The organism is Phycicoccus sp. CSK15P-2 (assembly GCF_016888005.1).
Classification (GTDB): Bacteria; Actinomycetota; Actinomycetes; order Actinomycetales; family Dermatophilaceae; genus Phycicoccus.
In genome coordinates, this window is record NZ_JAFDVE010000002.1 from 1 (window position 1) to 115,343 (window position 115,343).

Genomic DNA, 115,343 nt, shown 5'->3' on the forward strand with positions numbered 1-115,343 from the left:
CCCCGCCCACCGTCCCCCCCCGCGCCGGGCGCGGTCCCAGGGACCACGACCCGCACGGGCTGGCCCCGGCCGTCGTCGACGTCGCGCTCGACGTCGACGGCGAAGCCCTCGCCGAGCTCTGGCTGCGTACCGTGACGGGGGCCGTGGGATGACCGGCCGGGTCGTCGTCCTCGGGTCGCTCAACGTCGACCTCGTGACCCGGGTCCCGCGCCACCCGCGGCCGGGCGAGACGGTGCTCGGCGAGGGCCTGGACCGCCTCGCCGGGGGCAAGGGCGCGAACCAGGCCGTGGCCGCAGCGGCGGCCGGGGCCACGGTGGCGATGGTCGGGTGCGTCGGCGACGACGCCGGTGGGACGGCGTACCGCGAGCGCCTCGGGACCCTCGGCGTGGACGTCGGGGCCGTCCGGGTCGTCCCCGGGGTGCCCAGCGGCCACGCGATGATCCAGGTCTCGGACGACGGAGAGAACTCGATCGTCGTCGTCCCCGGGGCCAACGCGCAGCTCGACGAGCGCGAGGTCGCGGCGGTCGACGACCTCGGCGCCGGCGACGTTCTGCTCCTCCAGCTCGAGGTACCGCTGCGGGTCGTCTGCGTCGCCGCCCGGCGGGCCGCGACGCGTGGCGCCCGGGTGGTCCTCAACATCGCTCCGTACGCGGCCCTGCCGCCGGACGTCGTCGCTCTCGCCGACCCGGTCGTCGTCAACGAGCACGAGATGCAGGCGCTCGCGGAGTCCGGGGCCCGGCCCGGGTCCGTCCTCGTGACCTTCGGGGGCAACGGCGCGTCCTGGGACGGCGTCACCGCCCCGGCGGACGTCGTCGACCCGGCCGACGTCGTCGACACCACGGGAGCCGGTGACGCGTTCTGCGGGACCCTCGCGGCCGCCCTCGTCCGGGGCGAGGACCGCGAGGCCGCGCTCGCCGCCGCCCTGTCCGCAGGTGCAGAGGCGGTGCGCCGGGCCGGCGCACAGCCCCACCCCTACCTGTGAGTAACAAGCGTCACAGGAAGCTGCCCCGGGCCTGGTAGAGCGTGCGACAGTGGGGCATGGCCTCCCTCGATGCCGACCGCACGTCCGGGACCGGGACCCCCGTCACGACCACCCCCGGTGGGTCGCCGCCCCCGCTCACGGCGGACGCCGCCGCGCTGCGGGCGTTCCTGGACGGCCGGTACGCCGCCGTCCGCGACGACGTGCGGCAGCGGCTCGTCGAGCACGCCGGCATCCTCGACGAGGGCGCCGACCTCCCCCGCGAGGAGCTCCAGCGGCGGGTCCGCGACCTCGTCGTCGAGATCGGTTCCACCGGGCAGGCGGCGCAGGGCTTCCCTTCGACGTACGGCGGCGGGGGTGACATCGGCGCGTCCATCGCGTCCTTCGAGACACTGGCGTACGGGGACCTCTCGGTCCTCGTGAAGTCCGGCGTCCAGTTCGGCCTGTTCGGGGGCGCGGTGCTGCACCTGGGGACGGAGCGGCACCACGAGGCGTACCTCGCGGACATCGTCTCGGCGCGGACCCTCGGCTGCTTCGCGATGACCGAGACCGGCCACGGCAGCAACGTCCAGGCCCTCGGGACGATCGCGCGCCACGACCCCGACACCGACGAGCTCGTCGTCACCACCCCCGACGACGACGCCCGCAAGGACTACATCGGCAACGCCGCGCGCGACGGGGACCTCGCCGTCGTCTTCGCGCAGCTGGAGGTCGGCGGCGTGGGCCGGGGCGTGCACGCCGTCCTCGTCCCGCTCCGCCGGGACGGCGAGGTGCTCCCGGGCGTCCGGATCGAGGACTGTGGCGCCAAGCTCGGTCTCGAGGGCGTGGACAACGGGCGCATCTGGTTCGACGACGTCCGGGTGCCGCGCGACAACCTCCTCGACCGGTTCGCGACGATCGACGCCGACGGCACCTACCGCTCGAGCATCGACAACCCCGACCGCCGCTTCTTCACGATGCTCGGCACGCTCGTCCAGGGCAGGGTCAGCATCGCCGGTGCCGGGGTCGGCGCCTCCAAGGTCGCGCTCGACATCGCGGTCCGGTACGCGCTGCGGCGGCGCCAGTTCGAGGCGACGAGCGGTGACGAGGAGACCCTCCTCCTCGACTACGGGATGCACCAGCGCCGCCTGCTGCCGCTGCTGGCCCGCACCTACGCGCTCTCGGCGGCGCAGGAGGAGGTCGCCCGGCAGCTGCACGAGGTCTTCTCACAGGACACCCCCGAGGCCGACGACCGCGCCCGCCGTGCGCTGGAGTCCCGGGCGGCGGGGACCAAGGCGCTCACGACGTGGCACGCGACCGCCACGATCCAGGAGTGCCGGGAGGCGTGCGGCGGCGCCGGGTACCTGTCGGCCAACCGGTTCGCCGCTCTCAAGGCGGACACCGACGTCTTCACGACCTTCGAGGGCGACAACCACGTCCTGCTCCAGCTCGTCGCCAAGGGGCTGCTCACCGACTACTCCTCCGAGTTCGAGGACCTCGACCAGTTCGGGATGGTGCGCTTCGTCGCGGGGCTCGCCGTCGACACGGTCGTCGAGCGCACCAACGCCCACCAGCTGCTCGAGCGCATCCGGGACGTCCTGCCCGGCGGCCGGGAGCGCTGGGACCAGGAGGCCGGTCTGCTCGACCCCGACTACCAGCTCGCGATGTTCCGGTTCCGCGAGGAGCACCTCGTCGCCGGCGCGGCCCGACGGCTCAAGGCCGGGGTGGACGCCGGTACCCCGGCCGGCCAGGTGTTCAGCCGCGTCCAGGACCACGTCATCGCCGCAGCCCGGGCGCATGTCGAGCGGCTCGTCCTCGAGGCCTTCGTCTCGCGCGTGCGCGCCCTCCCGCCGGGGGAGACCCGCGAAGTCCTCACGGCGCTGTCCGACCTCCACGCCCTGACGACGATCGAGGCCGACCGCGGGTGGTTCCTGGAGCACGGTCGGCTCTCGGCGCCCCGGTCGAAGGCGATCACCCGGGAGGTCTCGGCCATCCTGCGTCGTCTGCGGCCCGTCGCCATCGAGCTCGTCGAGGCCTTCGGCATCCCGGCCGAGGTCCGCGGCGCGCGGGAGCTCGTCGGCTGAGCCCGTCGGGCCCCCGGGCGGTCCCGGCTCGTCGGGGCCCCGGTCGAGCGTCAGATGTCGTCCGGCAGGACGTGGCCGGGGGTCACGGGGTCGACGATGATGGCCGTCTGGTGGCCTGCGACCCGGGTCAGGATGACCGTCGCCTGCTCACCGGGCCCGGCGCCCCGGCCGATCTTCAGCTGGTGGCGCAGGGCGTCGTCGTCGAGGCGCATGCCGCGCTTCTTGATGGTCAGGCCGGTGACCCCGTGCTGGACGAGCCAGGACCTCAGGCGCTTGACCGAGAACGGCATCGACTCGCGGACGGCGTACCGCCGCGCGAAGGGGACGTCGGTCCCCGCCTCCGAGAGGACGTAGCCGAGGCCACGCTCGACCTCGACCCCGAGGGTCGCGGCGGTGACGGCGCCGAGCAGACCGGCCTGCGTGACGGCGCGGTCGGGCTCGTAGAGCCAGGACCCGATGGACCGTGGACCGGCGGCCATGGGCGGGTCCGACTCCGCCATGGTCTCGGTCACCTCGACCGGTGAGCGACCGGGCATGAGGATGCGCGCGCTGCGACCCGGGTCCTGGGCCAGCGGACCCCACCACACCGCGCACTCGAGGACCTCGCCCGCGTACGAGGTCCACTGCGCCTCCGTCCCGAGCGGGATGGCGTCGTGCGGCATGGACGGCGAGAGCTTCGCGCCCGTCGCGGGAACCGCGGTCGCCACCTGGACGACGAACTGCCAGGAGGGCCGGATCTCGTCGAGGCGGAACACACGCTTGATCCGGCCGTGCCGCCCGGTCTGCCCGGGTACCCGGCGGGCGGGGTCGAGCCAGACCCCGACGCGCGAGCGCAGCGGGTCCCGCGGCGGATCGAAGTCCTCGGCCATGCCCTCGCGTGCCCGGGAGTCCGGCCAGGGGCGCAGGTTGATGTCGGCGATCGCCGCGGTGACGGGGTCGATGTCGACGCCGTGGACCGTGACGCCGAGAGCGGACATGGCGACGGCGTCGCTGCCGATGCCGCAGCCGAGATCGTGCACCGTGGCCAGGCTCGCGTTGTAGAAGCGCCCCGCGTGGCCGGCGGCCACCTCGAGCCGGGACGCCTGCTCCAGCCCGTCCGGGGTGTACAGCAGGGCGTCGGCGAACTCGCCGAACTTCTGGACGGCCCGCTCCCGGAGGCGCTGCTGGGTGAGGAACGCCGCGACGAGGTCGGGGGAGTGCCCTTGCTTCCGAAGCCGTTCCGCCAGACCGATCGTGGACTGTTCGTCGTAGCGTGGCAGGGAGCGGAGGAGTGCCTGACCGTCGGGCGATCCGAGGGTACGCACGAGGCCGACATCCACGACGTGACATCCTGCCACCAGTGCTCGGCGAGCACGTAGTGGACAGGGCCGAGGAGAGCCGTCCGGCTGATGCTGGCACTCGAGTTGACCGAGTGCTAACCGCGGACCTAGATTTGGCTCATTGGCACTCTCCATCGGTGAGTGCCAGCGCCACCGGGTCGGGATCGACCCCCGCGACGGCGAGAGCGGCCCGGGCGCGCATCGTCCCGTCCACTTCGACTCATCCCACAGGGGAGGAGCAGCAACCGTGTCGGTTTCCATCAAGCCGCTCGAGGACCGCATCGTCATCCGCAGCCTCGAGGCCGAGCAGACGACCGCGTCCGGTCTCGTCATCCCGGACACCGCGAAGGAGAAGCCCCAGGAGGGCGAGGTCCTCGCGGTCGGCCCGGGCCGCATCGACGACAAGGGCAACCGCGTCCCGATGGACGTCCAGGTCGGCGACCGGGTCATCTTCAGCAAGTACGGCGGCACCGAGGTCAAGCACGGGGGTGAGGACTACCTGATCCTCTCCGCCCGCGACGTGCTCGCCGTCGTCGGCTGACCATCCCGCTGACGCCGTGACGCGTCCCGGCGGCCCTCGGGCCGCCGGGACGCGTCCGGCATCCCGACCCGTAGCCGGGCCCGGCGCCACCGCGCCGCCCGCCACCCACCAGCACGAAGGACATCCATGGCCAAGGAACTGGAGTTCAACGACTCCGCCCGCAAGGCGCTCGAGCGGGGCGTCGACGCCCTCGCCAACGCCGTCAAGGTGACGCTCGGCCCCAAGGGCCGCAACGTCGTCATCGACAAGAAGTGGGGCGCCCCGACCATCACCAACGACGGCGTGACCATCGCCCGAGAGGTCGAGCTCGAGGACGCCTACGAGAACCTCGGCGCGCAGCTCGCCAAGGAGGTCGCCACCAAGACCAACGACGTCGCCGGTGACGGCACCACGACCGCCACGGTCCTCGCCCAGGCGATGGTCAAGGAGGGCCTGCGCAACGTCGCCGCCGGCGCCGCCCCGTCCGGTCTCAAGCGCGGCATGGACGCCGCCGTCGAGGCCGTCTCGGCCCGCCTGCTCGACACCGCCCGCGAGATCGAGTCCAAGGACGAGATCGCCCAGGTCGCGGCCCTGTCCGCGCAGGACGGCGAGATCGGTGGCACCATCGCCGACGCGTTCGACAAGGTCGGCAAGGACGGCGTCATCACCGTCGAGGAGTCCTCGACCGCGTCGACCGAGCTCGAGTTCACCGAGGGCATGCAGTTCGACAAGGGCTACATCTCCCCGTACTTCGTCACCGACCCGGAGCGGATGGAGGCGGTCGTCGAGGACGCCTACGTCCTCATCCACCAGGGCAAGATCTCGGCGATCGCCGACGTGCTGCCCGTGCTCGAGAAGGTCGTCCAGGCCGGCAAGCCGCTCCTCGTCATCGCCGAGGACGTCGACGGCGAGGCGCTGTCGACGCTCGTCGTCAACAAGATGCGTGGCACGTTCAACGTCGTCGGCGTCAAGGCGCCGGGCTTCGGCGACCGGCGCAAGGCGATGCTCCAGGACATGGCGGTCCTCACCGGCGGCCAGGTCGTCGCCGAGGAGGTCGGCCTCAAGCTCGACCAGATCGGTCTCGAGACCCTCGGCCAGGCGCGCCGCGTCGTCGTGACGAAGGACAACACGACGATCATCGACGGCTCCGGCGACGCCGCCGACGTCGAGGGTCGCGTCGCCCAGATCAAGCAGGAGATCGAGCGCACGGACTCCGACTGGGACCGCGAGAAGCTCCAGGAGCGCCTCGCCAAGCTCGCCGGTGGCGTCTGCGTCATCAAGGTCGGCGCGCACACCGAGGTCGAGCTCAAGGAGAAGAAGCACCGCATCGAGGACGCCATCTCGGCGACCCGCGCGGCCATCGAGGAGGGCATCGTCTCCGGTGGCGGCTCGGCGCTCATCCAGGCCGTGGCCGCGGTCGACGACCTCGGCCTCGAGGGTGACGAGGCGGTCGGCGCGAACATCGTCAAGAAGGCCGCCGCCGAGCCGCTGCGCTGGATCGCCGAGAACGCCGGGCTCCAGGGCTACGTCGCGGTCGCGAAGGTCTCCGAGCTCGACGCGGGCCAGGGCCTGAACGCCGCCACCGGTGAGTACGAGGACCTCGTCAAGGCCGGCGTCATCGACCCGGTCAAGGTGACCCGGTCGGCGCTGCGCAACGCGGCCTCCATCGCCTCGATGGTCCTGACGACCGACACGCTCGTCGTCGAGAAGAAGGAAGAGGAGGACGAGCCCGCCGGTGGCCACGGTCACGGGCACGGCCACTGACGCCTCCCTCGTCGCCGGGTGACCGGCACGCCACGACCGGACGCCGTCCGCCCCGCGGGGTGGGCGGCGTCCGCGCGTGCGTCCGCCGCGGCGAGCGGGGCCGCGCGGTCGCTCGTAGAGTCCTGGCATGCGGCTTCTGGGCGTCCTCGGCGGGATGAGCTGGACGAGCACCGGGCTCTACTACCGCGGCCTGAACGCCGGGGTCGCGGACCGGCTCGGTGGTCTGCACTCGGCCCGTCTGCTGCTGCACAGCGTCGACTTCGCGCCGGTCGCCCAGGCCCAGCACGACGGCGACTGGGACCTCACCGCGCAGGTCCTCGGCGCGGCCGCGGGGACCCTGGAGCTCGGCGGTGCCGAGGCGATCCTGCTCGCGACGAACACGATGCACCGCGTCGCCGGCGAGATCGAGGACGCCGCGGGGCTGCCGCTGCTCCACATCGCCGACCCCACCGCGGCGGCGCTCCTGGCCGACGGCCGACGTCGGGTCGGCCTGCTCGCGACGCGCTTCACGATGGAGGAGCGGTTCTACGTCGGACGGCTCCACGAGCAGGGCCTCGACGTCGTCGTCCCGGGGGAGCGGGACCGCGCGACCGTGCACGGGATCATCTACGACGAGCTCGTGCGGGACGTCGTGCGCCCCGAGAGCCGCGACGCGTACCTGGCCGTCGTCGACCGACTCGTCGCCGCGGGCGTCGAAGCGGTGGTCCTGGGCTGCACCGAGATCACCCTCCTGCTGCAGGACGGCGACGCCGACGTCCCGCTCTACGACACGACCGCCCTGCACGTCGCCGCCGGCGTCGACTGGCTCTGCGCCGACTGACCACGCGCCCCTCTTTCCCTCGGGACCTGTTGACTCAACTAGTCACATCGTGAATAGTTGTGATGGTGACGACGGGACACGTCCTGCTGGGGCTGCTGACGAGGGGGCAGCAGCACGGCTACGACCTCAAGAAGGCGCACGACGCCACCTTTCCCGCCGTGCGACCGATCGCTCCGGGGCAGGTGTACGCCGCCCTCGAGCGGGCCGCCTCGCGCGGCTGGGTCCGCGAGGTCGCCGTCGAGCGCGAGGGCGGGCCGGACCGTACCGTGTACGCCCTGACCGACGAGGGTCGCGCCGAGCTCGACCGCTGGGCCGTCACGACCGAGCCGGCGGAGCGCCTCGTCGCCCACCCGTTGGCAACCCGGGCCACGGTCGCCATGCTGGCCGTCGGTGCCGACGCCGCACGCGACCTGCTGGACCGGCAGCGGGCCGTCGTCGCCGACCGGATGCGTGAGCTCACCGCCCACAAGCTGACCGGTGGGCTGACGCTCGCCGAGGTGCTCGCCACGGACCACGCCATCGCCCACCTCGACGCGGACGTGCGGTGGCTCGAGGCCGCCGCCCTGCGCGTCGCCGATCTCGCCGAGGAGCTCGCATGACCGGTCGACCCGTCGCGCTGACCCGACCCGAGGGCCACCCGCCCTCCGCCCCGCCCGTCGTGGCGGCCACAGGGCTCGTCGTCCAGCAGGGCAGCACCCGGGCCCTGGACGGCGTCGACGTCGAGGTCGCCGCGGGGGAGCGGGTCGCGGTCACCGGAGCCTCCGGCGCGGGCAAGTCGACCCTGCTCCTCGCGCTCGCCGGGGTGCTCGTACCCCGGAGCGGGTCGGTGTCGTTCGACGGTGCACCGTTGTCGACGTGCTCCGAGGCCCAACGGGCCAGGCTGCGCCGCAGCCGCATTGGCATCGTCTTCCAGTACGGCCAGCTCGTGCCCGACCTCACCGCGCTCGAGAACGTGGCGCTGCCGCTCATGCTCAACGGGTCGCGTCGCCGTGACGCGCTCGACGCAGCCGGGGCACTGCTCGACGAGCTGCGGGTCGGCGACGTCGCGGACCGTCGCGCCGGGGAGATGTCCGGCGGCCAGGCCCAGCGGGCCGCCATCGCGCGGGCCCTCGTCACCGGTCCCGACCTGCTGTTGGCCGACGAGCCCACGGGCTCGCTCGACAGCGTCGCGGGGGAGCGGGTCATGGCGAGTCTGCTCGGCGCGGTCCGCGAGCGGGGCGCGGCGCTCGTCGTCGTGACCCACGACGCCACGGTCGCCGCCTACTGCGACCGAGAGATCCGGCTGCGCGACGGCCGGGTCGTCGGTGAGGCGTCACCGCGGTGACCTGGCCGACGGCGCTCTGGCTCGCTCTCAGGGGAGGTCGGTCCGACCGTCTGCGGGTTCTGCTCACCGTGGCGGCGACATCCCTGGCATCCCTCCTCGTCCTGCTCGCGGTCGCCGTCACCACGCCGGGGGACCCGGAACGGATGTCTCCGTACGCGAACGACGGCCTGTGGTCCAACCGAGACCTCACTCCGGGAGCGGTTCTCGGGATCGGTCTCGTGGCACTTCCGTTCCTCGCGTTCGCCGCCCAGTGCTCGCGGGTCGGCGGCCCGGCCCGCGACCGTCGGTTCCTCGACCTGGAGCGGCTCGGGACGTCGCGGCGTGAGCTACGACGTCTGGCGGCCCTGGAGTCGGGAGTCGCGTCCGTGGTCGGAACGCTCGTCGGGATCCCGCTCTACGCCCTCTTGGCGTTCGTCATCGCTCGGGTGGGCGCTCCTGTCGCCCAGTACCCGCCGGAAGGGACTCCGGTTCGCGTGTGGTCGCCGGACGCTCTGCTGCTGCCGACCGACCGGTTCCCGACGTGGTGGGTCGCTCTCCCGGCCATGCTTCTGCTGCCGGTACTGGTGAGCGCCATGGCCACCACCGGGCTGGCCCGCACCACGGAGCGCACCGCGTCCGAGTCCCCGAGGAGATACTGGTCGGCGGCCCTCGTCGTCGGAGGTGTCGTGTTCGCGGCCCTGGCAATCGTCGTGGCGGACCGGCTCCACATCGCTGCCTCGTGGCTCTTCACGCTGCTGGCGCTCGTGGCGCTGGCTGCCTTCGCCCTGGGAGCCGCCGGGCTGACGGGAGACCTCGGGGTCCTGCTCGGCCGCGCCCTGGCGCGGACCGCAGGTCGGGTGGACCTGCTTCTGGCGGGCAGCCGGTTGCAGGCTCACCGACGCACGGGCGCGTCCCGGCTGACGCTGCTGCTGGGATGTCTCATGGGCGGGGCGGCACTGGTGACTCGCGACCAGGCGTCGGAGCAGAGTGCCCGACAGGGAGACATCGCAGGCTTCTTCGAGCAGACCTACATGCTCGTGCTCGTCGGTCTCGGTGTCGCGACGGTGATGAGCGCGCTCGGGGTGCTCGTCGGCGAGGTCGAGAGCATCGTCGAGCGGCGCCGCAGCCTCGCGTCGGCTGTTGCCTCCGGCGTGCCACGATCCTCGATCCGCCGTGCGGTGGTCGTCGAGTGTCTCCTTCCCGTCGTCCCGGCTGTCGTCGTCACGACGAGCGTGGGGGCGGTCGCCGCAGCCGGCCTCGTCGCCGCCGTGGACCGGTCTGCGGTGCTGCCGTGGGGACCCCTCTTGATCTTCGTCGCAGGCGTGAGCATGGCGGTCCTCGTCGCGGCGCTGGTCGCCACCCTCGCGCTGCCCGCCAGCACCGACATCTCGGAAGTCCGAGTGCCGGCCTGAGTTGGGGTGTCGGCCGGCGACGAGGCGGACGGTCCGCCTCGGCGCTCGGGGTGTAGAGCGACCTGCTGCGGGTCCTTCGTCACCTCGACCTGTCGGACGCCCTCTCAGCCCGACGTGACGCGGACGGTCGGAGCGCCCTCGAGCTCGACGACGTCGCCCACGTGCACCTGACGGCCGCGGCGGGTCTCGACCTCGCCGTTCACGGTGACGAGCCCGCGCTCGACCACCTCACGGGCGGTCGCGCCGTCGTCCACGACGCCGCTGAGCTTGAGCAGCTGGCCGAGGCGGATCGTGTCGTCCCGGATCGGGACCTCGAGGGGGTCGTCCACGGCACCAGGCTACGTGCGCCCGCCGGGCCCGGACAGGGCCGCAGGGTGGGTCGTGGGCTCTCGCCCCCACGACCCACCCTGCGGCGGGGCAGGCCCCGGATCGGCGCTCGGTGGGATTCTCGCCCCCAACCGCGCCGCCGTCGTGGGCTCTCGCCCCCACGACGTCACCGGTGGCCCTGCTCTGTCGGCCCGTACGGGCCGTTGTCGACGTCCTCGTGGATGGACGCCGGGTCCGAAAAGCGTCCGTCAGGACGCGATGTGTCGTTCTCGGGAGTAGTGGGACTCTCGTTCGTCCTCGGTCAGCCCACCCCACACGCCGTACGGCTCGCGTACGGCCAGGGCGTGCTCGCGGCACTGCTCGATGACCGGGCAGCCGAGGCACACCTCCTTGGCGGCGGTCGCGCGGCGGTGACGTTTGCTGCCGCGTTCCCCCTCCGGATGGAAGAAGACCTCGGGACCCACGCGACGACAGGCTCCTTGGAGCTGCCAGTCCCACAGGTCGGCCACGGGCCCAGGAAGCCGGGTGATCTCGGCCATAAGCACCTCCACAGCAGCGAACGAGCCGCTTTCCCCGAGCGGCGACTGAAAATCACCGTAAATGTGCTTCGTTCGGGGCTGGGCATAGCCCGGGTAAGGCTTTGGTCAATTCAGGACGAATGTCTCGGGATGCGGTTGGAAAGCGGCCTCCAGGTGTCCATTCGGGGACCGGGGAGTGGCCAGGACGGACGCTCTGCGGCCAGGCGGTGTGCCCGAGCACCGTCATCCGGGCAGGGGTCGTAGACTCGCGCAATGAGCCTCGGACTCGACGAGACCCCCGACCTCGCCCCGACCCCCGCGAACGCACCCGGCGTCTCGCCGCGCAGCGCCGAGCCTCAGCCGGACGGCCCGTTCGCCGAGCTCGGTCTCACCTACGACGACGTCCTGCTCCAGCCCGGCGAGACCGACGTCATCCCCAGCGAGGTCGACACCACGTCCCACCTGACCCGAGGCATCTCGGTGCGCGTGCCGCTCGTGTCCGCGGCGATGGACACCGTCACCGAGGCCCGGATGGCGATCGCCATGGCCCGGCACGGCGGGCTCGGCATCCTGCACCGCAACCTCTCGATCGAGGACCAGGCCTACCAGGTCGACCTCGTCAAGCGGACCCAGACCGGGATGATCTCCAACCCCGTGACGATCGGCCCGGACGCCACCCTCGAGGAGCTCGACGAGCGGTGCGGGCAGTACCGGGTCTCGGGTCTCCCGGTCGTGGCGCCGGACGAGCGCCTGCTCGGCATCGTCACCAACCGCGACCTCCGGTTCACCCCGGTCGCGGAGTGGGGCGGCACGCGGGTCCGCGACGTCATGACCCCGATGCCCCTCATCACCGGGCACGTCGGCATCTCGCACGAGGAGGCCACCCGCCTGCTGCGCCAGCACAAGCGCGAGCGGCTGCCCATCATCGACGACCAGGAGCGCCTGCGCGGGCTCATCACCGTCAAGGACTTCGTGAAGTCCGAGCAGTTCCCCAACGCGAGCAAGGACGCCGACGGCCGGCTGCTCGTCGGTGCCGCCGTGGGCTACTTCGGTGACGCCTGGGAGCGGGCGACGACCCTCGTCGAGGCCGGCGTCGACGTCCTCGTCCCCGACGTCGCCAACGGGCACGCCCGACTCATGCTCGAGATGATCGACCGTCTCAAGCGCGACCCCGCCACGCGCCACGTGCAGGTCCTCGGGGGCAACGTCGCGACCCGGTCCGGGGCACAGGCACTCGTCGACGCCGGCGCCGACGGCGTCAAGGTCGGCGTCGGGCCGGGCTCCATCTGCACCACGCGGGTCGTCGCCGGGGTCGGCGTCCCCCAGGTGACCGCCGTGCACCAGGCCTCGCTCGCCTGCCGTCCGGCCGGGGTGCCGGTCGTGGCCGACGGCGGCCTCCAGTACTCCGGCGACATCGCCAAGGCGCTCGTGGCCGGGGCCGACACGGTGATGATCGGCTCGCTGTTCGCCGGCTGCGAGGAGAGCCCCGGCGAGCTCATCTTCGTCAACGGCAAGCAGTTCAAGGCCTACCGGGGGATGGGCTCGCTCGGGGCGATGGCCTCCCGCGGCAAGAAGTCCTTCTCCAAGGACCGGTACTTCCAGGCCGACGTCTCGTCCGACGACAAGATCGTCCCCGAGGGCATCGAGGGGCAGGTGGCCTACCGCGGCCCGCTCGGCGCGGTCGTGCACCAGCTCATCGGCGGGCTGCACCAGTCGATGTTCTACGTCGGCGCGCGGACCGTCCCCGAGCTCAAGACCAAGGGCCGCTTCATCCGGATCACGACCGCCGGTCTGCGCGAGTCGCATCCGCACGACATCACCGGCATCGTCGAGGCTCCGAACTACTCCACCGGCGGTTGACCGGCGGAGTCGTCCTCGCGGCCGGCTCGTGCTGAGGCGCTCGGGAACGTATGGTCTCCGCGTGACGCGATTCCGGACCCTCGCCGCCGTGTCCACCCTCGGGGTGCTCGCGGGGTGCGGTACGGCTACGTCGACGACCGGGCCGTCGCCGGACGCGGAGTCCACCGTCCGCGCCACGGTGCCCCTGCAGGCGCCCTCGCGCACCGCGGAGCCGGCCCCGAAGGCGCAGGACCTCGTGGTGGCCGTACCCAGGCCGGCCGAGACGGCCGCTCCGGCGCCGCAGTCGGGCGGCGGCGGCACCGTCACCCGCTCCGACGAGGTCACCGGGTCCAACGCTCTGACCAGCCTGCGCGGCGACACCCGCAACGCGATCGTGTACGCCCCGCTGTCCAACCCGTCCGCCGTGACCACCGAGGGGTCGGTCTCGACCTGGCGGGCGTGGTCCACCTCCAAGGTGCTCGTCATCGCCGCCTACCTCGACACCGTCGTCGACGGCGACCCGTCGAAGATCCCGTCCACGGAGCGCGGCTGGATCTCGGCCGCGCTGACCCGCAGTGACGGCAACGCCGTCGTCAACATCCGCTCGAAGATCCCCGGCAGCCCGGGCGCCGCGATCAACCGGGTGCTGCGGGACATCGGCGACTCGACCACCTCGGCCCCCGACCGGTCCCAGGGCACGATGTGGTGGAGCCCGCGCGAGCAGGTGCGGTTCATGGCCGCGCTCGCGGGCGGCCGCGTCGTCAGCAAGGCGGCCAGCAGCTACCTGCTCGGGCAGATGAACCCCATCCCGCAGCACGAGTGGGGCCTCGGCACCATCGGTGCTCGCACCTTCAAGGGCGGCTGGCTCACCTCGTCGTCCGAGACCCGTCAGATGGGCATCGTCGGCGGCTACGCCGTCGCGATCATCACCGTCGGCGTCGGGCCGGCCGTCGTGCAGACCGACGGCGACGCCGCGCACGTGCAACAGATGAACCGCCTCGCCGACCTCCTCGCTCGCAGACTGGGCTGACGGCCTCCGGGAGCGTGCCTCGCCGTGGACGGGTTCGGGGTCGCGGGCCTCATGGCAGTGCTCGTCGGAGCGCTCGCCCTCCCCCTGCTCTTCACCCCGTACCTGGTCTGGAGCTACCGGCGCGGCGTGACCGGCGCGGGCCACGCGGCCCTCGCGGCCGCCGCGGTCGTCTACTCGATGACGCTCTGGACGTACACGATCCTGCCCCTGCCTGAGACCGGGGAGCTCATCTGTGACGGGACGCTCCGGGCGGTGTTCGTGCCGTTCCACACCGCCGGTGAGATCCGCTGGGGCGCCGGCCCGGGCGGGCTCCTCCATGACCGCGCGCTGTGGCAGGTGCTGCTCAACGTGGCCCTGTTCGTGCCGTTCGGGGTGTTCGTGCGGCACCTGCTCGGCTGGTCGCCGTGGCGGACGGTGGTCGCGGGCCTCGTCACCTCGTCCCTCGTCGAGCTGACCCAGGTCACCGGGAACTGGTTCATCTACCCGTGCGCCTACCGCCTCTTCGACACCGACGACCTGCTGGCGAACACTGCGGGCGCCGCGCTCGGCGTCCTCGCCGCGCCGTTGGCCCGGTACGTCCCCGGCCAGGTGGTCCGGTCGCCGGACGAGCCGACGCCGGTGCGCGCCCCCCGGAGGCTCCTCTCCTCGGCCGTCGACCTCCTGTCGGTGGTCCTCACGAGCACGGCGATCCTCCTGGCCGAGCGTGCGGCCCTCCTCGCGACCGGACGTGACCCCGAGCTCGCCGACCCGTGGGTCCAGGCGGCCGTCCCGCTCGTCGTCGGGGTGGGCTTCCTCGCCGTCGTCCCCCGGGTGTGGGGGACGACGATCGGTCTGCGCACGGTGTTCCTCCGGGCGACCCTGCCGGGTGGTGGTCGGCCGGGGCCCGGCCGATGGGCGCGCCGGGCCGCCTCCGGCGTCGGTGCCTACGTCGTCCTAGACGCCCTGGCGACCGCCTCCGGGCTCACCGTCCTCGAGACCCTCGGCCGGGCGTGGGTCGTCGCCTCGGCGCTCGTCGTGCTGCTGCGTGACGTCCGCGGGATCTCGGGTTACGCGTCCGGGCTCGTCGTCGTCGACTCGCGGGCCGTGCCCGGTCGCGCGGCCGCCGACGTCGGGGTCGACCCGCGACGGATGGGCTCGGCCGTGCTCGCGCTCGGTGGGACGGTCTACCTCGCGGGAGCGGTGCTCGTCGCGGTCTCCTCCGTGGCGCCGGGTGTCGGGCTCGGCGTGGCCCTCCTCGCCGTCGCGGCGATGGTGGCCGCCAGCCTCGTCCTCGTCGGGTACCTGCTCGTCACCGGGGTGGTCGTCGTCCGGCGGGAAGGACGGAGCCTCGGCAACCTGCTCGCCCTGCTGGCCGTGCTCGGGGTCACGGTGCTCGTCGCGCTCCTCGTCGTCGCGGTCGTCACCCGGTGGCCGTGGGTCGCTGCGCTCGCGGTGGGCGGGCTGTCGGTCACCGGGTACCTCGGCTTCCTCTTCGCCGCCTTCCTCGCGTACGGACAGCTCTACGCCCGCCGTCCGGTGCCCCCGGACGTGGACGCCGTCGTCGTGCTCGGGTCACACGTCTTCGGCGACCGGGTCCCGCCGCTGCTGGCGGCGCGCATCGACCGCGGGCTCGAGGCCGTCGCGTCCGTCGAGGCCGCGGGTGGGCGCCCGGTGCTCGTGATGTCGGGCGGCCAGGGGCCGGGGGAGGACGTGCCGGAGGCGGAGGCGATGGCCCGGTACGCCGTCGCGGCCGGCGCCGACCCGACGCGGGTCCTCCGCGAGACCTCGTCCACCACGACCGAGGAGAACCTCCTGCTGACGAAGGCGCTCGTCGAGGAGGCCGGGGCGGGGCCGTCCTGGTGTGTCGCGACCAACGACTTCCACGCGTTCCGGGCGGCGATCATCGCCCGCGAGCTCGGCATCGAGGCGCAGGTGGTGGGGGCCCGGACCGCTCGCTACTTCTTCCCGAGTGCGGTGTTGCGCGAGTTCGTCGGCGTGCTCGCCCGGTCTCCGGTGGGGCACGGACTGACCTGCGTCGTGCTCGCCGTGAGCTCGGGTGCGATCGCCTGGCTGGCCGTGGCCTGACGGGGCCGTCAGCGCACGGCGGTGACGGCCTCCCGCCAGGACGCGGCCACGAGCCCGCCGTCCGCCGAGCGGTCGACCGACGTCGCGGCGAGGAGGGCACGCACGATCGCCCGGGTCACCGAGCGGGCCGCGGCGTCGTGCAGCGCGACGAGGTCGAGCGCCTCGGGTGTGGGGCGCGCTCCGGTGGAGAGTGCGTAGACCGTGTCGCCGTCGAAGGCCGTGTGCACCGGGGAGAGGGCGCGGGCCATGCCGTCGTGGGACACGGTGGCGAGCCGACGGCAGGCGGCCTTGCCCAGCGAGGCGTCGGTGGCCACGACCGCGAGGGTCGTCGCCGTCCCGGCACGCAGGGCCTCGAGCTCCGCCTGGCGCGCCACCCAGTGCGCGGCGACGGCGTCGGGGTGCGGCTCGGGAAGGGGCGCATGGTCCTCGAGGAGCGTCCACGACGCCCCGAGCAGGTGCCCGTCCGCCGTCAAGGGCGAGCCGACCGCGTTGACGACCACGAGTGCCGCGACGACCGCACCGGAGTCCAGGACGGTCGAGGCCGACCCCACACCGCCACGCAGACCTCCGGCGCGTGCGCCGGTCCCGGCCCCGACCGAGCCCTGGAGGACGGGGCCGTCGGTGGCGGCGTGGTAGGCGCCGGCGCCGTCGGACGGCCCGGGGTGGTGACGCCAGTGCCCGCCGCGCCCGAGGTCGAAGACGATGGCGGCCGGGACGATGGGCACCCGCTCGTCGGCGCCGGCGCCGACCGGCCAGCCGCGTCCGTCCTCCCAGACGGCATCGGCGACCCCGTCGGCCGAGCCGAGCCCGAAGGCGCTTCCGCCCGAGAGGACGACGGCGTCGACCGCGTCGACGGTGTTGGCCGGGTCGAGCAGGTCGCTCTCCCGGGTGCCGGGACCGCCGCCGCGGACGTCGACGCCGGCCACGGTGCCGGTCGGGGGGACGACGACGGTCGTGCCGGTGAGCCACCCCGGCTCGTCGCGGGTGGTGTGCCCCACCCGGATCCCGTCGACGTCGGTGATCGCGTTGTGTGCTCCGGGCCGCATCCCGCCATCGTCGCGCATCGCGAGCGGTCGACACCGGTGTGAGTGGGCCCGGACCCTCGGGCGTCGGGCCCGCGCCTCGACTCACGCCGGGTGCTGCTGCTTCGATGGGGCGCATGTCACGACCCGAGCCACGGACCTACCTCACCTCGGTCCGGTCCGACGTCGCACGAGTGGCGGGCCTCGTCGAGGGCCTCGCCGAGGGTGACGACCCGGCCGTCCCGGCGTGCCCGGGCTGGGGCCTTCGCAGCCTCGTCGCCCATCTCGGGGGTGTGCACCGAATGGTGACCGCCGCGACGACCGGGGTGTCGTCACGGTCCGTCGACCACCTGCCCGCGGACGGAACCCACCTCGGGCCGTGGCTGCGCGAGGGTGCCGAAGCGATGCTCGCCACCCTCGACGTCGACCCCGCGACGAGCGCGTGGAGCTTCGACCCGGACGGCCGGACCGTGGGCTTCTGGCAGCGCCGCCAGGCGGTGGAGACGCTCGTGCACCGGGTCGACGCCGAACAGGCGACGTCCTCGCCGACACCTGTCGCCCCGGAGGTCGCGGCCGACGGCGTCGCCGAGGTGCTCGACACGTTGGTGCGGCTGCGGACCGCCGCCGGCGTGGTCGAGGCCCCCAGCCGGGCGGTCGAGATCGTGGCGACCGACACGGGTGACCGCTGGTGCCACGGGCCCGGGGAGCCCCAGGCGAGAGTCTCCGGCCGGGCCGGGGACCTGCTGCTCGCCCTGTGGAAGCGGCCGCTGCCGGAGGGCGCACTGGAGCTGGACGGGGACTCCGCGCTGGCGCGCGCGATGCTCGCGTCGTCACTGACCCCGTGACCCGATGACGCCGTGACCCGATGACGCCGTGACCCGATGACGCCGTGACCCGATGGAGCCCTGACGAGGGTGCCGGCGCGGGCCCCCACCGCTGGGCCGCGCCGGCACCCTCAGTGCAGCAGCGCCGCAGGGGCGATGTCGTCGGCGTCGGTGTCGTCGAGGAGGTGTGACGTCTCGCGCCGTCGCGGCAGGAACGCCGCCGAGACGAGCGTCAGGCTGACCAGGCCGGCCGCGAACCAGAAGGTGTGCGCGTACGCGTCCGCCGCGAGCTCGGCGACCCGGGTGCCGAGGGTCGCGACCGCCGCCTGTGGGTCACCACCCTGCCGGGACAGGAACTCCCCGACGAGCGGGAGCCGGCCGAGGACGCCCTGGGCGGCGTCGGGGCCCTGGGTCTGCAGCGTCTCGAGGTACTGCCCGCCCTGGGCCACGAGCGGCCGGTCCTTGAAGGCGCCCGTGAGGATGACCGAGAACGTCGCGACGCCCACCGAGCTCGCGACCTGCTGGGTGATGTTGAGCAGCGTCGTGCCACGGGCGACCTCGTGGTGGGTGAGCGTCTTGAGCGCCGAGGTCATGATCGGCATCATCGTCGCGCCCATCCCGAGGCCCATGACGAACAGCACCGGGATGACGAAGCCCCAGTGCGAGGAGTCGGCCTCGACCTGGGTCAGCGAGAACATGCCACCGGTGATGAGGAGCAGGCCGAAGGGCACGATCCGCCCGACCGGGAAGCGGTCGACGAGAGCACCGGCGACCGGCATCGTCAGCATGGCGCCGAGGCCCTGCGGGGCGAGGAGCCAGCCGGCCGCGAGCGGGGTCTCGCCCTGCACCTGCTGGAGGAACTGCGGGACGAGCAGCAGCCCGCCGAAGAACGAGGCCGCGAACACGAACATCGTGATGACCGCGACGGTGAGGTTGCGGTTGCGGAACAGCCGGAAGTCCAGCAGCGGATGCGCGGGCCGGAAGCTGTAGACGGCGAACGTCACGATGAGCGCCAGCCCGACGATGCCGGGCAGCAGCACCTTGGTGTGTGCGACGCCGCCCTGCTCCGGGATCGAGGACACGCCGAAGAGGAACAGCGCGAGCCCCGGGCTCATCATGAGCACGCCCTTCCAGTCCAGGGTCTCGGAGGGGGCCGGACGGTCCGACGGGAGGGCGAAGAAGGCGTAGACGAGGGCGAGGACGCCGATCGGCAGGTTGATGAGGAAGATCCAGTGCCAGCTGAAGTGGTCGATGAGCCAGCCGCCGATGATCGGGCCGAAGATCGGGCCGAGGAGCATCGGGATGCCGAGCACCGCCATGAGCCGGCCCATCCGCTTCGGGCCCGCGGCACGGGTCATGATCGTCATGCCGAGGGGCATGAGCATGCCGCCGCCGAGGCCCTGCAGGACGCGGAAGGCGATGAGCATCTCGATGGTGCTCGCCGCGGCGCAGAGCACCGAGCCGGCGGTGAAGAGCGTGACGGCCATCATGTACAGCCGCTTGGTGCCGAACCGGTCGGCGGCCCATCCGGTGAGCGGGATGACCGTGGCCAGCGCCAGCGTGTAGCCGGTGACCGTCCACGCGACGGCGGAGTAGTCGAGCGGGACGCCGTCGGTCGCGAAGTCGACCTGGAGGGTACGGAGGGCGACGTTGACGACGGTGATGTCGAGGATGGACATGATCGCCCCGAGGACGACCACCCCCGCCACCTTGAGGACGGCGGCGTCGATGGTGTCGGGGTACTCCGGCGGCCCGGAGGGGGCTGCGGGCGCAGGTGCTGCTGCTGACACGTGGTCTCCATGTCGGTGGTCGGTGACGAGGGGGACCCGCGGGCGGTTCGCGCCGGCACGGACACCCTCGAGGGGTGGACGGCGTCGGTGCCGGGATCGAGTGTGCCGGAGCGGTCCGACAGACCGAGGAACGTCGCGGGGGTGCGGTCTCTTCCCGGGCTCGCCGACGAGCCCGGGCGGGGCGGGGGCCGGGGCGCGGGGACGGGCGCGGGCCGTCTGTAGGCTTCCGGGGTGACCGAGATCGAGATCGGCCGAGGCAAGCGCGGCCGCCGCGCGTACTCCTTCGACGACATCGCGCTCGTGCCCTCGCGGCGCACGCGTGACCCGGAGGAGGTCTCGACGGCCTGGCAGATCGATGCCTACCACTTCGACATCCCCGTCATCGCGGCGCCGATGGACTCGGTGACGAGCCCACAGACCGCCATCGCGCTCGGCAACCACGGCGGGCTGCCCGTCCTCGACCTCGAAGGTCTGTGGACCCGGTACGAGGACCCGATGCCCCTGCTCGCCGAGATCGCCACGCTCGACCCGGCGCTCGCCACGCAGCGGATGCAGGAGATCTACCGCGAGGAGATCCGGCCCGAGCTCGTCACCGAGCGGCTCCGGCAGATCCGCGAGGCGGGCGTCACCGTGGCCGGGGCGCTCAGCCCGCAGCGCACGCAGCAGCTGTGGAAGACCGTCGTGGACGCCGGGGTCGACCTCTTCGTCATCCGGGGTACGACCGTCTCCGCCGAGCACGTGTCCGGCCGCGCCGAGCCGCTCAACCTCAAGCGCTTCATCTACGAGCTCGACGTGCCCGTCATCGTCGGTGGCGCGGCGTCGTACTCGGCGGCCCTGCACCTCATGCGCACGGGCGCGGCCGGCGTGCTCGTCGGTTTCGGGGGCGGCGCCGCGCACACGACGCGCACCACCCTCGGCATCCACGCCCCGATGGCGTCGGCCATCGCCGACGTCGCCGCGGCCCGTCGCGACTACCTCGACGAGTCCGGCGGCCGCTATGTCCACGTCATCGCCGACGGCGGCGTCGGGACCAGCGGCGACGTCGTCAAGGCCGTCGCGTGCGGCGCCGACGCCGTGATGCTCGGGGCGGCCCTCGCCCGCGCCACGGACGCACCGGGCCGCGGGTTCCACTGGGGACCCGAGGCGCACCACCCCGAGCTGCCGCGCGGACACCGGGTCGAGGTCGGAGGCGTCGCGCCGCTCGAGGAGGTCCTCTTCGGGCCGAGCCGCCAAGCAGACGGCACGACGAACCTCGTCGGGGCCCTGCGCCGCGCGATGGCCACCTCGGGGTACGTCGACGTCAAGGAGTTCCAGCGCGTCGAGGTCGTCGTCGCGCCCTACCAGCGCAGCTGAGCCGGACCGGGCGCCCCGGTCGTCGGCCCCCCGCGCCGTCGACCCCCCAAACGTGACGGGTCGCCGTCCGACGCGCGACGCACGGTGAGGTCCCGGCACCTGCCGGGTCGGAGCGGCCCAGGACGGGCCCGTCAGTGGTTACCCTTCGGTAATGACCGATGTCGTCGCCGACCCGGACACCGACCCGCGCGCCACCTACGTCGTGGACCCGGCCCGCGTTCGCGGCTGGACCCGCGACGTGCCCGCGTCGGGTGAGCCCCTGACGACGCACACCCCGATGACCGGCGCGCCGCTCGCGACCTTCCCCGGCTCGACCGCCGAGGACGTCGGCGTCGCCGTCGACCGGGCGCGGGCCGCGCAGCGCCGATGGGAGGCCGTCCCGGTGGCGGACCGGGCCCGGTGGCTCCTGGACCTGCACGACCTCGTGCTCGCCCGCCAGAGCGAGCTGCTCGACCTCGTCCAGCTCGAGTCGGGCAAGGCCCGCGCCCACGCCTTCGAGGAGGTCGGGGACGTGGCCGTCGTGTGCCGCTACTACGCGCGGCGCGGACCGGGCATCCTCGCGGACGAGCGGCATGCCGGGGTCTTCCCGCTGCTGACCCGCAGCACCGTCCACCACCACCCCCGGGGCGTGGTCGGCATCGTCGCACCGTGGAACTACCCGCTGAGCCTGGCCGTGACGGATGCCGTCCCGGCCCTGCTCGCCGGAAACGCCGTCGTCCTGCGGCCGGACCCGCAGGGGTCGCTCACCGCGATGGCCGCCGTGGCGCTGATGGTCGAGGCGGGGCTGCCGGACGGTCTCGTCCAGGTCGTCCTCGGCGGGGCCGAGACGGGCAGTGCGGTCGTCGACCGCACCGACTACGTGTGCTTCACCGGCTCCACCGCCACCGGTCGCGCCGTGGCCGCGGCCGCGGGGCACCGGCTCGTCGGCGCCAGTCTCGAGCTCGGCGGCAAGAACACCCTCTACGTCGCCGACGACGCCGACCTGCGTCGCGCGGTGCCGGGCGCCGTCGGCGCCTGCTTCTCCTCGGCGGGTCAGCTCTGCGTGAGCACCGAGCGGGTCGTCGTGCACGACGGCATCGCCGACGAGTTCCTCGGCCGCTTCCTCGACGCCGTGGCCGGCCTGAAGATCTCCACCGGGCTCACGTGGGACGCCGACCTCGGCAGCCTCGTCGGACCGGCCCAGCTGGAGCGCGTGCGCCGGCACGTCGACGACGCCGTCGCCAAGGGGGCGACCGTCCTCGCGGGCGGGCGGGAGCGGCCGGACCTCGGTCCGTACGTCGTCGAGCCCACGGTCCTCACGGGGGTGACTTCGGCGATGGCCTGCCGCGACGAGGAGACCTTCGGGCCGGTCGTCGCCGTCTACCGCGTCCCGAGCGACGACGCTGCCGTCTCCCTCGCGAACGACACCGAGTACGGTCTCAACGCCTCGGTGTGGACCCGCGACGTCCGCCGCGGACGTTCCATCGCGGGCCGTGTCCGGGCGGGAACGGTCAACGTCAACGAGGGGTACGCGGCGGCCTGGGGCAGCGTGGCGGCACCGATGGGCGGGATGAAGGCGAGCGGTCTCGGGCGACGTCACGGCCGCGAGGGGCTGCTGAAGTACACCGAGAGCCAGAACGTCACGGTGCAGGGCCTGGTCAACGTCGGCGACCTCCCCGGCCTCGGCGGCGAGACCCACGGACGGGTGCTGACCGGCGCCCTCCGCGTGCTCAAGGCGGTGGGTCTGCCGTGACAGGCACGTCCTCGACCGACGTCGACGTGGACGTCGTCGTCATCGGTTCCGGGTTCGGCGGCTCGGTCGCCGCGCTGCGTGCCGCGGAGAAGGGCTACCGGGTCCTCGTCCTCGAGGCCGGACGGCGGTTCGCCGACACCGACTTCGCACGGACGTCGTGGGACCTGCGCCGCTTCCTCTGGGCCCCGCGCCTCGGCTGCTACGGCGTGCAGCGCATCCACCGTCTGCCGGACGTCGTCGTCCTCGCGGGCGCGGGGGTGGGTGGCGGCAGCCTCAACTACGCGAACACCCTGTACCGCCCGCCGCGGGCGTTCTACGAGGACCCGCAGTGGCGTGACGTCGCAGACTGGGAGCGCGAGCTCGCACCGCACTACGACACCGCCAGCCGGATGCTCGGCGTCGTGACGAACCCGTGCGACGGGCCGGTCGAGCGGGCGATGCAGGGCGCGGCCGAGGACCTCGGGGTCGGAGGGACCGTGGCCCCGACCCCCGTCGGGGTGTTCTTCGGCCCGCCGGGCGAGACCGTGGAGGACCCGTACTTCGGGGGCCGTGGCCCGGCCCGCACCGGCTGCACCCAGTGCGGCAACTGCATGGTCGGCTGTCGGGTTGGCGCGAAGAACACTCTCGTCAAGAACTACCTGGCGCTGGCCGAGGGGCTGGGCGTCGAGATCCGCCCGATGCGGACGGTGACCCGGCTCGGCATCGTCCCGGGTACGGACGGCGACGCAGAGCACGACGCGCGGTACCGCGTCCTGCACGAGCGCACCGGGCCGGTCGGTGGCCGGGACCGGCAGGTCGTCACGGCCCGGCGGGTCGTCGTCGCCGCCGGGACGTGGGGGACCCAGACGCTGCTGCACGCGATGTGGGACGCGGGCGAGCTGCCGCGGCTCTCCGACCGGCTCGGGGACCTCACCCGGACGAACTCGGAGGCGCTCCTCGGCGTCCTCACCGAGCATGCCCCGGCCGCGGCCGACCTCACCCGCGGGGTCGCCATCACGACGTCCTTCCACGTCGACGCCGACACCCACGTCGAGAACTGCCGGTACGGCAAGGGTTCGAACGCGATGGGGCTTCTCGCGACGCTCGCGGTCCCCGGCGGCACCGGCCGGCCGCGGTGGTGGGAGTTCCTCCGGACCCTCGCCCGGGACCCGGAACCGGTCCGGCGGCTCTTCCCGATGGCCAGCCGCTGGAGCGAGCGCAGCGTCATCGGCCTCGTCATGCAGTCGCGTGACAACTCGCTGCGGGTCCGCGCCCGGTCCCGGTTCGGCCGTCGGGGACTGACCTCCACCACGGGGCACGGGGAGCCCAACCCCACGTTCCTGCCGCAAGGGCACGCGGCGATGCGCGCCCTCGCCGACCGGGTGGCGCAGGCCACGGGCGAGTACACCGTGGCGGGCGGCTCCTGGCCCGAGGTGCTCGACGTCCCGATGACGGCCCACTTCCTCGGTGGCGCGCCGATCGGGTCCTCCCCGGAGCGCGGCGTGCTCGACCGCTACCAGCGGGTGTGGGGGCATCCCGGCGTCTCGGTGCTCGACGGTGCGGCGGTCTCCGCGAACCTCGGCGTCAACCCGTCGCTGACGATCACCGCGCAGGCCGAGCGGGCGATGGCGTACTGGCCGTCGGCGGGCGAGGAGGACCACCGCCCGGCGCAGCGCAGCCTGCTGGAGGCGTCGTCTCGGTCGGAGCAGCGGAACCCGGTGTCGGCGGGCTCTGCGACCCTGTCAGGGTGAGCGAAGACCGCATCTGGACGTTCACCGTGCCGCTGTGGAGCTGGCAGTCGCGGCACTTCGTCACGGTGCCCGAGGGCGCCGACGCCGAGGTCCGCATCCGGCTCGTCGACCGCTGAGCGTCCCGATCCGCCGTCGCGTCGCCGCCCGGCGACCGTCGACGGTGTCAGCGGGTGAGAGCGAGACGGACGCTCGACGGGTCGGGGTTGGTGTGAGGGACGCCGTCGAGGACCACCGTCGGCACGGTCTCGTTGCCCTCGTTGACGCTGCGGACGAACGCCGCCGCGTCGTCGTCCTGCCAGATGTCGACCCAGACCGCGTCGCGCCCCGCACGGCCGAGCCGGCGGCGCAGGCGCTCGCAGTACATGCACCCCGGCCGCCAGTAGACGACGACCCGGCGCTCGGCCTCCGGCAGGTCCTGCACCTGGGCGTAGGTCGCGCCGCTGCGGCCCCCGCGCCACGGCGACATCAACCACGCGGTGGTCAGGAGGACCGCGAGGGTCAGCAGGGCCGAGCCCCAGCGTCCGGCCGCCGTGTGCCAGGAGCCGACGACCACCGCCAAGCCCGCGGCGACGAGCCACATCCGTCGTTCCATCGTCCGACCTCCTCGGGCCCGACGGTACGCCCACCACGGGCGGTCCGGGGTCCCCCCGGAGGGGGACGAGGGCTCGGCCCGGGGGCGGAGCCGGGGACGGACGGGGGCGCTCAGCCCTCGTCCCGCCAGGACCGCCACAGGGCGGCGTAGGACCCGTCGGCGGCGATGAGCTCGTCGTGCGAGCCGAGCTCGTGCACCCTGCCGCCCTCGACGACGGCCACGCGGTCGGCGTCGTGCGCGGTGTGCAGCCGGTGCGCGATGGCGACGACGGTCCGGCCGGTGAGGACCGCGGCGAGGGAACGCTCGAGGTGGCGTGCCGCACGGGGGTCGAGCAGCGAGGTGGCCTCGTCGAGGACGAGGGTGTGGGGGTCGGCGAGCACCAGCCGGGCCAGCGCCACCTGCTGGGCCTGGGCCTCCGTGAGCGCGTACCCGCCGGAGCCGACCACGGTCTCGAGGCCCTCCGGCAGGCGCTCGGCCCAGTCGAGGGCGTCGACCGCGGCGAGCGCCTCACGCAGGGTGGCGTCGTCGGCATCCGGCCGGGGCAGGCGGAGGTTGTCCGCGAGCGTCCCGACGAAGACGTGGTGCTCCTGGGTGACGAGCGCGACCTGGCCGCGCAGGTCGTCGAGCTCGAGGTCGACGAGGGGGACGCCACCCACGGTGATCCGTCCGACCCGCGGCCCGTCGACGCCCGCCATGAGGCGTCCGAGCGTCGACTTGCCGGCACCGGACGGGCCGACGACCGCCAGCCGCTCACCGGGGCGCAGGTCGAGCGAGACGCCGTGCAGGACGTCCTGACCGGTGCGGTAGGCGTACCGCACGCCCGCCACCGACAGGTGGTCGTCGGTGGGCTCGGCGCCGGTGGCGACGCGGTCCGGGGGCACCTCCGCGACCCCGAGGATGCGGGACATCGAGGTCGCGGCGAACTGGATCTCGTCGAGCATGCCGATGACCTCGCCGAGGGGGTCCAGCAGCCGCTGGACGTACAGGACGACCGCGGTGGCCGTCGCCACGGGGATGACGCCCTCCCACGCGAGCCAGCCGCCCCAGAGCAGGCTGCCGGCGACCGGCGCGAAGAAACCGAGCTCGAGCCACGGGAACCACCGCAGCCGCAGGCCTACGGTGTAGCGCTCGGCGGTGTGGCTCTCGGCGACGGCCTCCGCGAACCGTTCGCCGCGCTCCTCGTGCAGGCCGAGGGCGTCGACGGTGGCCGCGCCCTCCACGGTCTCGGCGGCGACCCCGTTGAGCCGGGCGTAGGTGGCGTGCTCCCACAGGTAGCCCGGCCCGGCGAGCCGGAGGTACCGCCGGGTGGGGAGGAACCAGATCAGCGGCGTGAGGAGGAGTGGCAGCGCGGCCAGGGGTGAGGCGACGACGGTGGCGACCGCGGTGACCGCGACGGTCGTCACCGAGACGACGACGGTGGGGATGCCGAAGCGGATGACGTAGCTGACGGCGTCGATGTCGTTCGTCGTCCGGGCCAGGAGGTCGCCGGTGCCGGCGCGCTCGACCGTGGAGAGCGGCAGCCGGACGGCGGACCCGACGAAGTCCTCGCGCAGCCGGGCGAAGACCTGCTCGGACAGGACGAACGAGCTGCGCCGGGCGACCCAGGTGGCGACGGTCTCGGCGAGGACCGCGGCCGCGAGCAGGCCGACGAGGAGGTCGAGGTCGGTGACGGTCGCGCGCCCCGTGGTGACGGTGCCCACGACCTGGCCGACGACCCACGGGCCGGTGAGTCCGACGAGAGCGGCGAGCAGGTGCCAGACCAGCACCCACACGAGGGGCCGGCGGTGGTCGCGCAGCAGCACGCCGACGTGGGCGCGCACGACGGCACCGGACGCGATGGGCAACGTCCGGCGCGCGTGGTCGGTGTGGTCACGGAGCGGCGACATCGGCGTCCTCCTCCCCCCGCACGACGACCCACCGGTAGGCGGGGTGGCTCCGGGAGAGCTCCCGGTGGGTCCCGGAGGCGACGACGCGTCCGTCCCGGAGCAGGTGGACGACGTCGGCGTGGTCGAGCAGGAGCGGGCTCGCGGTGACGACGACGGTGGTACGGCCGCGTCGGTGGGCGGCGAGCCGCTCGGCGACCCGGGTCTCGGTGTGCGCGTCGACCGCACTGGTCGGTTCGACGAGGACGAGCACCTCGGGGTCGCGCAGGAGGGCACGGGCGAGGGCGAGCCGCTGGCGCTGACCGCCGGAGAGGGACCGTCCGCGCTCCTCGAGCTCGCCGGCCAGACCCTCGTCGAGCGCGGCCAGGGCGTCGTGGGCGTCGGCCACGGTGAGCGCCGCGAGGCGGGCGTCGTCGTCGGCGCCGCCGAGCTCGCGGCGCAGCGGGCCGCTGAACAGCCGCGGGTCGGCCTGCGCGACGAGCACGCGCGAGCGGACGACCTCGACGGGCAGGTCGTCGAGACAGGCAGGGCCCCAGCGGACCCCGTGTCGCCCGGGCGTGACCCGTCCGAGCCGCGCCGCGACGGCGGCGGTCTCCTCGGGGCGGTCGCTGACGAGCGCGGTGAGCGCCCCGGGCTCGGCCGTGACGCCGGACGTGGGGTCGACCAGGGGCCCGCCGAGCGGCGGGAGCGGCGTGCCGACGGGGGCGCCGGGATGGTCGGGCTCGACGGCGAGGATGCGCGCGATCCGGCGGGCGGCGACGCGGGTGGTGATGAGCTTGTCGGCCATCTCGACCGCCGTCTGGAGCGGGATGGTGAGGAACGCCGTGTACCCGTAGTAGGCCACCAGCTGGCCCGGGGTGATCTCGCCCGCGACGGCCAGGCGCGCGCCGACGGCCGTGACGACGAGGACGAACAGCCCCGGCAGCAGCACCTGGGCGGCGTCGAGGGTGGCCTGGGTGCCGGCGACGTGGACGCCCGCGCGGCGCACCGACTGCGACTGACGGCGGTAACGGGCCAGGAAGGACTGTTCGCCGCCGATGCCGCGCAGCACCCGCAGGCCGGCCACGGTGTCGGCGCCGAGGGCGGTGAGCCTCCCGGCTTCCTCGCGCTGCGCGCTCTGGCGGCGTTGCAGCGGTCTCATGACGAACGCCAGCGAGGCGACGAGCAGCGGACCGCCGACGAGCATGATGACCCCGAGCAGCACCGAGCCGCGCAGCAGGATGACCGCGACGACGACGAACGAGACGACCGCGCCCATGAACCGGGCGAAGACGTCGAAGGTGTGCCCCATCCGGCCGAAGTCGCTCGTGAAGCTGGCGAGGACCTCGCCGGCGGGCATCGTGCGGGTCAGCGCGGGGCCGGCACGGCGGACCGCGCGGTCGGCCACCAGCCCGGCCCGGAACGCGGACACGAGCCAGTTCTTGACCGCGAACCAGTGCCGGCCGTTGCCGACGGTCGCCGAGATCAGGGCCAGCCCGACGACCGCTGCCGACCACAGGAGGAGCGCCCGGCCGTCGCGCGCCACGATGCCGTCGTCGACCGCGTGCCCGACGGCGGCGGGGACGAGGGCGACCGAGAGCATCCACGGGATGCCGAAACCCGCGCCCGCGAGGAGGGTGCGCCACTGCCGGCGTGCGAGCCAGACGAGCAGCCGGTCCGCGTCGGCGGGCGGGTCGTCCCCGGGTCGCACGCCGTAGTCCCAGGCAGGTCGGCGCAGCATGACCCGGCCACGCTAGTCGTCGGCACCGACACCGGCGAACCGGTTTTCCGGGCCGTCGGGGATCAGGGGAGGCCGGGTCCGGGAGACCTCGCCGCCGTCCGTGACCGCCGCGCGCGCTCGGCCGCCTCGTCCGGGTCGAACGGCAGCTCCTCGTAGGCGTCACCGACCACCATCCGTCCACTCTCGACCACCCGGAAGACCGTGCCCGCCAGGCCGTGCAACGCGGCCGCCGCCCCGGGTGCGACCTCGTCGTCGAGGACCCGGCACGGCGCCGCGACCCGGACGACCTCGAGCAGCACCTCGCCGACCCGTGCCCGGGCGCCCGGAACCGACACCACCGGGCCGTGCGAGACCGTGACGTTGCGCCGGGTGCCCTCGGCCGGGACGGGTGTCCCGAGCCGCTCGCCGGCCGTCGCCAGCCCGTCCGAGGACTGCACGGTGACGTGCCGGTGCCGGCTGCCGTGGTAGCGGTCGCCGACGATGCCCGTCCCGGTCTCGACCTGCACGGACGGCACGGAGCGCATCGGCAGGCGTCGGCCGGGGGCGACGTGCAGCGCCACCACGGTCGGTGGCTCGCCGGGCTGCGGTCCCATGCCTGCCCCAACCACCCCGTCCGTCCCGACATTTCGGGGTCACCCCGACATGTCCACGAGACCCCGGTTCCGAACCGGGGTCTCGTGGACGAACCGTGGTCTCGGCGGTCTCGGCGGTCTCGGCGGTCTCGGCAGCTCCGGACCGACGAGCCGACGACGACGTCCGGACCGGTCACGTAGCCTCGTGACGTGCTGCGGACCGCCCTGACCCCGAGGTACCTCGGGCTGCTCGGGCTCGTCCTCGTCGTGGGCGTCGCGTTCGTGCTGCTCGGCCGCTGGCAGCTCGGGGTGGCGCAGGGGACGGCCCACGAGGAGGCCGTCGAGCGGGCCCGCTCGGCGGCTCCGGTCGTGCTCACCGACGTCCTGGCACCACACTCGTCGTTCCCCGGCGAGATGTCGTCCCGGCCGGTCACCGTGACCGGCCACTACACCGGGGGGCAGCTGCGCGTCCCGGACCGCCGCCTCGACGGTGCGAGCGGGTCCTGGGTGCTCACGCCCTTCGTCGTCGACGCCACGGACGCCACCCTGCCCGTCCTCCGTGGCTTCCTCCCCGAGGGGGCCGACGCGGGCGAGCCGCCCACCGGGCCGCTGACGCTCTCCGGGGGGCTCGCCCCGCCCGAGTCGCCGTCGTCGGTGGACACCGGGCCGGGAGAGATCGGCTCGGTGGACACCTCCGTCCTGGTCAACACCTGGGACGGCGACCTCTACAACGCGTTCCTCTTCCTCCAGGCCGAGACCCCGGCCACCGGCCCGCAGCTGACCAAGGTGCCGACCCCGCTCGGACCGACCGGGGTGACGTGGCGCAACGCCGCCTACGCGGTCCAGTGGTGGGTCTTCGCCCTCTTCGCGCTCTGGCTCTGGTGGCGGATGGTCCGCGAGGAGCACCAGCGGACCGGTGCGGACCACGCGGACGGCTCCGGCGACAATGGGGTCCGTGAGCACCTCTGAGGCCCGCCCCGCCACCGTCATCGCGTCGGAGGACGTCGACGCCGTCCGTCCCCGCCTCACCTTCTTCAAGGTCATGGCGTTCGTCGTCGGGGTCGGGCTGCTCGTCCTCGTCGTCGAGATGGTCCTGTCCTACGGCTTCGGGATGAAGGGCGAGGCGAACCCGCTGCACTGGTGGCCGCAGCCGCACGGCTTCATCTACATGGTCTACCTCGTCGCGACGGCCGTCCTCGGCTTCAAGGTGGGGTGGTCGCTGCCCCGGATGGTGCTCGTCATGCTCGCCGGCTGTGTGCCGTTCCTCTCGTTCTGGGTCGAACGCCGCGTGGCGGGCGAGGTCGGGGCCGGTCTGCGCGCGGCGCGCCAGTAGCCTTGCCGCTGTGAGCAACGCCCCGGAGCTGCCCGCCGACCCCTCGCCCGTCGACCCGTCGCACGCCGTCGTCGAGGGCGGTGAGCCGGTCCACCTCGCCGACCGGCCGGTACTCGTCGTCGACTTCGGCGCGCAGTACGCCCAGCTCATCGCGCGCCGGGTGCGGGAGGCCAACTGCTTCAGCGAGGTCGTCCCGCACTCGATGTCGGCCGACGAGATGCTCGCCAAGGACCCCGCGGCGATCATCCTCTCCGGCGGCCCGTCGTCGGTGTACGAGGAGGGCGCCCCGCGCCTCGACCCGGCGGTGGTCGAGGCGGGCGTCCCCGTCTTCGGCATGTGCTACGGGTTCCAGGCGATGGCGCTCGCGCTCGGCGGGCGGGTCGAGAGGACCGGGCTCTCGGAGTTCGGTGCGACGCCCGCGACGATCAGCGACACCGCGAGCACCCTGTTCAACGGCCAGCCCGGCGAGCAGTCGGTGTGGATGAGCCACGGCGACTCGGTGGCCGAGGCTCCCGGGGGGATGCGGGTCACGGCGAGCACCGCCGGCTCTCCGGTGGCGGGCTTCGAGGACGACGACCGCAAGCTCTACGGCGTGCAGTGGCACCCCGAGGTGATGCACTCGACGTTCGGGCAGCGCGTGTTGGAGAACTTCCTCGCCAAGGGTGCCGGCCTCACGGGCGAGTGGACGGCCGAGAACGTCGTCGAGGAGCTCGTCGGGGCCGTGCGCGAGCAGATCGGCGAGGCGAGGGTCATCTGCGGCCTCTCCGGCGGGGTCGACTCCTCGGTGGCCGCCGCGCTCGTCCAGCGCGCCGTCGGCGACCAGCTGACCTGCGTGTTCGTCGACCACGGGCTGCTGCGGGCGGGGGAGGCCGAGCAGGTGCAGCAGGACTTCGTCGCCGCCACGGGGGTCGACCTCGTCACGGTCGACGCCGCCGACCGTTTCCTCTCGGCGCTCGCCGGGGTCAGCGACCCCGAGGAGAAGCGCAAGGTCATCGGGCGCGAGTTCATCCGGGTCTTCGAGCAGGCCGCGCGCGACATCGTCGGGGAGCACGCGGGCGAGGGCGACCACCCGGTCGAGTTCCTCGTCCAGGGCACGCTCTACCCGGACGTCGTCGAGTCCGGCGGCGGCAGCGGCACGGCGAACATCAAGAGCCACCACAACGTCGGCGGGCTGCCGGAGGACCTCCGGTTCACGCTCGTCGAGCCGCTGCGCCTGCTCTTCAAGGACGAGGTGCGCCAAGTCGGTCTCGAGCTGGGCGTCCCCGAGGGCATCGTGTGGCGTCAGCCGTTCCCGGGGCCGGGCCTCGGCATCCGGATCGTCGGCGAGGTCACCCAGGAGCGGCTCGACGTGCTGCGTGCCGCCGACCGGATCGCCCGGCACGAGCTCTCGGCCGCCGGTATGGACCGCGAGATCTGGCAGTGCCCGGTCGTGCTGCTCGCCGACGTGCGCTCGGTCGGGGTGCAGGGTGACGGACGCACGTACGGGCACCCGATCGTGCTGCGCCCGGTGTCGTCCGAGGACGCCATGACGGCCGACTGGACACGCATCCCGTTCGAGGTCCTCGCGAAGATCTCCACACGGATCACGAACGAGGTGCGCGAGGTCAACCGCGTCGTCCTCGACGTCACGAGCAAGCCGCCGGGCACCATCGAGTGGGAGTGACGCCCGGCATCGCGCCCCGGCTCAGCCGCTGAGCGCGGCCGTGACGACGATCGCGACTCCAGGCACTCGGCTGGTCGCACTGGTCCTTCCAGGGCCCTTGCCGGGCATGGTCATCCTGCCCAGGTGAGGCCCGCCCATCCGGACATCGCTCTGCGCCGGGCCTCGAACGCCGTCGGCGTAATACCGGTGCCCGGGTAGTACTGGAAGTAGCCGGCCGGCTCGTTCCCCAGCGGCTCGGCCAGCTTGCCGAAGAGGTCCTGGTGCCCGTCGCCATCCCAGTCGCCGGCGGCGTAGATCCGCTCGTAGACGTTCCAGCCCGACGCGACCTTCACCCGTGGGCCGACTCCCGATCCGAGCAGACCCGGGTACAGCCAGAGGTCGCCGTTGGCGTCCCGGCCGATGATGTCCGCCAGAGCGTCTCCGTCGTAGTCACCCATCGTCACGATCATGTAGCCGGTCCACACATGGTCGACCTTCGAGCTCGGGTCCCCGGTCGGGCTGTCCTGGACGTGCCCGTTGCCGTCGCCGTGGAGCACCCGCACGTCTCCGTTCGACGCCTTCACGAGCAGGTCGGCGTTGCCGTCGTCGTCCCAGTCGCCGGGGGTGTGGACCTCGAGTGCGTCGGGGACGACGACCGGCTCCTCGACATCATCGCCGCAGGCATCGAGGTCATCGATGCACTCGTCCTCGTCGATCTCCCCTGCGACGAGCCGGGTGACGGGCACGGCGCCCGGATACCACCCGGAGCCATCGCCCACCTGCACCATCAGGGCGCCCCCCTGGCCGAGGCTGACGAGGTCTCCGAAACCATCGGCGTTCCAGTCGACCTGGACGGGCCGGTAGTCGGTTGTGACATTCGTGGCGATCGGGGTGCGGCAGCCGCTGGCGGGGCCCCAGAACGGTGACCTCTGCCCTGACCCCAGATAGAGGCACGCGAGGCGGCTGCCGTTGCCCCATACGTTGCTGTCATCGCCCCACACGCTGATGACGTCCGGTCGGCCGTCGTTGTTCGCGTCCCGGGGCGTCCACGGGCCCTGGGGTTCCAGGGGTGGCGCAGCGTGGAAGCTGTAGCCCGTCCACGCGCTCTTGTTGCCGGAGGCATCCTCCAGCACGACGCGCACGGTGTTGACCTCGTCGGTCGGGACGAGGTCGACGGTGACCGGGCCCCCGGGGGACGACGGCTTGACGACGTAGGACGGCTCCTCGATCTCGTGGTGGGAGTTGACACCCACGCGGTACGCCGTGGCGTCCGTCCCCGGCGCGCTGATCGTGAAGCGTCCCGGCGTGCCGGCCGGGAGCCCTTGGACCCAGTCCTCGTTGTCCGGGGTCTCGGGGTAGTCGGTGCTCGATACCGTCACGGCGGCAGGCGACGGGGCCTTGGTGTCGATCGTGAAGGAGCACTGCGTGGATGGCGAGGACTCCTCTCCCCCCGCGTAGGTCGTCACGTCCCAGCGGTACTTGGTGTTCGCGGTGAGCGACCCTTGCGTGAAGATCGTCGTGGCAGTCACCCCGCTGGTCACCTTGACGGACCGAGTGTGGTTCGACGGGCGGGAGGTGCCGTTCTTCCACACCCGGAACCGGGCGTAGACGGTGCCGCCGTCGGGGTCGCGCGGCACGGCCTTCAGCGTGAGATCGGTGTTGCCGACGAGGCCGTTGGAGCAGGAAGTGGAGGGTGAGGTCGACAGACCGGTGGGCGTGGTCGGCCTGCTGTGGTACTTGATGTCGAGGGCGGGGTTGTTCTTGAACTTCTTCCAGGCGTACGTGTCGGACTCGTTGCCGGCACGCATCGCGAGCACGAGGTGGGTCCAGTTCTTGGACGCAGCCGTGGCGACCCCGGATCGCACGTTGAACTCGACTCCCCCGCCGTTGCCGGCGCACGAGGAGCTGCTTCCGCTCGGTGCCCAGTTGTACGCGAAGCTCTTGCTCGCCACCTTCGAGCTCCACGAGGGCTGCTTGCTCCACGTGGTCGAGCTGCTGAAGTTGCCCGTCACCCAGACCTGGACCTCACGAGCGCTGCACGACCACGACCATGTATTCACCGCCCGGAAGGTGGCGCTGTCGACGACCTTGCCGTTGAGGCCCTTCACGTAGTAGCGGAAGAAGCTGCGACGCTTCATCCCGCCGTCCGCGCTGTAACCGACCGTGGCCTCGCGGGTGGCGTTGTAGTACGAGGTCCCGGAGTACGTCGAGTCGACATAGGCCCATGCCAGCCTGTTGCCGATGCTCGGGTCGATCGAGACCGGATAGCGAGTCTTCGGGTCGGTGAGCAGGTCGCTGGGAACGTCCAAGGTCACCGAGCCGTCTGCCACGGACAGTCCGACCGGTCGCTGACGGGCGTCGGGGTCCGGGCTGGTGCTGCGCTCGCCCCGGCCGTCGGGAGTCGTTCCCCGCTCCCAGGCCTGAGGAGTCATGCTCTCGAAGATGGCGCGGCCTTGCCGTCCCACGACCGCCAGCCCTCCGTTGGGTCGCTCGACGACCTTCGCGCCGGTGGCTCGCACGTCGAACCGCAGGCGACGGAGCGCCGGGTTTCGTCCTGCGGCCCGGTTCTTCACCTCGAACACCTGGGTGTACGAGCTCGGTCCCATCTCGATGACGAGGTCGACCCCGGGGAGCGCGTCGGGGTACCGCACGACGTTCGCGTCGATCTCCGGCTGTGGCAGCGACTGGCCGGCCCAGGCCAGCTGCACCCAGGCTTCGTCCTCACGGAGCGTGATCACGCTGTCGGTCCCTGCGGCACCGAACGCGACGTCGATCGCTGCCCGCTTGGGCGCCACGGTGCCGTCGGGGCGCCGGACGAGAGTCGTGTCGACCTCCTTCCAGGTTCCGTCCTCGCGAACCCGGACCGGCAGGGCATGCGACGTCTGCCGGAACGACCCGTCGGGCTGCGCGTAGGTGATGGTGGTCTCGTCGGTCAGCGCGGACACCTCCACCGGGTTCCCCGAGGTGCGGGCCTCTGCAGAGGCCTCTGCCTCCGTGAGGCCCCGAGCGTCCGGCCCGGTCGTCGTTGCCGCCTCGGCCGGCGACGTCGCCGAAGCCTCTGCGTCGGCGCGTGACCCCGCTCCGAGCCCGGTCGCCAACGCGAACGCAGCGGTGACGGCGAGTGCGCGGCGAGCCTGCGGAAGAGACGAGAAACCCATCATGAAACCCCATCGACATCTGCGAGATCCGAGTGCAGGAGCGCCCCCGGCCAAGCGGCGAAGAATCCCCCGAGAAGTGCTTGGACGCCTCACAGCCGCGGCGAAAGAGTGCCAGATGTTCGTCGGGGGGTGCAAGCGATCGAGCCACTTTTCCTCTCGGCTTGACGTGGCGCGACTTTGCCGCCAAGGTGTGCCTCGCAACCACGGAGCCCAATGGGGGTGACGGGTGGGGACCGGGGTCCACGACCTCATCGGGGGAGTAGCCAGATGGATACGAGCAGGCCCTCCCGGGCGGTGCGGGGCGCCGGCCGCCGTGCCGCTCTCGCACCCGCCGTCGGAGCGGTCGCGATCATGGCGCTCATCGCCTCCGGGGTGTCGGTTCCCGATGCCCGGGCCGAGTCCTCGTGGTCGCCGACGCCCGTCGCGGACGAGTACCGGGTCCCGGGTAAGGACGTGGCAGAGCGCACCCTCCCGGTGTCGACTCCCCGAGGGACGACCCCCGGGAAGCCGCGTTGGCCCAGCGGGAAGGGGCGGGCGCGAGCCGCAGCCGTCTCGTCCGAACGCGGGACCCCCGTGAAGAGCACCCCCGTGCGGATCGCCGCGGAGGACGCCCCGGCCACGGGCGAGGACTGGGGGGTCGAGGTCCTCGACCGCTCGGTGTCGGACGCGGCCGGAGTGCCCGGAGTGCTGATCTCGGTCGAGCCGCCCGAGGACGCGCGCGACTCGACCGTCGACGTGACGCTCGACTACGAGGACCTGCGCCGCGCGGTCGGCGCCGACTGGGCTTCGCGACTCCGTCTGGTCGAGCTCGACCCGTGCCGGATCGAGACGCCGAAGTCGAAGGACTGCAACGACTTCCAGCCGCTTGAGTCGAGCAATGACCGTGAAGCCGCCACGGTGTCCGCGGCGATCGAGGTCGACGGCCCGACGCTGGTCGCCGCCGTGGCCGGCGACTCCGGGAGTACCGGCACGTACGCCGCGAGCTCGCTCGCTCCGTCGGGGTCATGGAGCGCGGGCGGGAACAGTGGTGGCTTCTCCTGGTCGCTGCCGATCGAGACCCCGTCGTCGCCCGGCGGCGTCACACCCCAGGTGGGTCTGGGGTACTCGTCGGCCTCCGTCGACGGCCGGCAGCCGTCCACGAACAACCAGGCCAGCTGGGTCGGTGAGGGCTGGGACTTCGCGCCGGGAAGCGTGGAGCGGCAGTACCAGTCATGTTCGGAGGACCTCTCCGGTAGCAACACGACGACGAAGACCGCAGACCTCTGCTGGTACGGCGAGAACGCGGTGCTGTCCCTCAACGGCGCCAGCCACGTCCTGGTCAAGACCGCGTCCGGTTGGCGCCTGAAGGACCACGACGGCTCGAAGGTCGAGCTGCTGACCGGAGCACCCAACGGGGACAACAACGGGGAGTACTGGAGGCTCACGTCACCTGACGGGACCCAGTACTACTTCGGGCGCCACCGGCTGAAGAACTGGACGTCGGGCAAGTCTCAGACGAATTCGACGTGGACTGTTCCGGTCGCCGGAAACCAGGCCGGTGAACCGTGCCACGGGTCGTCCTTCGCGTCGTCATTCTGCAACCAGGCCTGGCGGTGGAACCTCGACCACGTGGTCGACGCACATGGCAACACCATGACGTACTACTACGTCAAGGAGTACAACTACTACGGCAAGAACCTTTCGCCGAGCCCTGTCCGGTACGTGCGTGGCGGATACCTGGCACGGATCGAGTACGGACAGCGTGACGGGAGCGAGTACAGCCAGCCGGCGCCGGCCCGGGTCGTCTTCGGTACGAGCGAGCGCTGCGTCACCACCAGCACGTTCACCTGCTCCACCGCGAACTTCACCGTCGCGAACGCGTCGCACTGGCCGGACACGCCGGTGGACCTCAACTGCACGTCCTCGGAGCAGTGCACCGGCCGGTACTCCCCGACGTTCTGGACGCGCAAGCGGCTGGCCACGGTCAGGACCCAGCACCTCGCGGCGGACGGGTCCACCTACTCGAACGTCGACCTGTGGGCGCTCAGCCACTCCTTCCCGTGGCCCACCGACGGCACGACTCCCGCGCTCTTCCTCAACAGCGTCAAGAGGACGGGCTACACGGGTGGGACGTCGTCGATGCCGGCGATCACTTTCGATGCCGTCGAGCTGCCGAACCGTGTCGACAGCACGTCCGACGGCATGCCCCCGATGCGCAAGCTGCGCGTCAACACCATCTTCGGCGAGACCGGGTCGGTCATCGGCGTGGACTACGACGGCGCGGAGTGCTCCCCGACGAACCTCCCGGCAAGCGACTCGAGCAACACCATGCGGTGCTACCCGGTGTGGTGGACGCCGGAGAACGCGACCGAGCCGATCAAGGAGTACTTCCACAAGTACACCGTCCGGGAGGTCCGCGAGCAGGACCGCACCGGCTCCCAGCCGGCGAAGGTGACGTCGTACGCCTACCTCGGCGGGGTCGGGTGGGCCTACGGGGACAGTCCCTTCGTCAAGCCCGAGCGACGGACCTGGAACGAGTACCGCGGCTACGGCACTGTCCGGACGACCTACGGCCGGTCCCCTGACGTCGTCGGGATGGAGGAGTCCACCTACTTCCGGGGCATGCACGGGGACAAGCTGCCCAGCGGGACGCGCAGCGCCACCGTCAAGGACAGCGACGGGGCGAGCGTCACCGACCATCCCGAGTTCCAGGGCAAGGTGCGTGAGGTCAAGGTCTATGACAAGGCCGGCGGCAGCATGCTGTCGAGCACGTTGTCGCGACCGTGGAGAGGCGCCTCCCAGGGCAGCCAGTCGCGTCCGAACGGGGCGGCGGCGCTGACGAGCCGGCCCGTGGGTGTCGACCTCATGGAGTCGAAGACGAAGCTCGCGAACGGCAGCTGGCGTCGCACCAAGGTGGGGCACACACTCGACGGCAACGGCAAGATCGTCCGGGTCGACGACCTGGGCGACACCGGGGTCACCGGGGACGAGATGTGCACCCGCCACGAGTTCTCGACCGCAGGAGCCATCCAGACCCTGCCGCGCCGGACCACGGTGTACCGGAAGCCGTGCTCGGCGACCCCGGCTCTGCCGGCCGACCTGGTGTCGGACACGAAGTTCCAGTACGACGGGCAGGCCTACGACAAGGCGCCGACGCACGGTGACCTCACCCAGACCTCACAGGTGACGTCGTTCTCCGGCTCGACCCCCGTCTGGTCCGCGATGAGCAAGGCGGGGTACGACACCGTCGGGCGGCAGGTGTCCGCGGTCGACGCCATGGACCGCGAGACGACGACGAGCTACGCGCAGACACCGGCCGGTCACGGCCTCGTCACGAAGGTGACGACGACGAACGCGGCCGGGCAGTCCTCGACGAGCACGGTGGATGCTCGTGGCTCAGAGACCTCGGCGGTGGACGTGTCCGGCGCGCGGACCGACGTCACCTACGACCCGCTGGGCCGGATGACCGCTGTCTGGTTGCCCGGTCGGGACAAGGCGACCGAGACGCCGAACACCGAGTACCGGTACACCATCAAGCAGACGGCGCCCTCCGTCATCGAGACGAGGACCCTCAACAACGCGGGGAGCTACTGGTCGAGCTTCGACATCCTCGACGGCCTCGGCCGGACGATCCAGACCCAGAAGCCCGGCGCCAGCAGCGGGCGAGTGCTGACCGACACGCACTACAACAGCCGGGGCCTGCCGTGGAAGGTCAACGCGTCCTACGCCGCCGCGGGAGGGGCATCCGGCACGCTGTTCGAGCCCTTGGACGGCAACATCCCCGCCCAGACCCGCACGACGTACGACGGGATGGGGCGGCCGACGGTGGCTGCGGTGCACAACCGGGGCACCGAGAAGTACCGCACGGTCACGAGCTACGCAGGAGAGGTCACGAGGGTCGACCCGCCGGACGGTGCGCCCGCCACGGCCAGCGTGACCGACGCCCAGGGGCGGCTGACCCGCCTCGTGACCTACCCGGGTGGGAGCCCGAGCGGGGAGTCGACCGAGACCACCTACACCTACGACGTGCAGGGCAACCTCACGAAGGTCGTGGACGACGCGGGGGCGACCTGGTCGTACGCCTACGACCTGATGGGCAACCGCGTCCGGTCGTCCGACCCGGACGCCGGCCAGACAGACTCCACCTACGATCTGGTGGGCAACCTGACGACGGCGAAGGACGCGCGGGGAGAGGTGCTGTGGTCGGGCTACGACACCCTCGACCGGCTCGTCGAGACGCGTGACGACTCCGCGTCGGGGGCCCTGCGCACCTCGTACACCTACGACACGGTCACCGCGGGGCTGCTCACCTCCTCATCGCGGTGGCAGGAAGGCGCGGAGTACAAGACCGAGGTACGCAGCTACGACGTGGCGGGTCGGCCGAAGAGCATCCGCCACACGATCCCCACGGCGGAAGGAGCGCTGGCCGGCACCTACGACTTCGCCACCTCGTACACGCTGAACGGGGACGTCGCGCGCCAGGCGTACAACTCCAAGGGCGGGCTGCCGTTCGAGTACGTCGACTTCGGGTACGACGGTCTGGACTACCCGGTCAGTGCACGGAGCAACACGGGTGCGGTGTACCAGCCGGAAGCTGCGTACACGGCCTTCGGCGAGCTGGCACGAGGCGTTCTCGGACCTCCTGCGGCCAAGGTCTACGCCTCCTTCACGTACGACGAGACGACGCGGCGGCTCACCCGCTACCGGTACGAGAAGAACGTCGCCCCGAACGTCATCGACACCCGGGACTACGGCTACGACGCCGCGGGCAACGTCACCTCGTCGGTGTCCGCCAGGTCCGGGGTGACCGAGCGCGAGTGCTTCGACTACGACGGGCACCGCCGCCTGACCGAGGTCTGGACGACCGCGCAGAGCACCTGCAGCACGCCGTCCGTCGGGTCCGGTGGGACGGTTGGAGGCCCCCAGGCCTACTGGCGGACCTACGGCTACGACGACCGCGGCAACCGCAGGACGGAGGTGCGGCACGACTCGGCCGGGACCGCGAGCAACGACATCGGACGGACCTACGGTTACCCCGCAAGCGCCACTGCCCAGCCGCACACCCTGCAGAGGGTGGAGCAGAGCGGGCCGGGTGCGCGGACCGACACGTACGCCTACGACGAGGCAGGGCACCAGACCAACCGGGTCACGGCCTCCGGCTCGTACACGCAGACGTGGGACGCCGAGGGCCGGCTCGCGAGCTCTGCGAAGTCGGGAGGGGCTACCGAGACCTACCTCTACGACGCATCCGGGTCGCGGATCCTCAAGCGCTCGGGGTCGACGGCACACCTCTACCTCGGGGGGACCGAGTACGTCGCCACGGGTGACACGGTCACGGCGACGCGGGCCATCCCGGTCGCCGGTGGCACGGTCTTCCGCAGCTCGGGTGACGAGCTCCGCTACGTGCTCGCGGACCATCAGGGAACGGGGCAGTGGATCGTCGACGGCGACGCCACCACCGCGACGCGGCGCACCCTGACGCCTTTCGGTGAGGAGCGCGGGGCCTCGGTCGAGTTCCCGCAGGACTCGGGCTTCGTCGGGGGCACGGTCGACGCAACCGGGCTGACCCACATCGGGGCGCGCGAGTACGACCCTGGCACGGGACGGTTCGTCTCGGTGGACCCAGTGCTCGATGTCACCGACCCACAGCAGATGAACGGGTATGCGTACTCGCACAACAACCCGGTCACCTTCTCCGACCCGACGGGTCTCCTGGACGACGCGGGCAACGGGGGTGCGGGAGGCCATACGGTCTGGGTCGACGGGAAGCCCTATGCGGTCAGTGGGCAGAAATGGAGCGACGAGGACGCTGTCAAGGGGGACGGCTCCGGGCCGGGCGGTAAGAAGTTGAAGACCAAGGGCACTTCTGCGGGGAAGGCGTCCGGGGCCGGACCGTCCGAGCGGGACATCCAAAAGGCCAAGGAGGTCAAGCGGCGCTCCATCCTGGATGTCATCAAGCAGGAGGGTGCCGAGATCCTGCTCGAGGTCCTCGGTGTCAACGACATGCTCAACTGCTTCACCAAGGGCGATCTCGGGGCCTGCGCGATGATGGTCGTCGGTGCCCTGCCCTGGGGGAAGATCCTCAAGGCCAAGAAGATCGGCGAGGCCGTGTGGCGGGCCGGGAAGGCCTTCCTGCGGCACCTGGATGACGTGAAGTGGGCCGACGAGGTCTTGGCGTGTTCGATCAACAGCTTCACCCCGGAGACGGGTGTGCTGATGGCGGACGGGTCGAGCAGGCCGATCGGCGATCTGCGGCCGGGGGATGAGGTGTGGGCTGCGGATCCGGAGACGGGTGAAGCGGGTCCGCGTGCGGTGGAGGCGGTCATCGAGGGTTTCGGTGACAAGGACATGGTCGACATCACGGTGCACGTGGCTGGTGAAGGTGTCGGTGGGGCTGTTGGGTCGGACACGGTGTCGGCGACGCGGAACCATCCGATCTGGTCGGTGGAGCGGGGTGCGTGGGTGCCGGCGGGGAAGGTGGTTGTCGGGGATCTGTTGCGGACCGCGGCGGGCACGTTCGTGCAGGTGGATGCGGTGCGTGCGTACACGGTGCACGGCGTGGGGGTGCGTAACCTCACGGTTGCTGAGCTGCACACGTTCTTCGTCGTGGTGGGTGGCGCATCGGTCCTCACCCACAACTGCGGCGAAGCTAGTAAGGGCGCCGAAGCAATCGGTGACATGGTCACGATGCGGCACTACACTTCCACGTCAGCGGCTCGCGCCATCATCGAGGATGGGATGCTGAGAGCCCGAGACCAAGGAAAAGTCTTCATGACTAGGGCGAAGGGACGGCCCTTGTCGCCAGCAGATGCTGAGAAGACGTTGGGTATCTCGAAGGGTCGCGGCAACGCCGTCATCGAGTTCCAAGTGCCTCGTTCCAGGGTCTACGAGCGCCTTAACCCTACGATGGGCATTAAAGAATGGGTCGCAGACGGCGATCTCCCGCTGGATAATGTGAAACGAGTCCGATGAGCATGCCCGAGAGTGTCGCTTTTACGCTGGCTGAAGCGCGTGAACTTGCCCGGGTCCTCGAGGCAGTGGTGGTCTCAACTCATCAGATCTTCACCTGGGAGCTCGATCACCACTCGGTGGAGGGCCCCCGTGAATCGGTGGAGGACCCTCTCAGGGACTATTTCTCGGCGGAGGGTGGGGATGCCTGGCGGCGTCTGTCGCAGGCCAGGTACATCGTGTCGGTCGCTCTCGACCGGAATCTCGGAGAGGACGCGGCGCATTCGCTGTACGAGGGTGTGAGCTACTGGGCGGACGAAAGGCCGAGTTGACCGCTTAGGGCGTGCAGCGGCTAATGGCGCTGTAGCCCACTCCAGGGAATGCTGCACGGATAGGTGGCAACCGATCGGTGCAGCATCCCAGGTGTGAACAAGCAGGCATCGCAGGGTGGGCGCGCATCGTTCGGTGTCGTGGCAGGCTGTGGCCCTCATCCCCGGCGGCGAGGACGTACCCCATGCAGAGCACCACGACGACGGTCACGGTGGCCGACGGCACCGAGATCTTCACCCACCGCTGGCTGCCCGACGGCGAGGCGAAGGCCGTCCTCGTCGTCGCCCACGGGATGGCCGAGCACTCCGCCCGGTACGCCCGGCTCGCCGAGACGCTGACCGCAGCGGGCTACGCGGTGTACGCCCACGACCACCGCGGGCACGGCCGCACGGCGTCCGCGGCCGACCACGGCTACCTCGCCGACCACGACGGATGGGCCACCATCACCGCCGACCTGCGAACCGTCGTCGCCCACGCGTCGTCCGAGCACACCGGGCTGCCGGTCTTCCTCCTCGGCCACTCGATGGGCTCGATCCTCGCCCGCACACTCGTCATCGGCGGCTCGTCCGAGCTGGCCGGCCTCGTCCTCACCGGCCCGACGAGCCACACGGAGGCGCTCACGCGCGCCGGCGCCGGCATCGCCGCCACCGAGGCGCGCCTGCGCGGTGGCCGGCACACGAGCGCCCTCATGGACAAGCTCTCGTTCGGGCAGTACAACGCCGCGTTCAAGCCCAACCGCACCGACTTCGACTGGCTCTCCCGCGACGACGCCGAGGTCGACGCCTACGTCGCCGACCCGCTGTGCGGGAACACCTTCACGTCCGGGTTCTTCAGCGACCTGATGGGCGGACTGCTCCTCGTCAACGACCGCCACAAGGTCGCCGGTGTCCGGCGGGACCTGCCCGTGCTCGTCCTCGCGGGCGACCAGGACCCGGTCGGCGCCGGCGGCAAAGGACCGCGGCAGGTCACCGAGCAGTACCGGGAGGCGGGGCTCACCGACGTCACCCTGACGCTGTACCCCGGGGCCCGGCACGAGATCTTCAACGAGACGATCCGCGACGAGGTGACCGCCGACCTCGTCCGCTGGCTCGACGCGCACCTGCCGGGCTGAGCGGCAGCCTCGGGCGACGCGTCCGGCGTCGACGACGACCGGGAGCCGGGTGGTGGAGCGTGAGGCGTCGACGACGACCGTGAGCCGGGTGGTGGAGCGTGAGGCGTCGACGACGACCGTGAGACCGGTGGTGAAGCCCGGGTTCCATGTGTCATCACCGGTGGGGTCCGGGCTTCACGGGTCGGTTCACCAGTGGGAGGACACGAGCGTCACGGTGGAGCGCCGGAGGGTGATGCCGCGACCCCGGCGCCCTCTGGCTAGGGTTGCCCCGTGCTGAGAACGGCGACCGCGGTCGTGGCGGGCAAGACGGCCCGGATGCTCGCGCGCCGGCGCGGAGGAGGGTCGGCCTTCCCCGGCCTCGTCGCCGAGCGCATCCAGCCCCGCATCCTGCGCACCGCACTGGCCGGCATCGACGGCGGCATCGTCGTCGTCAGCGGGACCAACGGCAAGACGACCACGACCAAGATGCTCGTCGCCGTGCTGCGCGCCCACGGGCGCACCGTGTTCTCCAACCCGACGGGCTCCAACTTCACCCGCGGCGTGCTCTCCGAGATGCTCCCGCAGCTGCCGGTCAGCGGCCGCCTCGACGCCGACATGGTCGTCGTCGAGCTCGACGAGGCGCACGCCATGCGGTTCATCGACGAGGTCCCGCCCACCCACTCGCTCCTGCTCAACGTCGCGCGCGACCAGCTCGACCGCTTCGCCGAGATCGACCACACCGCCGAACTCCTCGCCCGCCTCGGCGCCGCCTCCACCGAGGGTGTCGTCGCCAACGCGGACGACCCGTTCACCTCGCGCGCGGCCGCCCCGCTCGGCGTCCCGGTGCGCTGGTTCGGGCTGGACGCCTCCATCGCCGACCGTCTGCCCGAGCTCACCGAGCACGACGCCCGGTTCGACGACGCCGCGGCGGCGCACGACTTCGGCGCCGGCGACGCGCGCCTGCGCCCCCGCGACGAGCGGGCCTTCGACATCGTCTTCGACGACCTCGAGGTCGGCCCGGTCACCCTCCAGCAGCGCGGGCTCGCCGCGATGATCAACGCGACGGCCGCCACGACCACTGCCCGGATGCTCCTCGCGGGTGCCTTCGACGCCGCCACCACGGCCGAGGCACTGGCCGCCGTCCGGCCACCGTTCGGCCGGGGCGAGGTCGTCATGGTCGACGGCCAGCCGCTCGAGCTCGTCCTCGTGAAGAACCCGGCCGGCTTCGGCGTCGCGCTCAACACCTACGGCAGCACCCCGGTCGCGACGATGGTCGCGATCAACGACAACGACGCCGACGGCCGCGACGTCTCGTGGCTCTACGACGTCTCGTTCGCCTCGCTGCGCGACCGCGGCGTGGCCCTGACCAGCGGCGTGCGCGCCTACGACATGGCGCTGCGGCTGCACTACGACGACGTCGCCACCGACCGCGTCGTCCCCGACCTCGACGACGCCCTCGAGGCGTTCGTCGCGGCCCACCCCGACGAGCCGAAGCGCATCTTCTGCACCTACACGGCGATGATGGCGCTGCGCCGCACCCTCGCTGCGCAGCACGGGCTGGCCCACTTCGGCGAGGAGGCCCCGGCATGACCACCGAGACCCTCGAACCCGCCGGCGCGAGCAAGGGGACGATCACCGTCGTCCACCTCTACCCGCGCGAGATGAGCATCTACGGCGACCGCGGCAACACGCATGCGCTCGCCGGTCGCATCCGCAGGCACGGCTACACCGCGGAGGTCGTCCTGCACGATCCCGGCAGCACGTTCCGCTCCGACGGGCACCTCTTCATGGGCGGTGGCGGCCAGGACTCCGGACAGGCCCGGGTCGAGGCCGACCTCGAGGCCGTGGGGCCCGCGCTCAAGGCCATGGCCGCCGACGGCGTCCCGATGCTCGTCATCTGTGGCATGTACCAGCTCTTCGGCAACAGCTTCCACACCGTGACCGGCCAGGTGCTGCCCGGGCTCGGCATCCTCGACGTCACGACGAAGGGCAACGACAAGCGGATGATCGGGCCGGTGTGCCTCGAGACCGAGTACGGCAAGGTCGTCGGCTACGAGAACCACTCCGGCTCCACCGTGCTGGGCTCCGGGCAGGAGGCGTTCGGCTCGGTCCTGTCCGGCCACGGCAACAACGGCGAGGACCGCACCGAGGGCGCCCGGACGAACCACGTCATCGGGTCGTACCTGCACGGGCCGCTGCTGCCCGCGAACCCGATGGTGTCCGACGCGCTCATCGCGGTCGCCGCCGAGCGTGCCACCGGCCGCCCGTTCGAGCCCGAGGACCTCGACGACCCGCTCGCGGACGAGGCCCGCACCCGTCAGGTGCGCCGCCTCCTCTCCCGCGAACGTGTGTGAACACGCCGCAACGGCTGGCGCGTGTTCACACACGTTCGCGAGGAGGTGCCGCGGGAGGTCAGCCGGGGTCGGGGTGCGGGCCGTGTGGGCCGTCATCCGGGGCGTCGACCGTCGGCGGGACGGTGACCGGGCCACCGAAGACCGGCTCCTCGCCCTCCGGCGGCGGCTCCTGCTTCGGGCTGATCGACCACAGCAGCCACCCCAGCCCGCCGAGCGGCACCTCCATGACGTGCGTGATGAGTGAGAAGAGCACGACGCCGGCCGTCGCGGCGGCGGAGTCGGCTCCCCAGCCCACGAGGATGACGGTCGTCGCGGTCTCGGTCACGCCGACGCCGCCCGGCGTGATGCCGACCGCGGTGAGCAGCCGTCCCACGGCGTAGGCCCCGAACAGCAGGTTGAGCGGCAGCACCACCCCGGTCTCGCGCATGACGAGCCCGAACAGCACGTAGTAGATGCCGAAGAAGCCGACCATCCCGAGGGTCATCGACCACCAGCGCCACCGGACGACGTCGATGATCCGTGCCCGCAGGTCCTGGACGAGCTCCTCGACGCTCATGGTCGACTCCGGCCTCCGTCGGCGGACCACCGGGCGGACGACGCGGTCGATCGCCGCACCGAGCCGCTGGGCGACCCGCTCGCTCGCGAGCATCCCTGCCACGGCACCGAGCACGGCGAGCCCGACGAGGGAACCCCCGATCGCGAGGTCGGTGAGCGCACGGGGCAGGGTGACCCCGCTGAGCACGAGCACGAGGATGGCGACGACGGGCAGCGCGATCCGGGCCAGGACGTTCCAGACGCCGGTGACGATGGCCGACGTCGACGTCGCCCGGCGGGTGAAGCCCCACGAGCGGCACATCGCGAACGTCGCGGCGAGCCCCACCGCCCCGCCCCCGGGGAGCAGGTTGGACACCGACGACCCGCAGAGGTTGATGATCAGGGCCTTCCCGTGCGAGAGCCCGCGCAGCGACCCCGTGAAGGTGAACGTGTAGCAGTACAGACCGGCGAGCATGAGGGTCTGGAGGCCCAGCATGTGGAGCAGCGGGACCGTCCGGATCACCGCCCAGATGTCCGACCACGACGTCTGCGCGAAGTAGGGGAGCCCCCACACGAGCAGGACGACGGCGAGGGCCATCCCGAGCGCGAACTGGGCGAGCTGGCGCCCCTGAGTCGGGATCTCGACCCCGCCGGCCCTCACGGCAGGTCCTCGAAGATGTCGGTGCTCACACGTCCCCCTGGCGCTCTCGACGGGTCGCGGAACCATTCGCGCCCGAACACGAGATCGTAGAGCGGCCGGGGGACCCGGAGGAACGCGGCCAATGTCCGGTCCCCGGTCTGGACGCCCTCGCCCGGTTCGGCGGCGCCTCCGCCCGTGGCCTGTGAGGCGTGGGCCCGCATCGAGGTCCGCTTGGCCGCGACGTACCGGCGCACGTCGACCCGGTGGGTGATGTCGGCACGGGCGGTGAAGGCACGGTCGAAGGACGTCGGGTCGAACTCGGCGGGGAAGCGGTACACGCGCGCGGCGAACCGGACCGCCCGGGCGATGGTGTCGCGCGGCACGGTCGCCTCGAGGACCCGCGGGGTCCCGGCGACCTGCGCGGCCAGCGCGCCGACCTCGTGCACCCGGCGGTGGTCCCGGTGCCCGTACCCCCCGTTGACGTCGTAGGAGAGGAGGACGTCGGCGCGCTCGGTGCGCAGCACGGCGGCGAGCCGTTCGGCGGCCTCCTCGAGCGGTGCCCGGCAGAAGCGGACGACACCCGGGGCGTCGGGCTCGGGCTCGGCGCCGCTGCCGCTGTCGGCGTACCCGAGCCACTCGACCCGGGCCACCCCGAGCGCGGCGGCCGAGCGCTCCGCCTCGGCCAGTCGGAGGACCCCCAGTCGCTCGCCGCGACGCAGCTCGTCGTCGGCGAGACCCGCCCCGCCGTCGGTCGCGAGGACGAGGACGACCCGGTGGCCCTCCGCGGCGGCGCGAGCCATCGTGCCGGCCGTGAGGAGGGCCTCGTCGTCGGGGTGGGCGTGGAACGCCACGAGGGTGCGGGGCATCGTCGCCCATCCTCCCGCATGGCAGGGTGGACCCTCGTGAAGGTCGCCCTCCTCTCGGACTGCTACCCACCGCGGGTCGGAGGCATCGAGCGGCAGGTCCACGACCTCGCCCACCGGCTCGCCGCGACCGGGCACGAGGTCGAGGTGTTCACCGCGACGGCCGGCCCGGGCGGTGAGCGCAGGGGTGCCCGCACCCACGAGGCGGACCGGGTGGTCGTCCACCGGATGGCGGTGCCGCTGCCGGGCGGGGTACCGGTCAACCCGCTCGCACCCCCCGAGGTCCACCGCCGGCTCGACGCGGGCGGCTTCGACGTCGCCCACGGGCACCTCGGCGTCGTCAGCCCGTTCGCCACCGACCTCGTCCGCACGGCACTCGGTGCCGGCCTGCCGGTGGCGGCCACCTTCCACTGCGTGCTCGACCGTTCCCGGGTCGCGTTCCGCCTGGCCGGCCACGTGCGCCGCTGGGCGGCCCGGGGGGTGGCCCTGAGCGCGGTGTCGGGCATGGCGGCCACCCGGGTGCGTGACGTCGCGGGGGACGCCGACGTCGCGGTCCTGAACAACGGGATCGACGCGGCCTGGTGGGAGCGGGACGCGTCGCGTGGGCGTTCTGCCGAGGGTCTGCACGTCGACACCGTGATGCGGCTCGTCCGGCGCAAGCGCCCCCTCGCCCTCCTGGGCGCGCTGCACGGGGCGGGTGAGCTCTCCGGCGCAGCGGCTCCGCTGCGTGCGACGGTGGCGGGTGAGGGCCCGCAACGCCGGACGATGGAGGCCTACCTCCGGGGGAGGGGGATGCGGGGCGTCGAGCTGCCGGGGCGTCTGGGCCGCGAGGAGCTGCGGGACCTGCACCACGACGCCGACGTCTACCTCACCGCGACGCGGCTGGAGGCCTTCGGCATCGCCGCGCTCGAGGCCCGGGCCGCGGGGCTACCGGTCGTCGCGCTGCGCGGCACCGGTGTCGACGACATCGTCACGCACGGCGTCGACGGTCTGCTCGTCCCCGACGACGCCGGGCTCGCGACGGCCGTCGCGGGGCTCGCCGCCGACCCGGGACGGCTCACCGCCCTGCAGGACGCCGCGCGCGAGGCCCCGCCACGCCAGGACTGGGCGAGCGCCGTGTCGGCCACCGTCGACGAGTACCGACGGGCCGGCGCGTGATCACCGTCGTCGGCGAGGCGGACGGCCGACGGGTCGTCGCCGTCGAGCTCGGCCACGGTGCCGACCCCCGGGACGAGCTGCTCCGGCGCGGCTGGGCGTCGCGCGAGGTCCGGGTGGACGGCGGCCTCGGCGACCTCGTGCTCACCTTCACCGTGCAGGCCTCCTCGGAAGGGGCGCGCGGACCCGCCACCGTGCCCGTCGAGGGCGGGACGGCGAGGCGGCGGCGCGTCGCCGCCTACGCGGTCGTCGTCGCCGACGGCTCCCTCCTCCTGACCCAGCTCTCCGACCGCACCGGAGCGAGCGGGCGCTGGAACCTCCCCGGTGGAGGGCTGGACCCCGGTGAGGCCCCGGCGGACGCCGTCGTCCGGGAGGTCATGGAGGAGACCGGGCAGGTCGTGGACGCCGTCCGGCTCGTCGAGGTCGTCACCCGGCACTGGACGGGAGGCACCGGGGCGGAGAGCCTCGACAACCACGCCGTGCGCCTCCTCCACTCCGCCCGCTGCACGGAGCCGACCCGCCCCGTCGTGCACGACGTGGGCGGGTCGACGTCCGACGCGCGATGGGTGCCTCTCGAGAGGCTGGGGGAGATGCCGGTCGTGGCCACGGTGCCCACCGCGCTCGAGGCGGTCGGTCACCGGTGGGAGCATCCCTGGCCTCAGTCCTGACGCCGGCTCGCGCGCAGTCCGAGGGCTCCGACGCCGAGGACGAGGAGGCCGCCACCGACGACGACCCACGGCCCGACGTCCTCCCACGGCACCGAGACGTCGACGGTCAGGCTCAGCCCGCACACGACCGCCGTGACGAGCCCCAGCATCCCGAGGACGAGCCCGAACGGCGCCGGTCCCTGGCGGTACGTCGGCCCCGGTGAGGCTCCGGACGCACCTGCCGTGGACCCGACGGTGTCGGTGGTCGGGGCGTCCGCGTCGTCCCGGTCGTCGCCCAGGCCGAGATCCTCGGCCAGGGGGCGGGTGGTGTCGTCGGTGGTCATGACTGCTCCTCGATGACGATGCTGCCGAAGTCGACGTGGGTCCGGACGACGAGGTCGGGGGTGTCGTCCCCGATGACGACCTCTTCGGTGACGTCGGTGCCGTTGCGGGCGAAGACGGTGCGGTCCCCGACGTACTCGGTGACCTCCTCGTGCCGGATCTCGCCGAAGTCGATGGACGACTCGACCCGCAGGTCGAGGCCGTCGGGGACCCGGACGACGAGCTGGCCCGCGGTGAGGTCGGCGTCGATCGTGGGCGGGTCGTCGGACGAGTCCAGGGTGGGCAGGCCACTCAGCGCCGTGAGGTCCAGCGTCGCGTCACCGGCACCGAGCGAGTAGTCCGCCGGGAGGGAGGCCGCCGTCGGGGTCCAGACCCGGTCGCCGATCCTGTCCTCGGGAATGTTCGACGCGGCGGCGGTGGCGATCGTGGGGACGGCGAGGACGGCCACGAGGAAGCCGCTGAACCCGGCCGCCCTTCCGCTCAGCGCGAGGGCGATGACGACGACCGAGACGCCCGTCAGGGCGAGGGCGAACCCGAGGGCGGCGGGGACCGCGTCCAGCCCGAGCGGGTCGGACAGCGCGATCCCGGCGCCGAACAGGGCGACGGCGAGTCCGAGCGACATGAGGCCGACGTACCCGCTGGGCCGGCGCCTGCGGGGGCTGGGCGGCGGGGGAGGTACCAGCTCCGCCGACCGCGGGGGCGTCGGAGGTGCCGGTGGCGGCGTGTTCCACCCACCCGGTTCGCCGTACCGTGGCGGGGACCATCCACCGGGTTCGCCGTAGCGCGCGGGCCGGGCGGGCGCCGGGCCCGGGGCCGCCGGGACGCCGGCCGGCGCGAACGAGCTCGTCGGGGCTGCCATGGTCGGTCCTTCCGTCGGTGGTGGCGGGGGTGTGGTCACGGCGGGGTCGGGGCGGGGCGTGGACGTCCCGGAGGGACTGGCGCGGGTGGCGAGGAACCACACGACGAGCACGACCGGGAGGAGGACCCACAGGCTCCCGTTCCAGTCGGCACCGCTCAGGCCGTAGGACACGACCCCGCCGACGAAGAACACCGACGTCGCGACGAGCAGGAGCACCGCGGGCCCGTCGCCGTGCCGCAACGCGCGCTCGGCGAGCATCCGGCCGCCCCGGTCGGGCAGCAGGAGCCAGAGGACGAGGTACAGCGGGATCCCGAGGCCACCGGCGAACGTGAGCACGACGGCGGCTGCGCGGATGAGGAGCGGGTCGACGTCGAACCGTGCCGCGATGCCCGCGCAGACCCCGCCGAACCAGCGGCGGTCGGTGTCCCGGTGCCACCCGCTCGTGCGCAGCCGGTCGAAGAGGTCGTCCAGGGTGCTGTCGCCGCGGGAGGGCGCCGGCCCGTAGTGAGAGGTGTCCGTCATGACGCCCAGCCTTCCGGCCGGGGGGTCGACCCGCCATGAGGGTCGACCCTGACCCCTCCCTGACCGGACCCCGGCGAGGGTCCCCAGGCGGCCGGACGTGCGTCAGGATGGTGCCGTGCCCACCCCCTACCAGCCCGCCGCGACCCGGCTCGGCCCCGAGGCCGTCCCCGAGCCGGCCCCGGTGTCGGCGCGTCCGCCGCTCGTGCGCTCGCGCGCGGGGTGGACGCCCGGGGTCTGCGCCGCGATCGCCCGCCATCTCGGGGTCTCGGTCACTGCCGTGCGGCTCGCGGTGGTGGTCCTCGCCTTCTCGGGGGGCGCGGGCATCGCGGCCTACGGCTTCCTCTGGGCCCTGACACCGCTGGAGGACGTGGCCCCGGAGGGCGAGCCCTCCGCGCTGTGGAGCGACCGCCGACGGTCGGTGCTCGTCATCGTCGGCGGGGTCGTGCTCGTCGTGGTCGGTCTGGCGCTCTCGGTGCCAGGAGTGGGGGTCACGGTCCGCAGCTCGGTCCTCGTGCCCGCCTTCGTCATCGGGGTCGGCGCGGTCGTCGCCTGGTCCAACCTCGACGAGGCACAGCGGGGGCGCTGGCTCGCCGGGGGCCGCGGCGGTGTCGGATGGGTGCGCGTGGCGCTCGGCACGGCGCTCGCGCTCGTCGGCATCCTCGTCCTCGTGACCCGGGGTAACTCGGTCTCCGAGGTGTGGGACGCGCTCCTCTCCGCCGTCGCCGTGCTGCTCGGCACCCTCTTCCTCGTCGCCCCGTGGGCCGTGCAGCTGTGGGGCGACCTGCGGCGCGAGCAGGTCGCGGCCGCTCGGGCCACCGAGCGCGCCGACATCGCCGCGCACCTGCACGACTCGGTGCTCCAGACCCTGGCCCTCATCCAGCGGCAGTCCGGTGACCCGGCGTCGGTGACCCGGCTCGCCCGTGCCCAGGAGCGCGAGCTGCGGTCCTGGCTGTACGACGGCCCGCAGGGCTCCCAGGAGTCGCTTGCGGCGGCCGTGACCGAGGTCGCGCACGAGGTCGAGGACCTGCACGGCGTGCCGGTCGACCTCGTCGTCACCGGGGACCGGCCCTTCGAGCAGCACGGGTCCGCGCTCTCGCGGGCGATGCGCGAGGCGCTGCTCAACGCCGTCCGGCACGCGGCGCCGCCGATCACCGCCTATGTCGAGATCGGCCCGTCCGGGGTCGAGGCGTTCGTCCGCGACCGTGGGGAGGGCTTCGACCTCGACGCGGTACCCGAGGACCGGCTCGGCGTCCGCCAGTCCGTGCTCGGCAGGATGGAGCGACACGGTGGTGCCGCCCGCGTCCGGAGACGCGAGGACGGCACCGAGGTCGAGCTGCGGCTGCCACCGCTGGAAGGAGACCCGTCATGACGACACCCCCGACCGCCAGGTCCACCCCGATCAGGGTCGTGCTCGTCGACGACCACCGGATGTTCCGCACGGGTGTGCGGGCCGAGCTCACGGAGGCCATGGCCGCCGGTGGGCCGGTCTGCGAGTTCGTCGGCGAGGCTCCGGACGTCGACACGGCCGTGTCCGTCATCCGCACGGAGACCCCGGACGTGGTGCTCCTCGACGTCCACCTGCCCGGCGGGTCCGGCAACGGCGGCGGCGACGTCATCCGCGGATGTGCCGGTGTCGAGACCGCCGACGGGACGCCGGTGCGGTTCCTCGCGCTGTCGGTGTCGGACGCGGCCGAGGACGTCATCGCGACGATCCGGGCCGGGGCGCGTGGCTACGTGACCAAGACGATCACCGCACGCGACCTCGTCACCGCCATCCAGCGGGTCGCCGACGGAGACGCGGTCTTCTCGCCCCGGCTCGCCGGGTTCGTCCTCGACGCCTTCGGCGCGGCGGCCGGCGAGATCGCGGAGGTGGACGAGGAGCTCGACCGCCTGTCCGCCCGCGAGCGGGAGGTGATGCGGCTCATCGCGCGCGGCTACCAGTACAAGGAGGTCGCCAAGGAGCTGTTCATCTCGGTCAAGACCGTCGAGACGCACGTGTCGTCCGTGCTGCGCAAGCTGCAGCTGAGCTCGCGGCACGAGCTCACCGCCTGGGCGATGGGGCGCCGCCTCGTCTGAACGCAGCCCCCGGGCGTCCGGTCTCAGAGCGACACGACGAGCAGCGTCCCGGCGAGGACGACACCGGACGCCAGCAGCGTGACGGTCGTGTACCCGAGGATGTCGCGCATCCTCAGCCCGGCGATGGCGAGCAGCGGCAGCGCCCAGAACGGCTGGACCATGTTCGTTCACTGGTCGCCGTAGGCCACCGCCATGACCGCGACCGACGGGTCGACCCCGAGCTGCCCGGCCGCCTCGAGGAGCACCGGCCCCTGGACAGCCAGCTGGCCGCCACCGGACGGCACGAAGAGGTTGACGACCCCGGCGGACAGGAACGCGAGCACCCCGAACGTCTGCGGGGAGGCCACGCTCGTGATGGCGTCGGAGAGCACCTCGATGAGCCCCGATGCGGTCATGATGCCGAGGATCCCGGCGTAGAGCGGGAACTGCAGGAGGATCTCGCCGACGTTGGAGGCCGCGTTCTTGGTCAGGGCGATGAGCTCGAAGGGGTTGTGGACGAGCAGTAGGACGAGGGCGAGGAACGTCCAGTTGACGACGTCCAGGGTGAGGGTGCCGCCGTCCGCGACGTGCAGCGCGAGGTAGGCGACGAGCAGGAGCCCGAGGGCGAGTGTCGGGAGCCGGCTGGCGTCGACCCGGTCGGCGGGGGTGACGATGTCGTCGTCGAGGGCCGGGCCGTCGTCCCGGGCGTCGACCTCGAGCTCGACCACCCGGTCGTCCTCGCGCGGGGCCACGAGGAAGAGCGCCGCCGCGACGGCGGCGACGACGAGGACCACTGCGACGACGTTCCAGACGGCGAACGTGGTCTGCGACAGCGGGAGCGGGGCGCCGAGCTGCTCGGCGACGAACGAGTCGGGTGTCGCGGCGGTGAGGGGCGCGCTGCCCGAGTAGCCCATGTGCCAGACGACGAAGCCGGAGAACCCGGCCGCGACGAGCATGGGGAAGTGCAGCCGTATCCCCTTCTCCCGGCCCTGGGCCGCGACCTCCTGGGCGAGCAGCGCCCCGACGACCAGGCCCAGGCCCCAGGTGACGAGCGAGGCGACCGCGGCCACCGCGAAGACGAACACGTAGGCGCCGGCGGGTGAGCCCGGGACGGCACCCAGCGCGCGGAGCAGGCGGCGGACGGGCCGGGTGTGCGCCAGCGTGTGCCCGAGCAGGAGGATGAGCGCCATCTGGGTGATGAACGCGAGCAACCCCGACAGCCCGTCGCCCCACCCCGTCACGACCTCCTTCGGCCCGGCGTCGGTGAGCAACAGCGCCATGAGGGCGACGACGAAGGTGAGGGCGACGGCGAAGACGAGGGCGGAGGGGATGTACCGCTCGACGACGGTGTTGACGGGCCGCATCGCGCGGGCGAGCGTCCGTCCGCGGGGGGAGTCGGGCACGGGGTCCTCCTGGCGTCGGCGGCAGGGCTGCGCTGCACGGTAGCGACACCCCGGGGCCGGCGCCTGCCGGAGAGCAGCGGCCCGGGGCGGCTCCCCGCGAGCCGACCGCGGGCCGGGTCGTGCCGGTCGGGCCCCTAGGCTGTACGGCATGGAGTTCGTCGAGCACCTCTTCGTCCTGGCCCACCTGCTCGGCATGGCCGCCGTCATCGGCAGCGCCGTCTTCGTGGCGCGCGGGAAGGCGACGCCCGCCCTGGTCTGGGGTGCCCGGGCCCAGATCGTCACCGGGCTGCTGCTCGTCGGGCTCGCCGAGATGGGTGACGACCCCGTGGACCACACGAAGGTCGCCGTGAAGCTCCTCGTCGCCCTCGGTGTCGCCGCCTGCGCCGAGATCGCGTCCGGGAAGGCCCGTCGTAGCGGCACGCAGCGTCGGCAGCTGGTCGAGGTGGCGGGCTGGCTGGCGGTGCTCAACGTCGCCGTCGCGGTCCTCTGGTCCTGACCTCGCGGGTCAGGGCACGAGCAGCAGCTTGCCCTGGGTCCGTCGTCCCTCGAGGTCCTCGTAGGCGCGGGCGGCGTCGGCGAGGTCGTACCGGCCGCCGACCGTGACCTCGAGCGACCTGTCGGCCACGGCCCCCAGCACCTCGTCGGCCCGCCACTCGAGCTCCCCCCGTGTCGCCAGGTGGTGCGCGAGCGTCGGACGGGTGAGGAACAGCGAGCCGCCGCGGTTGAGCCGCTGGATGTCGAACGGCGGCACCTGGCCGCTCGCCGCACCGAACAGGGCGAGCGTGCCCCGCGGGCGCAGGGACGCGAGCGAGGCGTCGAAGGTGTCCTTCCCGACGCCGTCGTAGGCGACGTCGACGCCGTGCTCCCCGACCGCGTCGGCCACGGCCGCGGCGAGGTCGTCGACAGCCTGGTGGTCGATGACGTGGTCGGCGCCCAGTCGCTCGGCCCTGGAGCACTTGTCCGGCCCGCCGGCGGTCGCGACGACGACCCCACCGAGGCTCTTGACCATCTGGACGAGCAGCTGCCCGACCCCGCCGGCCGCCGCGTGCACGAGGGCCACCGTTCCGGCGCCGACCTCGTGGGTGCTCCGGGTGAGGTAGTGCGCCGTGAGGCCCTGGAGCATGACGGCCGCCGCGCTGTCGAGCGCGACGCCGTCCGGGACGCGGACGAGCCCGTCGGCGTCCCGCACGCAGTACCGGGCAGCGCTGCCGACCCCCTGGGGCCACGTTACGCGGTCGCCGACGGCGAACCGGTGGACCTCCGAGCCGACCTCGACGACCGTCCCGGCCCCTTCGTTGCCCGCGACGTAGGGCGTCTCCATCGGGTAGACGCCCTCACGCTGGTAGACGTCGAGGAAGTTGACGCCGGCCGCCGCGACCTCGACGAGCACCTGGCCGGGGCCGGGGGAGTCCGCCGTGCGCTGCTCGACCGTGAGCACTTCACGGCCGCCGGTGTGTGGGACGACGAGGGCCGGGCCGCTGCGGTCGCTCATCCCGCCAGCCTAGGTCGGCCTCGAGGCGCGGTGGTGACCCAGTAGCGGCGCTTGTCACCGCGCACGTCCTCGAGGACCCCGCCGTTCGCCTCGATGACGCGCGCCGACCCGACGTTGTCGTCGTCGCAGGTCACGAGGGCGCGGTCGATCCCGAGGCCGGCGCACACGGGCAGGGCGAGCCGGAGCGCGTCGGTCGCGACGTGACGGCGCCGCGCGGAGGGACGCACCGAGTAGCCGACGTGGCCGCCCGCCTCGAGCAGGAACGGGGTGAGCCGGTGCCGGACGGCCAGCGAACCGAGGTACGTGGACGGGGCGGCGTCGTCGACCATCCAGAGGAACGTGCACGGGACGTGGCCGGTCGGGCGCGGGTGGTCCTCGAGGGACTGGTCGCGCCGGTGGGCGGCGAGGCGCTCGAACCCTTCGGGCGTCTCCAGCTCCTCCCGGGTGAAGGCGACACCGGCGAAGCCGCCCTCGTCCGCCTCCTCGACCCAGTCGCCGTCGCCGTCCCGCAGCTCCTCACCGATGGCGACGAACTCGTCGTGGGCGGCGAGGTAGGAATCCCGCAGGCGTGCGTCGGGTCGGACCAGGGTGATCATGTCGCGGACGGTACGGAACGCCCCCGGGGCGCGCCATCGGGTTTCACGCGTCGCGGAGGCCGAGGAGCACGTCGTCCAGCATCTGCGGCGTGAGGCGCTTGGTGTACGTGTTGTGCGGGCTCACGTGGTAGCTGCCGACGAGGCGGACCGAGCGACCCTCGGTGGTCGTCAGGACGACGTCGGCGGCGTGCCCGAAGCGCGGTTTCGGCCGGGGGACGTCCCACCCGAGCGACCGGGCGGCCGCGAGCAGCGCGTCCCATCCGATGGCGCCGAGGCACAGCACGGCCCGGAGCCGCGGCGCGGACAGCGCGAGGTCCCGCTCCAGCCAGGGCGCGCAGCTCGCCCGCTCGGCCCCGGTGGGCTTGTTGGCCGGTGGCGCGCACCGGACGGCGGCGACGATCCGCAGGCCGGTGAGCCGTTGCCCGTCTCCGGCCCCCACCGAGGTGGGCAGGGCGGCGAACCCGGTGCGGTGCAGCGCGGCGTAGAGGAAGTCGCCGGACGAGTCGCCCGTGAACATCCGCCCCGTGCGGTTCGTCCCGTTCGCCGCGGGGGCGAGCCCGACGAGGAGGACGTCGGCGTCGGGGTCACCGAAGGACGGCCCGGGGCGTCCCCAGTACGGCTCGTCGGCGAACGCGGCGCGACGGCCGGTCGTCGCGACCTCCTCGCGCCACCGCACGAGGCGGGGGCAGGCGCGGCACACCGACACCCGGGCGTCGAGCTCACCGAGGTCGGTGGCGGAGGCGGCCAGGCGGCGGACCTGGGTGGGCGTCCGGGCGACCGGGGTGTGGGCGTCGGCCGGGTCGCCCGGCCAGTCGGCGCCCGGGGTCGCGGGGGAGGTGGACGGCACGCCCGTGACGGGATGCGGAGCGGTCTCACCCATCGCACCACCGTAGAGGTGACGCCGACTCTCGCGTCCGGGCCGCTCGGACGGCGCGCTCGGCTCGGACGCCCGGCCTGGCCCGGAGGCCCGGCCTGCTTCGGAGGCCTGGTCCACTCGGATGCTCGACCCGGCTCGGGCTCCGGTCGGGTCTCCGCCGGCCGGGGACGGGATGCGTCGTGGCCGGGTGCCGAATCTCTCCGTCGTTCCGTGCAGCTTCTTGAAAACGTTGTGGTCCAGCCTGATTCCCTGCATTCGAACACTTGTATGAACAGCTGTTCCTGGGTAGGATCGACACATGGGGGAAGGGGGAGGCATGAAAGCGCAGCAGGCCGTCGAGACCGCGGTCGCGTCGCTCGACGCGCTCGTCCACGACGCCTCCGAGCCCCGGTCGCAGGAGGAGTGGCTGGCCGTCGCCCGTGACTGCCAGGCCCTCGTCAACCGGCTCACCGCGGTGCAGGACGCCGCGATCGCGCGGGCGGCATCCGTCGAGCCGGTGTGGTGCGAGGACGGCACCCTCGGTCGCGTCGACCGCGGCCCCGGCCGGGTCGCTCTCGACGCACCCGACCTCGTCGCGCCCGTCCTCGGCGCGTCGCACCACCAGGCTCAGCGCCGGGTCGAGCAGGCCGTCCGCCTCGCGGCCGGCCGGGCTCCCGTCCCCGCTGACGGCGACGACCGCCCGGAGCCGAACGGCCTCACCGGCCTGCACATCGCGATGCGCACCGGCCGGCTCGACGCCCACCGGGCCGGCGTCGTCGCGGACGAGCTCCTCGACGCACCGGCCGAGGTCGCCGAGACGGTCGTCGCCGCGCTCGACCCGCACCTCGACACCGAGCCGGCGGCAGGGCTGCGCCGGCGGACGCGTGCGCTGCTCGCACGGATCTCCCCGGACCTGCTGCGCCGCCGAGCCCAGCGCGCTCGGTCCGAGGTCGAGCTGCGTCGCTGGGTGGGCGAGCCGGGCGTCGACGTCTGGCACGGCAGCTTCCCGTCCGAGTCCTCGGCGCAGGCCTGGTCCGCGATCACGCAGCTCGCCCGTCGGTACGTCACCGACGGCCTCTGCACCGGGATCGACCAGGCGCGCGCCAAGGCCCTCACCGACCTCGTCCTGCAGCAGGCCGACGTCCAGGTCCAGGTCGTCCTCGCCGTCCCGGCAGAGGCGGCCCGGCCCGGCGCCGCTCCCGTCGTCCCGACCTTCCCCGCCGCCGGGAGCGCCCCGTCGCACGAGGGCGGTGTGCAGGACGGCGACCTCGTGCAGGTGCACGGTGCCCGGCCGTCCGAGCCGCTCCTGGTCCCGGCGGGATGGCTCGCCGAGCGGGTCGAGGAGGGTGGCGTCGCGCGGGTCGTTGCCTGTGACTCCGCCACCGGGGCTCGGCTCGACCTCGACGAAGCCCTCTCCACGGACGGCTACCGGCCCGGTGCGAGGCTCGCCGCGCTCGTCAGGGCCCGTGACGGTGGCTGCCGCTTCCCCGGCTGCAGCGTCGCGGCGAGGCTCTGCGACCTCGACCACGCCAGACCCTGGCCGGCCGGTCCCACGTCCGCCGCGAACCTGCTCTGTCTGTGCCGCAGGCATCACCGTGTCAAGCAGTCACCCGGGTGGTCGCTCCGCCTGCACACGGACGCCCGAGCCGAGTGGCGTGACCCCACCGGGAGAACCACCACCACCCGGCCCCTCGACGCCCTCGACGCGCTCACCCTCCGCCCCGAGTCCGATCTCGACCCCGGCCTCGGCCCCGAACCCGACCCGCCCCCGCGGCGAGCGCACCCACCCGAGCTGCCGAGCGTCCTCGAAGAACACCTCCGGTACCGCCTCGACCACCACGAGGCGATGTGGCGCGGTGCTCGCGTCCTCGAGATCACCCCACGGGCACCACTGCCCGACGCGCCCCCGTTCTGACCCCCTTCGCGGCGCGCACTCGCTCCCGACGAGCGGGCTGAAGTGCCCGAACTGAAGTGCCCGAACGGTGGATCGCGACCTCGTCGAGACTCGCTGCCCGGGCCGCCACACTTGTCCGCATGGCCGCTCCGGCGCTCCCGACTCCGGACCTCGTGCCCGCCTACCCCGTGGCGAGGCGCGACCTGCTGTTGCCCACCGTCCCCGCGCATCCGCCGGCCCTCGTCGTCTCCCCGAGTGCCGGAGACCTCGGAATACGGTTCATCCGGCGCTTCGTCGGGGGATTCTTCGGGATTATCGTGGTCGTCCTTCTCCTGGCGGATCCCCTGGGTGGATGGATGGCGATACTGCTCGCTCTCCTGCTGCTGGTGGCGGTGAGACCCGTCGCACGGGCGTGGCGCCGGGTCGGCGACTCCCTGATGCGCGAGCTGCACACCGGCTACGCCACCTTCACCCTCGACGTGGGCGAGTTCAGGCCCGGGTTGCGGAGGCCGAAGCGTGGGTTGTCCTACGCCTTCGGCGAAGGTGGCGCGGTGGCCTGGGACTTCTCGGGGTGCTGGGTGCTCGACCGCCGCACCGGTGCGGTCGTGGGCCGGCCGGCGCCGGGTCGGCTGCCGCCGGGGCTGTACCCGAGCCCGGACCGACCGGGGTTCGAGACGTGGTCGGGAACGGAGTGGACGGGCGACCTCTACTCCGACCAGGAGGCACACCGCCTGCTCCGCGGCGGGTGACCGCGATCTGCCACGCGCGCCCGGTCACGGGCCGGTCCTGCGGGTCAGAGGTCGGGGCGGCGCGAGGGCCGGGAACGCAGCGACTTGACGTCGCCCCGCTGTCGCTTGGCGCGTAGCCTGCGCTCGACCGAGCCGCGGGTCGGTCGGGTCGCGCGGCGTGGCGGTGGAGGGGGCGCCAGAGCCTCACGGAGGATGTCGGCCATCCGCTCACGGGCCGCGACCCGGTTGCGGCGCTGCTGACGGTGCTCGGAGGCCGCGACGAGGAGGCGCCCGTCGACGAGCCGTCCGTCCAGCGCCCGCAGCAGGCGTCGTCGCTGGGGCTCGGTCAGCCCTCCCACTTCGCCCACGTCGAGCTCGAGCTCGACCCGGCTGTCGGCGGTGTTGACGCCCTGACCGCCGGGGCCGGACGACCGCGAGAACCGTTCGACGAGCAGCGCTGCGGGGACGGTCAGCCCGTGCGGAACCCCCGGCCCCGGCGGCACGACGAGGTCCATCAGGGCTTCCCGGTGTCGTCCTCGGGCTCCGGCGGAGGCTCGGCTCCCTGCGCCTCGTCCCGCTCCGCCCACTCGAGCAGTGGCGCGATGTCGAAGACCGCGTCGTCGATGCCGGCGTGCAGGTCCCCGAGCTGCGCGTAGCGCGCGGGCATCGTCGCGATCGTGAAGTCGTCGGGCTCGGCGTCGTCGACCTCGTCCCATGCGATCGGCGCCGACACGGTACCGATGTCGTTGCCGCGCACCGAGTACGCCGCCGCGATGGTGTGGTCGCGGGCGTTCTGGTTGTAGTCGACGAAGACGGCCGCGGGGTCCCGGTCACGCCGCCACCACGTCGTCGTGACGTCGTCCGGCAGACGTCGCTCGACCTCGCGGGCGAAGGCGAGCGCCGCGCGCCGCACGTCCTGGAACCCGTGCTCGGGCGCGATCCGGACGTAGACGTGCAGCCCGTGCCCGCCGCTCGTCTTCGGCCACCCGGTGGCACCGAGCTCGTCGAGCACCTCGTGGGCCACGTGAGCGGCCCGTCGTACCCGGGAGAACGGTGCCTCGGGCATCGGGTCGAGGTCGATCCGCCACTCGTCGGGCTTCTCGGTGTCTGCGCGGCGGCTGTTCCACGGGTGGAACTCGACGGTGCTCATCTGGCAGGCCCACGCGACGTCGGCGAGGCGGGTGACGCAGAGCTCGTCGGCGTGCAGCCCGTACCGGGGGAAGTGCAGCCGGACCGTCTCGACCCACGGAGGCGCGCCGCGGGGCAGCCGCTTCTGGTGCACCTTGTCGCCGGCGATGCCCTTGGGGAAGCGGTGCAGCATGCACGGCCGCTCCCGGAGGGCGCTCACGATGCCGTCGCCCACCGACAGGTAGTAGCGGACGAGGTCGAGCTTGGTCTCGCCCCTGGCCGGGAAGTAGACCCGCCCCGGGCTGGAGACGCGCACGTCGAAGCCGTCCACGTCGAGGACGACGGGCTCACCGTGCTCACCCTTGCGCGAGGCCATGGGGACACCGTAGGGCGTCGGGTCAGGCGAGCGACGCGACGAGCACCACGAGGACGATCCCCACGGCCAGCAGGCCGAGGAGGCTGAACCGCTGCCACGGCGTCGGGGCCGGGAGCTCGCCCCCGTTCGCCGCAGCCATCGCCTCCTGGTCGGCGAGGTCGCGGTAGCCGGTGGTCCCGTCGGGCTGGACCCGGGCGAGGACGTACCGCGTGCCCCACGTCGTCGAGAAGACGAAGAACAGGCTGAAGTAGCGGAACGTGGCGATGACCGCCTCGGCGTCGTTGAGCCGGACGGTGCGGGACTTGCGTCCCCAACCCCAGATGAGCATGGACATCCCTTTGTGCGAGAGCAAGGGCCCGGCGGGTCCGCCCGAGCCGCGAGGACGCTAGCAGCGCCGGAAGCTCTCGGGCGATGGGGAGCGCTCCCCAGAGGTCGTGTCTGGTTGCCTGCAATGCCATCTAGTTGACTTCGCTATCTAGTTGCCCGATGATCGTCGCCGTGGTCGTGGCACGCGAGGACCGGGAGAGCCAGTGGCTCAAGGGTGTGCTCGACCTCGCCGTCCTCGCCGCCCTGGTGCGTGAGGGGTCGGCCTACGGCTACGGGCTGCTGCGGTCGCTCGCGGAGGCCGGGCTCACCGGCCTCAAGGGCGGGACGCTCTACCCGCTCCTCGGGCGGCTCGAGGACGACGGGCTCGTCCGCAGCGAGTGGGTCACGGGGAGCTCGGGGCCGCCGCGGCGGTACTTCTTCGTCACCGCGGCCGGGCGTGCCGAGCTCGAGGCCGGCCGGGCGGGATGGGGGGCCTTCGCAGCCCGGATGTCGACGGCACTGGAGGGATGAGATGACAGGACGAGGGGACGGGATCCGGCCCCGGCCGGACGCGGCCGCGGCGTACGGGGCGATGCTTGCCGAGCAGCTCCGCCAGGGAGGGCTGGCCGAGCCACGGGTGCGGGTGGTCGTCGCCGACCTCCTCGACCACGTCCGCACCACGGGCGAGGACCCGGTGCAGGCCTTCGGGCAGCCCGCCGACTATGCCCGCGCATGGGTTCGGCCGCTCTCGCGTTGGCGGGTGCTCGGGCGGGCCGTCGCCACCGCCGTTGGGGCCGTCGGGATGTTCGCTGCCGTCACCGCCTTCTTCCGGGGTGGCTCGTGGTCGGCGAGGATGTCGGTGACGATCGGCGACCTCGTCGTCCTGGCCGTCTTCGCCCTCGGGGCCGGGGTCCTGCCGTGGACCCTCGAGCTGTGGCTGGGGCATCGCGCGGCGCGACGGGTCGGCCGTCGGCCACGGGTGCCGGACGTCGTCATCCGGGCCGGGGTGATGCTTCTGGTCCTCGGGCTGCTGTTCACCGTCTTCACGGCGTTCGACCCCGAGGTGTGGGAGCCCGTCGTTCTCGGCCCACCCCGTCCCGTCGTCTTCGTCGTGGGCATGGTCGTGGCGGCCGTGCTCTCCATGGTGCGCCAGCCACGTTCGCCCGCCCTGCCGCGGCTTCCAGGAACGCCGGAGCGGTGGTGGGAGCGGACCCCGGGCCGCCCGGGTCGCCGACGCCGCTGAGCCGGATGGGGAGCGACGGCGTCGGGGCCGGCACGTAGGCTGGTCCGCGAGATGAGCACCCTCTTCGACGGCCTGGACTTCGGCGGGCAGGACCCGCACCACGACCCCGCCGCCCGGGCGAGCGCGCACGCCGCGCTCGTCAACGAGGCCGGGGTGCCGACGTGGGCGGAGGCCGCCGCCGCGGGCTCCGGCCCGGACGGGGGGCGGGCGGGCCGCCCCGACGCCGAGGTGCTCCTCGCCGGGCTCAACCCCCAGCAGCGCGAGGCGGTGCTCCACGAGGGGCCGCCGCTGCTCATCGTCGCGGGTGCCGGCTCCGGGAAGACCCGGGTGCTCACCCACCGGATCGCCCACCTCCTCGCCGACCGCGGGGTCCAGCCGGGCCAGATCCTCGCCATCACCTTCACGAACAAGGCCGCGGCCGAGATGCGCGAACGGGTCGAGGCGCTCGTCGGGCCACGCGCCCGGGCCATGTGGGTGCTCACCTTCCACAGCGCGTGTGTGCGCATCCTGCGCCGCGAGGCCGACAAGGTGGGGCTGCGCTCGCAGTTCTCGATCTACGACGCCGCCGACAGCCAGCGCCTGATGTCGATGGTCCTGCGCGACATGGACCTCGACCCCAAGCGCTACAACCCCCGCTCCTTCGGGCACCAGGTGAGCAACCTCAAGAACGAGCTCGTCGACGAGGAGACCTTCGCGAGCCGCATCTCGCAGGAGGGGACGCACCAGGAGCAGGTGCTGAGCGAGGCCTACACCGAGTACCAGCGCCGCCTGCGGCAGGCCAACGCGCTCGACTTCGACGACCTCATCATGACCACCGTCCACATGTTCCAGGCGTTCCCCGACGTCGCCGAGCACTACCGCCGCCGGTTCCGGCACGTGCTCGTCGACGAGTACCAGGACACCAACCACGCGCAGTACCAGCTGGTCCGCGAGCTCGTGGGGTCGGACGAGACCCGCGGCCGGGCCCCCGACGGCGACACGGCCGAAGGTCGGGGCGCCGTCGGGGCGCGCGGCGTGGAGCCCAGCGAGCTCGTCGTCGTCGGCGACGCCGACCAGTCGATCTACGCCTTCCGCGGCGCGACGATCCGCAACATCGAGGAGTTCGAGGAGGACTACCCGCAGGCGCGGACCATCCTCCTCGAGCAGAACTACCGTTCCACGCAGACCATCCTGCGTGCCGCGAACGCCGTCATCGCCCGCAACGAGGGGCGCCGGGCGAAGAACCTGTGGAGCGACAGCGGCGACGGCGCGCGGATCGTCGGGTACGTCGCCGACAACGAGCACGACGAGGCGTCGTTCGTGGCCCGCACCATCGACACCCTCGGCGACGAGCACGGCACCCGCCCCGGGGATGTCGCCGTCTTCTACCGCACCAACGCCCAGTCCCGCGCCCTGGAGGAGGTCTTCGTCCGGGTCGGCCTGCCGTACAAGGTGGTCGGCGGAACCCGCTTCTACGAGCGGCGGGAGGTCAAGGACGCGCTCGCGTACCTCCGGGTGCTCTCCAACCCCGCCGACACCGTGAACCTCCGGCGGATCCTCAACGTGCCCAAGCGCGGCATCGGCGACCGTGCGGAGGCCTGCGTCGCCGCGCTCGCCGAGCGCGAGCGCATCCCGTTCGTCGCGGCGCTGGGGCGGCCCGACGACGCCCCGGGCATCGCCACCCGCTCGGCGGCCGCCATCCGCGGATTCACGACGATCCTCGAGGACCTCGGGCGGGTGCGCGACGACGAGGACGCCGGGGTCTCGGACCTCCTCGAGGCGGTCCTCGACCGCACCGGCTACCTCGCCGAGCTGCGCGACAGCCACGACCCCCAGGACGAGACCCGCGTCGAGAACCTCGCCGAGCTCGTCGCCGTCGCCCGCGAGTTCGACGACGCCCGCCGTGAGACCGGTGAGGTCCTCAGCCTCGAGGACTTCCTCGAGCAGGTCTCGCTCGTCGCCGACGCCGACGAGATCCCCGAGAACGACGAGGCGGAGGATCAGGGCGTCGTCACGCTGATGACCCTGCACACCGCGAAAGGCCTGGAGTTCCCCGTCGTGTTCCTCACCGGGATGGAGGACGGCACCTTTCCCCACCTGCGCAGCCTCGGGGACGCCAAGGAGCTCGAGGAGGAGCGGCGGCTCGCCTACGTCGGCATCACCCGGGCCCGTCAGCGTCTTCACCTGTCCCGGTCCGCCGTCCGGTCGGCCTGGGGCGCACCGCAGTACAACCCGCCGTCCCGCTTCCTCGACGAGATCCCGGACGAGCTGCTCACCTGGGAGCGCGAGCTGTCCGGTGCGGCCGCGGTCGGCCGGCAGCGTCCCGCCGTCGCCACGCTGGCGGCGCGCCCGGGCGTTCGCTCGCCCGGCAACCGGCCGGTCATCCCGCTCTCGCCCGGCGACCGCGTCACCCACGACACCTACGGCCTCGGCACCGTGGTACGCACCCTCGGGGAGGGCGAGAAGACCCAGGCCGAGGTCGACTTCGGCGGCGAGCTCGGCGTGAAGCGGTTCGTCCTGCGGTTCGCGCCGCTCGAGAAGCTCTGACCCTCCGCGGGGACGCTCCGACGTCCCGCAGACGACGAACGCCGCCCCGAGGGGCGGCGTTCGTCGTCAGGCTCCGATGTGGGGACCGTCACCACAGGCCGTGGCTCTGCAGCCACGGCACCGGGTTGATCGGGCTGTCGTGCTGCGTCGTCTGCTGGAACTCCAGGTGCAGGTGCGAGCCGAACGAGTGGCCGGTGTTGCCGACCAGCCCGACCTGCTGGTCCGCGACGATCTCCTGGCCGGCGACGACGTCGATCCGGCTCATGTGGGCGTACCAGGAGATCGAGCCGTCCCAGTAGAGGATCTCGACCTTGTTGCCGAAGCTCGGTCGGTACCCGGCCGAGAGGACGGTGCCCTTGGACATCGCGTAGAGCGGGGTGCCGGTGGGGGCGGCGAGGTCGATGCCGTCGTGCTGCTTGCCCCAGCGCCACCCGAAGCCGGAGCTGACGTTCCACGTCTTGATCGGGCGGACCCACTTCTTGGCGCGCTTCTCGGCCTCGGCGCGGGCCTTGGCCTCCTTGGCGGCCTTGCGCTTGGCGGCGCGGGCGGCGCGGGCCTTCTCCTCGGCGCGTCCCTGGACGGCCGAGGACTGCATGGCCGCGTCCTGGCGGCGGTCGGCGATCTCGGCGGCCACGACCTCGTCCGCGGCCTCCTGGGCACGGACCATGGCGGACTGCTTGCCCGTGAGGTCGATACCCGCGCTGTCGAGCGGCGAGGACTCGGCGACGCTCGCCCCGGTGGCCGTGACGACCAGTGCTGCGGCGGCGGTCGTGGGGAGCACGAAGCCGGCGCTGAGTGCGCGCGGGGGGCGGACACGGCGACGCTGGGCGCGGTGGCGACCGGTGTGGCGCCCCTGGTACGAGCGGTGACTCACGACTGGATGGACCTCGTGGGTGGGGTGGTGGAGCAACGTTCAGGCCCCTGCGGCCGACTTACCGTACCGTGACCTTTCCGTGACACAAAGGTGAACCTGAGAGCCTCGGCCGAACGGTCGAGGGGGCGCATTTCCGGCCCCACATCCGTGACCTGCACGGATGTCCGACGTGTCGAAACTGTGTCAAATCTGGGCGCGTTCTCAGAAAAGGTCGTCGTGCGGGGAATACGGGCGTGTCGCGGCGCTTCTCCGGGAGATGGGGGTGGCTCCGCGCCGGACCGTGGAGCCGTCCGTGTCGAGCTGGGCCAGCGCCGCCGAGATGCCGTGCACGACCTCGCCGAGCATCGGGAGCGTGAGGTGGCCGGCGCCGTGCAGCCGGACGCTGCGAGCACCGAGGTCGGGGTGGCGCAGGGAGGCCGAGCGCTGCGGCACGATCGCGGTGTCGGTGTCCGACCAGTAGGCGATGAACCGCGTGCGGCAGCCCCGCACCGGGCGGGCGAGCTCACGCATGAGCCCGCTCCCGGGACGCATCTGGCGCATCAGGCGGGTGGGCACCGCGTACGCCGCGTAGGTGCCCTCGTGCGGGGTGCCGAGCGTCACGAGGGTGTGCACCCGCCGGTCTCCGCCGAGCCTCGTCACGTAGTAGCGCGCGATGAGCCCACCGAGGCTGTGGCCGATGACGTGGATCCGCTCGAACCCTGTCTCCTCCGCGATGCGCTCGACCTCCTCGCTGAGCCGCAGCGCGGCCGTGCGGACGTCGGTCGCGACCGTCGCGTAGTTCATCGCGAGGACGTTCGTGAAGCCGCGGCGGGTCAGCCCCCGCCGCAGGAGGGTGAAGATCGACCGGTTGCTCACGATGCCGTGCACGAGCAGGATCGGCGTGCCGGCGGCCTCGATGTCGGAGACGAGGAGCCCCCGCTGGACCGGCGGGAGGTGCTCGACGCGGTTGTCCGGACGCGCCGTGGACCCTCCCGGGGCGAGGAGGCCGGCAGGCCACGTCGCGAGGTGGGCCGTCAGCCACGCGGCCTCGACGGCCGCACCGGCGAGGACCGCCGGGTCGCCGACGGTGGACGCCGCCCGCAGGAGGGTGCGCGCGCACGACGTCACGGACACACTGGGGCCGGTGGCCGGTCCCGGGTCCGCACTGGGCCGGAGCGTCGCTGCCATGGGAGCCGTCACTCTACGGCGGGCGGGACGGCTCTCGAGCGCGTCGGGGTGAGGTCAAGTCCGGGCCGACCTCAGGTAAAGAGTTCCCGACCCTGGGTCAATTCTTCGCAAGAGGCATTGTCGGGGTCGGGGTTCACGGAGCAGGTTTCCCCCGTGCCCGGACCCGGGCGTCGACCCCACGAAGGAGCTGACCTTCCCCGTGAGAAGAAACTCTCCCGGCCTCGCCCTCGGCGCGGCCGTCGCGACCCTGTTGGGGGGACTGACCGCCGCCACCGCGGCCGCCGTCCCCGCCGCCCCGACGCCCGCCTCCCCGACCGGTGACCATGCCGCCCTCGGGCTCGACAAGAACGAGAAGCTCGTCCAGCGTGCGGTCGTCACCGACGCCGACGGCACGACTCACGTGCGCTACGACCGCACCTGGAACGGGCTGCGCGTCGTCGGCGGCGACCTCGTCGTCGAGAAGTCCAAGGCCGGGAAGGTCAGCGACGTCGCCTTCAACGCCGGGCACCGCGCGGTCGGGGCGAGGACGACGAAGCCGTCCCTCGAGCGGTCGGCGGCCCTCGCCGCGGGTGAGAAGCGTTCCGCGGCGAAGAACGAGAAGAGCGACGGCGAGCTCGTCGTCTGGGCGGGCTCCGGCACCCCGCGGCTCGCCTACGACGTCCTCACGACGGGCGTCAAGGAGGACCAGACCCCGAGCCGGCTGCACACGATCGTCGACGCGGACTCCGGGAAGGTCATCACGAGCTGGGACGAGATCGTGCACGGGACGGGCAACTCCATGTACTCGGGCACGGTCACGCTCCACACCACCCGGAACGGCTCGTCGTGGGAGCTCAGGGACAGCCGGAACAACCACACGACGGACATGAACGGGTCGTCGAACAGGGCCTTGACCGGGACGTTGTTCACCGACGCCGACGACGTGTGGGGCGACGGGTCGCCCTCGAACCGGCAGACCGCCGGGGTCGACGCCCAGTACGGCGCCGAGATGACGTACGACTACTACGACACCGTCCTCGGGCGAGCCGGTATCTGGGACAACGGCACCGGTGCCCGCAGCCGGGTGCACTTCGGCAACGCGTACAACAACGCGTTCTGGGACGGCACCCAGATGACGTACGGCGACGGCAGGGGGAACACCCACCCGCTCACCTCGCTCGACGTCGCGGCGCACGAGATGAGCCACGGCGTCACGGAGAACACCGCCGACCTCATCTACAGCGGTGAGGCCGGTGGCCTCAACGAGGCGACCTCGGACATCTTCGGCACCGCCGTGGAGTTCTACGCGGAGAACTCCACCGACCGGGGCGACTACCTCATCGGCGAGAAGATCGACATCAACGGCAACGGCACCCCGCTGCGGTACATGGACAAGCCGAGCAAGGACGGACGCAGCCAGGACTGCTGGACGACCGGGACGAAGAACCTCGACCCGCACTACTCCTCGGGTCCGTTGAACCACTGGTTCTACCTCGCCTCCGAGGGCAGCGGCGCCAAGACGGTCAACGGCGTCGCCTACGACAGCCCCACGTGCAACGGCTCGAGCGTGACCGGCACAGGCCGCGCCGCGGTCGAGCAGATCTGGTACCGCACGCTCGCCACGAAGCTCACCTCGACGAGCACCTACGCGGCGGCTCGCGACGGCGCCATCGCCTCCGCCAAGGAGCTCTACGGCGAGGGCTCGCAGGAGTGCACCGCCGTCGCGGCGGCGTTCTCCGCGATCAACGTCGCGGCCGGCAGCGAGAGCTGCGGCAGCGACGGTGGCGGTGGCGGCGGTGGGGGCGACCCCGAGCCGCCCGCCGGCGGGAACCTGCTGCAGAACCCGGGCTTCGAGTCCGGCGCCACGGTGTGGACCGGTTCCAGCGGACCGATCACGAACAACACCGGCCGCCCGGCCCGGACCGGCAGCTGGAAGATGTGGCTCGGCGGCAACGGCCGGACGACGACCGAGACCGAGCAACAGACGGTCACCATCCCGTCGACCGCCACGTCGGCCGTCCTCACGTTCTACGTCCGGGTCGACACCTCGGAGCGGACGACCACGCGTGCCTACGACACGATGCGCCCGCAGGTCGTCGTCGGTGGCTCGACGACGACGCTCGCGACGTACTCGAACCTCGACGCGACGAACGGCTACGTGAAGAAGTCGTACGACCTCACCGCGTACAAGGGCAGCTCCGTCACCGTGAGGTTCCTCCTCGACGAGGACGTCTCCCTGCAGACGTCGTTCGTCGTGGACGACACCGCGCTCACGGTCTCCTGACCTGGCAGAGGGGTGGTGCGGCCGAGCGGTCGCGCCACCCCTCCGGCGTGCGGCGGCCCGGCCCCGAGGGGCACCGGCCGTCGCCCGGGACGACCGTTCGCGCGTGAGATTGCACCCATCGGGCTCCTCCGGTGCGGACGTCGGCGCGGGCCGCGGATACGCTGCCGTGCGGATCACCATTCGCTACCAGTGAGGACGGATCGCCTCGTGGACCTCTTCGAGTACCAGGCCCGTGACATGTTCGAGAAGCACGGTGTCCCCGTGCTCGCCGGGGCCGTCGCGACGACCCCCGAGGAGGCGAAGGAGGCGGCCGAGCGCATCGGCACCGCCAGCGGCGGCGTCACCGTCGTCAAGGCCCAGGTCAAGACCGGTGGCCGCGGCAAGGCGGGTGGGGTCAAGGTCGCCAAGAGCGCGGACGAGGCGCACGAGCACGCGAGCGCCATCCTCGGCATGGACATCAAGGGCCACACGGTGCACCGCGTGATGATCGCCCAGGGCGCGCAGATCGCCGAGGAGTACTACTTCTCCATCCTCCTCGACCGCGCCAACCGCACCTACCTCGCGATGTGCTCCCGGGAGGGCGGCGTCGAGATCGAGCAGCTGGCCGTGGAGCGGCCGGAGGCCCTCGCCCGCGTCGTCGTCGACCCCAACGTCGGCATCGACGACGCGAAGGCCCGCGAGATCGTCGAGGCCGCCGGGTTCGACGCCGACACCGCCGCGAAGGTCGAGCCGGTCGTCAAGACGCTGTGGACGGTCTACCGCGAGGAGGACGCGACGCTCGTCGAGGTCAACCCGCTCGTCAAGACCGAGGGCGGGGACATCGTCGCCCTCGACGGCAAGGTCAGCCTCGACGCGAACGCCGACTTCCGGCACCCCGACCACGAGGCGCTCGAGGACTCCTCGGCCACCGACCCGCTCGAGGCGCAGGCCAAGGAGAAGGGCCTCAACTACGTCAAGCTCGACGGCTCGGTCGGCATCATCGGCAACGGCGCCGGCCTCGTCATGAGCACCCTCGACGTCGTCGCCTACGCCGGTGAGGAGTTCGGGGGGCAGAAGCCCGCGAACTTCCTCGACATCGGCGGCGGCGCCTCGGCGCAGGTCATGGCCGACGGCCTGCACGTCATCCTCGGCGACCCGCAGGTGAAGTCGGTCTTCGTCAACGTCTTCGGCGGCATCACCGCGTGCGACGCCGTCGCCGACGGCATCGTCGGTGCACTCGACAAGCTCGGCGACGAGGCCACCAAGCCGCTCGTCGTCCGGCTCGACGGCAACAACGTCGAGGAGGGCCGGCGCATCCTCGCCGAGCGGGCCCACCCCCTCGTCACCCTCGAGGAGACGATGGACGGCGCCGCGCGCCGGGCCGCCGAGCTGGCCTCCCAGAACTGACCGACGAGCGAGCGAGAAGAGAGACACACGACCCATGGCCATCTTCCTCACCACCGACTCCAAGGTCATCGTCCAGGGCATGACCGGCTCCGAGGGCATGAAGCACACCCAGCGGATGCTCCGGTCCGGCACCGCCGTCGTCGGCGGGGTCAACCCGCGCAAGGCAGGCACCGAGGTCGAGTTCGAGGGCGGCGTCACCGTCCCCGTGTTCGGCTCGGTCGCCGAGGCGATGGAGGCCACCGGCGCGAACGTGTCGGTCGTCTTCGTCCCGGCCGCCTTCACGAAGGCCGCCGCGACGGAGGCCATCGACGCCGGCATCCCGCTGTGCGTCGTCATCACCGAGGGCGTCGCGGTCAAGGACACCGCGGAGTTCTACAACTACGCCGCGCAGCAGGGCGGCACCCGGATCATCGGCCCGAACTGTCCCGGGCTGATCAGCCCCGGGCAGTCCAACGCCGGCATCATCCCGGCCGACATCGCCGAGGGTGGCCGGATCGGCCTGGTCTCGAAGTCGGGAACGCTGACGTACCAGATGATGTACGAGCTGCGGGACTTCGGCTTCTCGTCCGCGGTCGGCATCGGCGGTGACCCGGTCATCGGGACGACGCACATCGACTGCCTCGAGGCGTTCCAGAACGACCCCGACACCGACGCGATCGTCATGATCGGCGAGATCGGCGGCGACGCCGAGGAGCGCGCGGCGGCCTACATCAAGGAGCACGTGACGAAGCCGGTCGTCGGCTACGTCGCCGGCTTCACCGCCCCCGAGGGCAAGACGATGGGCCACGCGGGCGCCATCGTCTCCGGCTCGTCCGGCACCGCCGCGGCGAAGAAGGAGGCCCTCGAGGCCGCAGGCGTCAAGGTCGGCAAGACGCCCTCCGAGACCGCCGAGCTCATGCGCCACATCATGGAGTCGCTCTCGTCCTGACCCTCCGGTCACGACCTCTGCCACGTGACCCGGTGCCCGTCACGGGTGCAGACCCGGTCCACCACGTACTGGGGGTCAGGCACCTCGGTCGACTCGCAGGCCCACCCGTCGACCGCCTCGCGCGACGTCTGCCCGCCGTGTCCGTCGACTGTGCTCTGCTTCTCCAGGAGAAGCAGAGCACAGTCCGGACAGAGGAGGTCTCCGGAGCGTCGGCCCTGCCGCGACCGAGGGCCGATGCGGCCGCGCACCGGCAGCAGCGACCCGTCCGGGCACGGGGAGCAGCGACGCGTCCGGGCACCGGGAGCAGCGACGCGGCGTGTGCTGGCGGGTCCGAGGTCCGGCATCGGTGAGACTGGCCCCGATGACCGTCATCGACCGGCTTCGGGCCGCACTGCCGAGTGCCGAGGAGCCTGCCCACACCTCGCCCTGGGGCCCCGGCTGGCGGCGCGCTGCGCTGATCGGTGCCCTGACGGCCCTGGTCTCCGCGGCGCTCGTCGTCGTGCCCGTCGTGCTGGCCTGGGACGCCGCACCACTGGACGGCACCGAGCGGGCCGACGCCGTCCGGCTCGGCGCGGCGCTGTGGCTCCTCCTCGGCGGCGCGCACGTCTCGGCCGGCCCGGCGACGATCACGCTCACCCCGCTCCTCGGCACGGCGGTCCTCGTCGTGCTCGCCCGCTACGGCGCCCGCGAGGCCATGGTCCGGGTGCGCACCGACGGCGGGTACTGGGCCGGCACCCTCCCACGGGACCTCGCCGGGGCCGTCGGTGCCTGGTGGGCCGGCTACGCGCTCGGCACCGGCGCGGTGTGGGCGGTGGCCCACTCGGGCGCTCTCGTTCCACGACCCTGGACCGTCCTCGTGCCCGCGTTCCTCGTCCCCGTCGCCGGGCTGTGGCTCGCTCTGGCCCCGGTCGCCCGGGACGACCCCGACGTCCTCGGGCCCCGCCTCGTCCCGGTCCTGCCGGACGTCGTGCGGCGTGGCCTCGGCCCGGGGCTCGCGGGCGTCGCGCTGCTCGTCGTGCTCGGGACGCTCGTCATCGGCGTCGCCGTGCTCCTGGCCTGGCCCCAGGTGGCGGCGGTCCAGGACGGCCTCACGGCCGACCGCACGGACGTCCTCGTGCTCGCCCTCGCCCAGGTCGCTGCGCTGCCCAACCTCGCGCTGTGGGTCGTGAGCCTGATGGGCGGCCCGGGGTTCACCGTCGTCGGGGGAGCGGTCGTGTCGTGGGACGGCGTCGAGAGCGGCCTGCTGCCCCTCGTCCCCGTCCTCGGCGCCCTGCCGCAGCCCGGGCCCTACCCCGTGCCGGCCGCGCTCGGCGGTCTCGCCGTGCTCGTCGGGGCCGGCGTCTGGGTCGGACGGCGGGCGGTGGCCACCGTGGCACGCCTGTCGCGGCTGCGCACCAAGCTCGCGGTCGCCACCTGTGCCTGTGCCACGACCTCCCTCGCCGTCGGTGCGCTCGACCTTCTCGGCGGCGGCTCCGCGGGGCAGTTCCGGCTCGCCGCCGTGGGGGCCCCGGCAGGCCGGCTGGCCCTCAGCGTGTTCCTCGCGCTCCTCGTCGGGGCCGTCGGCTACGTGCTGCGGGACGCGTGGAGGCTGCGGCGGTGAGCCACCCGCTGCGTCTCGTCGTCCTCGTGTCGGGGTCCGGCACCAACCTCCAGGCGGTGCTCGACGCCGCCTCCTCGGGCGCGCCGTTCGAGGTCGTCGCCGTCGGGGCGGACCGCGACGGCACCGGGGGCGTCGACCGCGCGGCGGCCGCCGGGGTGCCCACGTTCGTCTGCAAGGTGGCGGACTTCGACTCCCGAGCCGACTGGGACCTCGCCCTGGCCCGGCTCGTCGGCGACCACACCCCGGACGTCGTCGTCTCGGCCGGCTTCATGAAGGTGCTCGGTGCCGCCGTGCTGGAGGCGGTCCCCGTGCTCAACACCCACCCGGCGCTGCTGCCCAGCTTCCCGGGGACACACGGGGTGCGCGACGCCCTCCGGCACGGGGTCAGGGTCACCGGCTGCACCTGCCACTGGGTGGACGCCGGGGTCGACACCGGGCCGATCGTCGACCAGCGTGCCGTGCGGGTGGAGCCCGGCGACACGGTCGAGACCCTGCACGAGCGGATCAAGGTGCAGGAGCGGACGATGCTCGTCGAGGTCCTGTCAGCTCTCGCGACGGACCGGTCGTGGCGCTGACCCCCGCGGAGCTGCCGGCCGCAGCCCTGGAGTTCATGCGCGAGCGTCACCTGGCGACCCTCACCACCCTGCGCCGCGACGGCAGCCCGCACGTCGTCCCGGTCGGGTTCACCTGGGACGCGGACGCCCTCGTCGCCCGGGTCATCGCGAGCCGGGGCAGCGCCAAGGTCCGCCAGGCCAGGGCGGGACGCCGTGCCGCGCTGTCCCAGGTGGACGGCCGCCGCTGGCTGACCCTCGAGGGGACGACCCGGGTGCTCGAGGACGCCGACGCCGTCCGGGACGCCGAGCAGCGCTACGCCGGCCGTTACCGGCAGCCCCGGCCGAACCCCGAGCGGGTCGTCGTCGTGCTCGACGTCGACCGCGTGCTCGGCGGCACGTGGCCGGAGCAGCCGCGTACGAGGTAGCCCGCTAGAGTGACCCCGACGACTGGCGCGGGTGGGTCACCACCGGCGGGTCCTGAGGGTGAGGCACCCGGAGCCATCGTCGGAGGAACGACGACGACTGGCGCGGGTGGGTCACCACCGGGAAGTCTGCAGTCGGGGCATCGCCCGCCTGGGTGTCCCGGGACCGACCGTCGCACCCCGCAAGGAGCCCCACGTGTCCCCAGCCGTCTCCGCCCCCGGCCCGTCGCAGGACGTCCGTCCCGTCCGCCGCGCCCTCGTGTCCGTCTACGACAAGACCGGCCTCGAGGACCTCGTCCGCGGCCTGCACGAGGAGGGGGTCGCGCTGGTCTCGACGGGCGGCAGCTCCGCACTCATCGAGTCCCTCGGCCTCCCGGTGACGAAGGTCGAGGACCTCACCGGGTTCCCCGAGTGCCTCGAGGGGCGGGTCAAGACGCTCCACCCCCGGGTGCACGCCGGCATCCTCGCCGACACCCGCAAGGCGGACCACGTCGCTCAGCTCGAGGAGCTCGGGGTCGAGGCCTTCGAGCTCGTCGTCGTCAACCTCTACCCGTTCGCGGCCACCGTCGCGTCCGGTGCGACGCCCGACGAGTGCGTCGAGCAGATCGACATCGGCGGCCCCTCGATGGTCCGCGCCGCGGCGAAGAACCACCCGAGCGTCGCCGTCGTCACCGACCCGACGACCTACGGCGACGCCCTCGAGGCGGTCCGCTCTGGCGGCTTCACCCTCGAGCAGCGCAAGCGGCTCGCGGCCGAGGCCTTCGTGCACACCGCCACGTACGACGTCGCCGTGGCCTCGTGGATGGGCAACGCGTACGTCGACACCTCCGACGGCACCGGCTTCCCGGCCTGGGCCGGGGCCACCTGGCAGAAGCAGGCGACGCTGCGCTACGGCGAGAACCCGCACCAGCGGGCGGCGCTGTACGTCGACGGCCACCGGCCCGAGCCGGCGCTCGCCCAGGCGAGGCAGCTGCACGGCAAGGAGATGTCCTACAACAACTACGTCGACGCCGACGCCGCCGTGCGCGCCGCGTACGACCACGGCGACCAGCCCACGGTCGCCGTCATCAAGCACGCCAACCCGTGCGGCATCGCCGTCGGAGCCGACATCGCCGAGGCCCACCGCAAGGCGCACGCGTGCGACCCGGTCTCTGCGTTCGGCGGGATCATCGCGGCGAACCGCCCGGTGACGGCCGCGATGGCCGAGACCGTCGCCGAGATCTTCACCGAGGTCGTCGTCGCACCCGGGTTCGACGCCGAGGCGCTCGGCATCCTCACCCGCAAGAAGAACGTCCGCCTGCTCGAGTGTGCGGCACCCACGCGCGGCGGCATCGAGACCCGGCCCATCGGCGGCGGGCTGCTCGTCCAGGAGCGGGACGCCGTCGACGCCGTCGTCACCGGTGAGGACGGCGCGCCGACCGGGGGTGACGACGCCGCCCACTGGCGCCTCGCCTCCGGCGACCCCGCCGACGACACGACGCTCGCCGACCTCCAGTTCGCCTGGCGGGCGGTACGCGCGACGAAGTCCAACGCGATCCTGCTCGCCCGCGACGGGGCCTCGGTCGGCATCGGCATGGGTCAGGTCAACCGGGTCGACTCCTGCCACCTCGCGGTGAGCCGGGCCGGCGAGGAGCGGGCCCGCGGCGCGGTCGCCGCGTCCGATGCGTTCTTCCCCTTCGCCGACGGCCTTCAGGTGCTGCTCGACGCCGGCGTCCGCGCCGTCGTCGCCCCCGGTGGCTCGATGCGCGACGCGGAGGTCGTCGAGGCGGCGCAGGCCGCGGGGGTGACGATGTACTTCACGGGCACCCGCCACTTCGCGCACTGAGCGAGGGCGCCAGACCCGGGCGGGAGCGCAGGCCCGCTCAGCCGTGTCGGTCCCCGGTGGGTCGCCGCGGCGTGGTGCGGCGCTCGGCCTCGACCTTCGGCGCGGTCCGGACCAGCCGGAGGAACGTCACGAGCCCGATGCCGCCCACCGCGTTGCCGAGCACCGACCACCCGAGCGCGACGAGGAACTGCCCGACGGTGACGTCCGCGCCGGCGATCGCGGCGCCGATGATGAAGATCGAGTCGAGCACGCAGTGGAAGAGCTCGGCCCCGACGAGCACCGACCCGAAGAGGATCGCGGGCACGACGCGGACCCCGAGGCTGTCCGTCGCGTGCTGCATCCGGGTCATCAGCGTGATGACGAGCCCGGCGAGCACCGCGAGGAGGAAGCTCTGCAGCGAGATGCCGAGGGACGCGTAGTGCTCGCCGGTCTCGCGGGCGACCTCCTGCAGGTCGGGGCGCGCCCGCAGGATGACCCACACGGTGAGCGCACCCCCGAGGATGTTCGTCACGAGCGTCACGACCCACAGGCGCGCCAGGCCGCTCCACGGGCCTTTCTCGGCGACGGCGGCGGTCACCGGGACGAGGAAGTTCTCGGTGAAGAGCTCGCTGCGGGCGAGCAGCAACGCGACGAACCCGAGGGAGAACGCGAGGCCGGCGAGCAGCTGGTTCCCGGTCTCGGTCTTGACGACGAGGTAGGCGAGGATGCCCACCCCGATGTCGATGCCGCCGAGCAGGCCGGTGGGGACGAGCGCCCGCAGCGGGCGGCCCAGCCGTTCGGTGCCCTCCTCGACGAGCCGCTCGAAGGCGTCGTCGATCTCGTCGTCGGACTGCTCCTTCTGTTGCGTCACGGTCGCACGCTACTGGCTGGCGAGCCCACGGGGCCGCAGGAGCCCACAGCCTCGACACGCGCACCCGCGGTGGTCCGCGTGCCCGGTGGAAGGCAGGATGGCGAGTCATGACCGCTCTGCCCGACGCCCTGTCGGACCTTCCGCTCGACGAGCTGTCGCGGCGGGCCCGCTCGGTCCGCGACGGCGCTACCGGCACGCGGGTGACGTACTCGCCCAAGGTGTTCGTCCCGCTCACCCGGCTCTGCCGCGACCGGTGCGGCTACTGCACGTTCGCCACCGCCCCGCGGAACCTCGCGGCGCCGTACCTGACTCTCGACGAGGTCCGGGCGATCGCGGCCCGGGGCGCCGAGGCCGGGTGCCACGAGGCGCTGTTCACGCTCGGTGAGCTGCCGGAGGATCGCTACCCCGTGGCGCGCGAGTGGCTCGAGGCCCACGGGTACGCCTCGACCGTCGACTACCTCGCCGCGGCGTGCGCGACCGTCCTCGAGGAGACCGGTCTCCTGCCACACGCCAACGCCGGCGCGGTCTCGCGCGACGACCTCGCGGCGCTGCGCCGCGTCGCCCCGTCGCAGGGGATGATGCTGGAGTCGCTGCGCGCGGACCTCGCCGCACACCGCGGCGCACCGGACAAGGCGCCGGAGCGCCGGCTCGCGACACTCGAGGCGGCGGGGGAGCTGGGCATCCCCTTCACGACCGGCATCCTCGTGGGCATCGGCGAGGACGAGGCGGACCGGGTGGTCGCGCTCGAGGCCGTCGCCGGGAGCCACCGCCGGCACGGGCACGTCCAGGAGGTCATCGTCCAGAACTTCCTGCCGAAGCCCGGGACGGCGATGCGGGATGCCCGGCCGTGCCCGCCGGAGGAGCACCTGCGCGCCGTCGCGCTCGCCCGGCTCGTCCTGCCCGCCGACGTCCACGTCCAGGCCCCGCCGAACCTCGCGGACGGCGACCACCTCGCTGCGCTCCTCCATGCCGGGATCGACGACTGGGGCGGGGTCTCGCCGGTGACGCCCGACCACGTGAACCCCGAGCGGCCCTGGCCGGCGGTCGACACGCTGCGCGAGGCCACCGAGGCCGCGGGTCTCGTCCTCGCGCCGCGGCTCACCGTGTACCCCGAGTCGGTCCTGCGCCGGGACGCCCGGGTCGACGCCGACCTCCACTTCCCGGTGCTCGACCGCAGCGACGCCGAGGGTCTCGCCCGGGACGACCCGGGCGCGGTCTGGCCCGAGCACCACCGGCAGGCGGCGAACGTCGGGACCGGGGCCGAGGTCGTCCAGGTGGGTCGCCGCTCGACGCAGTGGTACTCCGGCGCGGACCACGAGCCCCCGCAGCTCGTCCCGGCCCCGGCGCGGGCCACCGGTGCGGTGGCCGAGGTCCTGGCCGGCGTGGCCCGTGGCGAGGAGCTCGGCGAGGCCGAGATCGTCACGCTGTTCTCCGCCCGCGGGCCTGAGGTGGCAGCCGTGGCGGAGGTCGCCGACGACCTCCGCCGGCGCCTCGTCGGCGACACCGTCACGTACGTCGTCAACCGGAACATCAACTACACGAACGTCTGCACGTACAAGTGCACGTTCTGCGGCTTCTCCAAAGGGCCCCTGTCGCTCAACCTCCGGGGCCGGCCCTACCTGCTGACCCTCGACGACATCGCCGAGCGGGCCCGGGAGGCCTGGGAGCGAGGGGCCACCGAGGTCTGCCTCCAGGGCGGCATCCACCCGAGCTTCGACGGCGGCTTCTACCTCGACGTCGTCCGGGCCGTGAAGGACGCCGTGCCCGGTCTGCACGTCCACGCGTTCACCGCGCTGGAGGTGCACGAGGGGGCGCGGCGGCTCGGCATGCCGCTCCTCGACTACCTCGTGGCGCTGCGCGAGGCCGGGCTGTCCTCGCTGCCCGGGACGGCCGCCGAGATCCTCGACGACGAGGTCCGGGCGGTGCTGTGCCCCGACAAGATCGACACGGCCGAGTGGCTCGAGACCCACGAGCACGCCCACGCCGCCGGGCTGCGGAGCAACATCACGATCATGTACGGCGCGGTCGAGCAGCCGGTGCACTGGGCCCGGCACCTCCTCCGCAGCCGCGAGCTGCAGCGTCGCACGGGCGGCTTCACCGAGTTCGTGCCGCTGCCGTTCGTCCACATGGCCGCGCCCGTCTACCTCAAGCGAGGTGCCCGGCGCGGGCCCACGTGGCGCGAGTCCGTCCTCATGCACGCGGTGGCCCGGCTCGCGTACGGGGCCGACGTCCCGAACGTCCAGGCCTCGTGGGTCAAGCTCGGTCCGAGCGGGGCCCGGCAGCTCCTGCGGGCCGGCGTCAACGACCTCGGCGGCACGCTCATGGACGAGAACATCAGCCGGGCCGCGGGGGCCGCCCACGGCCAGCTCCTCGACACCACCGAGTTCGAGCGGCTGGCCCGCTCCGCCGGACGTCCGGTGCGCCAGCGCACCACGCTGTACGGCGACGTCGCCCGGACCGCGGACGACCCGCACCCCCGGGCCGCCACCCGCCTCGCCGGCTGACGGCTGTCATTCCCCCAGGCTGACGGCACTCCTTCCCGCGCGGCCGACGGCTCCTGCCTGGCCGGCTGACGCACCCTCCCCCTCGTCGAGCCCACTCGATGCAGAATTTGAGCATCTGGTCAAAGTTGAGCGTATGCTCAAACCATGAGCCACGACGTGCCACCTCCTCCCGCACCCGGTCCCCCGTTCCCCTCCCCGATGGCGCCCGACCCGCCACCGACTTCTCGCTCGCGTCTCGTCCTGCTCCTCCTCGTCGTCGTCCTCGTCGGGATGGGCGGCGTGGGGATCGCCGCGGCGTTCGACCGCCTCGACAGCGCCCTCCTCTTCGTCGGCGTCCCCTGCCTGCTCGCCTTCCTCGTGGGGACGGTCCGGGGCCGCGGGGGATGGGGGTCGCTCTTCCAGACACTGACCGTCGTGCTCCTGCTCGCGTCCGCGCTGCTCCAGGAGGCCGCGGTCTGCGTCCTCCTCGCGGCCCCGTTCGTCTACGGCGTGGCGGCCCTCGTCTACGGCATCGTCGTCGCGCAGCGGCGGCCCACCGGCTCGTTCGCGCTCGCTCCGGTCCTCCTCGTCGTGCTCGTCGAGGGCGTGCTCCCGGGGACCCGCATCCACCCCGAGCAGTCCTCGGCGGCCGAGCGGGTCGTCGCCACCGACTGTGCGACGTTCGAGTCCGCCCTGCTCCGGGGCCCGCGGATCGACCCGGAGGCCGACCGGGGAGCCCTGCTCCGGGTGTTCCCGTACCCGACGCCGACCGCGGCGAGCGGCCGGGGCCTCGAGGTCGGCGACGGGTGGGAGCTCACCGTTGCGGGCGGGACGGTGCGCACCCGCGTCGTCGAGCGCGCGTCCGGGCACCTTCGTTTCGCCGTCGTCGACGACACGAGCCGGCTCGGCCGGTGGGTCGGGGTGCGCGCTGGGTCGCTGGACTGGCAGGAGAGCGGGGACCGCTGCACGGCGACGATGCAGGTCGACTACGAGCGCCGGCTCGACCCGGCCCTGTGGTTCGGCCCGGTCTCCGACGTGTTCATGCACGCCGGGGTGGACGCCTTCCTCGCGGGGCTGGACTGACCATGGGTGCTGCAGCCCTGCGCAACGCCACGCTCGCGCTGCCGTTGCTGCTCGTCGCGCTCGCTGCCGGATGGCGGGTCCGCTCCGGCGACCTGGCGGGCCGTGTCCCCGCGGCCGTGCTCGCCACGCTGCTCGCGTGGGTCGGGGTCGTCGCGGTCGAGTCGGCCGGGTCGTGGTGGACGGTGGCGCCCGGGCCCACGACGGTGCTCGGCCTGCCGCTCGAGACGAGCCTCGGTTGGGCCCTCGCGTGGGGTGCCCTGCCCGTGCTCGCCGGCGGTCGAGTGCTCCTGTGGTGGGCCGGCTTCCTGTGGGTGGACGTGCTCGTCGTCCCTCGGCTCGACCCGCTCGTACGGCTGGGTGAGCACTGGCTTCTCGGCGAGGCACTGCTCCTCGTCCTCGTGGCGGCGCCGGCCCTCGCCCTCGGCAGGCTCACCGTGTCGCGCCGGCACCTGCCGACCCGGGTCGTGCTCCAGGTCGTGACCTTCACCGGGCTCTTCGGATGGGCCGCCCCGACGCTCGCGCTCGCGGCCGACGGTCTCGGCTGGGCCGACGTCGTCGACCACGGGCTCGTCGGGCGCACGCTGCTGCTCGTCGCCGCCGTCGGGGTCGGCGTCCCCGTGCTCGCCGCCGTCGCCGAGCTCGCGCGGGTCGGGCGCGGCACGCCCTTCCCGTGGGACCCGCCGGACCGGCTCGTGACGAGCGGGCCGTACGCCTACGTGCGCAACCCGATGCAGTCGGGGATGTGCCTCCTCCTCGTGCTCCTCGCCGTCGCGGCGGGGTCGTGGACGCTCGGTCTCGGCGTGCTCGTCGCCGCGACGTTCGCGCTCGCCGTGGCCGAGCCGCACGAGCACGCGACGCTCGCCGTGCGCTGGCCCGGCTACCCGTCCTACCGCAGGGCCGTCCGCCCCTGGGTGCCCCGCTGGACGCCGGTCGCCGACGACCCCGCGACCCTCTGGGTGTCCGAGACGTGCGGGCTGTGCCGGGCGACGGGGCACACGGTCGAGGGCTTGCGTCCGTCGGGGGTCCGCCTGCGGCCGGCCGAGTCGGCGCCGGTGGTCCTGACCCGGATGCGGTGGTGCGCCGGCGACACCGACGACCGCGGCGTCGCGGCCCTGGCTCGCGCCCTCGAGCGGACCCGGCTGCCCTGGGCCTGGGTGGGATGGCTCGTGCGGCTCCCCGTGCTCGGCACGGGCGTCCAGGTCGTGGCCGACGCCTGCGGCCTGGGTCCACGCGTCCTGCCGGCCGAGCCGGGAGAATCGTGGGCGTGAGCACCGACGAGACCCGCCGTTCCCTCCTGGACGCCGCCGTCCGGCTCACGGCCCGGGAGGGCCCACGAGGTCTGACCGCCCGGGCCATCGGCGCCGAGGCCAGGGTGAACCAGGCGCTCATCTTCTACCACTTCGGCGGGGTCGACGGTCTGCTGCGGACCGCGTACGCGGAGGCCACCCGGGCCATGGTGGCGGACTACGCCGGACAGCTCGAGACAGCGAGCACCTTCACGGAGCTCTACGCCGTCGGGCAGCGGCTGGGGGAGCGGTCGCGCCAGGACGGGAGCGCGGCGCTCCTCACGCAGGTCATGGCGGCGGCGCACCACGACGACGAGATGGCCGCTGCCCTCGCCGACTCGCTCGGTGTCTGGCGGGAGGTCGTCACCGCCGCGGTCCGGCGGGTCGTCGGGCTCTCGGGCCTCGCCGACGCCCTCGACCCCGAGCCGCTCGCTGCCTCGCTGGCGGCGTCGACCATCGGCATGGTCGCCGTGGACGCCCTGCCGGGGCGACCGCTCGGGCGGACCATGGAGGGGGTCGCCCCCGTCCCACGCGCCGTCGACGTCCTCCTCGCCCGGTTCCCGCGCGCGCTCGTCCGGCGGCTGGCGCGGACGACGGTCAGTGGGCGACGACGTTGAGGTCGACCCCGCCGTCGACCCCGTTCACGTGGGCCCGGCTGCTCACCTGCCACCATGCCCAGTCGCCGCCGGGCCGGCGCAGGAGCCGCCGGACCCACCGGTCGCGGTCGGCGAGGTCGACCGGCAGGGGGTAGACCTGCGCGAAGTCGTCGAGGAGGTAGAGGACGACGCGCTGTCCCGTCTCGGCCTCGACCCGGTCGACGAAGGTGCGCAGCCGCTCCGTGACGACGTCGGCGGACGGCCGGTCGGAGCAGTTGCCGCTCAGCTCGAGGTCGACGACCGGTAGCAGCGCGGTGTCGTTCGCGCCGACCTCGGCGAGCCGCCCGAGCAGGTTCGCGGCCTGCTCCTCGCCGGAGCGGCACAGCGTGAAGAAGTGGTAGGCGCCGACCTCGAGGCCGGCCTCGCGCGCCCCCGCCCAGTTCTCGGTGAACCGCTCGTCCTCGTACGTCGCACCTTCGGACGCCTTGAGGTAGGCGAGCCCGACGTCGTCGCCCGCCACGGCCGCCCAGTCGATGTCCCGCTGGTGGTTGGACACGTCGATGCCGTACCGCTCGCCCTCGGCGAGCCCCGGCCGGTAGCGGGGCAGTGCCACCGCATACGCCAGCCACCCCAGCAGCGCGACGACGAGCAGGAGGCCGCCGAGCGCCGCCGTCCACCGTCCGACCCGTCGCGCCACGCCCCGACCCTAGGTGGTGTGGACAGAGGCCTTGGCACCACCCCGACGGGGGCGCTCGGTACGGCTCAGGCCGGGCCCGCCGGGGCCGGCGCGTGCGAGGAGGAGGTGCCGGGTCGGTGGGTGGGTCGCACGCGGGAACAGACGGCGTCGACGAGGGCGTCGGTCCCCTTCGCCAGATGCCGCCGGAACGTGCTGAACGGGAGCCCGAGCCGAGCCGCCGCGGCCTCCTGGGTCGAGGGCCCCCTGAGGTAGGTGGTCGCGACGGCGCGGCAGTGCTTGACCCGCGCGGGCTCGTCCGCCATGTCCTTGACGATCCCGCGGATGAGCCGCCGCACGTCGTCGGGGTCGGGCCCCGGGTCGACGACGCCCCAGCGGGCCAGGGGGGTCGCCGCGACGGCGTCGTCGTCGGACCAGTGCCGCAGGAGGTCTCGCACCGCGGCACCGACGTCCTCGCGGTCCGGCCCCGGCACCTCGTCGGCCGGGGGCACGGGGTCGGTCCGCCGCGTCCAGAGCTCGTGCACGAGGTCGATGTAGCCGGCGAGCGGGCTGCTGCTCCAGTCGTGCTCGAAGAGCTGCCAGCGCTGGTCGTCCTCGGGGGTCGCCGGCCCGGTGCAGAGGTGATGGCCCAGCTCCGCCATCCGGTCCGTCATGGCCGAGCCGAGGGGCAGTGCGATGTACGACAGGGCGAGCGCAGGGCCGGCCCGGGCGATCTCCCGGTGCCACTGACGGACGAGCGGGTCCGACGGTCCGAGTGGGTCGTCGGGTGCCGAGGACAGGAGGAACCGCACGAGCCCGACCGTCCCTCCTGCGGGCACGCCGCGGTCCACCGCGCGCGCCCACGCGGCCGCGGCGACGGGGTCGGCGTCATCCGGGTGGCCCGCGGCCGTGAGGGTCAGCCAGGCGACACAGGCCACCGGAGTGGCGTCCTCCGCGGACCCGAACACCGTGAATGCCCCCGGACGTGCCCTCAGCCAGTGCTCGAGCCGCGGCCGGTCGGCCTCCGGGAGCGATTCGTCGGCGAGCGCCCGGACGACGTCCGGCAGCCGGTCGCCGAGGTCGAGAGGGACGAGGTCGCCGGTGCCGTCGACGGCTGCCGCCCACCCCGACGGCCGGCACAGGTGCAGCAGCTCGTCCGCGGCGTCGGCCGCCTCCGCGCCACCGCCGAGGGCACGGTCGCGGTGGTAGTGCCACGCGGCCGCACGGAGACGCTCGTGGCTCACCGGGTCGCGCCACCGGTGCGACGTCGTGAGCAGGATCGTCGTGAGCCGGTTGAGTCGCAGGCCCGTCGGGCCGGACACCACGCAGGGGAGGGTGTTGAGCCAGGCGAACTCACGGGCCGCGGCCTCCTGGTCCAGGACGGTCGTCAGCAGGTCGACGGTGACCGTGCGGGACTGCGCAGCCACTGCCAGGACGGTCCGGTGGGACAGCTGGTCGGCGGGGTCGAGGATGCGGTCGAGGAGCACGTTGACGAGGTCCGCCCGCGGTTCCCAGGGGCCGTCGTGTCCGCGCGCGTCGTCGGCGGCCAGCGAGAGGGCGAGCGGGTTCCCCGAGGCGAACGCCAGCACGCCGGGCTGTGCCGCCGAGGGGACCCCGCGCCGGTCGACGACCGACCGCGCGGCAGCCCGCGAGAGGCCACGCAGCCGCCTCGTCGTGGAGAGGGAGTGCCACCCCGGGTCGGTGCTCCACTCCGGGTCGGGACGGCGGCGGCTCGCGACGACGGCGACCGCGTCCTCCGGCAGGAGAGGGAGGACGGAGGACCGGAGCGCCTCCTCGACGCCCGGCTCCTGGTCGACGGCGTCGACGACGAGCACACGCGGTCCCGCAGCGTCGCGGGCGTCCAGCATCTCGTGGGCCGCGGCCCACAGCCGGGCGTCGGTAGAGCTGGTGGGCGCGAGGTCCGGACCGGGAACGGGGCGCCGTACCGCCGGGCCCTCGGCCGGCAGGCGAGCCGCGTCGACCTGGACGACGAGACAGCCGCGGTCCGCCGCGCGGTCGGCCAGCTGCCCGAGCAGCGTCGACTTGCCGGACCCGACCGGACCGTGGACGAGCAGGATGCGTGGGACGTCCGGACCACCGGCGAGCATCCGGTCGAAGACCTCGATCTCGGCATCCCGGCTCACCAGCCCGCGTCGTCTGGCGTCCTGGAGCCGTCCCGCCAGGGACCGCGTGGTCCCGATCGCGTCGGACCCGGGGCTCCCTCCGCTCATCGGTTCCCTTCGGCTCTCCCGTGCCGAGCCCCCGGTGGCTCCGGGGCGGGGCAGCGGCGTGGACGTTCACCTACCACGACGCCCCCATCGTGACACCGTTGTCAGCATCCGTCTCGCCGAGCCGGCCGGGCCCGGGCCCCTGGGCCCGGACCCGTGGGCCCAGGCCCGGCCGGGGGCCGTCCGCACCCTGCGCACAGGCGCGGACCCGGCCACCGGCTGCGCGTAAGCGCTGGCCGGGCGGCCGGGTCCGACGGCTGGGAGTCGCCGTCACCCCTGGTCAGAAGGGGTGGAACACGACGCGGTTGTCCTCGGGGCGGTCCCACAGGCCGTAGAAGGCCCAGTTGCGGTAGCCGCCGTCGCCCTTGCGGACGAACTCCCCGTCCCCGCTGAACGCGTACCAGAGGTACACGCGGTTGTCGTTCTCCTGGCAGCCGTGGGCGACGATGCGTCCGGACCGCTCGACGGCCCCGAACCGGAACGAGGACATCCGGTCCTCGCGGAAGACGATGATGTTGTCGTCCGCGTAGCCGCTGTCCTTGATCTCGTCGACCGTGACCCGCAGGTCGCAGTTGTTCGTGATGTCCGTCGGGTCGGCGCTCGCGGCCGGTGCGGCGACCGTGCTCGCGACCGCCGCGGCTCCGCCGGCGAGCGCGAGGGCTGCGCTCCGTCGCTTCGTGGTGGTGGTCATCGGGTCTCCTTCCTCGGGTTCGTCAGATGTCCGCGGGCACTCAGAACGGGTGGAACACGACGCGGTTGTCGTCGCGGTCGAACACGCCGTAGAAGGCCCAGTTGCGGTAGCCGCCGTCGCCGGAGCGGACGAACTCCCCGGCGCCGTCGAAGACGACCCACTTGTACGTGTGCGTGTAGATGTCGTTGCATCCCTGGTCCTGGAACTCGCCGCTGCGGGCGACGTCCTCGAAGTGCGAGGACTCCTCGCGCTCGGACATCCAGACGATGACGTTGGAGTCCGTCTTGTCGCCGTAGTCCTGGATCTGCTCGACCGTCTTGCTCAGGTCGCAGGGGTCCCGGAGGAACGTCGGCTCCTCGGCATGGGCCGCCGGCGCGAGGACGACCGTCGCGGCGAGGGTCGCGGCGCCGGCCAGGGCGGCGGTACGGGTGCGGGTGAAGGCGGTGCTGGTCATGGTGCTTCTCCTGTCGGGTTCGGCGGGCTCAGCGGTCGTGGAAGATGACGTGGGTGTCCTCGGGGCGGTCCCAGCTGCCGTAGAAGGCCCAGTTGCGGTAGCCGCCGTCGCCGTCCCGCCAGAACTCGCCGTAGTCGAACACGGCCCAGTGGTAGTGGCCGACCTCGTTGGTGAAGCCACAGGCGATCTTGCCCTCGCTGCCCGAGGCCGCGACCCCGTGCAGGTCGGCCGAGCCGAAGCTGCTGTCCTTCCAGACGATGATGTTGTACTCGTCGTTGGTGTCCCAGGCGCGCAGCTCGTCGACCTTCGTGCTGAGGTCGCAGGTGTCGAAGTCCGAGGCGGCGGCGGGCTGCATGCCCACGGCGGTGATGGTCGTGGCGGTCGCTGCGGCTGCGGCCGCGGCGGCGATGCGTCGGATGGTGCTCATGGACGTTCTCCTTCGGTCGTCGGGGGAGTCCCGGATGGTGTGCGGGTGGTGGTCGCGGGCGTCACCGGACGTGGATGGTCATCCCGTCGCGGTCGTACCAGCCCTTGAAGGCCCAGTTGATGTAGCCGCCGTCGCCGTTGCGGGTGAAGGACCCGCCGTCGACGATCCACATGCCGTAGTAGACGTCCCCGTACTTGACGTTGGCGTACAGGCGGGTGTCGTCGGACGAGAAGCTCGCGTCCGGGACGGGGCTGAGGTTGCTCATGACGACGGTGTGGTTGCCGCCGGCCGCGTCGAAGGCGGCGGCGACCGACTCGCGGACGAAGTCGCCGCGGCTGCGGTCGGACTGCGCGTCGATCGCGGCGGCCACCTTGACACCGTCGACGCCGTCGGCCTTGTGGATCGAGACGGTGACGTCCTCCGCGGAGGCAGGGCCGGCCGTGGCGAGGCCGAGGCCGAACACGGCGACGAGGGCGAGGATGATCGCTCGGAGCTTCATGGTGTCTTCTCCTGGTGGGTCGGTGGGGGGATGCGGTGGGCGGCTGCCGTCACGGGCGGCGGAAGTGCACCGTGCTGCCGTCGCGGTCGAACCAGCCGCGGAAGGCCCAGTTGATGTAGCCGCCGTCACCGTTGTTCGTGACGGTCGCGCTGTCGAAGACCCACACCCGGAAGGTGGGGATGCCGTCGTACTCGATCTGTGCCTCGAGGGCGAGGCCCTCGATGCCCGAGATCGAGTACGGGTGGTCGTCCTTGATGACGAGGACGTTCTTCGACTCGCCGGCCTCGTACCAGGCGGCGTTGAGCATGTTCTGGACGGCGCCCTCGCGGTTGGCGGCGGCGCCCATCTTCTTGACCGCGTTCCAGATGGACTGGCCGAGGGTCCAGAGCCCGTTGAGCAGGTTCCACGCCTGTGGTCCGAGGTACTCGGCGGCGTGGGCGGGCGCCGGGTGGACGACCACTCCCGTGGTGGCGGTGGCTGCCGCTCCGAGGCCGAGCGCCCCGAGGCGGCGGCGGCTGACGAGGTCGTGCGTGCCGGTCATGCCGTTCTCCTTGTCGGTCGTCGTCGGGCCTGCAGGCCCCTACGACTCCCAACCTGCCGACGGTCGACGCTCACCCTCCAGACCACCTCGGTGCTCACTCCTGCCCGCCGGTGCTCACCGCGCCGCCACGGTCGCTGCTCGGGTCGGACCCGTCCGATCGGCGCGCGGCTCCGAAACCCTTGGTGTGGGAGGTCCCGGTGCTGCGGGCCCCGACATGGCAGAGGGCCCGTCGTCCGCGGATGCGGACGACGGGCCCTCGTCGTGATGCCGGGTGTCAGGTGGTCTCGGAGCCTTCCCCCGCGGGCGTCACCGTCTGGGCGGACCCGCCGGGGGACCGCGTGTAGCGGTCCAGCAGCTCCTCGATGTCGACGCCCGTCGTGTTCTTGAGCATCGCCATCGTCTGGGTGAGGTTGTCCGTGACCTGCCGGGGGAGGGCGGCCGCGCCGTCGGTGGAGACGACGGTCAGCTTGTCGATCGCGGCCATCGGCGCGGCGACCTCGCGGGCGACCTGCGGCAGCACCTCGACGAGCATCTGCAGGACCGCCGCCTCGTTGTACCGGGCGAAGGCGTCCGCCCGCTTGTTCATCGCCTCGGCCTCGGCCTGGCCGGTCGCGAGGATGGCGGCGGCCTGCGCCTCGCCCTCGGCGCGGGTGGCCTCCGCCTGCGCGACACGCAGCGACTTGTCCGCCTGGCCGCGGCGCTCACCCTCGACGGCCTCGGCGTCCGCCAGCGCGGAGCGGCGGGCCTTCTCGGCCTCACCGGTGAGCCGGGCCTGCTCGGCGTCGGCCTCGGCGGCGGCGATGCTGGCGGCCTTGCGGGCCTCGGCCCCGGCGATGGCGGCGTTGCGGGCACCCTCGGCCTCCTGCTCGACGCGGTACCGCTCGGCGTCGGCCGGCTTGCGGACCTCGGTGTCGAGCTGGCGCTCCTTGAGCGCGGCCTGGCGCACGGCGACCTTCTCCTGCTCGGTGAGGATCGCCTGGTCGCGGTCGGCCTGGGCGAGCGGGCCGGCAGCGGCGGCCTGCGCGGACGCGGCGTCGGTCTCGGCCTTGATCTCGGACTGCTTGAGCGCGAGCTGGCGCTGGCTGACCGCGATCTCCTCCTCGGCGCGGATGCGGGCCTGCTCGGCCGCCTGGCGGGCCTCGGCCTCGGCGATCGCGGCGACCTGGCCGACCTTCGCCGACTCGGGCCGGCCGAGGTCGGCGAGGTAGGAGCCGTCGTCGGTGATGTCCTGGATCTGGAAGGTGTCGAGCACCAGGCCCTGGCCGGTGAGCGAGGACTCCGACTCGTCGGCGACCCGCTGGGCGAACGCCGCGCGGTCGCGGATGATCTGCTCGACGGTGAGCGAGCCGACGATCGAGCGCAGCGAGCCGGCGAGGGTCTCCTGGGTGAAGGTCTCGATCTCCTCCTGCTGGGTGAGGAAGCGCTGAGCGGCGGCCCGGATGGAGTCCTCGTTGCCGCCGACCTTGACGATCGCGACACCGTCGAGGTTGAGCTTGACGCCCTGCCCGGAGACGGCTCCGCGGATCTGGACCATGATCCGGCGGCTCGAGAGGTCGAGGATGTGGAGTCGCTGGACGAACGGGACGACGAACGCACCGCCGCCCATGACGACCTTCTGGCCGGAGAGGTCGGTGGAGATCTGCCCCGTCTCGGGGTTCTTGACCTCCTTGTTGCCCTTGCGGCCGGTGACGATGAACGCCTCGTTCGGCCCCGCGACGCGGTAGCGGGACGCGATGACGAGTCCGGTGAGGACGACGAGGAGGACGAGCCCGAGGATCGCGACGAGCTCGACGGAGAACCCGAACATGGGTGCCTGACCTTTCCGGGTGCCGGAGGGCGCCCGAGGGTGAGTTGGTGAAGGGTTGACGTGCCGGACGGTCCCCCGGTTCCGTCGGCGGTGCGAGAGGTCAGCCCTGGCGCGCCACGGTGACGGAGGTGGGACTGAGGACGGCGGTGACGACGACGGCCGTGCCGCTCGGGAGGGGCTCGGCGGCGCGTGCGTTGAGGCGGGTGATGTGTCCGGCGGCGACGACGCTGACCATCCCGTAGCCCTCGTCGGGGACGGGTTCGACGACGGTGCCGGAGAGCCCGACGAGGCCGGTGCTGCGCACGGTGGCCTCGTCGCCGCCGCGCATGAGCCGGGTGCTCGCCCAGCCGGCGCCTGCGCCGGCGGCGACGCCTGCGACGAGCCCCGCGAGGATCGCCACGGCGTTCGAGGCGCCGGCGTTCGCGGTGAGGGCTCCGACGAACCCGAAGGCCGCGAGGAAGCCGGCGACGGCGAGCCCCGAGAGGGCGTCCGGGCCGATGCCGTCGAGGAAGCCGTCGACGAGGTCTCCGAGGAGGAAGGACACGAGGAGCAGGGCGATCCCGACCCCTCCGATGACGAGCATCGTCACCTGCATGCGACTGGTCCTTCCCGCCCCCGGGCGCTCGGTCGGGGATGCTCGTGGACCGAGCACCTTACGCCGGTGAGGGTAGCTGGTCGTGGGGGCACCCGTGCGCTCGCTCCGGAAGATGACCGAAGATGGAGGTGTGCATCACGTCGATCTCCTCCTGGACGCCGAGGCGGACGCCGCCGTCCGCGCGCGGTGGCAGACGCTCACCGACGCGGGCCTGCCGAGCCAGGGACGGCATCCGAGCCCGTCGAACCGCCCGCACGTCACGATGTCGGTCACCCGCGACTGGCCGGACGACTTCCTCGTCGACGCCGCCCGGACCCGGCTCGGCGCGCTGCCCCTCCGGGCCCGGCTGGGCCCCCTCCTCGTGATGGGCAGCAACGACCGCTTCGTCCTCGCGTGGGCGGTCGTCGTCGGGGAGGACGTCCTCGAGATGCACCGGCACCTGCTGGGGCTGCTCGGGTCGTCCGCCACGCCGCACACGGCTCCCGGACACTGGGTCCCGCACGTGACGCTCGCCCGGCTCATGGACCCCGAGCAGGTCGCATCGGCGCTGCGGGTCCTCGCGGCGGACGAACGGGAGGTCTCGCTCGTCGCGGCGCGGCACTGGGACTCCGAGGCGAAGAGCGACGACCTCCTCGCCGGGCCCATGGTCTCGCGCACCCGGGAGCTCGCGGGGCCCTAGTCGGCGCCCCGTACGCAGCTGCGGGACGCCGGCGTGGCGCAGCTCAGGGGCGGTAGCCGGTGGGCTCGTCGCCGAGGTCGACGATGGCCGCGACCGGGCCGCCGCCGTCCGGGCCCTGGTGCGCCGCCGACACCGACACGAACACCGCCGGGTCGCCGGTGACCGCCGCGGTGACACCGCCGACGGCGGCCTTGATCTGCCGGTGCCAGTGCACGTCGGAGTCGTCGAGCATCGCGTTGCGGCGCCCGCGCACGGCCCCGTCCTGGCTCGTCTCGCACTTGAGGAACAGGTTGACGAGCCGGCCGTCCAGGTCGGTGTGGTGCGGGCGCTCGGGCAGGTCGAGCCCGGCGTCGCGGATGGCCTCCCAGAGCCCGTCCTGGTCGAGGGCGTCCTTCATCACCGAGTGCCCGATGCGGTAGCGGCCACCGACGCCGCGGGCGTTGCCGACGACGACGACCTGCGCCCGGTCGAGCTCGACGCCGGAGGAGCAGGACGCGACCGACGAGTACAGCGTCCGGTCGCGCAGGACGTCCTCGTCGCGCGGCATCCCGATCTCGCCGAGGGCGTACGCGATGCCGAGGGCGGTGCCGCCGTTCGAGACGTCCATCGAGGTCAGCGTGTCCTCGGTGAAGACGTCGTGGCCGCGCGACCTGGCGTCGCGGATGGTGTCGATGGTGAGCAGCGGTGTCTTGGTCTGCACGTAGTGGACGTCGGCGACGTCGGTGATGCCGGCGCGCTCCATGGCGACCTGCACGGCGTCGGCGACCTTGGTGACCATCGCGACCCTGCCGATGTCCTCGGGCAGCAGCACCTCGCTCATCGCGAACCCGACCGACAGGCGGGGCTCGTCGGTGGCCACGGCCTGCTCGGCCGGGACGGTCGCGAAGACGGTGGCGTGCGGGCTGATCACGCCGTCGGTGCCGCCGGACCACACGATGGGGATGTCCTCGACCCGCTCGGGGTCGGCGCCCTTGTCGACGAGCAGCTCGCGGAAGGCGCGGTCGGCGATGATCCGGGTGTAGTCGTTGACGCCGCCGTTGCCCTCGGTCTTCCCGATGACGGCGATGACGCGGTCGGCTTGCATGACCCCGGCGTCGATGAGCCTGCCGAGCTCGGAGGCGTCGGAGACGGAGTGCAGGGGGACCTTGCGGACCTCGATGGCGTCGGGCACGGTGGTCTTTCCTCTCAGGTGGGGGTGGGGTCGGGTTCGACGACGGTCCCGATGGAGCCGGCGACGGCGTCGGTGATGTGGGTGAGCGAGGTGATGACGCCGCGGGAGCCCCCGGCGGCGACGAACCGGCACACGGCCTCGACCTTCGGGCCCATCGAGCCGGAGGCGAACTCGCCGGCGTCGGCGATCGCGCGGAGCTCGGCCAGGGCGACCCGGCCGAGGTCGCGGTGCTGGGCGGTACCGAAGCCGACGGCGGCGTGGTCGACGTCGGTGGCGACGACGAGGACGTCGGCGGCCACGGCACGGGCGAGGACGGCGGCGGTGAGGTCCTTGTCGACCACGGCCTCGACCCCGCGCAGCACGCTGTCGGCGCCGCGGACGACGGGGATGCCGCCCCCGCCGGACGACACGACGACGTAGCCGGCGTCGAGCAGGGTGCGGGCCGCGGCGACGTCGAGCACCTCGAGCGGTTCGGGGGAGGCGACGACGCGGCGCCAGCCCTTCTCGCCGCGGTCCTCCCAGGTCTGTCCGTGCTCGACCATGCGTCGGGCGTCCTCGGGCGGCAGGAACCGCCCGATGGGCTTCGTCCGGTGCTCGAAGCCGGGGTCGCCGCGGTCGACGAGCACCCGCGTCACGAGCGCGGCGACCGGGTGGGTCAGGCCCGCGTCGGCCAGGGCGCCGTCGAGGGCATCGAGGATCGTGAAGCCGAGCGTGCCCTGCGTCTGGGCGCCGCACCAGTCCAGCGGGACGGGCGGGACGACGTGCGCGGCGAGCTCGTTCTTCACGAGCAGGTTGCCCACCTGGGGGCCGTTGCCGTGGGTGACGACGAGCTCGTGCCCGGCCGCGACGAGCCGGGCCGCGGCGGCCATCGCTCCGGTGACGGCGGCGATCTGTGCCTCCGGCGTCGCACTGCCGTCGGGGCCGGTCATGGCGTTCCCGCCGAGGGCCAGCAGGACCCGCATCGTCAGCCCGCCCCGTCGGCGGCGTCGGCCGCATCGGTGGCGTCGGCCTCGTCGAGCCAGGCGCGGACCGCGGCGCCGTGCTGGTCCAGCCCGGGCGGTGGCAGGTGGGTCTCGCGTCCGCCCCCGAAGGCGTTGTCGTCGAACCTGAGCGGTGGGCCGGGCAGCTCGATGGTGCCGAGCACCGGGTGCTCGACCGGGACGACGAGGCCCTGGGAACGGGTCTGGTCCCAGTCGTAGACCTCGTCGAGGCTGCGCACCTTGCCCGCGGGGATGCCCAGCTCGGCGAGCCGGGCCAGCAGGTCCGGTGCCGACCAGGACGCGAACGCGGAGTCGACGACCTCGACGAGGTGGTCGCGGTTCGTGACCCGCAGCGCGTTCGTGGCGAGCAGCGGCTCCCGCGGGTCGATGTCGAAGGCCTCGGCGAAGCGGACCCACAGCCCCTGCGAGCCGATGGCGACCTGAACGGGGCCGTCGGAGGCGTGGAACAACCCGTACGGGGCGAGCGAGGGGTGGTGGTTCCCCTGGGCGCGGCCGACCTGGCCCGCGACGGTGTACGCCGTCCCCTGGAAGGCGTGGACCCCGACGACGGAGGCCAGCAGCGACGTCCGCACGACCCGGCCCCGGCCGGTGACCTCGCGCTCGCGCAGGGCCGCGGCGACGCCATAGGCGCCGTGCAGCCCGGCCAGGAGGTCGCCGATGGGGACACCGACGCGCTGCGGCTCCTCCGGGCCCGGCCCGGTGACCGCCATGAGGCCGGCCTCTCCCTGGGCGATCTGGTCGTAGCCGGGGCGCCCGCCCTCGGGGCCGTCGTGGCCGAAGCCGCTGATGGACAGCACGACGAGGCCGGGGTTGAGCGCGTGCATCCGCTCGACGTCGAAGCCGAGCCGGTCGAGGACGCCGGGGCGGAAGTTCTCGACGAGGACGTCGGCGTGCCGGAGGAGCCGGGTCAGGGTGTCGCGGCCGTCGTCGGACTTCAGGTCCAGGACGATCGACTCCTTGTTGCGGTTGCACGAGAGGAAGTACGTCGAGACGGGGTCGTCCTCGGGGCCGACGAACGGCGGTCCCCATCCGCGGGTGTCGTCGCCGGTCGGGGACTCGACCTTGACGACCCGCGCGCCGAGGTCGCCGAGCAGCATCGCGGCGTGCGGCCCGGCGAGGGCACGGGAGAGGTCGACGACGGTGATGCCGTCCAGGGGCCCGGTCACGGCGTGGGCCGTCCGTCGAGCCAGTCGACGTCGGCGGTACCGGCACCACCGGACAGCCGGGCGTAGCCGGGGCCGCGGTCGAAGAACGGCTGCTCGCCGCGCGCCTCCCGCAGCTCGGTGCGCAGCGCGTCCGACGCCTCGGTGTCGAGCACCGGGTCGTCCTTCGTACCGGACGCGACGACGCCGTAGTCGGCGCGGGCGCCGTCGAACGACACCTTGCCCCAGCGCAGGTCGCGCTCGACCTCGTCGTACGGCCGCTCCACCGGGTCGCCCCAGCCACCGCCCCCGGTCGTCCGGATCCGGATGACCTGGCCTGCCTTCACGGGCTCGGCGTCGGCGAGGGCGTCGACGACCCGCTCGTCCGGGCCGCCGAGGTCGACCGTCACCTCGAACGGCCGCCCGGCCTTGCCGCCCTTGACCCCCCAGCACGCGAGAATCGACCGGTCGGCGATCGACATGAAGTGCGCGTCGGCGAGCATCCGGATGTGCTTCTCGTAGCCGAGCCCGCCGCGGTGGCGCCCGGCGCCGCCGGAGTCGACGGCGAGCCCGAGCCGCTCGACCCGGAACGGGAAGCGCGACTCGGTGAACTCGGTCGGCAGGTTGCGGCTGTCCGGGACGACGTGGATCGTGTCCTCGCCGTCGGCGTAGTAGCGGCCGCCGGAGCCACCGCCGAGGACCTCGCGCATGAGGTAGTCGTCGCCGTTCGCGTCCTTGCCGTACACGCCGGTGTACCGGATGGTCTCCTGGTCGGCGGGCATCCGGCCGTCGACCGCCTTCGCGACGACGCCGGCCAAGACGCCGAGCAGCCGCAGGATGACGAAGGTGCGGGCGTTCGTCGGGGCCGGGTGCACCGGGGTGAGCAGCGTCCCCTTCTCGGGGAAGCGCATCTCGATGAGCGGGACGACGCCCTCGTTGACGTCGAGCTCGGCCATCCGCTCGGGGGAGTCGGCGAGGTTGCGCAGGACCGGGGCGAGCCACTTCTTGAGGAAGTTGCCGCCGACGTAGTCACCGCAGTGGTTGATCGGGCCCTTGGCCTGGGCGCCGGTGCCGGTGAAGTCGACGATGATCCGTGGGCCGCCGTCGCCGGGGCCGGGGCCGCCGGCGCTCGTCTTGGTCAGCGTGATCCGCTGGGTGTGCAGCATCGGCTCGTCGACACCGTCGTGCTCGGCGTAGTCCTCCCAGACGTACGTGCCGTCCGGGATCTTGCCGAGGATCTCGCGGCGGTAGGTCTCGGTCGTCGCGTCGAGGATGGCGTCGAAGGCGGCCTCGACGGTGTCGCGGCCGTACCGCCCGAACAGCTCGCCGAGCCGGCGCGCGCCCATGAGGCACGCCGAGCACTCGGCGTCGAGGTCGGCGGCCAGACTGTCCGGCATCCGGCTGTTGCGGGTCATGATCCGCAGCGCGGCCCGGTTGGGCACCCCGGCGTCCCAGAGCTTGATGGGCGGGACGGCCAGGCCCTCCTCGTGGACCGACGTCGCGTTGCTCGGCATCGAGCCCGGGACGGAGCCGCCGATGTCGTCGTGGTGGCCGAAGGCCTGGACGAACGCGACGACCGCGCCGTCGTGGAACACCGGGACGGTGACGCACAGGTCGGGCAGGTGGCCGATGCCTCCCTCGGACTCGTAGACGTCGTTGTGGAAGTAGACGTCGCCCTCGCGCATCGTGTCGACGGGGAAGTCGCGGACCACGGGGTGGACCAGCGCCGAATAGCTGCGGCCGGTCAGCTTGCGCAGCTGTCGGTCGTGGATGCCGGCGCGGAAGTCGTGGGCGTCGCGGATCATCGGGCTGCGGCTCGTGCGGGCGATGGCGGTCTCGACCTCCGTCTCGACGCTCGCGAGCGTGCCCTGGATGATCTCGACGAGGACGGGGTCGACGGCCGAGTCGGGTGCGGTGAGGCGGCCGCCGTGCTCATACGTCGTGGGCAGGCCGGCGGGGTTGGCGGGCGCGGCGGCGAGGTAGGCCTCGAGGTCGGTGAACGGGTCCGGGACGGGTGCGGTGGTGCTCATCGCGCGTCCTCCTGCCGGTCGACCCTGGTGATGACGAGGTTGCCCCAGGTGTCGACGCGCACGGCGAAGCCGGGGTGCACCGGGACGGTCGAACCGAACTCCTCGACGACCGCCGGGCCGGTGAAGGTGTCGCCGGCGCGCAGGTCGGGGCGCCACAGGACGGGCGTGTCGAGGTACCCGTCGCCGGGGTCGAAGCACACCGGCCGGACGCCCGTCCGCCCCGGCACCGCCTGCATGGTCGGAGGTGTCACGTCGTCCCGGGTGGGGAGAGGCCGGGGCTCCGGCCGGGTGATGGGCCCGACCCCGGTGACCCGCAGGTTGACCCACTCGACGTGCTGGCTCGGGTCGTCGCGGAAGTCGTACCCGTAGAGCCGCCGGTGCTCGTCGTGGAAGCGTCCGGCCACCTCGTCGGCCCACGCGGCGTCGGCCTCCCCCGCCCCGGCCGGCACCCGCACCTCATACGCTTGGCCGAAGTAGCGCAGGTCGGCGGTGCGGACGAGCTCGTGCTGCTCGGCGGCGAAGCCCTCGGCGTCCAACGCCGCCGCGGCCCGCCCGGTGAGCGAGGTGAGGACGTCGGCCACGGACGCGAGGTCGAGGCCGTCGTGCCGCGCGACGTGGGTCTGCACGTAGTCGTTGCGGACGTCGACCGTGAGCAGCCCGAAGGCGCTGAGGTTGCCCGGGTCGAGCGGGACGAGGACGCCGGCCAGCCCGAGGACGTCGACGAGCCGGCACGCGAGCAGCGACCCCGACCCCCCGAACGTCGCGAGCACGAAGTCGCGGACGTCGAGCCCGCGCTTCACCGACACCTGGCGCAGCGCGTTCGCCTGGTTCCAGGCCGAGATCTCGAGGATGCCCGCGGCGCAGCGCTCGAGCTCGAGACCGAGCCGACCGGCCAGCTCGGTCAGGCCCGCCCGTGCGGCGTCGACGTCGAGCGGGATCTCACCGCCGAGCAGGTGCGGGGGGATCCGGCCCAGGACGACGTGGGCGTCGGTGATCGTCGGGTCGGTGCCGCCGCGGCCGTAGCAGATGGGCCCGGGGTCGGCGCCGGCCGAGTGCGGGCCCACCTTGAGGGTGCCCTCGGGCGAGACCCACGCGACCGACCCGCCGCCGGCACCGACGGTGACGACGTCGATCATCGGGATCTTGCTCGGGTAGGCGCCGACCGACCCCTCGGTCGTGAGCGTCGGCTCGCCGCCGAGGACGACCGAGACGTCGGTCGAGGTGCCGCCACCGTCGCAGGTGAGCACCCTGTCGAACCCGGCTCGCTCGGCCACGAGCGCGGCGCCGAGGGCGCCGGCCGCCGGGCCGGACAGCACGGTCGTGATGGGCTGGTGCACGACCTCGTCGGCCGAGAGCACGCCGCCGTTGGACTTCATGACGTAGAACGGCACGGGCCGGCCACCGGTGAAGCCGTCGAGGCGCTCGTGGATGTTCGTCACGTAGCGGCTGACGTCGGGCTTGACCGCGGCGTCGACCAGCGTCGTCATGGCCCGCTCGTACTCGCGGTACTCGCGTAGCACCTCGCTGCTGATCGAGACCACGGCCTCGGGGTGCTCGCGCCGCAGCACCTCGCTCATCGCGAGCTCGTGCGCGTCGTTCGCGTACGAGTGCAGGAAGCAGACCCCGATCGTCGTGATGTCGCGCTCGCGGAAGAAGCGCGCGGCGGCCACGGCGTCGTCCTCGGAGAACGGGCGGACCTCCGCGCCGGTGACGTCGAGGCGGCCCCGCACGGTGCGCACGGCGTCGGCGGGGACGATCCGCGGCGGCTTGACCCAGAAGTAGCTGTTGCCGTACCCGTCCGGGACGGCCTGCCGGGCGATCTCGAGCATGAGCTCGTAGCCCTCGGTCGTGATGAACCCCAGCCGTTCGACCTTGCCCTCGAGCAGCTTGTTCGTCGCGACGGTCGTGCCGTGCGAGACGGCCGCGAGGTCGCTGCCCGAGGCGCCCATGACACCGAGGATCTTCTCGATCCCCGTGATGAAGCCGTCGGCCGGGTTGCCCGGGGTCGACGGGGTCTTCGTCGTCACGACCTCGCCCGTGCCCTCGTCGACCGCGACGACGTCCGTGAAGGTCCCGCCCGTGTCGATCCCGACCCGGATGCGTCGTCCGTCCGTCATGCGCATGATCCAACCGGTCGCGTGACGGGACCCGCGCTGGCAGATCATGCCGACGACCACCCGGTTCGACGGCCACATTCTCCAAGGAGGTCCTCCCGGGCGGCCGCACCGTGCGGCGGCGCCCTCCCGGAGGCGTCCGAGGTGCCTGTCCGGTCGGAGGGATCGGCACCCCACCGCGTTATTGCAAGAGGTATGCAATAGGGTGGCGGGCATGGCGACCCGCACCGCACGCCGCGCCGGCTCCGAGCGCTGGACCCGCGCCGAGCGGCGCACCCTGACGTGGATGGCCGCCGTCGTCCTCGTCCTCAACGTCGTCGGCTGGGGCGTCCTCCTGCTCGTCGTCGCGCCGGCCGGCTACCGGCTGGGCGACGCGGGCGTCTTCGGCGTCGGGCTCGGGGTCACCGCGTTCCTCCTCGGCGCGCGGCACGCCATCGACGCCGACCACATCGCGGTCATCGACAACACGACCCGCAAGCTCGTCGGCGAGGGGAAGAAGGCGCTCGACACCGGGTTCTGGTTCGCGCTCGGGCACTCCAGCGTCGTCTTCGGGCTCGCCTTCCTCATCGCCCTCGGGGTGCGCTCGGTCGCCGGGCAGGTCCAGGATGCCGACTCGGCGCTGCAGGGCTCGCTCGGCCTGGTCGGCACCGCGGCCGCGGGCATCTTCCTCGTCCTCATCGGGCTGATGAACCTCAGCGCGCTGCTCGGCATCGTTCACGCCTACCGGCACTGGCGGGCGGGGAGCTTCGACGAGACCGCCCTCGAGCACCACCTCCACCAGCGGGGTCTGCTCGCCCGGCTGTTCGACCGCGCGGTCCGCCGGGTCGACTCGCCGCGGCGCATCTACCCGGTGGGGCTGCTCATGGGGCTCGGCTTCGACACCGCGACGCAGGTGGCGCTGCTCGTGCTCGCCGGCGGCAGCGCCGCGTACGCCCTGCCCTGGTACGCCGTGCTCGTGCTCCCGGTGCTCTTCGCGGCGGGGATGCTCCTCTTCGACAGCATCGACGGCGTCGTCATGTCCCACGCCTACCGCTGGGCGTTCGTCGACCCCGGTCGCAAGATCCTCTACAACGGCACCGTCACGCTGCTGTCCGTGCTCGTCGCCCTGCTGATCGGCGGCCTCCTGCTGCTCCAGCTGGCCGACGAGTACCTCGGCGTGCCCGGGCTGGGCTGGGTCGCGTCCGTCGACCTCGAGTACGCCGGCTTCGGGCTGGTCGCGCTGTTCGCCGTCGTCTGGGCGCTGGCCTTCGCGATGGTCCGTCTGCGCCGCCGCACCGCCGAGCCCCGCACGTCCTGACCTGCGGCCCGGTGCCGGGTCAGCCGTGCGGGAAGGACGTCTTCGCAGGGGCCTCGAGGTCGTCGCGGTGGTTCCGGATGAGGTCGAGGTTGCGGTCGCGCAGGTGGTCGAAGCCCTGGCCGACGTTCGAGCCCGGGGTGAGCGACGCCAGCGCCTCGGCCGGGTCGAGCCGCGCCGACACCCAGCCCTCGTGCGACGCGGCCTTGGCGACGATGTGTCCCACCGGCGTCACGACGTGGCTGTTGCCGAAGTAGTGAACCCCGGCGGCGTCGGTGCCGGTGGCGTTCGCCCCGACGACGAACACGTGGTTGTCGTAGGCGCGGGCCCGGGAGGTGAGCTCCCAGACGTCCGCGCTGCGCAGGAGGGCCGACGGGCGGGCGATGACCTCGGCGCCTTGCACGGCCTGGATGCGGGACAGCTCGGGGTAGTCGCCGTCGAAGCAGATGATCATCCCGATCCGCCCGAGCTCGGTGTCGACGACCGACACCGTGTCGCCCGGCGTGACCCAGCCGCCGCCCGTGACGGACTCGCTGCAGAACGGGTGCGTCTTGCGGTAGTGGCCGCGCACGACGCCCTGGGGGTCGACGAGCACCGAGGTGTTGTAGACGACCTCGGGGCTCGGGCCGCGTTCGTAGGTGCCGGCGACGAGATGGATCCCGAGCTCGGCCGCGAGGTCGCAGAAGCGCTGGACCACGGGCCCGGGTACGTCCGACACGAGCTCCCAGAGCTCCTGGGTGGAGCAGTCGGGGGTGAACCCGGTGGTGCACGACTCGGGGAGGACGACGAGCTCGGCGCCGGTGGCCTCGACGCAGCGCCGGACGTGGTCGACGCACCGGTCGGTGTTCTCCGTCACCACGTCCGGGGACAGCGGGCGGGGGACGGGTGCCACCTGGACGGCGGCGGCGGTGAACGCGCGCATCAGCGACCTCCGAGCTTCCGGCCGAGCGCGACACCGGCGAGCGTGACGAGCCCGCCGAGGAGGACCCCGGCCGCGAAGCCTGCCCCCGAGTCGAGGTGGATGCTGGCGTTCGCGGTCGCCGTGGCCCGGCGGTTCCCACGGTAGACCTGCGGGGGGTCGGCCGCGACGTCGCCGGCGGCCGTGCCGTCGGCCGCCCCGGGCCGACGGGCCGGCACGGTCGGCGACCCGTCAGCGGCAGCGGCGGGCCCGGGGCCGGCGATGTCGGCGTCCAGGTTGTCGAAGAACTGCCCGGCCATCTTCTTGGTGACCCCGGCGAGCATCCGCTGGCCGACCCCGCCGATCGTGCCGCCGACCGTGGCGTCGGCGTCGTACGCGAGGTCGGTGCCACCTGCGGCCGACGGCGAGAGCCGGACCCGGACGTCCGCGTCTATCGTCCCGGGTGCGCCCGACCCGCTCGCGTGGAGGGTGAGCGCGGACGGCTTCGCCAGGTCGGTGAGTGCGACCTCGCCGGTGTACGTGCCCTTGACCGCGGCCACCCCGGCGGTCACGGTCATGGCGTACCGGTCCTCGCCGACGGTCCGCAGCGACTCGCAGCCCGGGATGCAGCGGGCGAGCACGGCGGGGTCGAGGACGGCCTGCCACACCTCGTCGGGGGAGGCGTCGAGGGTCGAGGTCCCGGTGATCTTCATGAGGCGCCTTCCTGCGCGGGGTCGGTGCGTGACGCGTGCTGCCGGCGCAGCTCCCAGAGCTCGGCCGGGCTGATCGGCATCGAGCGGACGGGGAAGCCCTCGGCGTCCTCGATCGCGGACGCGATGACGGCCGAGACCGGGATGCACCCGGCCTCGCCGGCCCCCTTGAGGCCGAGCGGGTTGAGCGGCGACGGCGTCTCGAGGTGGTCGGTCTCGACGTGCGGGACCTCGGACGCGTACGGCATGAGGAAGTCCATGAACGAGGCGTTGAGCAGCTGCCCCGACTCGTCGTAGACCATCCGCTCGTAGAGGGCGCCGCCGACGCCCTGGGCGACACCGCCGTGCACCTGCCCCTCGACGATCATCGGGTTGACCATGACGCCGCAGTCGTGGACGACGCAGTAGCGCAGGATGCGGATCTCGGCCGTCACCGGGTCGGTCTCGACGATCGCGGCGTGCATCCCGTTGGCGAACGTCGCCTGGGTGGGCGAGTAGAAGTCCTGGCCCTCGAGCCCGGGCTCGTCGTCGTCGGCCACGGGCGGCCGGTCCGGGTCGAAGGTGCCCGCGAACTGGGTCGCCGCCTGGGCCGAGACGTCGAAGGCGTAGCGCAGCGGGTTCGACAGCACGGCGACGGTCCTGAGGTCGATCGACGTGCCGGGGGCGCCGCGCACGGAGATCACACCGCCCTCGATGTCGAGGTCGTCGGGTGAGACCTCGAGGGCGTCGGCGGCGATCCGTAGCGCCTTGGCGCGCACGCCCCGCGCCGCGAGGGCCACGGCGTTGCCGGACATGACGGCGCCCCGTGAGGCGAAGGTGCCCACGGCGTAGGGCATCCGGCGGGTGTCGCCGGTCGTGACGTGGACGTCCTCGAACGGCACCCCGAGCTCGTCCGCGACGACCTGGGCGAGGACGGTCTCGTGGCCCTGCCCCTGGGTCGTGAGACCGGTCGCGACGTTGACTCGGCCGCTGGTCTCGACCTGGACGTGGCCGCCCTCGTAGGGCCCGACGCCGGTGCCCTCGACGTAGCAGCCGATGCCGAGCCCGACCGTGCGGCCCTCCGTCGAGGCGGCCGCGCGGTACTCGGCGAAGTCGTCCCAGCCGACGAGGTCGACGAGCTTCTGCAGCGACGACGGGAAGTCGCCGGAGTCGTACCTGAGCGGCCGCCCGTCCTGGAACATCAGGCCCTGGTCGTAGGGCATCTCGTCGGGCTGGATGAAGTTGCGACGGCGCACCTCGGTGCGGTCCAGTCCCAGGTGTGCGGCGACGGCGTCCATCGTCCGCTCCATCGCGAAGCAGCCCTGGGGCCGTCCCGCGCCGCGGTACGGCGTGACGAGCACGGTGTTCGTGTAGACCGACCAGAACTCGACGCGGTAGGCGCCCGGCTTGTAGGGCCCCAGCAGCTGGGTGGCGGTGATGATCGGGACGATGATCCCGTAGGGCGTGTAGGCGCCGTTGTCGTGCCAGAAGCGGACGTCGAGGGCGAGCAGCCGGCCGTCGTCGTCGAACCCGACGGTGACCTCCTGCAGCTGGCCGCGCTCGTGGGCGCTGGACACGAAGTGCTCGCGCCGGTCCTCGACCCACTTCACGTCGCGGCCGAGCATGCGGGCCGCCCACGGCACGAGGACCTCCTCGGGCCACGGATGGACGATCTTGACCCCGAAGCCGCCGCCGACGTCCGGCGTCACGACCTCGACCTTGGCGAGCGGCAGGTCGAGCTTGGCGGCGACCGCGGCGCGCAGGCCGGTGCTCGTCTGGGTCGAGGAGTACAGCCGCAGCGAGCCGTCGTCGGTGTCCCAGCGAGCGTGGACGCCCTTGCCCTCGAGGGGCATCGAGGCGCTGCGCTCGATCGCGAGGTCGAGGGTCAGCGTGTTCGGGGCGGCGGCCATCGCGGCGTCGACGTCGCCGACCTCCTGGCGGAGGTTGGCGGCCACGTTGCCCGGGACGTCGTCGTGCACGAGCCGCTCGCCGCGGCGGGCGAGGTCGAGCCCGACGACCGCGGGCAGGGTCTCGTAGCGGACCGTGATGCGGCCGCACGCGTCCTCCGCGACGTACCGGTCGCGGGCGACGACCATGACGACGGCCTCGCCGACGTGGTTGACCTCGTCCTTGGCCAGGCAGTAGCCGGTGCGGGCGTGCGTGAGCGCCGGATGCGGGATGAGCACCGGGAGCGGCTCGGCGACGCGGCCGGGCAGGTCCTCCCACGTGTAGACGGCCTCGACGCCGTCGAGCTCCCACGCGTCACCGATGTCGATGTCCGTGATCCGGGCGTGTGCGTGCGGGCTCCGGACGAACGCGGCCTGCAGCGCGCCGCGGCCGAGGTCGTCGAGGTAGCGGCCGTGGCCGGTGAGCAGGCGCGGGTCCTCGCGGCGCTGGACGCCTTCGCCGACGGTGCGGGTCGTCATGCGCGCTCCTCCCGGCGGAGCTCGGCGGCCCGCAGCACGGCCTTGACGATGTTCTGGTAGCCGGTGCAGCGGCACAGGTTGCCAGAGATCGCCTCGCGGGCCTCGTCCTCCGTGGGGTCGGGGTGCTCGTCGAGGTAGGCCGTGATGGTCGTGACGAAGCCCGGTGTGCAGAAGCCGCACTGGAGGCCGTGGCACTCGGCGAGCGCCTGCTGGACGGGCGAGAGGGCGGCCGGGTCGTCGCCGACGCCCTCGACGGTCGTGATGGCGTGCCCTTGGGCGCTCACCGCGAACATCAGGCATGAGCGCGCGGGCTCGCCGTCGACGAGCACGGTGCACGCCCCGCACACCCCGTGCTCGCAGCCGACGTGGGTGCCGGTGAGCCCGAGGTCGTGGCGCAGCGCGTCGGAGAGCAGCCGCCGCGCGGGGGCGCTGAGCGTGCGGACCACGCCGTTGACCTGCAGCGTCATCGGGAGAGGCGCGTCGGCCGCCGGGGCGCTCATGCCGCCCCCACGGTGACCTCGGTGGTCACCGTGGCGAGGGCCCTGCGGGTCAGCTCGGCGGCGAGCATCCGGCGGTAGTCGGCACCAGCGTGGATGTCGGAGTCGGGGTCGACGTGCGCGGCCACGGCGTCGGCGACGGCGTCGAGCGGCAGGTCGTCGACGGGGTGCCCGCCCACGGCGGGCGTGAGGTCGAGGACGTCCGGCACCGGGGTCACCGACACGAAGGACGCCCGCGCACCCGCGACCGTGGCGCCGTCGACCTGCACGGCCAGGGCCACCCCCGCGAGGGCGTAGTCACCGGACCGACGCGCCGACTCGGTGAACCGGGTGCGGGTGCCGGCCGGGAGGCGGCCGAAGCGCACGGCGACGACCATCTCGTCGGGTGCCAGGGTCGTCTCGAGCGGACCGACGAAGAAGTCGGCCGCCGCGACCTCGCGCGCCCCGCCCTGACCGACGACCTCGACGACGGCGCCGGTGAGGGCCGCGACCGCGGGCATTTCGCCGGCCGGGTCGGCGTGCGCGATGGACCCGACGGTCGTGCCCCGGGTGCGGATGGCGGGGTGCGCGACGTGCCGGACGGCCTGGCGCAGCAGCGGCAGCGCTGCCGCGGCGCCGTCGTGCCGCTCGAGCCCGGCGTGCCGGACCAGCGCCCCGACCCGCACGTGCTCGTCGGTGACGTCGAGGCCGTCCAGCCCGGTGACCCCGCCGATGTCGACGAGGTGCCCGGGTGTGGCCAGTCGCATCGACAGCAGCGGGACGAGGCTCTGTCCGCCGGCGAGGACCTTCCCGTCGGTGCCGACCTGCGCGAGCACCGCCACCGCCTCCTCGACGGTGCGGGGCGCGTGATGGACGAACGGTGCGGGCTTCACCTGGTCGATCCTGCCTTTCGGTGACGGTCGACGGAAGGGAACGAACGGGGAGGGCGAGATCCCACCCGGCAGGGCGCCGGGCGGGGGCCGAGCGGATGGTCAGGGGCGGGTGTCCCGGTCGGGGTCGCGCGGCCCCCGGGTGCCGGGGTAGCCCTCCTGGCCGAGGTCGTCGATACCGTCGCTGTCGCCGTACACGTGGTCGCCGACCGAGATCGCGGTGCCCTCGGCGGCGCTGCGCATCTCGGACGGGGCGATGACCCGGGCCAGGTGCCAGCCGACGACGACGACGATGGTGCCGAGCGCGATGCCGCTGAGCGAGAAGTTGTCGGTGATCGTCAGCGCGACGTCGCCGATGCCGATGATGATGCCTGCGGCGACCGGGACGAGGTTGACCGGGTTGCCGAAGTCGACCCCGTTCTCCTTCCAGATCTTCGCGCCGAGCAGGCCGATCATCCCGTAGAGGACGACCGTGATGCCGCCGAGCACGCCGCCCGGGACGGATGCGACGAGCGCGCCGAACTTGGGGGAGAAGCCGAAGAGGACGGCGACGACCGCGGCGACGTAGTAGGCGGCCGTCGAGTAGACGCGGGTGGCGGCCATGACGCCGATGTTCTCGGCGTACGTCGTCGTGGGCGAGCCGCCGACGGAGGTGGCGATGACGGTGCCGACACCGTCGGCCGCGATGGCCCGGCCCATGACCGGGTCGAGGTCGGCGCGGGTCATCTCGGCGACGGCCTTGACGTGCCCGGCGTTCTCGGCGATGAGCGCGATGACGGCCGGGAGGACGAGGAGGACCGCGGCTATCGAGAACGACGGCGCGTGGATGCCGGCGACCTCGGTGCCGTCGGCGGCGACGGTCGTCGTGGGCGGCGGGCCGAACCAGGCGGCGCCGGCGATGCCCGACGTGTCCCAGCGGACGTGCTCGGTGGCCTCGGTCGCACCGCCGAGCACGGAGGTGATCTGCCCGACGGTGTTGTCGAGGACCCACGACAGGACCGTCCCGAAGACGAGCGCGAGGAAGACGGCGATCCGGCCGACGAAGCCGCGGAACGCGACGGCCACGACGATCGTGAAGAGCATCGTGAGGATCGCGACCCACTGGTCCTGCGGCCAGTAGATGCCCGCGACGACCGGGGCCAGGTTGAACCCGATGAGCATGACGACGGCACCGGTGACGACCGGCGGCAGCACCTGGTGCAGCAGCGAGGAGCCGAGGACGTGGATCGCGACGCCGACGAGCGCGAGCACGACACCCGCGACGAGGATCGCCCCGGTCACCTCGGCCGAGTCGCCGCCCTGCGCGCGGATGGCCGCGACACCACCGACGAACGACGCCGAGGTGCCGAGGTAGCTGGGGACGCGACCGGAGACGATGAGGAGGAAGGCAATGGTGGCGATGCCGCTCATGAGGATCGCCAGCTGGGCGTTGAGGCCCATGATGAGCGGGAAGACGAACGTGGCACCGAACATCGCGACGACGTGCTGTGCGCCGAGGCCGATGGTGCGCGGCCAGTCGAGCCGCTCGTCGGGGGCGACGACCTCCCCGGGGGCGAGGGACCTGCCGTCGCCCTTGAGCTTCCATCCGAGACCGAGGGACATGGCGTGACCTTCCTCCGAGGTCCGCGTCCGGGGTGACGCGGCTCACTGGCTCAGTGATACCGGGAACCTAGTGACGGTCTCCGGCCACACCCTCGGCAATGTCCGACAACCGGGAGGCCGATCCGTTGGCAGGGTGCCGCTGTGCGTGATGCCGCGTGACGCCCGGGCTTCGAGGTCGTGACGATCGTGTGTCCTCGAGCCCGTCCCGCGGGCCGCTCAGATGCCCTTCATCCGATGCACGCGCAGGGCCAGCTCCAGGGTGAGGCGCAGCTGCGGGTCGGTGGTGAACGGGCCGAGCATCCGCTCGAGCTTCGCGATCCGGTACCGCAGCGTGTTGTAGTGGAAGAACAGCCGCCGGGCGGTCTCGGCGACGTTGAGGTTGGTGTCGAGCAGCACGGTCAGGGTGTTGCGCAGGTCGGCGTGCTCGGGGACGTCGTCGGTCGCGAGCTCGCCCAGGCTCTCGGTGACGAACCGGCGCAGGTCGGCCGAGTCGGGCACGAGCGCCAGCAGACGGTTGATGCCCAGCCGGTCGAAGTGCGCGGTCCCCGACCCGCCGTCGACCTGCCGCCCCACACGGACCGCCGTCAGCGCCTCGTCGTAGGCCCGCGGCAGGTCCGCGAGCGAGGTCACGGTCCGGGACACCCCGGCGGTGAAGGTGCGCCGGCCCCCGCCGCCGTCACCCCGGACGACCCGCACCAGCTCCCCGACGGGTCGGAGCACGGCGTCCGGGTCGGCGTCGGGTGGAACCGGCAGCAGGACCACGACCTCCTGGCTGAACCCGGCGACGGCGACGCTGGTGTCCCGGGCCCGCACGGCCTGGGTCCAGGCGCGGACGAAGCGGTCCTGGAGGCTGCGGACCTCGTCGGCGCTGCGGGTGGTCTCGGCGTCGTTCTCGTCGGTCTCGGCGACGACGACGACGAGCGGGCGGTCGATGTCCCACCCGAGCGACGCCGCGTGCGAGGCTGCGTCGGCGGGGCCGCCGGCGCGACCGGCCAGGGCGTCCCGGAGGAACTCCGCGCGGTACTTGCCCTCGACCGCGGCGACGGCCTGTTCCTTGGTCATCGCGAGCGCGGCGACGGTGGCGGCGCGCTCGAGCATGTGGACGTCGGTGGCGGTGAACGCCGGGCCGGGGGAGAAGGCGCCGAGCAGGCCGAGGTCGGAGGAGCCGGCGACGATGCGGACGAACGCGCGGGTCGGGTCGGCCGGGCCGTCGGCGTCGCGCCGGCCGACGGGCTCGTCCTCGACGACGAGCCGGCCGGTCCGGTCGAAGCACGGCAGCGAGGCCGGGTCACCGCCGTCGACGGCACCGGCGGCGGCGAGGACCCGCCCGTCGGTGGTCGTGAGGACGGCCGCGCCGGCGAAGAAGCCGGCGACGGCGTCGGCGATCTCGGCCAGGCCGCCACCGTCGAGGACGACGCCGACGAGAACCCGGTGGACCTCGTCCTCGCGCTGCAGGAGTGCGCGCTGGTGCTCGACCAGCCGGGCGAGTGCCGACCGGTCGGCTGGCAAGGTGTGGGCGTCCTCGCGCTCATCGTTGGCAAGTCTGCCCATCAGGCCACTGTAGTGGCCCTCACTACCGTCGCCGTATGCCCCGGACCGGTCTTGCCACGACATCCGACGGCCGGGTGATGCCCGGGGCTCTCTCGCCCCGCACCGCGGACCTCGTCCGCGGCCCCCGCCGTCCGGCGCTGGTCCTGGGGGCGTCCCGGCACGGCGTGTACCTGGGGCTGGGCCGGCGCGTCCTGCCGGTGCTCACCTCCGATGCCGTCGACCTCCCCGACGCCGTGCGTCTCGCCGCCCCGTCGGGTGGGTGCGACCTCGGTGTCGTGGCCGGTGACCGCGCCGTCGTCGGGGCGGGGGCGGTGCGGCTGCCGTCGCTCACCGTGCGGGGCGTTCGCACCTGGCGTCCGGCCCGGGTCCGGCCGGTCGACGGCGACGCCTCCCCGGAGGTCGACGCCCTGCTCGGCTCCGCCGTCGCCGGGGCCCCCGACTGGCTCGCCCGGGGGGTGGCCGAGGCCGCTGCGGCGGCCGACCCCGCCGGTGCGGTGGCCCGGCTCGTCGGGCGCGGTGCCGGTCTCACCCCCAGCGGCGACGACGCCCTCGCCGGATGCCTGCTCCTGCTCCGCGCCGTCGCGGCCTGTCCGCGCGACCGGGCGGATCAGCTCGCGGCCGCCGTCCGGGCCCGGCTCGCCACGACGACCGCGGTGTCCGCGGCACTGCTGGACGCCGCCGCCGACGGGTGGGCCGGCCGGGACGTCGTGACCCTCGTCGACGCCACCGCACGCGGCGACGTCGACGCGGTCCGGGCCGCCCTCCCCGCGGTCCTCGCCGTCGGGCACACCTCCGGGCGCGACCTCGTGACCGGGGTCCGGGCCACCGCCGACGTGCTCCACCGGACCGGGAAGGTCGCTGCATGAGCACCCACGTCGAGCTGCGCCGCGGCGCGTACCACGACTCCGTGAGCCTGCTGCAGGTCTCGCGCGCGGTCGCGCGGACCATCGGGGTCGAGGCCGCGCAGGTGGCGATGGCCACCGAGCTGAACGTCGAGGTCCTCACCGGGATGGGCTTCGAGGTCCCGGCCGGCGCCGGCCCGAACGACCTCGTCGTCGCCCTGCGGGCGGCCGACGACCATGCCCTGGCCGCCGGGCTCGCCGCGGTCGACGACGCGCTCGCCGGGCTGCGCGACGCGGGCGGTGGCGGTGGTGCCGACACCGAGGTGCCGCCGGCGACGCTCGGGTCCGCGGTCCGACGGTCCGGGGCCGGGCTGGCGCTCGTCTCCGTGCCCGGGGCGCACGCCGTCACCGAGGCCTACGACGCCCTCGCGGCGGGCGCCTCCGTCATGCTCTTCTCGGACAACGTCGGAGTGGAGGACGAGGTCGCGCTCAAGGACGCCGCGGCGGCCGCCGACCTCCTCGTCATGGGCCCGGACTGCGGGACCGCCCTCGTCGGTGGGGTCGCACTGGGTTTCGCGAACGTCGTCACGCCCGGTGCGGTCGGGCTCGTCGCGGCGTCCGGTACCGGTGCGCAGCAGCTCATGAGCCTGCTCGACGACGCCGGCGTCGGGGTCAGCCACTGCCTCGGCGTCGGAGGTCGCGACCTGTCGGCCGCGGTCGGCGGGCGCTCCACGCGCCAGGCGCTGCGGGCGATGGCCGCAGACCCCGCCACGGACACCGTCCTCGTCGTCTCCAAGCCGCCGGACGCCGGCGTCCTGGCCGCCGTCGAGGCCGAGGCCACCACGCTGGGGCTCGATGTCCACTGGGCCACACTCGGCGCCGGACGGCCCGACCTCACCGCCGCGGCGGAGGCCTTCCTCGCCGCGCGCGGCGCCGACGTCCCGACCTGGCGGGCCACCGTCACCGACCCCGACGCCGAGAACCTCGCCCGGGGGCGGTCGCTGCGCGGGCTCTTCTGTGGCGGCACACTGGCCCAGGAGGCCGTGCTCGTCGCCGAGCCGGTGCTCGGGCCGGTGCGGACCGACCTCGACGCCGCGGGCGAGGGGCACGTCGTCCTCGACTTCGGCGCCGACGAGCTGACCCGGGGGCGGGCGCACCCGATGATCGACCCGACGCTGCGGACCGAACGGCTGGCGGCCGAGGCCGCCGACCCCACCTGCGGCGTCCTGCTGCTCGACCTCGTGCTGGGGCACGGGGCCCACCCCGACCCGGCGCCCGAGCTCGCGGACGCCGTCCGGGACGCCCGGGCCACCGCGTACGCCGACGGCCGCGCGCTGCCGGTGGTGGTCGCGCTCGTCGGTACCGCCCAGGACCCGCAGGACCGCGACCGGTGCGTGTCCCTCCTGGCCGGTGCCGGGGCATCGGTGTTCGCCTCGAACGCGGCGGCGGCCCGGCACGCCGTCGCCCTGCTCGGAGGTGCCTCGTGACCGACCCGCTGCACGGCCTGCTCACCACCGACCCCGTCGTCGCCACGTCGGGCGTGGCGCTCTTCGCCGACGCGCTGCGCGACCAGGCCGTCCCTGTGGCCGACGCCGGCTGGCGGCCGCCGCTGCCCGGGACCGAGGCCGCGCTCGCCCGAGTCATGGGCGACCCCCGGCGCACGGAGGCCAACGCCACCGCCGTCGCGCGGATGACCGCCGCCGAGGCCGTGCTCGTCGACGTCGCACCGGCCGCCGACGTCGTGGGGCTCGAGCGTGGGACGTTCCTGCACGCCGGCCCGCCGGTCGACTGGGAGCGGGCGTCCGGGCCGATGCGCGGTGCGCTCATCGGGGCGGTTCTGCTCGAGGGGCTGGCCGACGGCCCGGAGGATGCCGAGCGGCGTCTGGCCGCGGGCGACTTCACCCTCGAGCCGTGCCACCACCGCGGCGGCGTCGGCCCGATGGCCGGCGTGGTGAGCCCCTCGATGTGGCTCTACGTGCTGCGCGACGACGTCCACGGCAACACCTCGTGGTGCTCGCTCAACGAAGGGCTCGGCAAGGTCCTGCGCTACGGCGCGTACGGCCCTGAGGTCATCGACCGGCTGCGCTGGATGAGTGGTGTCCTCGGTCCCGTCCTCCAGCAGGCCGTGCGCTCGACCGGGCCGGTCGACATCCGTGCCATCGTGGCGCAGATGCTCCAGATGGGCGACGAGGGGCACAACCGCAACCGGGCCGGGTCGCTCATGCTGCTGCGCGAGCTCCTCCCCGGCATGATCACCGCGCACGCCTCCAGCGCCGACGTCGCCGAGGCCGTGCGGTTCGCCGGGGCCAACGAGCACTTCTTCCTCAACCTCGGCATGCCGGCCTGCAAGCTCGCGACGCTCGCCGCCGAGGGCATCCCGGGCTCGACCGTCGTCACGACGATGGCCCGCAACGGCACCGACTTCGGCATCCGCGTCTCGGGCACCGGAGAGCGGTGGTTCACCGGCCCGGCGAACACCCCGGACGGCTTGTTCCTCGGCGACTTCGGCCCGGACGACGCGAACCCGGACATCGGCGACTCCGCGATCACGGAGACCGGCGGCATCGGTGGCTTCGCGATGGCCGCGGCCCCCGCGATCGTCCGGTTCGTCGGCGGCGACGTGCCGTTCGCGCTGGCCGCCACGAAGCGGATGTACGAGGTCACCGTGGGTGAGCACCCCGCCTACCAGGTGCCGGTTCTCGGGTTTCGTGGGACGCCGGTCGGCATCGACACCGCGCTCGTGTGCCGCACCGGCGAGCTGCCGCAGATCAACACCGGCATGGCGGGCCGGGTCGCCGGCACGGGCCAGGTCGGGGCGGGTCTCGTGACGCCCCCGGCCGAGTGCTTCACCGCCGCGGTCGAGGCACTGGCGGCGGCGGTCCCGAGCCGGTCCTGACCCCGTCCGTCGAGGTCCGACGTGGCCTGGAGAGGTCCGACGCCCCGCCGGGTCAGGCCGACGCGGTGTGGCCGCGGTGCCCCGTGTGGCCTGCGTGCCGGCCGCGGACCGGGACCCGCACGGCCCGGTCCAGCACCTCGAGCGGCCCGGTGCCGAGGCGGTGCTCGAGCGCCCAGCACGTGCCGAGCACGACGAAGGTGGTGCCCAGCAGCACGACCCACCCGTCGTCCGGGGCGCCGTCCCGCGCCACCGACACCGCGGCGAGAACGAGGATCTGGACGGTGTAGGCGGTGAACGCGAGCCGGCCGGTCGCGAGCACGGGGGAGAGGGCGGCGCGGGCCGGTGGAGCGAGGGCCCGGACCGCCTCGAGGAGCGCGAACGACGCCGTCACGGCGCCGGCGGCGAGGAGGGTGGCGGCCACGACCTCCGCGGTCGTCCCCGAGTACGCGGCCGCCCCCTCGACGGTCGAGCGGCCCATGAGGTGGACGACCAGGCTCGTCGCGAGCAGCACCCCGGAGATGCCGGCCGCGGGGCGCCATCCGTCGAGGCGGGGGAGGAGCCCGGCCAGGACGAGGCCGCCGAGGGCCATGGGGAGGAAGGAGACGAGGCGGTAGCTCTCCCCCGTCGCGGTCCACACGAGGAGGTCCTGGACGACCCCGGGCGCGGACACCTCGCGGGCACGGTCGACGACGATCGGACCGAGCACCGCGCCGGCCACCGCGACGGCAGAGGCGAGGACCGGGAGCCGTCGCAGGGTGACGGCGAGCGGTGCCAGGACGACGACGAGGACGCCCAGGTAGGGGAGCACGACGTCGATCTGCCGGTAGACGAGCTGGAGGACCAGCCCGACGACGAGCAGCAGCAGGCCACGCAGCGCGTTGTCCCCGACGAACCGGGCCGCGCCGACGTCGCCGCGCTCGAGGCGGAGCGCCATCGAGGCGCCGATGACGACGGCGAACAGCGGAGCCGTGAGGTACTCCGAGAGGTCGAGGACGCCCCCGACCGGGCTCAGGTGCGCGACGAGCATCGAGAGCACGGCGAGGCCGCGGGCGAGGTCGAGGCCGTCGAGGCGTCCGGAGTGGGTGCCCGTGGTGCCGGTGGGGCTGGCGTGACGGGCGGGCATGCCCCCAGTGTGGCCGACCGGTGACCACGGCACAGCGAGAACGACCGATCCGCGCCGGAGGGTGCGCCGGCGCACCCGTCTGCCCCGGGGTCTCGCCGCCCACCGTCCCGGTCGACGACCAATCCGAGCCGAGGGCGGCACCGAACGCCTCTCGTCCGGCTTCGTGCGACTGCCCGGGGCCCTCTCGCGCAGAGCCGGTGGCGTCCGGCGGGACGGGGAGTCAGAGGCCCCGACCCGCCGGATCGTCCGGCGCCCTGGACTGCGCGACGGAGCCGCCGAGCCCGGTGACAGGATGGGCCCGTGACGGCGACGACCCTCGACGGCAAGGCGATCCTCGCGACGATCAAGGACGAGCTGCGGGCCCGGGTGGCCGTGCTCGCCGAGCGGGGGGTGGTCCCCGGCCTCGGCACCGTGCTCGTCGGAGACGACCCCGGCAGCCGCTGGTACGTCGGGGCCAAGCACACGGACTGCGCCGAGATCGGCATCCGCTCCATCCGCCGCGACCTGCCGGCGAGCTTGACCCTCGAGGACGTCCTCACCGTGGTCCGCGGGCTGAACGACGACCCGGAGTGCACCGGCTTCATCGTCCAGCAGCCCACGGGGCTCGACGAGAACGTCATCCTCTCGGCGGTCGACCCGGCGAAGGACGTCGACGGCCTGCACCCGACGAACCTCGGCCGGCTCGTCCTCGGCGAGCCGGCGCCGCTGCCGTGCACTCCCGTGGGCTGCATCGAGCTGCTGCGTCGCCACGACGTGCCGATCGCCGGCGCCAAGGTCGTCGTCGTGGGGCGCGGGCTCACGGTCGGCCGGCCGCTCGGGCTCATCCTCACCCGGCGGTCCGAGAACGCGACGGTCACCCTCTGCCACACCGGGACCCGCGACCTCGCCGCCGAGGTGCGGCAGGCGGACGTCGTCATCGCGGCGGCCGGCGTGCCGGGGATCGTCCGCGGCGAGATGGTCAAGCCCGGTGCGGCGGTGCTCGACGTCGGGGTCTCCCGTGTCGTCGACGACGCGACGGGCAAGGGGCGGGTCGCCGGCGACGTCGCGGACGACGTGTGGGACGTCGCGGGGTTCGTGTCGCCGAACCCCGGCGGTGTCGGCCCGATGACCCG

General features: G+C 73.3%; 95 protein-coding genes and 1 pseudogene (1 of these 96 running past the window's edge). 50 read left to right on the forward strand and 46 right to left on the reverse strand.

Translation table 11 applies throughout. The features are described from left to right. Positions 1–148 precede the first annotated feature (148 nt). Positions 149–982, forward strand: coding sequence for a PfkB family carbohydrate kinase (locus JQN72_RS00730; RefSeq protein ID WP_204133242.1), 834 nt, complete (start codon positions 149–151; stop codon positions 980–982). A gap of 56 nt (positions 983–1,038) precedes the next feature. Continuing rightward, complete coding sequence (locus JQN72_RS00735; protein ID WP_204133243.1) at positions 1,039–3,042, forward strand: acyl-CoA dehydrogenase; 2,004 nt, start codon at positions 1,039–1,041, stop codon at positions 3,040–3,042. 50 nt (positions 3,043–3,092) lie between these two features. Here the strand turns inward: JQN72_RS00735 and JQN72_RS00740 are convergent, their stop codons facing one another. Further along, positions 3,093–4,361: a class I SAM-dependent methyltransferase gene (locus tag JQN72_RS00740; RefSeq protein ID WP_204133244.1), complete on the reverse strand. Its 1,269-nt coding sequence runs from the start codon at positions 4,359–4,361 to the stop codon at positions 3,093–3,095. Positions 4,362–4,608: 247 nt separating this feature from the next. On the opposite strand from JQN72_RS00740, the gene groES reads away from it, so the two are divergent. From groES to JQN72_RS00770, 6 genes are all read left to right on the forward strand, one after another. Beyond that, complete coding sequence (gene groES, locus JQN72_RS00745; RefSeq protein WP_204133245.1) at positions 4,609–4,902, forward strand: co-chaperone GroES; 294 nt, start codon at positions 4,609–4,611, stop codon at positions 4,900–4,902. Between the two features lie 126 nt (positions 4,903–5,028). After that, positions 5,029–6,645 carry a chaperonin GroEL gene (gene groL, locus JQN72_RS00750; RefSeq protein ID WP_204133246.1) on the forward strand — a complete coding sequence of 539 codons (1,617 nt, stop codon included), beginning with the start codon at positions 5,029–5,031 and terminating at the stop codon, positions 6,643–6,645. A gap of 127 nt (positions 6,646–6,772) precedes the next feature. Continuing rightward, complete coding sequence (locus tag JQN72_RS00755) at positions 6,773–7,465, forward strand: aspartate/glutamate racemase family protein (RefSeq protein WP_204133247.1); 693 nt, start codon at positions 6,773–6,775, stop codon at positions 7,463–7,465. A gap of 65 nt (positions 7,466–7,530) precedes the next feature. Continuing rightward, a complete protein-coding gene (locus JQN72_RS00760; protein WP_204133248.1) occupies positions 7,531–8,064 on the forward strand; it encodes a PadR family transcriptional regulator in 534 nt (177 codons plus the stop codon). After that, a complete protein-coding gene (locus JQN72_RS00765; protein WP_204133249.1) occupies positions 8,061–8,789 on the forward strand; it encodes an ABC transporter ATP-binding protein in 729 nt (242 codons plus the stop codon). Before JQN72_RS00760 ends, JQN72_RS00765 begins: the two co-directional genes overlap by 4 nt. Continuing rightward, positions 8,786–10,180 carry a hypothetical protein gene (locus JQN72_RS00770; protein ID WP_204133250.1) on the forward strand — a complete coding sequence of 465 codons (1,395 nt, stop codon included), beginning with the start codon at positions 8,786–8,788 and terminating at the stop codon, positions 10,178–10,180. The genes JQN72_RS00765 and JQN72_RS00770 overlap by 4 nt, the downstream gene beginning before the upstream one ends. Before the next feature lie 104 nt (positions 10,181–10,284). Here the strand turns inward: JQN72_RS00770 and JQN72_RS00775 are convergent, their stop codons facing one another. Continuing rightward, on the reverse strand, positions 10,285–10,509 hold the full coding sequence (locus tag JQN72_RS00775) for an RNA-binding S4 domain-containing protein (RefSeq protein WP_204133251.1): 225 nt from the start codon (positions 10,507–10,509) through the stop codon (positions 10,285–10,287). 246 nt (positions 10,510–10,755) lie between these two features. Further along, on the reverse strand, positions 10,756–11,046 hold the full coding sequence (locus JQN72_RS00780) for a WhiB family transcriptional regulator (RefSeq protein WP_204133252.1): 291 nt from the start codon (positions 11,044–11,046) through the stop codon (positions 10,756–10,758). A gap of 252 nt (positions 11,047–11,298) precedes the next feature. On the opposite strand from JQN72_RS00780, the gene guaB reads away from it, so the two are divergent. From guaB to JQN72_RS00795, 3 genes are all read left to right on the forward strand, one after another. Further along, complete coding sequence (guaB, locus tag JQN72_RS00785) at positions 11,299–12,885, forward strand: IMP dehydrogenase (RefSeq protein WP_204133253.1); 1,587 nt, start codon at positions 11,299–11,301, stop codon at positions 12,883–12,885. 61 nt (positions 12,886–12,946) lie between these two features. Then, complete coding sequence (locus JQN72_RS00790; RefSeq protein ID WP_204133254.1) at positions 12,947–13,894, forward strand: hypothetical protein; 948 nt, start codon at positions 12,947–12,949, stop codon at positions 13,892–13,894. A 24-nt stretch (positions 13,895–13,918) separates the two neighbouring features. Further along, positions 13,919–15,958, forward strand: a complete 2,040-nt coding sequence (locus JQN72_RS00795; protein ID WP_204133255.1) for an ElyC/SanA/YdcF family protein — start codon at positions 13,919–13,921, stop codon at positions 15,956–15,958. Positions 15,959–15,966: 8 nt separating this feature from the next. Here JQN72_RS00795 and JQN72_RS00800 read toward each other — a convergent pair whose 3' ends face one another. Then, a complete protein-coding gene (locus tag JQN72_RS00800; protein WP_204133256.1) occupies positions 15,967–17,004 on the reverse strand; it encodes a P1 family peptidase in 1,038 nt (345 codons plus the stop codon). A 113-nt stretch (positions 17,005–17,117) separates the two neighbouring features. Here JQN72_RS00800 and JQN72_RS00805 point away from each other — a divergent pair, with 113 nt between their 5' ends. Further along, positions 17,118–17,825 carry a maleylpyruvate isomerase family mycothiol-dependent enzyme gene (locus JQN72_RS00805; RefSeq protein WP_204133257.1) on the forward strand — a complete coding sequence of 236 codons (708 nt, stop codon included), beginning with the start codon at positions 17,118–17,120 and terminating at the stop codon, positions 17,823–17,825. A 110-nt stretch (positions 17,826–17,935) separates the two neighbouring features. Here JQN72_RS00805 and JQN72_RS00810 read toward each other — a convergent pair whose 3' ends face one another. After that, a complete protein-coding gene (locus JQN72_RS00810; RefSeq protein ID WP_204133258.1) occupies positions 17,936–19,594 on the reverse strand; it encodes a DHA2 family efflux MFS transporter permease subunit in 1,659 nt (552 codons plus the stop codon). Positions 19,595–19,825: 231 nt separating this feature from the next. On the opposite strand from JQN72_RS00810, the gene JQN72_RS00815 reads away from it, so the two are divergent. The 3 genes from JQN72_RS00815 to JQN72_RS18110 all read left to right on the forward strand — a co-directional run bounded on the left by JQN72_RS00815 (position 19,826) and on the right by JQN72_RS18110 (position 24,409). Next, positions 19,826–20,947 carry a GuaB3 family IMP dehydrogenase-related protein gene (locus JQN72_RS00815; protein ID WP_204133259.1) on the forward strand — a complete coding sequence of 374 codons (1,122 nt, stop codon included), beginning with the start codon at positions 19,826–19,828 and terminating at the stop codon, positions 20,945–20,947. Between the two features lie 151 nt (positions 20,948–21,098). After that, a complete protein-coding gene (locus tag JQN72_RS18105; RefSeq protein ID WP_239099926.1) occupies positions 21,099–22,679 on the forward strand; it encodes a succinic semialdehyde dehydrogenase in 1,581 nt (526 codons plus the stop codon). Beyond that, entirely contained in the window at positions 22,676–24,409 is a 1,734-nt protein-coding gene (locus JQN72_RS18110; RefSeq protein ID WP_307812328.1) for a GMC family oxidoreductase, read from the forward strand. The genes JQN72_RS18105 and JQN72_RS18110 overlap by 4 nt, the downstream gene beginning before the upstream one ends. A 163-nt stretch (positions 24,410–24,572) precedes the next feature. Here the strand turns inward: JQN72_RS18110 and JQN72_RS00825 are convergent, their stop codons facing one another. From JQN72_RS00825 to JQN72_RS00840, 4 genes are all read right to left on the reverse strand, one after another. Continuing rightward, a complete protein-coding gene (locus JQN72_RS00825; protein ID WP_239099927.1) occupies positions 24,573–25,001 on the reverse strand; it encodes a glutaredoxin domain-containing protein in 429 nt (142 codons plus the stop codon). A gap of 110 nt (positions 25,002–25,111) precedes the next feature. Then, positions 25,112–26,887: an ABC transporter ATP-binding protein gene (locus JQN72_RS00830; protein WP_204133260.1), complete on the reverse strand. Its 1,776-nt coding sequence runs from the start codon at positions 26,885–26,887 to the stop codon at positions 25,112–25,114. Then, entirely contained in the window at positions 26,871–28,604 is a 1,734-nt protein-coding gene (locus JQN72_RS00835) for an ABC transporter ATP-binding protein (RefSeq protein WP_204133261.1), read from the reverse strand. Before JQN72_RS00835 ends, JQN72_RS00830 begins: the two co-directional genes overlap by 17 nt. 62 nt (positions 28,605–28,666) lie before the next feature. Continuing rightward, entirely contained in the window at positions 28,667–29,197 is a 531-nt protein-coding gene (locus tag JQN72_RS00840) for an MOSC domain-containing protein (RefSeq protein WP_204133262.1), read from the reverse strand. Between the two features lie 189 nt (positions 29,198–29,386). Between JQN72_RS00840 and JQN72_RS00845 the strand changes: the two genes are divergently transcribed. The 3 genes from JQN72_RS00845 to guaA are packed head-to-tail and all read left to right on the forward strand — an operon-like array spanning position 29,387 to position 32,172. Beyond that, positions 29,387–30,145, forward strand: a complete 759-nt coding sequence (locus JQN72_RS00845; RefSeq protein WP_204133263.1) for an SURF1 family protein — start codon at positions 29,387–29,389, stop codon at positions 30,143–30,145. Then, positions 30,132–30,509 (forward strand): DUF3817 domain-containing protein, encoded by a 378-nt coding sequence (locus tag JQN72_RS00850; RefSeq protein WP_374190864.1) that lies wholly within the window; start codon positions 30,132–30,134, stop codon positions 30,507–30,509. The genes JQN72_RS00845 and JQN72_RS00850 overlap by 14 nt, the downstream gene beginning before the upstream one ends. Positions 30,510–30,519: 10 nt before the next feature. Continuing rightward, positions 30,520–32,172, forward strand: coding sequence for a glutamine-hydrolyzing GMP synthase (guaA, locus tag JQN72_RS00855; RefSeq protein WP_307812331.1), 1,653 nt, complete (start codon positions 30,520–30,522; stop codon positions 32,170–32,172). Positions 32,173–32,282: 110 nt separating this feature from the next. Here guaA and JQN72_RS00860 read toward each other — a convergent pair whose 3' ends face one another. Then, a complete protein-coding gene (locus JQN72_RS00860; RefSeq protein WP_204133264.1) occupies positions 32,283–35,096 on the reverse strand; it encodes a DNRLRE domain-containing protein in 2,814 nt (937 codons plus the stop codon). A 480-nt stretch (positions 35,097–35,576) separates the two neighbouring features. On the opposite strand from JQN72_RS00860, the gene JQN72_RS00865 reads away from it, so the two are divergent. The 5 genes from JQN72_RS00865 (at position 35,577) to JQN72_RS00885 (ending at position 46,010) form a co-directional block, all read left to right on the forward strand. Continuing rightward, the gene (locus tag JQN72_RS00865) at positions 35,577–42,260 is read left to right on the forward strand and encodes an RHS repeat-associated core domain-containing protein (protein ID WP_204133265.1); all 6,684 of its coding nucleotides are present in this window, start codon (positions 35,577–35,579) and stop codon (positions 42,258–42,260) included. Then, complete coding sequence (locus JQN72_RS00870; protein WP_204133266.1) at positions 42,257–42,568, forward strand: hypothetical protein; 312 nt, start codon at positions 42,257–42,259, stop codon at positions 42,566–42,568. The genes JQN72_RS00865 and JQN72_RS00870 overlap by 4 nt, the downstream gene beginning before the upstream one ends. Positions 42,569–42,750: 182 nt before the next feature. After that, positions 42,751–43,677 (forward strand): alpha/beta hydrolase, encoded by a 927-nt coding sequence (locus tag JQN72_RS00875; protein ID WP_204133267.1) that lies wholly within the window; start codon positions 42,751–42,753, stop codon positions 43,675–43,677. Between the two features lie 270 nt (positions 43,678–43,947). Beyond that, on the forward strand, positions 43,948–45,246 hold the full coding sequence (locus JQN72_RS00880; RefSeq protein ID WP_307812332.1) for a MurT ligase domain-containing protein: 1,299 nt from the start codon (positions 43,948–43,950) through the stop codon (positions 45,244–45,246). Then, positions 45,243–46,010, forward strand: coding sequence for a type 1 glutamine amidotransferase (locus tag JQN72_RS00885; protein ID WP_204133268.1), 768 nt, complete (start codon positions 45,243–45,245; stop codon positions 46,008–46,010). The genes JQN72_RS00880 and JQN72_RS00885 overlap by 4 nt, the downstream gene beginning before the upstream one ends. Positions 46,011–46,068: 58 nt before the next feature. Here the strand turns inward: JQN72_RS00885 and JQN72_RS00890 are convergent, their stop codons facing one another. Together JQN72_RS00890 and JQN72_RS00895 are read right to left on the reverse strand one after the other, a co-directional pair. Continuing rightward, the gene (locus JQN72_RS00890; protein ID WP_307812333.1) at positions 46,069–47,205 is read right to left on the reverse strand and encodes a lysylphosphatidylglycerol synthase transmembrane domain-containing protein; all 1,137 of its coding nucleotides are present in this window, start codon (positions 47,203–47,205) and stop codon (positions 46,069–46,071) included. Continuing rightward, entirely contained in the window at positions 47,202–48,050 is an 849-nt protein-coding gene (locus tag JQN72_RS00895) for a PIG-L deacetylase family protein (protein ID WP_204133270.1), read from the reverse strand. Before JQN72_RS00895 ends, JQN72_RS00890 begins: the two co-directional genes overlap by 4 nt. Positions 48,051–48,068: 18 nt before the next feature. Between JQN72_RS00895 and JQN72_RS00900 the strand changes: the two genes are divergently transcribed. Together JQN72_RS00900 and JQN72_RS18115 are read left to right on the forward strand one after the other, a co-directional pair. Beyond that, positions 48,069–49,205: a glycosyltransferase family 4 protein gene (locus tag JQN72_RS00900; RefSeq protein ID WP_204133271.1), complete on the forward strand. Its 1,137-nt coding sequence runs from the start codon at positions 48,069–48,071 to the stop codon at positions 49,203–49,205. Continuing rightward, positions 49,202–49,870 carry an NUDIX hydrolase gene (locus tag JQN72_RS18115; RefSeq protein ID WP_204133272.1) on the forward strand — a complete coding sequence of 223 codons (669 nt, stop codon included), beginning with the start codon at positions 49,202–49,204 and terminating at the stop codon, positions 49,868–49,870. Before JQN72_RS00900 ends, JQN72_RS18115 begins: the two co-directional genes overlap by 4 nt. On the opposite strand, the gene JQN72_RS00910 is transcribed toward JQN72_RS18115, so the two are convergent. Together JQN72_RS00910 and JQN72_RS00915 are read right to left on the reverse strand one after the other, a co-directional pair. Further along, complete coding sequence (locus JQN72_RS00910; RefSeq protein WP_204133273.1) at positions 49,861–50,193, reverse strand: hypothetical protein; 333 nt, start codon at positions 50,191–50,193, stop codon at positions 49,861–49,863. The genes JQN72_RS18115 and JQN72_RS00910 overlap by 10 nt on opposite strands. Continuing rightward, on the reverse strand, positions 50,190–51,572 hold the full coding sequence (locus JQN72_RS00915; protein ID WP_204133274.1) for a PspC domain-containing protein: 1,383 nt from the start codon (positions 51,570–51,572) through the stop codon (positions 50,190–50,192). Before JQN72_RS00915 ends, JQN72_RS00910 begins: the two co-directional genes overlap by 4 nt. Positions 51,573–51,687: 115 nt before the next feature. Here JQN72_RS00915 and JQN72_RS00920 point away from each other — a divergent pair, with 115 nt between their 5' ends. Next, complete coding sequence (locus JQN72_RS00920) at positions 51,688–52,941, forward strand: PspC domain-containing protein (protein WP_307812335.1); 1,254 nt, start codon at positions 51,688–51,690, stop codon at positions 52,939–52,941. Next, a complete protein-coding gene (locus JQN72_RS00925; protein WP_204133275.1) occupies positions 52,938–53,648 on the forward strand; it encodes a response regulator transcription factor in 711 nt (236 codons plus the stop codon). The genes JQN72_RS00920 and JQN72_RS00925 overlap by 4 nt, the downstream gene beginning before the upstream one ends. A 23-nt stretch (positions 53,649–53,671) precedes the next feature. On the opposite strand, the pseudogene JQN72_RS00930 reads toward JQN72_RS00925, so the two are convergent. Then, a pseudogene (locus tag JQN72_RS00930) lies at positions 53,672–54,991 on the reverse strand (short-chain fatty acid transporter). Positions 54,992–55,178: 187 nt separating this feature from the next. On the opposite strand from JQN72_RS00930, the gene JQN72_RS00935 reads away from it, so the two are divergent. Next, on the forward strand, positions 55,179–55,526 hold the full coding sequence (locus JQN72_RS00935; protein WP_204133276.1) for a hypothetical protein: 348 nt from the start codon (positions 55,179–55,181) through the stop codon (positions 55,524–55,526). A 9-nt stretch (positions 55,527–55,535) separates the two neighbouring features. Here JQN72_RS00935 and JQN72_RS00940 read toward each other — a convergent pair whose 3' ends face one another. From JQN72_RS00940 to JQN72_RS00950, 3 genes are read right to left on the reverse strand one after another with little or no spacing between them, the layout of a single operon-like run. After that, entirely contained in the window at positions 55,536–56,522 is a 987-nt protein-coding gene (locus JQN72_RS00940; protein ID WP_204133277.1) for a quinone oxidoreductase, read from the reverse strand. After that, entirely contained in the window at positions 56,519–57,118 is a 600-nt protein-coding gene (locus JQN72_RS00945) for a GNAT family N-acetyltransferase (RefSeq protein ID WP_204133278.1), read from the reverse strand. The genes JQN72_RS00940 and JQN72_RS00945 overlap by 4 nt, the downstream gene beginning before the upstream one ends. A gap of 43 nt (positions 57,119–57,161) precedes the next feature. Beyond that, positions 57,162–57,998, reverse strand: coding sequence for a uracil-DNA glycosylase (locus tag JQN72_RS00950; protein ID WP_204133279.1), 837 nt, complete (start codon positions 57,996–57,998; stop codon positions 57,162–57,164). 313 nt (positions 57,999–58,311) lie between these two features. On the opposite strand from JQN72_RS00950, the gene JQN72_RS00955 reads away from it, so the two are divergent. Together JQN72_RS00955 and JQN72_RS00960 are read left to right on the forward strand one after the other, a co-directional pair. Further along, positions 58,312–59,889, forward strand: coding sequence for an HNH endonuclease signature motif containing protein (locus JQN72_RS00955; protein ID WP_204133280.1), 1,578 nt, complete (start codon positions 58,312–58,314; stop codon positions 59,887–59,889). A 119-nt stretch (positions 59,890–60,008) separates the two neighbouring features. After that, entirely contained in the window at positions 60,009–60,617 is a 609-nt protein-coding gene (locus tag JQN72_RS00960; RefSeq protein WP_204133281.1) for a hypothetical protein, read from the forward strand. A 44-nt stretch (positions 60,618–60,661) separates the two neighbouring features. Here JQN72_RS00960 and arfB read toward each other — a convergent pair whose 3' ends face one another. Genes arfB through JQN72_RS00975 form a run of 3 tightly spaced genes read right to left on the reverse strand, consistent with a single transcriptional unit; the run spans position 60,662 to position 62,428 of the window. Next, on the reverse strand, positions 60,662–61,111 hold the full coding sequence (gene arfB, locus JQN72_RS00965) for an alternative ribosome rescue aminoacyl-tRNA hydrolase ArfB (RefSeq protein ID WP_374190865.1): 450 nt from the start codon (positions 61,109–61,111) through the stop codon (positions 60,662–60,664). Continuing rightward, positions 61,111–62,100 (reverse strand): non-homologous end-joining DNA ligase, encoded by a 990-nt coding sequence (gene ligD, locus JQN72_RS00970; protein ID WP_204133282.1) that lies wholly within the window; start codon positions 62,098–62,100, stop codon positions 61,111–61,113. The genes arfB and ligD overlap by 1 nt, the downstream gene beginning before the upstream one ends. A gap of 22 nt (positions 62,101–62,122) precedes the next feature. Next, on the reverse strand, positions 62,123–62,428 hold the full coding sequence (locus JQN72_RS00975; protein ID WP_204133283.1) for a hypothetical protein: 306 nt from the start codon (positions 62,426–62,428) through the stop codon (positions 62,123–62,125). 158 nt (positions 62,429–62,586) lie between these two features. On the opposite strand from JQN72_RS00975, the gene JQN72_RS00980 reads away from it, so the two are divergent. The 3 genes from JQN72_RS00980 to pcrA are packed head-to-tail and all read left to right on the forward strand — an operon-like array spanning position 62,587 to position 66,175. Further along, the gene (locus tag JQN72_RS00980) at positions 62,587–62,937 is read left to right on the forward strand and encodes a PadR family transcriptional regulator (RefSeq protein ID WP_204133284.1); all 351 of its coding nucleotides are present in this window, start codon (positions 62,587–62,589) and stop codon (positions 62,935–62,937) included. 1 nt (position 62,938) lies between these two features. Next, positions 62,939–63,649 carry a hypothetical protein gene (locus tag JQN72_RS00985; protein ID WP_204133285.1) on the forward strand — a complete coding sequence of 237 codons (711 nt, stop codon included), beginning with the start codon at positions 62,939–62,941 and terminating at the stop codon, positions 63,647–63,649. Between the two features lie 51 nt (positions 63,650–63,700). Continuing rightward, on the forward strand, positions 63,701–66,175 hold the full coding sequence (gene pcrA, locus JQN72_RS00990) for a DNA helicase PcrA (protein ID WP_204133286.1): 2,475 nt from the start codon (positions 63,701–63,703) through the stop codon (positions 66,173–66,175). 88 nt (positions 66,176–66,263) lie between these two features. Here the strand turns inward: pcrA and JQN72_RS18655 are convergent, their stop codons facing one another. Both JQN72_RS18655 and JQN72_RS01000 read right to left on the reverse strand, forming a co-directional pair. Continuing rightward, positions 66,264–66,956, reverse strand: coding sequence for a M23 family metallopeptidase (locus JQN72_RS18655; protein WP_204133287.1), 693 nt, complete (start codon positions 66,954–66,956; stop codon positions 66,264–66,266). A gap of 294 nt (positions 66,957–67,250) precedes the next feature. Beyond that, positions 67,251–68,216, reverse strand: coding sequence for a triacylglycerol lipase (locus JQN72_RS01000; protein ID WP_204133288.1), 966 nt, complete (start codon positions 68,214–68,216; stop codon positions 67,251–67,253). A 199-nt stretch (positions 68,217–68,415) separates the two neighbouring features. Between JQN72_RS01000 and JQN72_RS01005 the strand changes: the two genes are divergently transcribed. The 7 genes from JQN72_RS01005 to purH all read left to right on the forward strand — a co-directional run bounded on the left by JQN72_RS01005 (position 68,416) and on the right by purH (position 77,194). Further along, the gene (locus JQN72_RS01005) at positions 68,416–70,479 is read left to right on the forward strand and encodes a M4 family metallopeptidase (RefSeq protein WP_204133289.1); all 2,064 of its coding nucleotides are present in this window, start codon (positions 68,416–68,418) and stop codon (positions 70,477–70,479) included. Between the two features lie 207 nt (positions 70,480–70,686). Continuing rightward, a complete protein-coding gene (gene sucC, locus JQN72_RS01010) occupies positions 70,687–71,865 on the forward strand; it encodes an ADP-forming succinate--CoA ligase subunit beta (RefSeq protein WP_204133290.1) in 1,179 nt (392 codons plus the stop codon). A gap of 34 nt (positions 71,866–71,899) precedes the next feature. Beyond that, positions 71,900–72,793: a succinate--CoA ligase subunit alpha gene (sucD, locus tag JQN72_RS01015; protein ID WP_204133291.1), complete on the forward strand. Its 894-nt coding sequence runs from the start codon at positions 71,900–71,902 to the stop codon at positions 72,791–72,793. 361 nt (positions 72,794–73,154) lie between these two features. Then, positions 73,155–74,393, forward strand: coding sequence for a DUF6350 family protein (locus JQN72_RS18125; RefSeq protein WP_239099928.1), 1,239 nt, complete (start codon positions 73,155–73,157; stop codon positions 74,391–74,393). Next, positions 74,390–74,968, forward strand: coding sequence for a phosphoribosylglycinamide formyltransferase (gene purN, locus JQN72_RS18130; protein WP_307812338.1), 579 nt, complete (start codon positions 74,390–74,392; stop codon positions 74,966–74,968). Before JQN72_RS18125 ends, purN begins: the two co-directional genes overlap by 4 nt. Then, positions 74,959–75,372: a TIGR03618 family F420-dependent PPOX class oxidoreductase gene (locus JQN72_RS01025; RefSeq protein WP_204133292.1), complete on the forward strand. Its 414-nt coding sequence runs from the start codon at positions 74,959–74,961 to the stop codon at positions 75,370–75,372. The genes purN and JQN72_RS01025 overlap by 10 nt, the downstream gene beginning before the upstream one ends. A gap of 193 nt (positions 75,373–75,565) precedes the next feature. Then, positions 75,566–77,194: a bifunctional phosphoribosylaminoimidazolecarboxamide formyltransferase/IMP cyclohydrolase gene (purH, locus tag JQN72_RS01030; protein WP_204133293.1), complete on the forward strand. Its 1,629-nt coding sequence runs from the start codon at positions 75,566–75,568 to the stop codon at positions 77,192–77,194. 37 nt (positions 77,195–77,231) lie between these two features. Here the strand turns inward: purH and JQN72_RS01035 are convergent, their stop codons facing one another. Next, positions 77,232–78,044: a formate/nitrite transporter family protein gene (locus JQN72_RS01035; protein ID WP_204133294.1), complete on the reverse strand. Its 813-nt coding sequence runs from the start codon at positions 78,042–78,044 to the stop codon at positions 77,232–77,234. A gap of 107 nt (positions 78,045–78,151) precedes the next feature. Between JQN72_RS01035 and JQN72_RS01040 the strand changes: the two genes are divergently transcribed. The 4 genes from JQN72_RS01040 to JQN72_RS01055 all read left to right on the forward strand — a co-directional run bounded on the left by JQN72_RS01040 (position 78,152) and on the right by JQN72_RS01055 (position 83,513). Further along, positions 78,152–80,548, forward strand: coding sequence for a bifunctional FO biosynthesis protein CofGH (locus tag JQN72_RS01040; RefSeq protein ID WP_204133295.1), 2,397 nt, complete (start codon positions 78,152–78,154; stop codon positions 80,546–80,548). A gap of 144 nt (positions 80,549–80,692) precedes the next feature. Further along, positions 80,693–81,610, forward strand: a complete 918-nt coding sequence (locus JQN72_RS01045) for a hypothetical protein (protein ID WP_204133296.1) — start codon at positions 80,693–80,695, stop codon at positions 81,608–81,610. A gap of 2 nt (positions 81,611–81,612) precedes the next feature. Then, positions 81,613–82,878 carry an isoprenylcysteine carboxylmethyltransferase family protein gene (locus JQN72_RS01050; protein ID WP_204133297.1) on the forward strand — a complete coding sequence of 422 codons (1,266 nt, stop codon included), beginning with the start codon at positions 81,613–81,615 and terminating at the stop codon, positions 82,876–82,878. After that, on the forward strand, positions 82,875–83,513 hold the full coding sequence (locus tag JQN72_RS01055) for a TetR/AcrR family transcriptional regulator (protein ID WP_204133298.1): 639 nt from the start codon (positions 82,875–82,877) through the stop codon (positions 83,511–83,513). The genes JQN72_RS01050 and JQN72_RS01055 overlap by 4 nt, the downstream gene beginning before the upstream one ends. On the opposite strand, the gene JQN72_RS01060 is transcribed toward JQN72_RS01055, so the two are convergent. From JQN72_RS01060 to JQN72_RS01100, 9 genes are all read right to left on the reverse strand, one after another. Continuing rightward, on the reverse strand, positions 83,494–84,189 hold the full coding sequence (locus JQN72_RS01060; protein WP_204133299.1) for a GH25 family lysozyme: 696 nt from the start codon (positions 84,187–84,189) through the stop codon (positions 83,494–83,496). The two genes, JQN72_RS01055 and JQN72_RS01060, sit on opposite strands and share 20 nt — an antisense overlap. A gap of 65 nt (positions 84,190–84,254) precedes the next feature. Beyond that, positions 84,255–86,309, reverse strand: coding sequence for an ATP-binding protein (locus JQN72_RS01065; RefSeq protein ID WP_204133300.1), 2,055 nt, complete (start codon positions 86,307–86,309; stop codon positions 84,255–84,257). 364 nt (positions 86,310–86,673) lie between these two features. Then, positions 86,674–87,084 (reverse strand): hypothetical protein, encoded by a 411-nt coding sequence (locus JQN72_RS01070; protein WP_204133301.1) that lies wholly within the window; start codon positions 87,082–87,084, stop codon positions 86,674–86,676. Positions 87,085–87,124: 40 nt separating this feature from the next. Beyond that, complete coding sequence (locus JQN72_RS01075) at positions 87,125–87,538, reverse strand: hypothetical protein (protein WP_204133302.1); 414 nt, start codon at positions 87,536–87,538, stop codon at positions 87,125–87,127. A gap of 28 nt (positions 87,539–87,566) precedes the next feature. Then, a complete protein-coding gene (locus JQN72_RS01080) occupies positions 87,567–87,965 on the reverse strand; it encodes a hypothetical protein (protein ID WP_204133303.1) in 399 nt (132 codons plus the stop codon). A gap of 61 nt (positions 87,966–88,026) precedes the next feature. Next, a complete protein-coding gene (locus JQN72_RS01085; RefSeq protein WP_204133304.1) occupies positions 88,027–88,464 on the reverse strand; it encodes a hypothetical protein in 438 nt (145 codons plus the stop codon). Positions 88,465–88,513: 49 nt separating this feature from the next. Further along, entirely contained in the window at positions 88,514–89,005 is a 492-nt protein-coding gene (locus JQN72_RS01090; protein WP_204133305.1) for a hypothetical protein, read from the reverse strand. Positions 89,006–89,279: 274 nt separating this feature from the next. After that, positions 89,280–90,812, reverse strand: coding sequence for a flotillin family protein (locus tag JQN72_RS01095; RefSeq protein WP_204133306.1), 1,533 nt, complete (start codon positions 90,810–90,812; stop codon positions 89,280–89,282). A gap of 100 nt (positions 90,813–90,912) precedes the next feature. Further along, on the reverse strand, positions 90,913–91,407 hold the full coding sequence (locus JQN72_RS01100; protein WP_204133307.1) for a hypothetical protein: 495 nt from the start codon (positions 91,405–91,407) through the stop codon (positions 90,913–90,915). Between the two features lie 130 nt (positions 91,408–91,537). Between JQN72_RS01100 and JQN72_RS01105 the strand changes: the two genes are divergently transcribed. Further along, positions 91,538–92,086 carry a 2'-5' RNA ligase family protein gene (locus JQN72_RS01105; RefSeq protein ID WP_204133308.1) on the forward strand — a complete coding sequence of 183 codons (549 nt, stop codon included), beginning with the start codon at positions 91,538–91,540 and terminating at the stop codon, positions 92,084–92,086. Between the two features lie 43 nt (positions 92,087–92,129). On the opposite strand, the gene JQN72_RS01110 is transcribed toward JQN72_RS01105, so the two are convergent. From JQN72_RS01110 to JQN72_RS01130, 5 genes are read right to left on the reverse strand one after another with little or no spacing between them, the layout of a single operon-like run. Then, positions 92,130–93,257: a ring-opening amidohydrolase gene (locus tag JQN72_RS01110; RefSeq protein ID WP_204133309.1), complete on the reverse strand. Its 1,128-nt coding sequence runs from the start codon at positions 93,255–93,257 to the stop codon at positions 92,130–92,132. 14 nt (positions 93,258–93,271) lie between these two features. Next, on the reverse strand, positions 93,272–94,219 hold the full coding sequence (locus JQN72_RS01115; RefSeq protein ID WP_204133310.1) for a carbamate kinase: 948 nt from the start codon (positions 94,217–94,219) through the stop codon (positions 93,272–93,274). Between the two features lie 2 nt (positions 94,220–94,221). After that, a complete protein-coding gene (locus JQN72_RS01120; RefSeq protein ID WP_204133311.1) occupies positions 94,222–95,424 on the reverse strand; it encodes a CaiB/BaiF CoA-transferase family protein in 1,203 nt (400 codons plus the stop codon). Then, positions 95,421–97,430: a hydantoinase B/oxoprolinase family protein gene (locus JQN72_RS01125; RefSeq protein ID WP_204133312.1), complete on the reverse strand. Its 2,010-nt coding sequence runs from the start codon at positions 97,428–97,430 to the stop codon at positions 95,421–95,423. The genes JQN72_RS01120 and JQN72_RS01125 overlap by 4 nt, the downstream gene beginning before the upstream one ends. Continuing rightward, a complete protein-coding gene (locus JQN72_RS01130; RefSeq protein WP_204133313.1) occupies positions 97,427–99,547 on the reverse strand; it encodes a hydantoinase/oxoprolinase family protein in 2,121 nt (706 codons plus the stop codon). Before JQN72_RS01130 ends, JQN72_RS01125 begins: the two co-directional genes overlap by 4 nt. A gap of 211 nt (positions 99,548–99,758) precedes the next feature. Here JQN72_RS01130 and JQN72_RS01135 point away from each other — a divergent pair, with 211 nt between their 5' ends. Continuing rightward, entirely contained in the window at positions 99,759–100,841 is a 1,083-nt protein-coding gene (locus tag JQN72_RS01135) for a HoxN/HupN/NixA family nickel/cobalt transporter (RefSeq protein WP_204133314.1), read from the forward strand. 19 nt (positions 100,842–100,860) lie between these two features. Here the strand turns inward: JQN72_RS01135 and JQN72_RS01140 are convergent, their stop codons facing one another. From JQN72_RS01140 to JQN72_RS01170, 7 genes are all read right to left on the reverse strand, one after another. After that, positions 100,861–101,760, reverse strand: a complete 900-nt coding sequence (locus JQN72_RS01140; protein ID WP_204133315.1) for a carbon-nitrogen hydrolase family protein — start codon at positions 101,758–101,760, stop codon at positions 100,861–100,863. Continuing rightward, complete coding sequence (locus tag JQN72_RS01145) at positions 101,760–102,449, reverse strand: carbon monoxide dehydrogenase subunit G (protein ID WP_204133316.1); 690 nt, start codon at positions 102,447–102,449, stop codon at positions 101,760–101,762. The genes JQN72_RS01140 and JQN72_RS01145 overlap by 1 nt, the downstream gene beginning before the upstream one ends. After that, positions 102,446–104,851, reverse strand: coding sequence for an aerobic carbon-monoxide dehydrogenase large subunit (cutA, locus tag JQN72_RS01150; RefSeq protein WP_204133317.1), 2,406 nt, complete (start codon positions 104,849–104,851; stop codon positions 102,446–102,448). Before cutA ends, JQN72_RS01145 begins: the two co-directional genes overlap by 4 nt. Further along, positions 104,848–105,351 carry a (2Fe-2S)-binding protein gene (locus JQN72_RS01155; protein ID WP_204133318.1) on the reverse strand — a complete coding sequence of 168 codons (504 nt, stop codon included), beginning with the start codon at positions 105,349–105,351 and terminating at the stop codon, positions 104,848–104,850. Before JQN72_RS01155 ends, cutA begins: the two co-directional genes overlap by 4 nt. After that, positions 105,348–106,220 (reverse strand): xanthine dehydrogenase family protein subunit M, encoded by an 873-nt coding sequence (locus JQN72_RS01160; RefSeq protein ID WP_204133319.1) that lies wholly within the window; start codon positions 106,218–106,220, stop codon positions 105,348–105,350. The genes JQN72_RS01155 and JQN72_RS01160 overlap by 4 nt, the downstream gene beginning before the upstream one ends. Before the next feature lie 99 nt (positions 106,221–106,319). Then, a complete protein-coding gene (locus JQN72_RS01165; RefSeq protein ID WP_204133320.1) occupies positions 106,320–107,819 on the reverse strand; it encodes a uracil-xanthine permease family protein in 1,500 nt (499 codons plus the stop codon). A gap of 216 nt (positions 107,820–108,035) precedes the next feature. Then, on the reverse strand, positions 108,036–109,370 hold the full coding sequence (locus JQN72_RS01170) for a CdaR family transcriptional regulator (protein WP_204133321.1): 1,335 nt from the start codon (positions 109,368–109,370) through the stop codon (positions 108,036–108,038). Between the two features lie 35 nt (positions 109,371–109,405). On the opposite strand from JQN72_RS01170, the gene JQN72_RS01175 reads away from it, so the two are divergent. Genes JQN72_RS01175 through JQN72_RS01185 form a run of 3 tightly spaced genes read left to right on the forward strand, consistent with a single transcriptional unit; the run spans position 109,406 to position 113,108 of the window. Then, a complete protein-coding gene (locus JQN72_RS01175; RefSeq protein ID WP_204133322.1) occupies positions 109,406–110,236 on the forward strand; it encodes a DUF2877 domain-containing protein in 831 nt (276 codons plus the stop codon). Continuing rightward, the gene (locus JQN72_RS01180; RefSeq protein WP_204133323.1) at positions 110,233–111,699 is read left to right on the forward strand and encodes an FdrA family protein; all 1,467 of its coding nucleotides are present in this window, start codon (positions 110,233–110,235) and stop codon (positions 111,697–111,699) included. Before JQN72_RS01175 ends, JQN72_RS01180 begins: the two co-directional genes overlap by 4 nt. Then, positions 111,696–113,108, forward strand: a complete 1,413-nt coding sequence (locus JQN72_RS01185) for a DUF1116 domain-containing protein (protein WP_204133324.1) — start codon at positions 111,696–111,698, stop codon at positions 113,106–113,108. Before JQN72_RS01180 ends, JQN72_RS01185 begins: the two co-directional genes overlap by 4 nt. Positions 113,109–113,160: 52 nt before the next feature. Here the strand turns inward: JQN72_RS01185 and JQN72_RS01190 are convergent, their stop codons facing one another. Next, the gene (locus tag JQN72_RS01190; protein ID WP_204133325.1) at positions 113,161–114,231 is read right to left on the reverse strand and encodes a hypothetical protein; all 1,071 of its coding nucleotides are present in this window, start codon (positions 114,229–114,231) and stop codon (positions 113,161–113,163) included. A gap of 300 nt (positions 114,232–114,531) precedes the next feature. Here JQN72_RS01190 and JQN72_RS01195 point away from each other — a divergent pair, with 300 nt between their 5' ends. Continuing rightward, a protein-coding gene (locus JQN72_RS01195) for a bifunctional methylenetetrahydrofolate dehydrogenase/methenyltetrahydrofolate cyclohydrolase (RefSeq protein WP_204133326.1) crosses the window boundary here: on the forward strand, positions 114,532–115,343 show its 5' portion. It continues 61 nt past the right edge of the window; only the first 812 of its 873 coding nucleotides appear in the window; the start codon lies at positions 114,532–114,534; the stop codon falls past the right edge of the window.

What these genes read in the sequence shown, in the direction of transcription:
- JQN72_RS00730 (WP_204133242.1), top strand. Translation starts at nt 149, where the DNA reads ATGACCGGCCGGGTCGTCGTCCTCGGGTCGCTCAACGTCGACCTCGTG.
- JQN72_RS00735 (WP_204133243.1), top strand. Translation starts at nt 1,039, where the DNA reads ATGGCCTCCCTCGATGCCGACCGCACGTCCGGGACCGGGACCCCCGTC.
- groL (WP_204133246.1), top strand. Translation starts at nt 5,029, where the DNA reads ATGGCCAAGGAACTGGAGTTCAACGACTCCGCCCGCAAGGCGCTCGAG.
- JQN72_RS00755 (WP_204133247.1), top strand. Translation starts at nt 6,773, where the DNA reads ATGCGGCTTCTGGGCGTCCTCGGCGGGATGAGCTGGACGAGCACCGGG.
- JQN72_RS00765 (WP_204133249.1), top strand. Translation starts at nt 8,061, where the DNA reads ATGACCGGTCGACCCGTCGCGCTGACCCGACCCGAGGGCCACCCGCCC.
- JQN72_RS00780 (WP_204133252.1), bottom strand. Translation starts at nt 11,046, where the DNA reads ATGGCCGAGATCACCCGGCTTCCTGGGCCCGTGGCCGACCTGTGGGAC.
- guaB (WP_204133253.1), top strand. Translation starts at nt 11,299, where the DNA reads ATGAGCCTCGGACTCGACGAGACCCCCGACCTCGCCCCGACCCCCGCG.
- JQN72_RS00800 (WP_204133256.1), bottom strand. Translation starts at nt 17,004, where the DNA reads ATGCGGCCCGGAGCACACAACGCGATCACCGACGTCGACGGGATCCGG.
- JQN72_RS00805 (WP_204133257.1), top strand. Translation starts at nt 17,118, where the DNA reads ATGTCACGACCCGAGCCACGGACCTACCTCACCTCGGTCCGGTCCGAC.
- JQN72_RS18105 (WP_239099926.1), top strand. Translation starts at nt 21,099, where the DNA reads ATGACCGATGTCGTCGCCGACCCGGACACCGACCCGCGCGCCACCTAC.
- JQN72_RS00825 (WP_239099927.1), bottom strand. Translation starts at nt 25,001, where the DNA reads ATGGAACGACGGATGTGGCTCGTCGCCGCGGGCTTGGCGGTGGTCGTC.
- JQN72_RS00830 (WP_204133260.1), bottom strand. Translation starts at nt 26,887, where the DNA reads ATGTCGCCGCTCCGTGACCACACCGACCACGCGCGCCGGACGTTGCCC.
- JQN72_RS00835 (WP_204133261.1), bottom strand. Translation starts at nt 28,604, where the DNA reads ATGCTGCGCCGACCTGCCTGGGACTACGGCGTGCGACCCGGGGACGAC.
- JQN72_RS00840 (WP_204133262.1), bottom strand. Translation starts at nt 29,197, where the DNA reads ATGGGACCGCAGCCCGGCGAGCCACCGACCGTGGTGGCGCTGCACGTC.
- JQN72_RS00865 (WP_204133265.1), top strand. Translation starts at nt 35,577, where the DNA reads ATGGATACGAGCAGGCCCTCCCGGGCGGTGCGGGGCGCCGGCCGCCGT.
- JQN72_RS00870 (WP_204133266.1), top strand. Translation starts at nt 42,257, where the DNA reads ATGAGCATGCCCGAGAGTGTCGCTTTTACGCTGGCTGAAGCGCGTGAA.
- JQN72_RS00875 (WP_204133267.1), top strand. Translation starts at nt 42,751, where the DNA reads ATGCAGAGCACCACGACGACGGTCACGGTGGCCGACGGCACCGAGATC.
- JQN72_RS00885 (WP_204133268.1), top strand. Translation starts at nt 45,243, where the DNA reads ATGACCACCGAGACCCTCGAACCCGCCGGCGCGAGCAAGGGGACGATC.
- JQN72_RS00895 (WP_204133270.1), bottom strand. Translation starts at nt 48,050, where the DNA reads ATGCCCCGCACCCTCGTGGCGTTCCACGCCCACCCCGACGACGAGGCC.
- JQN72_RS00900 (WP_204133271.1), top strand. Translation starts at nt 48,069, where the DNA reads ATGGCAGGGTGGACCCTCGTGAAGGTCGCCCTCCTCTCGGACTGCTAC.
- JQN72_RS00910 (WP_204133273.1), bottom strand. Translation starts at nt 50,193, where the DNA reads ATGACCACCGACGACACCACCCGCCCCCTGGCCGAGGATCTCGGCCTG.
- JQN72_RS00915 (WP_204133274.1), bottom strand. Translation starts at nt 51,572, where the DNA reads ATGACGGACACCTCTCACTACGGGCCGGCGCCCTCCCGCGGCGACAGC.
- JQN72_RS00925 (WP_204133275.1), top strand. Translation starts at nt 52,938, where the DNA reads ATGACGACACCCCCGACCGCCAGGTCCACCCCGATCAGGGTCGTGCTC.
- JQN72_RS00935 (WP_204133276.1), top strand. Translation starts at nt 55,179, where the DNA reads ATGGAGTTCGTCGAGCACCTCTTCGTCCTGGCCCACCTGCTCGGCATG.
- JQN72_RS00940 (WP_204133277.1), bottom strand. Translation starts at nt 56,522, where the DNA reads ATGAGCGACCGCAGCGGCCCGGCCCTCGTCGTCCCACACACCGGCGGC.
- JQN72_RS00945 (WP_204133278.1), bottom strand. Translation starts at nt 57,118, where the DNA reads ATGATCACCCTGGTCCGACCCGACGCACGCCTGCGGGATTCCTACCTC.
- JQN72_RS00950 (WP_204133279.1), bottom strand. Translation starts at nt 57,998, where the DNA reads ATGGGTGAGACCGCTCCGCATCCCGTCACGGGCGTGCCGTCCACCTCC.
- JQN72_RS00955 (WP_204133280.1), top strand. Translation starts at nt 58,312, where the DNA reads ATGAAAGCGCAGCAGGCCGTCGAGACCGCGGTCGCGTCGCTCGACGCG.
- JQN72_RS00960 (WP_204133281.1), top strand. Translation starts at nt 60,009, where the DNA reads ATGGCCGCTCCGGCGCTCCCGACTCCGGACCTCGTGCCCGCCTACCCC.
- arfB (WP_374190865.1), bottom strand. Translation starts at nt 61,111, where the DNA reads ATGGACCTCGTCGTGCCGCCGGGGCCGGGGGTTCCGCACGGGCTGACC.
- ligD (WP_204133282.1), bottom strand. Translation starts at nt 62,100, where the DNA reads ATGGCCTCGCGCAAGGGTGAGCACGGTGAGCCCGTCGTCCTCGACGTG.
- JQN72_RS00975 (WP_204133283.1), bottom strand. Translation starts at nt 62,428, where the DNA reads ATGCTCATCTGGGGTTGGGGACGCAAGTCCCGCACCGTCCGGCTCAAC.
- JQN72_RS00980 (WP_204133284.1), top strand. Translation starts at nt 62,587, where the DNA reads ATGATCGTCGCCGTGGTCGTGGCACGCGAGGACCGGGAGAGCCAGTGG.
- JQN72_RS00985 (WP_204133285.1), top strand. Translation starts at nt 62,939, where the DNA reads ATGACAGGACGAGGGGACGGGATCCGGCCCCGGCCGGACGCGGCCGCG.
- pcrA (WP_204133286.1), top strand. Translation starts at nt 63,701, where the DNA reads ATGAGCACCCTCTTCGACGGCCTGGACTTCGGCGGGCAGGACCCGCAC.
- JQN72_RS01000 (WP_204133288.1), bottom strand. Translation starts at nt 68,216, where the DNA reads ATGGCAGCGACGCTCCGGCCCAGTGCGGACCCGGGACCGGCCACCGGC.
- sucD (WP_204133291.1), top strand. Translation starts at nt 71,900, where the DNA reads ATGGCCATCTTCCTCACCACCGACTCCAAGGTCATCGTCCAGGGCATG.
- JQN72_RS18125 (WP_239099928.1), top strand. Translation starts at nt 73,155, where the DNA reads ATGACCGTCATCGACCGGCTTCGGGCCGCACTGCCGAGTGCCGAGGAG.
- JQN72_RS01040 (WP_204133295.1), top strand. Translation starts at nt 78,152, where the DNA reads ATGACCGCTCTGCCCGACGCCCTGTCGGACCTTCCGCTCGACGAGCTG.
- JQN72_RS01045 (WP_204133296.1), top strand. Translation starts at nt 80,693, where the DNA reads ATGAGCCACGACGTGCCACCTCCTCCCGCACCCGGTCCCCCGTTCCCC.
- JQN72_RS01050 (WP_204133297.1), top strand. Translation starts at nt 81,613, where the DNA reads ATGGGTGCTGCAGCCCTGCGCAACGCCACGCTCGCGCTGCCGTTGCTG.
- JQN72_RS01070 (WP_204133301.1), bottom strand. Translation starts at nt 87,084, where the DNA reads ATGACCACCACCACGAAGCGACGGAGCGCAGCCCTCGCGCTCGCCGGC.
- JQN72_RS01075 (WP_204133302.1), bottom strand. Translation starts at nt 87,538, where the DNA reads ATGACCAGCACCGCCTTCACCCGCACCCGTACCGCCGCCCTGGCCGGC.
- JQN72_RS01080 (WP_204133303.1), bottom strand. Translation starts at nt 87,965, where the DNA reads ATGAGCACCATCCGACGCATCGCCGCCGCGGCCGCAGCCGCAGCGACC.
- JQN72_RS01085 (WP_204133304.1), bottom strand. Translation starts at nt 88,464, where the DNA reads ATGAAGCTCCGAGCGATCATCCTCGCCCTCGTCGCCGTGTTCGGCCTC.
- JQN72_RS01090 (WP_204133305.1), bottom strand. Translation starts at nt 89,005, where the DNA reads ATGACCGGCACGCACGACCTCGTCAGCCGCCGCCGCCTCGGGGCGCTC.
- JQN72_RS01095 (WP_204133306.1), bottom strand. Translation starts at nt 90,812, where the DNA reads ATGTTCGGGTTCTCCGTCGAGCTCGTCGCGATCCTCGGGCTCGTCCTC.
- JQN72_RS01100 (WP_204133307.1), bottom strand. Translation starts at nt 91,407, where the DNA reads ATGCAGGTGACGATGCTCGTCATCGGAGGGGTCGGGATCGCCCTGCTC.
- JQN72_RS01115 (WP_204133310.1), bottom strand. Translation starts at nt 94,219, where the DNA reads ATGCGGGTCCTGCTGGCCCTCGGCGGGAACGCCATGACCGGCCCCGAC.
- JQN72_RS01125 (WP_204133312.1), bottom strand. Translation starts at nt 97,430, where the DNA reads ATGAGCACCACCGCACCCGTCCCGGACCCGTTCACCGACCTCGAGGCC.
- JQN72_RS01130 (WP_204133313.1), bottom strand. Translation starts at nt 99,547, where the DNA reads ATGACGGACGGACGACGCATCCGGGTCGGGATCGACACGGGCGGGACC.
- JQN72_RS01135 (WP_204133314.1), top strand. Translation starts at nt 99,759, where the DNA reads ATGGCGACCCGCACCGCACGCCGCGCCGGCTCCGAGCGCTGGACCCGC.
- JQN72_RS01140 (WP_204133315.1), bottom strand. Translation starts at nt 101,760, where the DNA reads ATGCGCGCGTTCACCGCCGCCGCCGTCCAGGTGGCACCCGTCCCCCGC.
- JQN72_RS01145 (WP_204133316.1), bottom strand. Translation starts at nt 102,449, where the DNA reads ATGAAGATCACCGGGACCTCGACCCTCGACGCCTCCCCCGACGAGGTG.
- cutA (WP_204133317.1), bottom strand. Translation starts at nt 104,851, where the DNA reads ATGACGACCCGCACCGTCGGCGAAGGCGTCCAGCGCCGCGAGGACCCG.
- JQN72_RS01155 (WP_204133318.1), bottom strand. Translation starts at nt 105,351, where the DNA reads ATGAGCGCCCCGGCGGCCGACGCGCCTCTCCCGATGACGCTGCAGGTC.
- JQN72_RS01165 (WP_204133320.1), bottom strand. Translation starts at nt 107,819, where the DNA reads ATGTCCCTCGGTCTCGGATGGAAGCTCAAGGGCGACGGCAGGTCCCTC.
- JQN72_RS01170 (WP_204133321.1), bottom strand. Translation starts at nt 109,370, where the DNA reads ATGGGCAGACTTGCCAACGATGAGCGCGAGGACGCCCACACCTTGCCA.
- JQN72_RS01175 (WP_204133322.1), top strand. Translation starts at nt 109,406, where the DNA reads ATGCCCCGGACCGGTCTTGCCACGACATCCGACGGCCGGGTGATGCCC.
- JQN72_RS01180 (WP_204133323.1), top strand. Translation starts at nt 110,233, where the DNA reads ATGAGCACCCACGTCGAGCTGCGCCGCGGCGCGTACCACGACTCCGTG.
- JQN72_RS01190 (WP_204133325.1), bottom strand. Translation starts at nt 114,231, where the DNA reads ATGCCCGCCCGTCACGCCAGCCCCACCGGCACCACGGGCACCCACTCC.